The sequence below is a fragment of the Paracidovorax wautersii genome, from assembly GCF_031453675.1.
Taxonomy (GTDB): domain Bacteria; phylum Pseudomonadota; class Gammaproteobacteria; order Burkholderiales; family Burkholderiaceae_C; genus Paracidovorax.
Window position 1 is genome coordinate 4423504 of sequence record NZ_JAVIZX010000001.1, and the last position, 112211, is coordinate 4535714.

Here is a 112211-nt window from a genome sequence, read left to right on the forward strand (position 1 = left end):
GCGCGCAGCGCCTACGAGGACGTGCTGCACGGCCAGAAGCAGCCGGTGTACGCGCTGTACGTGCACATCGACCCGCTGCGGGTGGACGTGAACGTGCACCCCACCAAGATCGAGGTGCGCTTTCGTGACAGCCGCGAGGTGCACCAGGCCGTGCGCCACGCCGTGGAGAACGCCCTGGCCGTGCCCCGCGCGCAGGCGCTGGCAGCTGCCGCCGAGGCGGTGCCGGCCCCTGCGGCCGGATTTGAGTCAAATCAGCCTCCAACGCCCGTCTGGCAAGCGCAGTCAGCTATCAAATTTGATGATCGGGTCGGACACAAGGTGTCCGATCTGCAGGCCTTGTGGGGCAGCCCGGCGGAGCCGGCCGTTGCCTCTCCGGCCGCCCTGCCTCCCGCGCTGGCGCAGAACGGCGGATCCACCGGTGCGGTGGTGGCCCCCTCCGGCAGTGGGGCGCCAGCCTTGTCGCCCATGCCCGCCGGGGCAGGCCCGGCGGTTGCGTGGGATGCGGCCCGTGCGCCTGCGCCCTCTGCGCAGGCCGCCGACGGCGCTGCCTGGCCCCTGGGTCGCGCCGTGGCGCAGATCCATGGCGTCTACATCCTGGCCGAGAACGCCCAGGGCCTGATCGTGGTCGACATGCATGCCGCGCACGAACGCATCGTGTACGAGCGCCTGAAAGCCCAGGTAGACGACGGCGCCCGCATCGCCAGCCAGCCGCTGCTGATCCCCGCCACCTTCGCCGCCACCCCCGAAGAAGTGGCCACGGCGGAATCGCAGGCCGACACACTCGATCTGCTGGGCCTGGAGATTTCACCCTTCTCGCCCAAGACGCTGGCCGTGCGCGCCGTGCCCACCACGCTGGCCCAGGGCAACCCGGTGGAGCTGGCGCGCAGCGTGCTGGCCGAGCTGGCCGCGCACGACGCCAGCACCGTGGTGCAGCGCGCGCGCAATGAGATCCTGGGCACCATGGCCTGCCACGGCGCCGTGCGCGCCAACCGCAAGCTCACGCTGGACGAGATGAACGCGCTGTTGCGGCAGATGGAAGTCACCGACCGCTCCGACCAGTGCAACCACGGCCGCCCCACCTGGCGCCAGCTCAGCATGAAGGAGCTGGACGCGCTGTTCCTGCGCGGACGCTGAGGCCTACCAGCCTCCTTCGACGGCAGCCGTTGCTCGTGCCAGGATCTGTGCGATCACGGGAAACGTCTGCAGCGCCACCAGCACCAACGGTCCATGGTCTACAGCGGCGCCACCCGTCAGACGGCCGCGGAGCAGGCCATCCCAGCAAACGCCGTGGAACCGGCTTCGCCGGGCCACTGGCGTTGTCCCCCTTCCCGCCCCGCGCAGCGGGGCGAGAGAAGGGGGAAGGCGCGCAGCGCCTCAGGGGGAAGCTCCCCAATCACTCGCGCACCTTGGCGAACTGCGCCAGCTTCTCGTACTTCACCGTTTCCTCGCCGATGAAGCGCGCCAGGTCTTCACGGCCGGTGGCAGGCACCATGCCGGCGTCTTCCAGCTTCTTGCGCACGGCAGGGTCGCGCAGCGTGTCCTGCAGCGCGGCGGACAGGCGCTGCGCGATCTCGGGCGGCAGGCCGCGCGGCGCCATCAGCGCGAACCAGCCCACCAGCTCATAGCCCTTGAGCTGAGGGTGCTCGGCCATGGCGGGCACCTGCGGCAACGCGGCGATGCGCTGCGCGCTGGTGGCGGCCAGCGGCACGATGCGCCCGCTCTGGATGAACGGGATGGCCGCCGTGGGCGACAGCACGGCCAGGTCGAGGCTGCCGCCCGCCAGGTCGCTGGTGAGCGGCGCCACGCCGCGGTAGGGAATGTGCGCCATGAACACGCCGGCGCGCTGCTTGAACAGCTCGCCCGCGAAGTGCAGCGTCGAGCCCACGCCCGAGCTGCCGTAGCTGTACTTGCCCGGGTTGCGGCGCGCCAGCTCGACGAACTCCGCCAGGTTCTTCACCCCCAGCCGGGGGCCGGCGGCCAGCACCAGCGGGCTGGTGGCCACCAGGCCGATGGGTGCGAAGTCCTTGCGCCCGTCGTACTTCTGCGCCGGGTTCACCAGCCGCGTGGCCACCAGCTCGTTGCTGGAGCCCACCAGCAGCGTGTAGCCGTCGGCCGGGGCCGTTGCCACGCGCTGCGCGGCGATCGCGCCGGCTGCGCCGCCCTGGTTGTCGACCACGACCACGCCCTTCATGCGCGCGGCCATGGCATCGCCCACCACGCGGCCGACCAGGTCCACCGAACCACCGGCCGGGTAACCGATGACGAACTTCACCGGCTTGGTGGGGTAGTCGGCCTGCGCGGCGGCCGGGCCGGCGGCGGCGGCCGCCAAGGTGAGGGCCAGCACCATCCCCAGGGTGTTGCGGCGGCGCAGGCGGGCGGTGGCGGAGCGGGCGAAGGCAGAGGTCATGGTGTGCATGGGATGGGTCAGAGCGGTGCGGGGGACAGGAAGCGCTCGGCCAGCTTCACCCAGTAGGTGGCGGCCAGCGGCAGGATGCGGTCGTTGAAGTCGTAGCCCGGGTTGTGCACCATGCAGCCACCGGTGCCGTGCGTGTCGCCCACGCCGTTGCCCACGATGAGGTAGCTGCCGGGACAGGCCTCCAGCATGAAAGAGAAATCCTCGCTGCCGGTGAGCGGCTGGAGCCCGGGAATGACGCCCTCCTGGCCCAGCCAGTCCAGAGCCACCTGCCGCGCGAACGCCGTACTCGCCGGGTCGTTCACCAGCGCGGGGTAGCGCCAGCGGTATTCCACCTGCGCTTCGGCGCCCAGCGTGGCGGCCTGGGCCTTGGCCAGTTCGGTGATGCGCTCGCGCAGCAGGGCGCGCACGTCGGGCCGGTAGGCGCGCACGGACAGGCGCAGCTCCACCGCATCGGGAATCACGTTGGGCGCATCGCCTGCATGGATGGCGCCGACCGTCACCACCGCCATGTCGCGCGGGTCGACGTTGCGCGACACCACCGTCTGCAGGGCCAGGATGAGGTGCGCCGCGGCCACCACCGGGTCGGCAGACAGATGCGGCGCCGAGCCGTGGCCGCCCTTGCCGCGCACGGTGATGATCACCGTGTCCGACGACGCCATGAACGAGCCGGGCAGGAAGCCGAACTGCCCGGCGGGAAAACCCGGCATGTTGTGCAGCGCAAAGACCGCGTCGCAGGGAAAGCGCTCGAACAGGCCGTCCTCGACCATCTTGCGCCCCCCGCCCAGGCCTTCCTCGGCCGGCTGGAAGATCAGGTGCAGCGTGCCGTCGAAGGCCCGCGTCTGCGCCAGGTGCTGCGCCGCCGCCAGCAGGATGGCGGTGTGCCCGTCATGCCCGCAGGCGTGCATCTTGCCGGGTTGCCGGCTGGCGTAGGGCAGGCCGGTGGCCTCCTGGATGGGCAGGGCGTCCATGTCGGCGCGCAGGCCCAGCCGGCGCGGGCCCTGCCCCACGCGCAGCGTGCCGACCACCCCCGTGCCGCCCAGGCCCCGGTGCACCTCGTAGCCCCAGCCCTGCAGCCGTTCGGCCACCAGATCGCTGGTGGCGAACTCTTCGAAGGCCAGCTCGGGATGGGCATGGATCTGGTGGCGCAGGGCCACCATCTCGGCTTCCGTGGCCCGGATGCCGGGCAGGACGGGGTCGTGTCGGATGTCGCTCATGCCGTTCAGTCTAGGAACGCCGTACCCGCCGCAGAAGACCACCGCCGCTTGCCCCGCCAAGCCCTACCATGCGGCCTTCGCCGCCGCCTTCGGCATGAACCGTGCAACGCCCCCCGCGCCCATGACCACGCTCCCTACCGCCCCTGCGCAGATGAAGCTTCACCAGATCCGCTACCTGGTGGCGGTGGCGGGCTGCGGCAGCGTGCGGGCGGCGGCGCGCTCGCTGGGGGTGACGCAGGCCGCCGTCACGCAGGGCCTGCGGGAGCTGGAGAGCGCCCACCGCCTGCCGCTGTTCGAGCGGCAGAGCAGCGGCATGGTGCTGGCCCCGGCCGGCCGCGCGCTACTGCGCCACGCCCAGCTCATCACCGGCCAGATCGAACAGGCCGAGGCCGAAATGGCGCAGCTGCGCGGGTCGCAGACGGCGACGCGGCTGTCGGTGGCTGTCACGCCGTGGATCGCCCAGAGCCTGTTGCCCCACGTGCTGCAGTCGTTCCGGCACGAGCTGCCCGAGGTGCAGCTCGAACTGTTCGAAGGGCTGTCTGCCGTGGCGCACCCGCGCCTGCGGGAAGGCTCACTGGACCTGCTCATCGGCCGGGTGCCCTCCGACAGTACGCAGGGCGACCTGCATGCCACGCCGCTGTTCCGCTACGAGACGGCGGTGGTCACGCGCATCGGCCACCCTCTGGCGCAGGCGCGTTCGATGGCCGAGCTGATGGAGTGCGACTGGCTGATCAACTACGCGCCGCAGGAAGAGGCCGCCCTGCTGGAGCGGCTGTTCCTGCGGCATGGCCTGCCCGTGCCGGCCCGGCACATCCACCTGGTGCATTCGGCCTCGCTGCTGCTGCACCTGGTGGAGCACAGCGACATGGTCTCGTTCTGCCCCTGGCCGCTGATCGAGACCGAAGGCCCGCACGGCCGGCTGGTGCCGCTGCGCCTGCGTGAGACCTTCGACCCGCACACCGTGGGCGTGGTGCAGCGGGGCCACGGCGCCCTGCCCTGGGCGGCGCAGCGCTTCGTGCACCACCTGCAGGCGCAGGTGCAGGCCTGCCGCCACACCAGCGATCCGCTGCTGCAGCGGGTCTTCCGCTCCATCGACGTGCTGGCGTAGCGCGGAAGCGGCCGTGTGCCGCGGCACCGCCCGCGGCGCCTCCCGCTCAGTTGTCGCGCGCGGCCTTGGCCTGGTCGGGGAAGTCCGAGAACACGCCGTCCACGCCCAGGTCGTAGAAGCGCCTGTATTCCGCCCTGGGGTCGCCACGGAAGTCCGACGTGAGCCGCTTGGCCTCGCTGCGGAAGGTGTAGGGGTGCACGAACAGGCCGGCCCTGTGCGCGTCGGACACCACGGAGGTGGGGGACATCAGCACACGGTCGCGCTCGTCGATCAGGCCGTCGCCGTTCAGATCGTCCGGCTTGCCATCGTTGTTGGCGTCTACCTGCCGGGACGGAATCAGGTAGGGCTTCCACGGCCCCACGCCATCGGCATAGGTCTTCACTTCCCGCAGGCCATCGGGCGTGAGCAGGCTGGCGAAGGTGCGCCGGTCGCCGGCCACGGCGAAGTCGTACGGCCGGTCGTAGGGCGCCGTCAGGTCGATGCTGCCGTCGGCCTTCACATCGTTGGCATCCACCAGCTGCACCAAGCGCAGCTGCGTCTTGGTGCGCAGGTACTTCAGGTTGGAGACCTCGAAGGACTGCACGATGGCCGGCGAGTTCTTGGCGGTGTAGCCGTATGCCGCCAGCGTGTCGAGCAGGCGGTCTTCCAGCCGCAGTCCGAGGTTCACGTGGTAGGTGGGATGCTTGGTCTCGATGTACACGCCCACGGTGCGGCCCGCACGCGCGCCCTCACTGCGGGCGAGGTCGATCACCTCGTTCAGCGTGGGGATCTGGAACCGCCCATTGAAGGACTGGTCACGGTCCGCCAGCGGCTGCACGGCGCGCAGGGTCTTGATCTCGGCCAGGGTGAAGTCGGAAGCGAACCAGCCTTCTTCCGCCACGCCATCGACCACCTTGGTGGTCTTGCGGCTGGCGAACTCGGGGCGCTGGGACACGTCGGTAGTGGTGGTGATGTTGGGCTCGTGGCGGGCGATCAGCACGCCGTCCCGGGTGGCCACCAGGTCGGGCTCGATGAAGTCGGCGCCCATCTCGATGGCACGGCGGTAGCCCTCCAGCGTGTGGTCCGGCAGGTAGCCGGCGGCACCGCGGTGCCCGATGACCAGCGGCTTGCTGCCGTCGAGCGTGGGGTAGCCGCCATCGTCATTGCCTCCGCAGGCCGCCAGCAGGCCCGCTGCCGTCAGGGCCATGGCGGCCGTCGTCGCACGGTTCATTCGCATCGTTGTCACCTCTCGCTATGGAACAAAACAGGTGCCGACTGTGCGACGGGCGCGTGACATCCACAAGTCACGAATGCACCAATGCAGCGCAACTAGAGGCACCAAAACAAGGCAATCCCTTGTCAAAACCGGGATTCGATCCTCCATTTGGTGCATTACGCCATACCGGTTCGACATAATGATCACGCATCCGCCTTCTAGCCCTTTGCACTGAAAGCCCGCTTTCCTCATGAAATATGCATCCGTAGAGCAATTCCTTGAACACGTTGCCCAGCGCAACCCCGGCCAGCCCGAGTTTCTGCAGGCCGTGACCGAAGTGATGGAGAGCCTGTGGCCCTTCATCCAGAAGCATCCCCGCTATGCAGAGCATGGCCTGCTGGACCGGCTGGTCGAGCCCGAGCGCATCGTCATCTTCCGCGTGTCCTGGACGGACGACCACGGCACGGTGCAGGTCAACCGCGGCTACCGCATCCAGCAGAGCATGGCTATCGGCCCGTACAAGGGCGGCCTGCGCTTCCACCCCTCGGTCAACCTGTCGGTGCTCAAGTTCCTGGCGTTCGAGCAGACCTTCAAGAACGCGCTGACCACGCTGCCCATGGGCGGCGCCAAGGGCGGCTCGGACTTCGACCCCAAGGGCAAGAGCCCGGCGGAGGTCATGCGCTTCTGCCAGGCCTTTGCCGCCGAGCTGTACCGCCACGTGGGTGCCGACACCGACGTGCCGGCCGGCGACATCGGCGTGGGCGGGCGCGAGGTGGGGTTCATCGCCGGCATGGTGAAGAAGCTGACCAACCGCGCCGACTGCGTGTTCACCGGCAAGGGCCTGTCGTTCGGCGGCTCGCTGATCCGCCCCGAAGCCACGGGCTACGGCACGGTCTACTTCGCACAGGAAATGCTCAAGACGCGCGGCCGCTCGTTCGACGGGCTGCGCGTGTCGGTCTCCGGTTCGGGCAACGTGGCGCAGTACGCGGTCGAGAAGGCCATGGAGCTGGGCGCCAAGGTCATCACCGTCTCGGATTCGAGCGGCACGGTGATCGACGAGGACGGCTTCACGCCCGAGAAGCTGGCTGTGCTGATGGAGGTGAAGAACCACCACTACGGCCGCGTGAACGACTACGCCCAGCGCACCGGCGCCCGCTTCGAGGCCGGCGTGCGGCCCTGGCATATTCCGGTGGATGTGGCCCTGCCCTGCGCCACGCAGAACGAACTGCACCTGGAAGACGCCCAAACGCTGATCCGCAACGGCGCGCTGTGCGTGGCCGAAGGCGCCAACATGCCCTCGACCATCGAAGCCGCCAAGGCCTTCGAGGCGGCCGGCGTGCTCTACGCGCCCGGCAAGGCCAGCAATGCCGGCGGCGTGGCGACCTCGGGCCTGGAGATGAGCCAGAACGCAGCCCGCCTGTCGTGGCCGCGCGAGGAAGTGGACGCGCGCCTGCTGCAGATCATGCAAGGCATCCACGCCGCCTGCCTGCAACACGGCCAGCGCGACGACGGCAACGTGAGCTATGTGGACGGCGCCAACATCGCCGGCTTCGTGAAGGTGGCCGACGCCATGCTGGCGCAGGGCGTGGTGTAAGCCCAATCCGCTGCCAGCGCTTGAGTATCAAGCGCTGGCAGCTATGAAATTAGTACCCCAAGGCGGACGGGTGCGTGCTCGGTGATCGGGCGTCTGGCATGCGGCTCAGCCAGCCATCGGTTGCCTTCCCTGCTACCGCACCCGGGCAAGCGACACAGGCAATCTCAAGCCCCATCGGCCTCCAGCGCTTATCTGGCGAGCACAACCAGCTATCAAATATGGAGCAATAGGCCACCGCCCAGCTGCCTCCCACCTCGAAAGGCCACGGAGCAGGCCACGCCAGTGCACCCGCGGAACGGGCTTTGCCCGGCCGCTGGGTGCGTCCCCCTTCCCGGCGCAGCCGAGAGAAGGGGGAAGCGGCGCAGCCGCTCAGGGGGATGTCACCTATTCGCCGCCAACAGCAAGCCGCCCGCGCCCATGAAGAACCCGCCGGTGGCCTTGTTCAGGCGCACCACGCCCCGCTGCGTGCGGATGACGCGCCGGATCTGCCGGCCGCAGGTGGCGTACACGGCCGTGGAGACGAACTCGGCCAGCAGGTAGACGGACCCCAGCACCAGGAACTGCCGCGCCGCAGGCTGCGCCGGGTCGATGAACTGCGGAAAGACGGCCGCGAACAGGATGACGGCCTTGGGGTTGGTGATGCCGAGCAAAAACTCCTGCGCGACCAGGCTGCGCAGCCTGACGGGTTCGCGCGACGGCACGGGCTCGGCGCCTTCGATCAGTTCCAGCCCGCCGAACTCCCGGCTGCGCCAGGCGCGCCAGCCCAGCCAGAACAGGTAGGCCGCCCCGATCCACTTCACCGCGGTAAAGGCCGCCTCGGACGCCAGCAGCATGGCGCCCAGGCCCACGGCCGAGATCGTCAGGAAGATCGCGAACGCTGCCGCGCGGCCGACGGTGGCGAGCATGGCCGTCCCCACGCCGGCGCGTATGCCGTTGTTGAGGCCGCAGAAGTTGTTGGGGCCGGGCGTCAGCGCGATGGCGACGGCCACCGGGGCAAAGAGAAGGGCATCCACAGACACGCTCCACACAGGAAAGCCAAGGGAGGGGCAGTGTAGAGCGTTTGCAGCGCGCTGTCCCTGCGTGCGCTCTGCCCGTCTGCGCTCTGCCCGCCTGCGCTCTGCCGCCGGCGCTGGGGGAAGCCGTCAGCCCTCTGGCGCCGTCCCCGCTACGATGCGGGATCCCCGGCGCGGCCGTGCGCAGCTGCATGGCAGGCCCGGTGGCGTCCCCTCGCCTCCCCCTGAAAGGAAAGCCGTCCATGCCATGCCCCTGGTGTTCCCGCGAGATCGGCTACCTGCAGATGGGGCGCGCGCACGCTCACTGTCCCTTCTGCGAACGCAAAGCGGCCTATGCCTTCCACCTGCGCAAGGTGCTGCCCGGCTGGGGCATCACGGCACTGGCGGCGTGGCTGCTGCCCGCCGCTGCCGCACCGGTCGTGCTGGGCGCCGGCTTTGCGCTGTCGCTGCACCGGGGCATGTATCTGAAGAAATCGTATTGACCGGCCATCCGGGCCGCCGCTCAATCGGGCAGCACCCAGATGTCGCGCCACGGCACGCCGGGCAGCGCCTCGTAATGCGCCACCACGATGGCCCGTCCGCCGGCGTCCGCAGCCACCTTGCCGGCCTCTTCCGCCAGGGCGTGCTGCAGGTACTGGATGGACGGCTTGTCCAGGCCCGCCACCGGCTCGTCCAGCAGCGTGAGTGCCGCGCCGCTGGCCAGCCCGGCGGCCATCAGCACCTTGCGCTGGCTGCCGGTGGAGAGCTGGTACATGGGCTTGTGCACGTGGGCCTGCAGGCCGAAGCCGTCCACATGCCGCGCCAGCGCCTCGGCATTCCACCGCGGATGGCGCTCAGGGCCTTGCGCCAGCCAGTCGGCCGCCGTGATCTCGTCCAGCCCGGCGGCGCGCGGCTCCACCCAGTACACCTGTTCCCGGTACGCCCCGCCCTGCGTCTGCAGGGGCACGCCCCGCAGCACCAGCGTGCCGGCCTGCGGCGGCAAGGCGCCGGCCAGCAGGCGTAGCGCCGTGGTCTTGCCGGCCCCGTCACCGCCCTGCAGCAGGCTCACGCCGGGCCGCACCTGCAGGCTCAAACCCTGCAGCAGCGGGCGCCCCGGATAGGCAAAACCCAGGTCCTGCACCTGCAGAACGGTCGCATCGTTTGGGCTCAATCTGATCTCCCTTCATTGGATGGTCTGCAAGGCCTTGCCGGACAATCGCCGCATGACCTTGCACTACCTGGAATTTGACTACAGCGAGGACGCCGAGGGCACGGGCACCTGGGACGCCATCGCCAGCGTGGGCGATGCGCACCTGCCGGCCCTGCAGGCGGAGATCGTGTCCGTGCTGGCCTGGGCCGAGGCGGAGTTTCCCGCGCAGCGCGCGCCCATCGAAGACGGGGGCCGGTGGGACTACGACCTGCAGAGCGAGCCCGAACACGTGGCGCTGCAGTCCCTGCACTATGACGCGGCCACGCGCCAGCTCGTGCCGCCGATGGCATCCGCCGGCGGCGCGCGCCACACGCTGACCCTGTCGCTCAGCGGCGATGCGGCCTTCGGCGCCGCCTTCCGCAGCCGATTCGACCTTTCCTAGCCCGCTCATTTCCGCCATGGCCTCGCACACCACCAACCCTCCGGAGCCCGGCGCGCCCCGCTCCCTCACGGGCCTGCTGCCTTTCCTGCGGCCCTATGCCGGGCGCATCGCCATCGCGCTGGTCTTCCTGGTGCTGGCGGCGCTGGCCACGCTGGCGTTTCCGTGGGCGCTGCGCTCGCTGATCGACGGCGGCCTGGCGGGCCCGGACAAGGCGGCTCAGGCGATGGCGCTGCGCGGGCACTTCGGCGTGCTGTTCGCCGTGGCCACGGCGCTGGGCATCTTCTCCGCCGCACGCTTCTACATGGTGAGCTGGCTGGGCGAGCGCGTGACGGCCGACCTGCGCAACGCGGTCTATGCGCACGTGCTGCAGCAGAGCCCGCAGTTCTTCGAGACCACGCAGACCGGCGAGGTGCTGTCGCGCCTGACGGTGGACACCACGCTGGTGCAGACCGTGGTGGGCTCGTCGCTGTCCATGGGCCTGCGCAACGCCGTCATGGGCGTGGGCGCCCTCGCCATGCTGGTGTGGACCAACCCGTATGTGATGTCGGTGGTGCTGCTGGCGATCGTCGTCGTGGTGCTGCCGACGATGTGGATCGGGCGGCGCGTGCGCAGGCTCTCGCGCGCCAGCCAGGACCGCGTGGCCGACTCCAGCGCCATCGCCGCCGAGGTGCTCAACGCCATCCCGGTGGTACAGAGCCACACGGCGGAGGCGCGCGAGGCCGCGCGCTTCGACACGGCCACCGAAAACGCCTTCCGCACCGCCGTGCGCCGCAGCGGCGCCCGCGCCGCGCTGGTGGCCTTCATCATCATCGCCAATGCCGCCCTGCTGCTGTGGGGCCTGTACCGCGGCACGCAGGCCGTCATCGCGGGCGACATGTCGGCCGGGCACCTGGGGCAAACAGTGCTGTACGTGATGTTCCTGGCCGGCGCCGTGGCGGTGCTGGGCGAGGTCTACGGCGACCTGCTGCGCGCCGCGGGCGCCACGGAGCGGCTGATGGAGCTGCTGGCCACGCGCTCGCCGGTGGCGTCTCCGGCCCGGCCGGTGCCCTGCCCGCCCGCGGACGAAGGCCTGGCCGTGGCGTTCGAGAACGTGCAGTTCGCCTATCCCTCGCGGCCCGGCACGCCTGCGCTGGCCGACTTCGACCTGCGGCTGCGTCCCGGCGAAACGGTGGCGCTGGTGGGCGCCAGCGGCGCGGGCAAGACCACCGTGTTCCAGCTGCTGCAGCGCTTCTACGATGTGGACGCCGGGCGCATCACACTGGGCGGGATCGACATTCGCTCGCTGGCGCTGCACGACCTGCGCGGCCGCATCGCCACCGTGCCGCAGGACGCGGTGATCTTCTCGGCCTCGGCGCTGGAGAACATCCGCTACGGCCGCCCCGGCGCCACCGATGCCGAGGTAATGGCCGCTGCCCGCAGCGCCTTCGCGCACGACTTCATCACCGCCCTACCCGAGGGCTACGCCACCTTCCTGGGCGAGCGCGGCGTGCGCCTGTCGGGCGGCCAGCGCCAGCGCATCGCCATTGCGCGTGCGTGGCTCAAGAACGCCCCCGTGCTGCTGCTGGACGAAGCGACGAGCGCGCTGGACGCCGAAAGCGAACGGGTGGTGCAAGCCGCGCTGGACGCGGCGCTGCATGCCAACGCCGGCCGGCGCATCACGCTGGTGATCGCGCACCGCCTGGCCACGGTGCAGGGCGCGAACCGCATCCTGGTACTGGAGCACGGCCGCATCGTCGAACAGGGGCGGCACGCCGAGCTGGTGCAGCGCGGTGGTGCCTACGCGCGGCTGGCGGCGCTGCAGTTCAGGGCGCAGGGCTGAGCGGACGGCAGGCACGGGCGCTTCCGAACGCTGGAGGCGTTCAGCGTTGCACGCATGCCGCTACAGAGATAAGAGCAGCTTGCGCAAGACGCACGCGGCTTTCAAAGCCAAAACCTATCAGAATCCTTAACTGGCAAGCGCATTCAGCTCCTCTTTCAGGAGTGAACATCCGAAACTCCAACGACGCCCGCGCCCGCAGGGCCAGCCGTCGCCATGGGGTGCGCTGCGGCCGACGCGCCTACTGCAGCGTTTCCTTGGCCGATTCCGGCAGCAGCAAGGGCAGGACGGCCACGCCCTCTTCCAGCAGCTCGGCCGTCTCCTGCGGAGTGGCCTGGCCGCGGATAGCGCGCTCCTCCGATTCGCCGTAGTGGATGCGACGCGCTTCCTGCGCAAACCGCGAACCGACGTCTTCGGTGTGGGCGACGATGTGGCGCGCCAGTTGCAGCCAGGCGGCCTGCAACCGGGGATCGGGCAGCGGGCCGGCGGGCACGACCGCCGAGCCCGGGTCCGATAGGGCGGCATGGGGCGCGGGATACGCAACGCCCTTTTCCGATCCGGAGGGAACGTCCGTTCCCGCGGCCCGGGCCGGAGCCTGAGCGCCGAAGTTCAACCGGGGCGCACTGAGCCCCTTGCGGATCTGGCTGGAGCCGCACAGGGGGCACTGCACCAGGCCGCGGCCCAGTTGGCTCTGGAAGTCGTCCTCGGACCCGAACCATCCCTCGAAGGCATGGTCGTGCGCACAGAAGAGATCGAGGACTTTCATGGAACGTTGCGGGTCAGGCCGCGCAAGGTCTTGAAGGGGATGCAGCCGGGTTCCACCACCACCGAGGTGAACCGCTTCGATCAGCCCTTGCGGCGCAGCAGATAGCGGTACACGAACCCCGGGAAGGCCAGAGTCACGAACAGGGTGCCGGTCACCGCGTAGAACTCCCAGCCCTGGGGCGCGATCTGCCCCGCGCGGCGCTCCAGCAGCAAGGCCAGCGCGCCGACCACGAAGTACAGCACCACCAGTTCCAGCAGCCGGCCAGGCAGCGGCTTGCGCTGGCTCGGGGCCTGCGGACCGACGGCGAACCAGCGCTGGTTGATGAACGGCAGATTGGCGGCCACCAGGGCGGCCACGATCACGAGCCAGATCGATGCGGTCTGCGACATGCGGATAGGGGCGCGGCAGCGTTGGGGTTGCGGCCTGCGGTCAGGTCGCCAGCGCGCGGACGATGGCCTCGGCGCACAGCGACATCAGCCCGCCGGGCACGATGCCCAGGATCAGCACCAGGGCGCCGTTCACCGTCAGCACCATGCGCACGTCCAGGGGCGCGGACACGCTGGTCGCCGTCAGCGGCGCGTCGAAGTACATCACCTTGACCACGCGCAGATAGTAGAAGGCGCCGATCAGCGACATGATCACGGCGAACACTGCCAGGGCGATGTACAGCCCCTGACCGGAAGCCACGAGCGCCTGCAGCACGGCCAGCTTGGCATAGAAGCCCACCAGCGGCGGAATGCCGGCCATGGAGAACAAGCACACGGCCATCACGCCGGCGTACAGCGGGCTGCGCTGGTTCAGGCCGGCCAAGTCGGAGATTTCTTCGCTCTCGAAGCCTTCGCGTGCCAGCAGCAGGATCACGCCGAACGAGGCCAGCGTGGTCAGCACGTAGGTCACCACGTAGAACATGGCGGAGCTGTAGGCGTTCTCGACGGCGTTGGCATCCACGTTGCCGTTGATCACGCCCGACAGCAAGCCCAGCAGCACGAAGCCCATCTGCGAGATGGTCGAGTAGGCCAGCATGCGCTTGAGGTTGGTCTGCATGATGGCCGCGAGGTTGCCGACCAGCAGCGAGCCGATGGCCAGGACGGCGAGCATCTGCTGCCAGTCGATCGCCAGGGGCAGCAGGCCGTCCACCAGCAGGCGGATGGTCATGGCGAAGGCAGCCAGCTTGGGCGCGCCGCCGACGATCAGCGTGATGGCCGTGGGAGCGCCTTGGTAGACGTCGGGAATCCACATGTGGAAGGGCACGACACCCAGCTTGAAAGCGAGGCCGGCCACCACGAACACCAGGCCGAACACGAGCACCTGGTGGCGGATCTGGCCCGCGTTGATGGCCTTGAACACCTGGCCGATGTCGAGCGAGCCGGTGGCGCCGTAGAGCATCGACAGGCCGTACAGCAGGAAACCGCTGGCCATGGCGCCGAGCACGAAGTACTTCATGGCGGCTTCGGTGGCGGTGGCGTTGTCGCGCCGCAGGGCCACCAGGGCGTAGCTGGACAGCGTCAGCAGTTCCAGGCCCAGGTAGATGATCAGGAAGTTGTTGCCCGAGATCATGATGAACATGCCCAGGAGCGCAAACATCGACAGCGTGAAGAACTCGCCGCCGCGCAGCATGTCGCGGTCGCCCGCATACGGACGGCCGTAGACGAGCGTGACCATCATGGCGACCGTGGCGAAGCACTTGAGCCAGTTGCCCATGGCATCGCTGACCACCATGTTGCCCCAGCCGTAGAACGTGCTGCCGCTGTTGGCGTACATCGCCTGCAACACGGCCACCACGGCCAGGGTGAGCATCGTCAGCACATAGGTGCCGGTGCGTTGGGCGCTCTTGACGCCCAGGTCGACCAGGGCGATCACGCAGGCCATGACCAGGAGCACGATCTCAGGGTAGATCGCCAGCCAGCTGATGTTGTCAATCATCTCGTCTCTCTCAGTTCAGTCTGGTCATTGGAGCTTGGACACGGCCACGTGCTTGAGCAGCTCAGCCACCGACACGTCCATCACATCGGTGAACGGACGGGGGTACAGGCCCATGTACAGCACGGCGATGGCCAGGATCGCCATGACCAGGAATTCACGGCTGCCGATGTCCGTCAGCTCCTTCACATGGTCGTTGGCAACGGGGCCCAGGTACACGCGCTTGTACATCCACAGCGTGTAGGCCGCGCCGAAGATCAGCGCCGTGGCAGCGGCCATGCCGATCCAGAAGTTGGCCTGCACGGCACCCAGGATCACCATCCACTCGCCCACGAAACCAGCGGTGCCCGGCAGGCCGCAGTTGGCCATGGCGAACAGCAGCGCGAAGGCCGCGAACTTGGGCATGGTGTTGACCACGCCACCGTAGGCCGAAATCTCGCGGGAATGCACACGGTCGTACAGCACGCCGATGGACAGGAACATCGCGCCCGACACGAAGCCGTGGGCGATCATCTGCACCAGGCCGCCCGAGACGCCCAGGGGGTTGAAGATGAAGAAGCCCAGCGTCACGAAGCCCATGTGCGCCACCGACGAATACGCCACCAGCTTCTTCATGTCCTTCTGCACCATGGCGACCAGGCCCACGTAGATCACGGCGACCAGCGACAGCGCGATCATCAGCCAGGCCCACTCGCGGGCCGCATCGGGGGCGATGGGCATGGAGAAGCGCAGGAAGCCGTAGGCGCCCAGCTTCAGCATGATGGCTGCCAGCACGGCGGAACCGCCGGTCGGCGCTTCCACGTGCACGTCGGGCAGCCAGGTGTGCACCGGCCACATCGGCACCTTCACGGCGAAGGCCGCGAAGAAGGCGAAGAAGATCAGCGTCTGGGCCGTGCGCGACAGCGGGAGCTGGTGCCACGTGGCGATGTCGAAGCTGCCGCCCGACTGGTTGTACAGGTAGATGAAGGCGATCAGCGTGAGCAGCGAGCCCATCAGCGTGTACAGGAAGAACTTGAACGCCGCGTAGATCTTGTTGGGGCCGCCCCAGATGCCGATGATCAGGTACATCGGGATCAGCGTGGCCTCGAAGAACACGTAGAACAGCATGCCGTCCATGGCGGAGAACACGCCGATCATCAGGCCCGACAGGATCAGGAACGCGCCCATGTACTGGTTCACGCGCTCGGTGATCGACTCCCACGAAGCGATCACCACGATGACGGTGATGAAGGCCGTGAGCGGCACGAACCAGAACGAGATGCCGTCCACACCCAGGTGGTAGTGGACGTTGAAGCGCTCGATCCACAGCGCCTTCTCCACGAACTGCGCCGCCGCGGTCGTGTTGTCGAAACCGCCGTACAGCGGCAAGGTCACGGCGAGGCCGATCAGGGCACCGACCAGTGCCAGCCAGCGCACCGTACGCGCCTGGTCGTCACGGCCGAATGCCAGCAGCAGGGCACCGAAAGCGATCGGCGTCCAGATGGCAAGACTCAACAAACCCATTTTTCTTGTCCCTCTACTACTTGTTGAGCCACACGAAGTACGTCATGAGCGCGAAGATGCCCAGGATCATGACCAGCGCGTAGTGGAAGATGTAGCCCGACTGGAACCAGCGCACCACGCCGGCGATGCGGCCGATGAGCTTCCAGGAGCCGTTCACCAGCAGACCGTCGATCACGGCCTGGTCGCCGCCCTTCCACAGGCCGGTGCCGAGGGCACGCGAGCCGCGGGCGAAGATGTTTTCGTACACCCAGTCCACGCCGTACTTGCCTTCCAGCGCCTGGTAGATGCCGACCTTCTGCATCGCCGCCTTGATGGCAGCGGGCACCTGGGGCATGACCATGTAGAACAGGTAGGACACCACCACGCCCGCCAGAGCCAGCCAGAACGGCGCAGCCGTGAACCCGTGCAGCGCCATCGGCACCCAGCCGTGGATCTTCTCGGCCAGCTCGGCCATGGCGCCGTGCTTGGCACCGTCCACGAAGATCACGCCCTTGAAGAAGTCGCCGAACAGCATGGGCATCAGCGCAATGGCGCCGATCACCACGGAGGGGATGGCCAGCAGCATCAGCGGGCCGGTCACGACCAGCGGCGACTCGTGCGGCTTGGCATCGTGGCCATGGCCGTGGTGGTCATCGTGCCCATGGTGATCGTCGTGGTGCGCGTCCGGGTTCTGGTCGTAGCGTTCCTTGCCATGGAAGACGATGAAGTACAGGCGGAACGAATAGAACGCCGTGATGAACACGCCGGCCAGCACCGCGAAGTTTGCGAAGCCCGCGCCAGGCAGGTTGGTCGCATGCACCGCCTCGATGATGGCGTCCTTGGAATAGAAGCCCGAGAAGAACGGCGTGCCGATCAGCGCCAGGTTGCCCAGCAGGAAGGTGATCCAGGTGATGGGCATGTACTTGCGCACGCCGCCCATCCAGCGGATGTCCTGGTTGTGATGCATGCCCATGATGACGGAACCGGCGCCGAGGAATAGCAGGGCCTTGAAGAAGGCGTGCGTCATCAGGTGGAACACGGCCACCGAGTAGGCGGATGCGCCCAGCGCCACGGTCATGTAGCCCAGCTGCGACAGCGTGGAATACGCAATCACGCGCTTGATGTCGTTCTGGATGATGCCCAGCACGCCCATGAACAGCGCCGTGATGGAGCCGATGATCAGGATGAAGCTCAGCGCCGTGTCCGACAGCTCATAGAGCGGCGACATGCGCGAGACCATGAAGATGCCGGCCGTCACCATGGTGGCGGCGTGGATCAGCGCGGAGATGGGGGTCGGGCCTTCCATCGAATCCGGCAGCCAGGCGTGCAGCGGGAACTGGGCGGACTTGCCCATGGCACCGATGAACAGGCAGATGGCGGTCACGGTGACCAGCAGCCAGCCGGTACCCGGGAGCAGCGTGTTCTGGATCTCGGGCAGCTTGGCGAAGATCTCGCCGTAGTTCATCGTGCCGGTGTAGGCAGCGATCAGGCCAATGCCCAGGATGAAGCCGAAGTCGCCCACGCGGTTGACCAGGAAAGCCTTCATGTTGGCGAAGATGGCCGACGGCTTGTTGTAGTAGAAGCCGATCAGCAGGTACGACACCAGGCCCACGGCTTCCCAGCCGAAGAACAGCTGCAGCAGGTTGTTGCTCATCACGAGCATCAGCATGGAGAAGGTGAACAGCGAGATGTACGAGAAGAAACGGTTGTAGCCGTCGTCTTCCTGCATGTAGCCGATGGTGTAGATGTGCACCATCAACGACACGAAGGTCACCACGCACATCATCATGGCCGTGATGCTATCGATCAGGAAGCCGACTTCCATCTTCAGGCCGCCCACCACCATCCAGGTGTAGATGGATTGGTCGAAGCGTGCGCCGTCGAAGATGACACTGTGGAAGGTGTAGGCCGACAGCACGAAGGCGATCAGCACGCCCAGGATCGTCAGGGAGTGGCTGCCGCCACGGCCGATCTTGTTGCCACCGAACGCGGTGCCCCAGATACCCGCGAGCGCGGAGCCCACCAGCGGTGCCAGCGGCACCGCCAGGAGCATGGATGCAGAAAGGGTTTGACTCATTCTTGAGAACCTTGCTTGTGTCTGGCGACCATCAACCCTTGAGGGTGTTGAGGTCTTCCGCGTTGATGCTGGACTTGTTGCGGAACAGCAGAACCAGGATGGCCAGCCCGATGGCGGATTCGGCCGCCGCCACGGTCAGGATGAAGAACACGAACACCTGCCCGTGCATGTCGCCCAGGTAGTGGGAGAACGCCACGAAGTTCATGTTCACGGCCAGCAGCATCAGCTCGATGGCCATGAGCAGGACGATGAGGTTCTTGCGGTTCAGGAAGATACCGATCACGGCCAGGGCGAACAGCATCGCGCCCAGCGAAAGATAGTGGCCCAGCGTCAGGGTCATGGCTTCTTCTCCTCAACGGGGGCGGCAGGAGCCACCTCTTCGGCAGGCTTCTGCGTCACGGCAACCTTCACCATGGCGACACGGTCGCTGGCACGCACGCGGATCTGCTGGGACGGGTTGATGGCCTTGGAGTCCTTGCGCTGGCGCAGCGTCAGCGCGATGGCGGCGATCATGGCCACCAGCAGGATCACGGCAGCGATCTCCACGGGATACAGGTACTCGGTGTACAGCAGCACACCCAGCGCCTTGGTGTTGGAGTAAGGCACCACCTGGCCGGCAGCGTCCACCATCGTGGCCACGGCCTTCGGTTCGTCCATGCCGCGGAAACCACCCATCAGCACCGCCGCCATTTCCAGGGCGATCAGCGCACCGATGAAGGCAGCCAGCGGGAAGTGCTTCCAGAACCCCCGCCGCACGGTGTCGATGTGGATGTCCAGCATCATCACCACGAAGAGGAACAGCACCATCACGGCCCCCAGGTACACAAGCACCAGGGCGATGGCGAGAAATTCGGCCTTGAGAAGCAGCCAGATGGCCGCAGCTTGGGAGAAGGCGAGAATCAGATGCAGCACGGCATGCACGGGATTGCGTGCCGTGATGACCCGGAAGGCTGCGTAGAGCAGCACAACCGAGAACAGATAGAAGAAACCGGTCTTGGCGTCCATGAATCGGGTCTTTGGTAAGGGTCAGGCGTGGGGCGGTACCGCTGCTTCAGCGGTACTTGGCGTCCGCGGCCTTCGCTGCGGCGATTTGGGGTTCGTACTGGTCACCGACCGCCAGGAGCATGTCCTTGGTGAAGTACAGGTCACCGCGCTTCTCGCCGTGGTACTCGAAGATCTGCGTTTCGACGATGGAATCGACCGGGCAGCTTTCCTCGCAGAAGCCGCAGAAGATGCACTTGGTCAGATCGATGTCGTAGCGCGTGGTACGGCGCGATCCATCGGCACGCACGTCGGATTCGATGGTGATCGCCAGCGCCGGGCACACCGCCTCGCACAGTTTGCAGGCGATGCAGCGCTCCTCGCCGTTCTCATAGCGGCGCAGGGCATGCAGACCGCGGAAGCGCGGCGACAGCGGCGTCTTTTCTTCAGGGAACTGCACCGTCACCTTGCGGCGAAACGCGTAGCGCCCCGTCAGGGCCATGCCCTTGACCAGCTCCACCAGCATGAAGCTCTTGAAGAAATCCTTGACCGAAAAAGAAGATGCAGCAGCAACAGCAGCCATGGTTGTCCCCGCTTAATTCCAGATGTTCCAGGGCGAATGCAGCCAGGCGCCCACGATAAGCAGCCACACGAGCGTGACCGGAATGAAGATCTTCCAACCCAGGCGCATGATCTGGTCATAGCGGAAGCGCGGGAAGGTCGCGCGGATCCAGATGAACATGGACACGACCACGAAGGTCTTGATGCCCAGCCAGATCCAGCCTGGGATGAAGCCCAGGAACTCGACCGGCGCCTGCCAGCCGCCCAGGAACATGATCACCGCCAGGATGGACACCAGCCACATGCTGGCGTACTCGGCCAGGAAGAAGACCGCGAAGCCCATGCCCGAGTACTCGACCATGTGGCCGGCCACGATTTCGGCTTCGCCTTCCACCACGTCGAACGGGTGGCGGTTGGTTTCCGCCACGCCCGAGATCAGGTAGACGATGAAGATGGGCAACAGCGGCAGCCAGTTCCACGACAGGAAGTTCAGGCCCATGGCCGCCATCGTGCCCTGCCCCTGGCTGGCCACGATCTCGGTCAGGTTCATGCTGCCGGACACCATGATGACAACCAGGAAGCAGAAGCCCATGGCGATTTCATAGCTCACCATCTGAGCGGACGCACGCAGCGCACCCAGGAAGGCGTACTTCGAGTTGGACGCCCAGCCGGCGATGATCACGCCGTACACCTCGATGGAGGTGATGGCCATGATCAGCAGCAGGCCGGCATTCACGTTGGCCAGCACGGTCTCGGGGCCGAAGGGAATCGCGACCCATGCGGCCAGCGCCGGCATGATCGCCATCAGCGGGCCGAGAACGAACAAGCCCTTGCTGGCGGCAGCCGGCTGGATGATTTCCTTGGTCAGCAGCTTCAGGCCGTCGGCCAGAGGCTGCAGCAGACCGAACGGGCCCACGCGGTTGGGGCCATGGCGCACTTGCATGAAGCCCAGCAGCTTGCGCTCCCACAGCGTGAGGTAGGCCACGGCCCCCATCAGCGGCGCAACGATCGCGACGATCTTGATCAGGTTCCAGAGCACGGGCCAGACGGCACCCGTCCACCATGTCGCGGCGAACAGGTTGAGGCCGCCGTTGTACAGCGCGTCGATCATGCGGCGACTCCTTCCGCAGCCGCCAGGCGGGCATCAGCGGTCAGCTGCAGCGAGGTCGCACGGCGCACCAGGCTGTCCAGTTGGTAAATACTGGCAACCACCGGGGCCGCCACGTTGCCGGAACCCTGCGTCACCGCGGCGTTCGTGGCGTTGCTCAGACGCTCGGCAGGGATTTGCGCCACAGGGGCACCTGCCGCCGCGCCGGTAGCCTTGGCGAGCACGTCCTGCGAGCTCTCGAAATCCATGCCTTGCAGGCCCAGCAGATTGCCGAGCACGCGCAGCACCTTCCAGGCAGGACGGGCATCACCGAGAGGCTTGACCACGGCGTGGAAGCTCTGCACCCGGCCTTCGGCGTTGACGAAAGTGCCGGAGGTTTCCGAGAAGGGAGCGATGGGCAACAGCACGTCGCTGAAGGCCATGTTGGCCTTGAACGGGCTCAGCGTCACCACCATGTCCGCCTGCGACAGTGCCGCAGCGGCGCCTTCGCCGGCCGCAGAGTCGTACACGGGCTCGGTGTTGAGCAGCAGGGCCGCCTTCAGGCCGCCCGCCAGCATCTGGCCAGCATTCTGGCCGCCCTGCCGAGGCAAGGCACCCACGAACTGCGCGCCGACGGTGTTGGCCGCCTCGGTGAGATAGCCCACGCTGGCGCCGGTCTGCGCGCCGATCCACTGCGCCAGGGCCAGCAGGCTGGAGGCCTCGGCATGGTGCGCCGCGGCATTGCCCAGCACGATGGCCTTGCGCTCGCCGGCCAGCAGGCTGTCGGCCACGGCCCGGGCACTGTCACCCACCGTCGCCACATTCACGGGAGCCGTCACGCCACGGGCTGCGCCCACGGCCGCAGCCACCTCGGCCAGCGCGGCATTCCAGCCACCGGCCGGTGCCACGATGGACTGCGCCACCGGCATCGCCCAGTCGTACGACTGGGCGTTGATGGCATGCACCGCGCCGCCCTTGCGGGCCGCCTGGCGGATGCGCTGCGCGAACAGCGGATGGTCCTTGCGCAGATTGGAACCGACGACCAGCACCGACTGCAGCGCAGACAGCGAGGCAATGGAAGTGCCCAGCCAGCGCACGCCATCGGCAGCGGCAAACTCGGCGTTGCGCAGGCGGTAGTCGATGTTGTCGCTGCCCAGACCGCGCACCAGGGCACCGGCCAGGAAGAGCTCTTCCAGCGTGCTGTGCGGGCTGACCAGCGCACCGATGGCGGCAGCGCCGTGCTCGCTCTTCACGCCCTGCAAGCCATTGGCCACATACTCTAGCGCGGTCTGCCAGTCCACTTCCTTCCACTCGCCGCCCTGCTTGAGCATGGGGCGCGTCAGGCGGTCCTGGCCGTTGAGCGCCTCATAGGAGAAGCGGTCACGGTCGGCGATCCAGCACTCGTTCACGTCTTCGTTCTCGAACGGAACGACGCGCATCACCTGGTGGTTCTTCACCTGGACGATGAGGTTGGCACCCGTCGAGTCGTGCGGGCTCACCGACTTGCGGCGCGACAGCTCCCACGTGCGGGCGCTGTAGCGGAATGGCTTGCTCGTGAGCGCGCCCACCGGGCAGATGTCGATCATGTTGCCCGACAGCTCGGAATCGACCGTGTCGCCCACGACCGTGGTGATCTCCGAATGTTCGCCGCGGTGGATCATGCCCAGCTCCATGACGCCGGCCACTTCCTGACCAAAGCGCACGCAGCGGGTGCAATGGATGCAGCGGCTCATCTCTTCCATGGAGATCAGCGGACCCACGTCCTTGTGGAACACGACGCGCTTTTCTTCCTCATAACGGGAAGAAGAGCCGCCGTAGCCCACGGCCAGGTCCTGCAGCTGGCATTCGCCGCCCTGGTCGCAGATGGGGCAATCCAGCGGGTGATTGATCAGCAGGAATTCCATGACCGACTGCTGGGCCTTGATGGCCTTGTCGCTCTTGGTGCGCACGATCATGCCTTGCGTCACGGGCGTGGCGCAGGCGGGCATGGGCTTGGGAGCTTTCTCCACGTCCACCAGGCACATGCGGCAGTTGGCGGCGATGGAAAGCTTCTTGTGATAGCAGAAATGGGGAATGTAGGTGCCGGCCTTCTCGGCTGCATGCATCACCATGCAGCCTTCAGCGACTTCTACCTTCTGCCCGTCCAGTTCGATTTCAACCATATGCGTCTCTCGCGATCAGGCCGAGGCAGAAGCCTGAGGGGTCTTGTTCTGGATCAGCGCTTCGAACTCGGGGCGGAAGTGCTTGATCATGGCGCGCACCGGCATCGCCGCTGCGTCGCCCAGGGCGCAGATCGTGCGCCCCTGGATGTTGTCGGCCACCGAGTTCAGCAGGTCCAGGTCACCCTGGCGGCCTTCGCCGTGCTGAATGCGGTCGATCACCCGCCACATCCAGCCCGTACCTTCACGGCAAGGCGTGCATTGGCCGCAGGATTCGTGCGAGTAGAAGTACGACAGGCGCAGCAGGCTCTCGACCATGCTGCGGGAGTCATCCATCACGATCACGGCACCAGAACCCAGCATGGAGCCGGCCTTGGCGATGGAGTCGTAGTCCATCGTGCATTCCATGATGATGGACGCTGGCAGCACCGGGGCAGACGACCCGCCAGGGATCACGGCCTTGAGCTGGCGGCCCTTGCGCACGCCGCCGGCGAGCTCCAGCAGCTTGGCGAACGGTGTGCCCAGAGGCACTTCGTAGTTGCCGGGCTTTTCGACATCGCCGGAGACCGAGAAGATCTTGGTGCCGCCGTTGTTGGGTTTGCCACACTCCAGGTAGGCAGCACCGCCATTGCGGATGATCCACGGCACGGCCGCGAAGGTCTCGGTGTTGTTGATCGTCGTGGGCTTGCCGTACAGGCCGAAGCTGGCCGGGAACGGCGGCTTGAAGCGCGGCTGGCCCTTCTTGCCTTCCAGCGATTCGAGCAGAGCCGTTTCTTCGCCGCAGATGTAGGCGCCGAAGCCGTGGGCCGCGTGCAGCTGGAAGCTGAAGCTGCTGCCCAGGATCTTGTCGCCCAGGTAGCCCGCAGCGCGTGCTTCTTCCAGCGCTTCTTCGAAGCGGTCGTAGGTCTGGAAGATTTCGCCGTGGATGTAGTTGTAGCCCACGGAGATGCCCATCGCGTAGGCCGCGATGATCATGCCTTCGATGACGATGTGCGGGTTGAACTGCAGGATGTCGCGGTCCTTGCAGGTACCCGGCTCGCCTTCGTCCGAGTTGCACACCAGGTATTTCTGACCCGGGAACGAGCGGGGCATGAAGCTCCACTTGAGGCCCGTGGGAAAACCTGCGCCGCCGCGGCCACGCAGGCCGGATTCCTTGACCGTCGCGATGACCTGGTCCTGTGTCAGCGGTTCGCCGCCGTCAGTTCCCAGGATCTTGCGCAGCGCAGCGTAGCCGCCGCGCGCTTCGTAGTCCTTGATGCTCCAGTTCGTGCCGTCCAGGCCCGCATAGATCTGCGGGTTGATGTGCCGGTCATGGAAGCAGGTCTGGACGCCCGTGGCCTGGAACTGCGAGAGGATCTGTGCAGCGGTGGTCATGCTTGCCCTTCCGCAGCCTTGAGGCCATCGACGAGCTGGTCGAGCTTGTCGTTGTCCATGAAGCTGCACATCGTGCGGTCGTTGACCAGCATGACCGGCGCGTCGGCGCAGGCGCCCAGGCATTCGCACTGCTGGAGCGTGAACAGGCCATCGGCCGTCGTTTCGCCCATGGCGATGCCGAGCTTCTTCTCCAGGTGGTGGAGCGCCTTCTGGCCGTCACGCAGCTGGCACGGCAGGTTGGTACAGACGTTGAGCTTGTACTTGCCTGTCGGACGCTGGTTGTACATGTTGTAGAACGTCGTGACTTCATGCACGGCGATCTGCGGCATGCCGAGGTACTCGGCGATCACATGCTCGCTCTCGGCGCTGACCCAACCCTGCTCCTGCTGCACGATGGACAGGCAGGCCATCACGGCAGATTGCTTCTGCTCGGGGGGGTACTTGGCCACTTCGCGCGCAAAGCGCGCCTTGGTCGCTTCGGTAATCATCGGTCAATCTCTCCGAACACGATATCCATGGTGCCGATGATGGCCACGGCGTCGGCAATCATGTGCCCCCGGGCCATCTCGTCGAGCGTCGCCAGGTGAGCGAATCCGGGCGCACGGATCTTCAGGCGGTACGGCTTGTTCGCGCCATCGCTCACCAGATAGATGCCGAACTCGCCCTTTGGATGCTCGACAGCCGCATAGGCCTCGCCCTCGGGCACACGGAAACCTTCCGTGAAGAGCTTGAAATGGTGGATCAGCTCTTCCATGTTGGACTTCATGGACTCGCGCGAAGGCGGGGCCACCTTGTGGTTGTCCGTGATCACCGGGCCGGGATTGGCGCGCAGCCAGTCCACGCACTGCTTGATGATGCGGTTGGACTCCCGCATTTCCTGCACGCGCACCAAATAACGGTCGTAGCAGTCGCCGGTCTTGCCCACGGGAATGTCGAAATCCACGCGGTCATAGGCATCGTAGGGCTGCTTCTTGCGCAGGTCCCAGGCGATGCCGGAACCACGGATCATGGGACCCGTCATGCCCAGGTTCAGCGCGCGTTCCGGCGTCACCACACCGATACCGACCGTGCGCTGCTTCCAGATGCGGTTGTCCGTGAGTAGCGTCTCGTATTCATCCACGCACTTGGGAAAGCGCTGCGTGAAATCGTCGATGAAGTCCAGCATGGAACCGCTGCGGTTCTGGTTCAAGGCCTCGATGGCCTTGGCATTGCGGATCTTGTTGACCGTGTACTGCGGCATGCTGTCCGGCAGGTCGCGGTACACCCCGCCCGGACGGAAGTACGCCGCGTGCATGCGCGCGCCGGAGACGGCTTCGTACATGTCGAACAGGTCTTCGCGTTCGCGGAACGTGTAGATCAGGATGGTCGAGCTGCCGCAGTCGTTGCCGTGCGAGCCCAGCCACATCAGGTGGTTCAGCAGGCGTGTGATCTCGGAGAACATCACGCGGATGTACTGAGCCCGCAGCGGCACGTCGATGCCCAACAGCTTCTCGATGGCCAAGCAGTAGGCGTGCTCGTTGCACATCATCGAGACGTAGTCCAGACGGTCCATGTAGGGCAGCGACTGGATGTAGGTCTTGTGCTCCGCGAGCTTTTCCGTCGCGCGATGCAACAGGCCGATATGCGGGTCGGCGCGTTGGACGACTTCGCCGTCCAGCTCAAGCACCAGACGCAACACGCCGTGTGCTGCAGGATGCTGGGGACCGAAGTTGAGGGAGTAGTTCTTGATTTCAGCCATGGTGGATCACTGGGCGCCGGAGCACCTCAGTGCAGGCCTCCGTACTTGTCTTCGCGGATGATGCGCGGGGTCACCTCGCGCGGCTCGATGGTCACCGGCTCATAGATCACCCGGCGCTGCTCGGCGTCGTAGCGCATCTCGACATGACCCGACAGCGGGAAGTCCTTGCGGAAGGGGTGGCCGATGAAACCGTAGTCGGTCAGGATGCGTCGCAGATCGTTGTGGCCGTCGAACACGATGCCGAACAGGTCGAACGCTTCGCGCTCGTACCAGTTGGCGGAGTTCCACAGGTCGGAGACCGAAGCCACCACCGGAAGATCGTCGTCCGGACAGAAGACCTTGACGCGCACGCGCTGGTTCAGACTCACCGACAGCAGGTGGGAGACGACGGCATAGCGCGCGCCCTCCACCCCCACCTCGCCGTAGGACGAATAATCCACGCCGCACAGATCGACGAGTTGCTCGAACTGGCAGCCGGGCGCATCGCGCAGCGTGTGCATGGCGGAGAGATAGTCGGCGGCGGACACCACGACGGTCACTTCGTCCAGCGCCAGCGTGATCTGACGGACCTTGTCGCCGAGCGCGGCGGCAATCGCGTCCCGAAGGGCTTCGGGACGAATGGCAATAGCAGTCATCATCAACCCCTCAGACCCGAGCGATGGTATTGGTGCGGCGGATCTTCTGCTGCAGCTGGATGATGCCGTAGAGCAGTGCCTCGGCCGTGGGCGGACAGCCCGGGACATAGACATCGACCGGCACGATGCGGTCACAGCCGCGCACCACGGAATAGCTGTAGTGGTAGTAGCCGCCGCCGTTGGCGCACGACCCCATGGACAGCACCCAGCGCGGTTCGGACATCTGGTCGTACACCTTGCGCAGGGCTGGCGCCATCTTGTTGCACAGCGTGCCGGCCACGATCATCAGATCGGACTGACGGGGGCTGGCGCGGAACACTTCGGCGCCGAAGCGGCCGATGTCATAGCGCGCGGCAGCAGCGTGCATCATCTCGACGGCACAGCAAGCCAGGCCGAACGTCATGGGCCAGAGGGAGCCGGTCTTGGCCCAGTTCACCACCGCGTCGTAGCTGGTGGTGACGAAGCCTTCCTTCATCACGCCTTCAATCATCGTGTCATTCCTTTTTCTGGCCGATCATTCCCAATCCAGCGCACCCTTTTTCCACTCGTAGGCAAAGCCCACGACCAGGATGGCGAGAAAGATCACGACGGCAACGAACCCCGCCAATCCCACCTCTTGCAGCGACACAGCCCAAGGGAAGAGGAAGGCGATTTCCAGATCGAAAAGAATGAAGAGGATGGCGACGAGGTAGTAGCGCACATCGAACTTCATGCGCGCATCTTCAAAGGCTTCGAAGCCACACTCGTAGGGAGAATTCTTGGCCGCATCCGGGCGGTTGGGACCGAGGAAATAGCCCAGTGCCAGAGGAACGACGCCGACACCGATGCCGACCAAGATAAACAGAAGGACGGGGAGGTATTGATCGAGGTTCATCTGGAGGATGTGTCACCGCTGAGACCACCCTCCGCATGCCCCGAACGGGACACGAGAGGGCAATCTTTTTATATTGGTGCCGTCGGCGAGACTCGAACTCGCACAGCTTTCGCCACTACCCCCTCAAGATAGCGTGTCTACCAATTTCACCACGACGGCTGTTTTGTGCATCTGGATGGCATGAGGACCCGAAGGTTTTGGCTTTCCAGACAATCCGTGATTCTACTCCGGAAATACCCCGAGGTCGAAGGCGCCGGGGTAAATCGGATCAGTTTATTTGGTCGGGATTTGCGCGGCTCCAGAGGCCGGCTGCGCAGGTGCCGGAGGCACGGCCGACGAGACATCGGGGGCCGGCACGGAGGCTGCTGGAGCAGCGCCTGCAGGCACCGCAGCAGCCGGGCCTTCGAGCACGCTGCCGGTGCTGGCCGGGCGGACGTTGCCGAAGTAGGCCAAGGCCAGCGTCGCCACGAAGAACACCGCAGCCAGGACGGCCGTGGTGCGCGACAGGAAGTTGGCACTGCCGCTGGCGCCGAACAGGCTGCCGGAACTGCCACTGCCGAAGGCGGCACCCATGTCCGCCCCCTTGCCATGCTGGATCAGGATCAGGCCGATCATGGCCAGGGCGGTCAGCATCTGCACTGCCAGAATCACGTTCACTACTGCGTTCATTCTCGAATCACTCCTGATGTAATTGCTTGCCTGCGGTCCGCTCAAGCGGCCGCAGCGATGATCTGTAGAAAGTCGGCGGCCTTCAGCGAAGCGCCTCCCACCAGGCCGCCGTCGATGTCCGGCTGGGCCAGCAGTTGCGCGGCATTGGCCGCATTCATGCTGCCGCCGTACAGCAGCGGAATCCGGTCGGCCTTCTCGCTGGCGGCAGCCAGCTGCGCACGCAGCACGGCATGGACCAGTTGGGCCTGCTCCGGCGTGGCAGTGCGGCCCGTGCCGATGGCCCAGACCGGCTCGTACGCCACCACGATTTCGCTGATGCAATGGCCGTTGAGGTGAATCACCGCCGCCAGCTGACGCTTGACCACGGTCTCGGTCTCCCCCGCCTCGCGCTCCGCCAGGGTCTCGCCCACGCACACGATGGGCGCGACACCCGCGGCCAGGGCGCGCTGCGCCTTGGCTGCGACGACGTCGTCGGTTTCGCCGTGGTACTGGCGCCGCTCGGAATGGCCGACCAGCGCGTAGCGCACCCCGAATTCGCGCAGCATCGTCGCCGACACCTCGCCGGTGAAGGCGCCCGATTCATGCTGCGACACGTCCTGCGCCGCCACGGCGATGGAGGTGCCCGCGGCCAGCGCCTGCACCTGTGCAAGATAGGGCGCCGGCACGGCCACGGCCACGTCGCACGCAGGCTGGCCCAGGCCATCACGCAGCGCCGTCAGCAAGGCCTCGTTGGCGGCCAGGCCGCCGTTCATCTTCCAATTGCCGGCAATGAGTTTCTTTTTCATGCTGTCCACGTCAAAACAATCTTGCCAATGTGCTGATTCGACTCCATGAGCGTATGCGCCTGGGCCGCCTCGGAAGCAGGAAAGGTGCTGTGGATAACCGGGCGCACCGCACCCGATGTCAGCAGCGGCCAGACCTGTTCGCGCAGCGCCTGCGCAATCGCGCCCTTGAAGGCCACGGGACGCGGCCGCAGGGTCGAGCCCGTGATCACCAGCCGGCGGCGCAGCACCAGGCCGGCGTTGAAGTCCGACTTCACGCCGCCCTGCACCGCAATGATCACCAGCCGGCCATCCTCGGCCAGGCATTCGACATCACGGGCCACATAGTCGCCCGCGACCATGTCGAGCACCACGTCCACCCCCCTGCGCTGCGTGATGCGCTGCACTTCGGCAACGAAATCCTGGGTCTTGTAGTTGATCGCATGGTGCGCGCCCAGCGCCAGGCAGGCGGCGCATTTGTCGTCGCTGCCCGCCGTGACGATCACCGTGGCGCCGCGTGCGCGTGCCAGCTGTATCGCCGTCACGCCGATGCCGCTGCTGCCGCCCTGCACCAGCAGGGTCTCTCCCGCCTGCAGGCGGCCGCGGTCGAAGACATTGCTCCAGACGGTGAAGAACGTCTCCGGCAGCGAAGCCGCTTCGACGTCGCTCAGTCCGGCAGGCACTGGAAGGCACTGCGCCACCGGTGCGACGCACCACTCGGCATAGCCGCCACCAGCCAGCAACGCGCAGACCCGGTCGCCCACGCGCAGGCCCGCCTGGGCCATGGCGTCGGCGTCACCGGATTCGATCACGCCAGAGACTTCTAGGCCGGGCAGGTCGGAAGCACCGGGCGGCGGAGCGTAATGCCCCTTGCGCTGCAGCACGTCAGGGCGGTTGATGCCACTGGCCGCGACACGGATCAGCAGCTCGCCCACGCCCGGCACGGGCACGGGCCGCTCGCCCAGCCGCAGACCTTCCGGAGGACCGAAGTCGGCGATTTCGACAGCACGCATGGTACGGTTCATGGCGATCAGCTTGAATACAAGCAAAAAAGGCTTCCAGCGCCCGCAGGGCAAGCGCCGGAAGCTCTCATTTCAATAGCAATCAGCCGTTGTTGCGGTTGTTGCCGTCGTTGTCGCCGTTGCGGGCGGCGCCCGCATCGACGCCAGCGGCCGCAGCCGGAGCCGCCTGCTCGTGGCGGCCACCGTCACGACGCTCGCCGCGATCACCACCACGGTCGCCACGGTCACCGCGATCGGAACGCTCGCTGCGCTCAGGACGGCCACCGTATTCGCCGGCGGGGCGCTCGGTCAGGGCCTTCATGGACAGCTTGACGCGGCCCTTCTCGTCCGTCTCCAGCACCTTGACCTTGACGATCTGGCCTTCGGACAGGTAGTCGGTGACCTTCTCCACGCGCTCGTGGGCGATCTGGCTGATGTGCAGCAGGCCGTCCTTGCCGGGCAGCAGGTTGATCAGTGCGCCGAAGTCCAGGATCTTGACCACGGGGCCTTCGTAGATCTTGCCGATCTCGACTTCGGCCGTGATCTGCTCGATGCGCTGCTTCGCGACCTCGGCCTTCTCGGCATCGGTCGCGGCGATGGTGATCGTGCCGTCTTCCTCGATGTTGATCTGGCAGCCGGTCTCTTCGGTCAGCGCACGGATCACGGCGCCGCCCTTGCCGATCACGTCGCGGATCTTCTCGGGGTTGATCTTCATCGTGTACAGCTTGGGCGCGAAGCTGGACACCTCGGTCTTGGCTTCGCCCATGGCCTCCTGCATCTTGCCCAGGATGTGCATGCGCGCTTCCTTGGCCTGGGCCAGGGCGACCTGCATGATTTCCTTGGTGATGCCCTGGATCTTGATGTCCATCTGCAGGGCGGTGATGCCGTTGGTCGTGCCGGCCACCTTGAAGTCCATGTCGCCCAGGTGATCTTCGTCACCCAGGATGTCGGTCAGCACGGCGAAGCGGTTGTCTTCCTTGATCAGGCCCATGGCGATGCCGGCCACGTGGGCCTTCATCGGCACGCCGGCGTCCATCATCGACAGGCAGCCGCCGCAGACCGAAGCCATGGACGAAGAGCCGTTCGATTCGGTGATTTCCGACACCACGCGGATGGTGTAGGGGAATTCTTCCTTGGTCGGCAGCACGGCGACGAGCGCGCGCTTGGCCAGGCGGCCGTGGCCGATCTCGCGGCGCTTGGTGGAGCCCATGCGACCCACTTCGCCGGTGGCGAAGGGAGGCATGTTGTAGTGGAACATGAAGCGGTCTTCGAACTCGCCGGCCAGCGCGTCGATGCGCTGCGCGTCGCGCTCGGTGCCCAGCGTGGAGACCACCAGGGCCTGCGTCTCGCCGCGCGTGAACAGGGCGGAGCCGTGCGTGCGGGGCAGCACGGAGTTGCGGATCTCGATGGGACGCACGGTGCGCGTGTCGCGGCCGTCGATGCGGGGCTCGCCGGCCAGGATCTGGCTGCGGACGATCTTGGATTCGATGGCGAACAGCAGGTCGCTCACCTTGCCGGCGTCGAAGGCTTCGCCGCTGGCCTTGAGGGCTTCCATCACGCTGGCGTTGGCTTCGCGCAGGGCCTGCGTGCGGGCTTGCTTGCTGCGGATCTGGTAGACGGCGCGCAGCTTGTCTTCAGCCAGGCCCTTGACCTTGGCGACGAAGGCTTCGTCTTCGGCGGGCGCTTGCCAGTCCCACACGGGCTTGCCGGCGTCGCGCACCAGTTCATGGATGGCGTTGATGGCGATGTTGGCCTGCTCGTGGCCGAACACCACGCCACCCAGCATGATTTCTTCGCTGAGCTGCTGGGCTTCGGATTCGACCATCAGCACGGCGGCTTCGGTGCCGGCGACGACCAGGTCCATCTGCGAGTTCTTGCGGGCGGTCTGGCCGGGGTTCAGCACGTACTCGCCGTTGATGTAGCCCACGCGCGCAGCGCCAATGGGGCCGGCGAACGGGATACCGGAAATGGCCAGGGCAGCGCTCACGCCGATCATGGCGGCGATGTCGGCATCGACTTCAGGGTTGAGCGACACGGTGTGGACCACCACGTGCACTTCGTTCAGGAAGCCTTCGGGAAACAGCGGGCGGATCGGACGGTCGATCAGGCGGCTGGTCAGCGTTTCGTGTTCGCTGGGCTTGGCTTCGCGCTTGAAGAAGCTGCCCGGGATCTTGCCGGCGGCATAGGTCTTCTCGATGTAGTCCACCGTCAGGGGGAAGAAGTCTTGGCCGGGCTTGGCCGACTTGGAGGCCGCCACGGTGGCAAGGATGACGGTGCCGTCGATCTCGACCAGCACGGCGCCGTTGGCCTGGCGGGCGATTTCGCCGGTTTCCATGACGACGGTCTTGTCGCCCCATTGGAAGGACTTCGTGACTTTGTTGAAGATGGTCATGTTGACTCCTTTTGCTTCGGTTTTAATAGCTGACTCCGCAGAACCAGCAAGGGCCGGAGGCAATTCAGAACACGATGCCATTCCAGTGGACCTGGCGCCTCCCCGGTGGGGAACAGGGCCATTGGAATGACACAGCTTCGCTCTGCTTTTGCGACTCCGAAGTAAAAAACGCCTGAGCTAGCGTGCTAACCCAGGCGTTTCGGCATGCGAATGCGCTTACTTGCGCAGACCCAGCTTGGCGATCAGCGCCGTGTAACGGTCAGCGTCCTTGGCCTTCAGGTAGTCCAGCAGCTTGCGGCGGCGGCTCACCATGCGCAGCAAGCCGCGGCGACCGTGGTGGTCCTTGGCGTGTTGCTTGAAGTGGGGGGTCAGCTCGTTGATACGGGCCGTCAGCAGGGCCACTTGGACTTCCGGGCTACCGGTGTCGTTGGCTGCACGGGCGTTGGCCTTGACGACTTCGGCCTTGACGGTGGATGCGATCATTTGGTTTTTCCTTTGAATGCAGGGCCGGCGGATGCCACACGTGCGTGCGGCGCAGCCCCTGGTTTTACTTGCGCTGGCGGCTGGAACGGCCACCGGCGTGCGTCTTGCACCATGCAAAACCCCGCGATTATAGCCCGAGCCAGTTTTTGAGCCGGTTCACTCCCAGCACCAGGCGCTGCGGATCCTGGGACGCGAAGCACCAGCGCAGCCAGCCCTGGGCCTCGTCGCCGAAGGCGTTGCCGGGGGCCAGCCCGAGGCCGGCCTCGGCCACCAGGCGCTTGGCGACTTCCAGCGAATCCCCCTGCCCCGCCAGGCGGAAGAAGGCGTACATGCCGCCCTTGGCGGACGAGACATCCACCCCGGGAAGCGCCTGCAGCAGCGTCACCAGGGTGTCGCGGCAGGCGCGCATGTGGGCGACGACGCGGGGCGTGATCTCGGCCTCGTGCTGCAGGGCCGCAATGCCGGCCCGCTGGGTGAACACGCTGACGCAGGAGGTATTGAACTCCACCAGTTTGCCCATGTGCGGCGTCATCGAGGGCGGCATCACCAGCCAGCCCAGGCGCCAGCCGGTCATGAGGAAGCTCTTGGAGAAGCTGTGCGCAACGACCAGGCGGTCCCCGGGCGCGGCGATATCGAGGAAGCTCGGGGCGCAGTCCCGCGGGGTGGGCTCGTAGTAGAGCCGCTCATAGACCTCATCAGCCAGGATCCAGGTGCCCGTGCGCCGGCAGTGGTCCAGGATGGCGCGCTGCTCGGCGGCCGACAGCGTCCAGCCGGTGGGGTTGTTGGGGGCGTTGACGACCAGCAGCCGGGTCGAGGGGCCGATGGCGGCCAGCAGTTCGTCCAGGTCCAGCGCCCAGGCGCCATCGGACTGGGGCCGCAGGGCCACGCAGCGCAGGTGCGCACCCATCACCAGCGGCTGGGCCGTGAGGTTGGGCCAGACCGGGGTGACGGCCACGACCTCGTCGCCGGCGTCGATCAGCGCCTGCATGGCCAGCATGAGGGCGTTGACGCCGCCGGAGGTCACGGCCAGCCGGTCCACGCCCACGTCGCCGTGCAGGCGGCTCATATAGGCGCTGAGGTGCTCCCGCAGTTCGGACAGGCCTAGGTTGTGCGAATAAAAGGTCTCGCCGCGCTGCAGCGAAGCCGCGGCCGCCTCGCGGATGGCGGCGGGCGTGACCTCGTCGCTTTCGCCGAACCAGAACGGCAGCACGTCGCTGCGCCCCATGCCGGCGTTGGCCACCTCGCGAATCTTGGACTCTTGCAGGGAAATCAGGGCATTGCGCATGGAGCGTCACCAAAAGGGAGAGGAAACACGGAACAAGCGGGGTCCGCCACCCGCGCGACTGGCGCTCGCGGATGCGGCCGCCTATAGTGGGCCGGCAAAAATGGAGGGCACATCATGAACCATTCCCCAAGTCTGCGCCGCCTGCACTCCCGTCTGCCCGGTCTGGCGGCGCTGTGCGCCGCGCTGGCCTTCACGCTGGGGACGGCAGCCACGGCCCATGCAGCCGGCGGGCCATCTGCCACCACCGCGTCGCCGACCGCGGCGAAGAAGAAAACCAGCAAGGCGGTGCGGATCAAGAACAATCAGAACCACTCGGGCGAAACCACCGCCGAGCGGGACCGCCGCCTGTACCGCGAATGCAAGGGGCTGCCCAACGCGGGTGCCTGCCGCGGCTACACGCAGCGGTAAGCGGCGAGGGATCTGCCACCGGGAGGGTGGCGCCCCGCGCACGGGTGTCGGCCCTCCCGGCGGTCAGGCCACCGGCGAGACGACCCCGCGGCCGCTGAAGTGGCCCTCGGCGTTGGCCATGAAGCGGTCGACGCTGGCCTGCACGGCCTCCGGCGACCAGCCGGCCACGTGCGGGGTGATGAGCAGGTTGTCCAGCCCGATCAGTTCCTGCGGCGCAGCCGGCTCGCTTTCGTACACGTCCAGCCCCGCGGCGGCGATGCGGTGCTCGGCCAGCGCTGCGGCCAGGGCCGCCGTGTCCACCACGCTGCCGCGGGCGATGTTGACCAGGTAGCCCTGCGGGCCGAGCGCGTCGAGCACCTCGGCGTTGATGCGGTGGCGCGTGGCCGGCCCGCCGCGGCGTGGCGCAGACCAGCACGTCGCACCACGTGGCCAGCGCCTCCAGGCTGTCGAAATATTGGTGGTCCACGCCTTCGCGCGGATTGCGGTTGTGGTAGCCGATGGCCATGTCGAAGCCCGCCGCGCGGCGTGCGATCTTCTGGCCGATCGTCCCCAGGCCGAAGATGCCCAGCTTCTTGCCCGAGACATTGGGCGGCAGGCCGATGGCGTCGCGCCAGACGCCCTCGCGGCACAGGCGGTCCAGCGGGCGCAGGCCGCGCACGATGGCGATCAGCAGGCCGAAGGCGTGGTCGGCCACGCAGTCGTCGTTGGTGCCCGCGCCGTTGGCCACGACGATGCCGCGCGCGCGGGCGGCGTCCAGGGCGATGTTCTCGTAGCCGGCGCCCAGGGCGCAGACCAGTTCCAGCGCCGGCATCATGGCGATCTCCTGGGCCGTCAGCCCCGTGGAGCCGATGGTCAGCACCGCGCGGAAACGCTCGCCCTGGGTGGCGATGGCCGCCGTGCGTTCCGCCGCGGTGGAGGCATAGACCAGGTCATAAACGGCGGATATCTGCGCCTGGTGCAGAGGCGACACGCTGTGGAGGACGAGCAAGGGGATTTTGGGAGAGGTCACGGCGGAGTTTCTTGAGTGCTTCAAAAGATATAGCTACCTGCGCTTATCCATCAAGCGCTGGAGGCCAAAAACGGCACCAAACGCAAAAGGGGACCGAGGCGGCTGCACGGGCGCGGTGCGCACCCTGCATGGTAGCCAAGCACGGAACTTGCAGCGGCTTGCGCATCGGTAAATCCCCGGGGATCGCCGCAACGAACTTTTACGGTGCTGCAGAGTCTGTTCTTCCCATGAAACGCTGGCCCCTCTTCGCCTCCCTCTCCCTCGCCATGGCGGTCACGGCGGGTTGCTCCACCCTTGATGCCAAGCAGCGGGAGTGGATTTTCCAGCCCAGCGACCGGGCCTGGGGCGGTGCGCAGATGACGGACGGCATGGAAGACGTCTGGATCGGTTTCGACTCGAACATCACCCACAAGACCGAACAGTTGCACGGCCTGTGGATGCCTGCAGAGCGCGCCGACGCTCCCGTGCTGCTGTACCTGCACGGCGCGCGTTGGAATGTCAGCGGCTCGTCGCCGCGCATCCGGCGCATGCACGCCATGGGCTTTTCCGTGCTGGCGGTGGACTACCGCGGCTTCGGGCGCAGCAGCGCCGGCCTGCCCTCGGAGTCGACCGCGCTGGAGGATGCACGCGCCGCCTGGGACTGGCTGGCCACCAAGGCGCCCGGGCGCGACCGTTACATCTTCGGCCACTCGCTCGGCGGCGCGATCGCCATCGACCTGGCCACGCAGGTGCAGGACGAGCGCGGCACCATTGTGGAAGGCACGTTCACCAACATCCCCGAAGTGGTGAGCACCTTCAAGTGGGGCTGGCTGCCCATCTCGGCGCTGATCACCCAGCGGTTCGAGTCCGCCCGCAAGGTGCGCGACATCGGCTCGCCGTTGCTCGTGGTCCACGGCAGCGAGGACCGGCTGATCCTGCCCGCTCTGGGCCGCAAGCTGTACGAGGCGGCGCAGGAGCCCAAGCGCTTCGTGATGGTGGAAGGCGGCACGCACCACAACACCAACGACCTGGGCCAGGCCCAGTACCGCGAGGCGCTGGCCGACCTGTTCGGCCTTCCGGACGGGACGGAAGCCGGCCGTGCGCCATCGCCCGCCCCGGTGGCCCGGCCCTCGTCGCGCGCCACGGCCGGCCCGGCGGGCAGCGCGGCCTAATAACGCGCTTACGATTGCCCAGGCCAGCGCACCGGCCCGGGACCCACTGCCCGTCAGCGCACGGCGCGAGGCGCAGCCGGGGCAGCCACGGCGTCCGAGCGATCCCGCGCGGCCAGGATGCCGGGCAGGTTCCCGCCGATCCAGTCCGCCAGCGCCTGCACGTGCCCGCTCACCTCGCGGCCCATCGGCGTGAGGCTGTATTCCACATGGGGCGGCACCACCGCGTAGGCCTTGCGGGCGACGAAACCGTCCCGCTCCAGGGTCTGCAGCGTCTGGGCCAGCATGCGCTCGCTCACCCCGCCCACCGTGCGGCGCAGTTCGCTGAAGCGCAGCGTGCGGTCATGCAGCGCCACCAGGATCAGCACGCCCCAGCGGCTGGTGACGTGCTGCAGGATGTCGCGCGACGGGCAGTCCGGCGTCAGCATCTCCCCACGCCGCATCAGCTCGGCGATGGACGGCACCGGTGCGGCGGCGGGGGCATCCGCTGCCGTCGCAGCGGGCTCGGCCACCGGGTCGGCCACCGCATGGCTCAGGGCGTCCGAGGCGAAGGCATCCATACACTTACCTTTTTGTTGGTACTTACGAAAAGTTTGCTCAGGCGGTATTGTGGCGCTTCTGTTCACCACCTGTCAGGACATCCGACCATGATCGTCATCACCGGCGCCTCCGGCCAACTGGGCCGCCTCGTCATCGCCTCCCTGCTCCGCCGCGGCGTGCCCGCTGCGGGCATCGTCGCCGCCGTACGCAACCCGGCCAAGGTCGCCGACCTGGCCACCCAGGGCATCGCCCTGCGCCAGGCCGACTACGCCGACCCCACCGGCTGGGACGCCGCGCTGCAAGGCGCACGCCAGGTGCTGCTGATCTCCAGCAGCGAAGTGGGCCAGCGCACCGCCCAGCACCGCACCGTGATCGAGGCTGCCCGCCGTTCGGGCGTGGACCTGATCGCCTACACCAGCGTGCTGCACGCCGACACCTCCCCCCTGGACCTGGCGCAAGAGCACCGCGAGACCGAGGCTCTGCTGAAAGATGCCGGCGTACCGCATGTGCTGCTGCGCAACGGTTGGTACACCGAGAACTACCTGGGCAGCGTGGGCGCGGCGCTGCAACACGGCGCCCTGTTCGGCAGCGCGGGCGAGGGCCGCATCGCCTCCGCAGCGCGGGCCGACTACGCCGAAGCCGCCGCCGCCGTGCTCACCGCCAGCGGCCAAGCCGGGCGCGTATACGAGCTGGCGGGCGACACGGCCTACACGCTCGCCGAGCTGGCGGCGGAGATCGCCCGCGTGGCGGGCAAGCCCGTGCCCTACCGCGACCTGCCCCAGGCCGACTACGCCCAGGCGCTGCAAGGCGTCGGCCTGCCGCCGCCCTTCGCGGCCATCATCGCGCAGTCCGACGCGGCGGCCGCCGGCGGCGCGTTGTTCGACGGCAGCGGCCAGCTCGGCCGGCTGATCGGCCGCCCCACCACGCCATGGCAGGCCCAGGTGGCCGAGGCCGTGCACGCTGCCTCAGCCGCGGCCTGAGAACCAGCACGCCCTGCGCAGCGGGGCCCAGCGGCGGCCCGCGCCACCGGCAGACAGCGCCGGCCTGCGCGCCGCCACACGCAGAGCTGCCGCCGCCACCGCACGGCCCGCGCCGTCCCGCCGCGCTGGTACGCTCGGGGGGTCATGTCTACCCCCTCCTCCCTGCCGGCGACCGGGCCCGTGGCGCCCGCCGTGGCCCCGGGGCTCGCGGTGGTCGTGCTGGCGCTGCTGCTCAGCATCCAGCCCGTCACCACCGATCTGTACCTGCCCGCGCTGCCGGCCCTCACTCTCGACCTGCAAGCCCCTGTGGCCTCGGCGCAGCTCACGCTGAGCGCGCTGCTGCTGGCCTTCGGCGGCTCGCAGCTGGTGTGGGGCCCGCTGTCGGACCGGTTCGGCCGCCGCCCGGTGCTGCTGGCCGGACTGGGCCTGTATGGGGCCGCATCGGTCGGCAGCGCAGCGGCGCCCGGCATGGACGCGCTCATCCTGTGGCGCATTGCCCAGGGCGTGGCGATGGGCGCAGTGGTCATGGCGGCCCGCGCCATCGTGCGCGACCTGTATGCGCCGCTGGCGGGCGCGCGGGCCATGTCGCGCGCGCTCACGGGGCTGGGGCTGATCGCCTGCCTGTGCGCACCGCTGGGCGGCGTGCTGACCGAATGGCTGGGCTGGCGCGCCGCCCTGTCGGCGCTGGCCGTGTACGGAGCTGGCACGCTGGCGCTGGTGGCCCTGCGGATGCCGGAGACGCTGGCCCGACGCAACCCGCACGCCCTGCAGCCCGCCACGCTGTGGCGCACCTGGCGCACGGTGCTCGGGCACCCGACGTTCTGGGCCTTCTCGCTGCTGACCACGGCGTCGTACGGCGGCCTGTTCACCTTCCTGGCGTCGTCGCCCTTCATCTTCATCGAGGTGCTGGGCACGTCGCGCACGCACTTCGGGCTGGCGCTGCTGTCCACCGCGTTCGCCTACCTGCTGGGCACGCTGCTGTGCCGGCGCCTGCTGGAGCGCCTGGGCCTGCGCCGCACGGTGGCGGCGGGCGCGGTGCTGTCGGCCACGGCCGGCGTGCTGCTGGCGGCGCTGGCCCTGGCCGGCTGGCGCAGCCCCTGGGCGCTGCTGCTGCCGTTCTACCTGTACATGCTGGGCCACGGCGTGCACCAGCCCTGCGGGCAGACGGGCGCCGTGGGGCCCTTTCCGCAGGCCGCGGGTGTTGCCTCGGCCCTCAACGGGTTCATGATGATGCTGGTCGCCTTCGGCATCGGCCGCTGGTTGGGCTGGCGCCTGGACGGCAGCATCTGGCCGCTGGTGCAAGGCGTGGCGTTCTGGGCGCTGGCCCTGGCCACCATCGCCTGGATGCTGGTGCAACGATTTGGAGACCCCCGTGAGTCGCGCTGATGTTTTCCCCCCGCTCTCGCTGCCGGCCTCGCCCGCCTACATCGCGCTGGCCGGGCCCACCGCGTCGGGCAAGACCGCCGGCGCGCTGGCGCTGGCCGACGCCCTGGCGCCGCACCTGCCGGTGGAGATCGTCAGCGTCGACTCCGCCCTGGTCTACCGCGGCATGGACATCGGCACCGCCAAGCCCACGCCCCATGAGCTGGCGCGGGTGCCGCACCACCTGATCGACATCCGCGACCCGCTGCAGGCGTACAGCGCGGCCGAGTTCGTGCAGGATGCCGAGCGCCTGATCGCCGACATCCGTGCCCGCGGCGCGCTGCCTCTGCTGGTGGGCGGCACCATGCTGTACTTCAAGGCGCTGTTCGATGGCATCGACGACATGCCCGCCGCCGACCCCGCCGTCCGCGCCCGGCTGGACGCGCAGGCCGCCGCCATCGGCTGGCCGGCCATGCACGCCGAACTGGCCCGCGTGGACCCGGCCACCGCCGCCCGCCTGGCGCCCGGCGACAGCCAGCGCATCCAGCGCGCGCTGGAGGTGTGGCACGTATCCGGCCAGCCGCTGTCGAGTTTTCACACTACTAAAAATATAGCTGGCAGCGCTTACCCAGAAAGCGCCGGAGCCCTTTTTTCTTTGGAACCGACCGACCGGGCCTGGCTGCACGACCGCATCGCCCGCCGGTTCGACGCCATGCTGCAGGACGGCTTCCTGGACGAAGTGCGCCGCCTGCGCGCCCGCGGCGACCTGCACCTGGACCTGCCCTCCATGCGCTGCGTGGGCTACCGGCAGGCGTGGGAAGCGCTGGACTTCGAGGCCGCCACCGGCTCCTTCCCGGCCCGGGACCTGCGCGAGCGCGGCATCGCCGCCACGCGCCAGCTGGCCAAACGCCAGATCACCTGGCTGCGCAGCATGCCCCAGCGCCAGGCCATCGCCTGCGATGCACCGGACGCCACCGCGCAGCTGGTGCGCGCCGTCACGCAGCGCCTGCGCGGCGATGCAGCGGAGGCGCCATGACCGACGCCGCGCCCCACACGTCCGCGCCCGCCGCTGGCAACAGCGCCGGCAACAGCGCCGGCAACGATACCGACGACACTGTCCTGCAGGTGCAGGGCCTGACCAAGCGCTACGGCGACGCCACGCCCGTGTTCGCGCAGGTGGACCTGGCGGTGCGCCGTGGCGAGTTCGTCGCCATCGTCGGCGAGTCGGGCGTGGGCAAATCCACGCTGCTCAACTGCCTGGCCGGGCTGGACACCTGGAGCAGCGGCCGCGTGCTGCAGGGCGCCACGGACGTGGGCGCGCTCACGGACACCGAACGCGCGCTGTGGCGTCGCGCGCACGTGGGCTTCGTCTTCCAGGCCTTCCACGTGCTGCCGCACCTGGACGTGGCGCAGAACGTCGCCCTGCCGCTGATGCTGCTGGGCCGGAGCGAGCCCGAGCGCGTGGCCGGCATGCTGGACGCCGTGGGCCTGCAAGGCCTGGGCGACCGGCTGCCCCAGCAGCTCAGCGGCGGCCAGCTGCAGCGCGTGGCCATCGCCCGCGCCCTGGTGCACCGCCCCGCCCTGCTGCTGGCCGACGAGCCCACCGGCAACCTCGACCCCGGCACCGCCGCCCGCGTGATGGATCTGCTTTTGGCGCAAACCCGCGAGCACGGCGCGGCGCTGATCCTGGTCACCCACTCGGACGCCGCCGCCGCGCGGGCCGACCGCGTGCTGCGCCTGCGCAGCGACGGCATCGCCGGCAGCGCAGCCTGATCGGACCAGTTCCGCCGGGCCGGCAGCCCGGGTGACCGCCTCGGCCCACCGCCGCTGTGGAAGCGGCACCACAGCCGGATGATTTAGTGGCGCTATCGAGGGCGGCTTTTCTATACTGGATTCCCCACCGCCCACCGATCCGGCCATGCCCACCAGCGCCCCCCAGGACTACAGCGACCTGCTGCTGCGCCTGTACGGGCTGTCCCACGAGCAGACGATCGAGGGCTTTCAGGACGATGCGCTGCGGCTGCTGCAGTCCATCGTGCCGTTCGATGCGTCCATGTGGGGCACGGCACGCACCTCGCCGGCAGGCATCGACGTCCACACGCTGCACCTGTTCCGGAAATCGCCAGACATGATGGCCGAGTACGAGGCCGTGAAGCACCAGGACTCTGCCGCGGCCAGCCTGATGAACCGCAAGCGCGGTACGGTGGCGGTCCACGGGCCGACATGGCACGGCCGGCGCGAAGAGCGGGACATCGGCCAGTTTCTGTCGCGGTGGAAGCAGAACAACAACATCCTCACGGCGGACAACGATGTGGAGCGCCGCTTCGTGCACTGGATCTCGCTCTTCCGCGCCGACCCCGACCAGCAATGCCAGCAGCACGAACTGCAGCTGGTGCACCAGCTGGCGCCCCACCTCATGCAGGGCCTGGCCATCAACCGCCGCGTCCACCTGCAGCAGCGGCATCCCCAGAGCAGCGTGCCCTGCGGCACCGCCATCGCCGATCTGCGCGGCGTGATCTACCACGCCGATGCCGCCTTCCGCGAGATGCTGCGCACCGAATGGCCGGGCTGGAGCGGCCACACCCTGCCCGACCCCGCCCTCACGGACTTTCTGCAGGGCCAGGCACGCCATCTGGGCGGCACCGCGGTAATGAGCCACCATGCCGAGCACGGGCTGCTCTTCCTCAAGAGCCGTCGCCGCTGCCCGGCGGATGACCTCACGCCCAGCGAGTTCCGCGTGGCCCAGCTCACGGCCAAGGGCAACACGCACAAGCAGGTGGCGGCGCTGCTGCAGCGCTCGCCGGCCACGGTGCGCAACCAGCTGCAGTCGGCCTACGACAAGCTGGGCGTGGGCCACGTGGCGCAGCTGGTCGAGGCGCTGCGCGCGGCGGAGTAGCCGCCTCCCCCGCCTGCGGCCCGGCACCGCGGCCACAGTGCGCAACCGGACATTCAGGCGATGGCGGGGTAGTCTCCGCAGCCTTCCGGCCAGGGCGTCAGCACCTCGAAGCCCGTGGCCGTGACGGCCACCATGTGCTCCCACTGGGCGGACAGCGAACGGTCACGCGTCACCACCGTCCAGCCGTCGGCCAGTTCCTTCGTCTCGGCCTTGCCCGCGTTGATCATGGGCTCGATGGTGAAGACCATGCCCTCTTCCAGTCGCAGCCCGGTGCCGGGCCGGCCCCAGTGCAGCACCTGCGGATCGTCGTGGTAGATCTGGCCGATACCGTGGCCGCAGTATTCGCGCACCACGCTGAAACGCTCGCGGTGCGCCACGGTCTGGATGGCGTGGCCCACGTCGCCCAGCGTGGCGCCCGGCTTCACCGCGCGGATGCCGGCGCGCATGGCCTCGTAGGTGGTGCGCACCAGCCGGCGCGCCAGCGGGCCGGGCTCGCCCACGAAGTACATGCGGCTCGTGTCTCCGTACCAGCCGTCCTTGAGCACGGCCACGTCGATGTTGATGATGTCGCCGTTCTTCAGCACCTCGTCCGGCCGGGGAATACCGTGGCAGACCACGTGGTTGACCGAGGTGCACAGCGTCTTGGTGTAGCCGCTGTAGCCCACGTTGGCGGCAATGGCGCCCTGCACCTGCACGATGTAGTCGTGGCAGAGCTGGTCGAGCCGCTCCGTGGTCACGCCCGGCTGCACGTGCGGCGCGATCATGCGCAGCACATCGGCCGCCAGGGCCCCCGCGGCGCGCGCCATGGCGATCTCGGCCGGCGTCTTGATGAGGTCGGGGCGGGCCATCAGGCGGCCGCCTTGCGCGCGGCACGCACGGCTGGCGCCTGCGCCAGGCTGCGTTCACCGGCCGCCAGCACGCCCGCCACGCCGGCCTGCGCATCGCGCAGCAGCAGCTGGCAGATGTCCGCGTAGGCAAGCGTGGGGTACAGCTCGGACAGCATGCCGATGCGCATCCAGTGCTCGGCCTGGGCGTTGATAGAGCGGCTGAGCGCATCGCTGGCGGTGCGCAGGTTGTCGTGCATGGTGTCGGAGATCTTGACGAGGCCCATGGTCAATCCTTTGGATTTATACGATTCATATATGTTTCGTATATTAACCCAACGGCGTTGTCCCTGTCCGGCACGGGCCGGCACTGTGGGCAGCGCCCGCACAATGGGCGCATGCTCGCCTTGCTCCGCACCTTCTCCTGGCAGGAACTGCGCCACCATCCCTGGCGCAGCCTGGCCGCCGTCGTTGCCGTCACGCTCGGCGTGGCGCTGGGCTTTGCGGTGCACGTGATCAATGCCTCTGCGCTGGACGAGTTCTCGCAGGCGGTGCGCTCGGTCAACGGCCAACCCGATCTGGAACTGCGCGCCACACAGGGCGCGCTGCCCGAGTCGCTCTACGGCACGGTGGCCGCGCACCCGCAAGTCGCGCTCGCCAGCCCCTGGCTGGAGCTGACGGTGCAGGCGCGCGGGCCCGGCGGCGCCGCGGGTGCTCCGGTGGCCCTGCGCGTGGTGGGCGTGGATGCGCTGGTCGTGCCCGCCGTCGCCCCGGCCCTGATGCCCCGCCCCGCAGCCGATGCGCCGCGCCTGGCCATGCTGGCGCCGGCCACCGTCTTCCTCAATGCCGCCGCACAGCAGGCGCTGGGCCTGGCCGGCACAGACGCAGACACAGGCACGGACGGCGCCGCGCGATCGCTCACGCTGCAGGCCGGCCTGCAGACCCACACCGTGCAGGTCGCCGGCACCGTGGCCGCCGGTGGCGCGCCGCTTGCGGTGATGGACATCGGCGCCGCGCAAGACCTGTTCGCGCGCGGCGGCCAGCTCACCCGCATCGACCTGCAATTGCGCCCCGGCGCGCAGCGGGCCGAGGTGGAGCGCAGCCTGCAGGCCCTGCCCGGCTGGCCGGCCGGGGTGGTCGTGGCCGAGCCGGGCGACGCTGCGCAGCGCGTCAGCAACCTCTCGCGCGCCTACCGCGTCAACCTCACCGTGCTGGCGCTGGTGGCGCTGTTCACGGGCGCGTTCCTCGTCTTCTCGGTGCTGGCGCTCAGCGTGGCGCAGCGCGCCCCACAGTTCGCGCTGCTGGCCGTGCTGGGCGCCACGCCGCGCCAGCGCCTGGGGCTGGTGCTGGCCGAATCCGCCGCACTGGGCCTGCTCGGCAGCCTGTGTGGACTGGCGCTGGGCACGGGCCTGGCCGCGCTGGCGCTGCAGGTGCTGGGCGGCGACCTGGGCGGCGGCTACTTTGCCGGCGTGCAGCCCGCGCTGCAGTGGAGCCCCGTGGCCGCCGCCGTGTATGGCGCGCTGGGCGTGGCCGCCGCGCTGGTGGGCGGCTGGTGGCCCGCACGGCAGGCACAGCAGCTGCCGCCCGCGCAAACCCTCAAGGGCCTGGGCGCGCAGGACGGCCCAGCGCGCAGCGGGTGGGTGGGTCTGCTTTTGATAGCAGGCAGCGCTTTGCTGGCAAGCGCTCCACCCGTTTTTGGCATTCCTCTGGCCGCGTACGCCGCCGTGGGCCTGCTGCTGGTGGGCGGCATCGCCCTGCTGCCCTGGGCCGTGCAGGCGCTGCTGCACACCCTGCAGCCGCTGGTGCGCGGGCGCGTGCTGCCCCTGCTGGCGCTGGAGCGTGCGCGCCGCATGCGCGGCACCGCCGCCGTCGCGGTGGGCGGCGTAGTCGCGTCGCTCAGCCTCGCCGTCGCGCTCACGGTGATGGTGTCGAGCTTTCGCGGCTCGGTCATCGAATGGCTGGACGCCGTGCTGCCCGCGCCGCTGTACGTGCGCATGGCCGGCACCGGCGCGGCGGACGACGCGGCGGCCTTCCCGGGCGGCTTTGCCGAATCGGTGGCGCGCCTGCCCGGCGTGGACCGCGTGCAGCCCCTGCGCGTGAGCAGCCTGATGCTCGACCCCGGCCGCCCCGCCGTCGCCCTGCTGGCCCGGCCGCTGGGCGCAGACCCGGCCCAGGCATTGCCGCTGGTGGGCGCCGCCCTGCCCGTGCCCCCCGGCCGCGTGGGCGTGTACGTGAGCGAGGCCATCGTGCAGCTCTACGGCGTGCAGCCCGGCGCCGACTGGCCCGCGCTTTCACATTCTTTTCGGCCGCTAGCCCAGGCAGATCAAGCGCAACCAGCTACATTCTTCATAGCAGGCGTGTGGCGCGACTATGTGCGCCAGTTCGGCGCCGTCGCCATGGACAGCACCGCCTTCGTGCGCCTGACGGGCGACGCGCGTACCAGCGACCTGGCGCTGTGGCCCACGCCCGGCGCCGACGAAGCCGCACTGCGCGATGCGGTCACGGCCCTGGCGCAAGCCACAGCGGGCGCGGCTGCCGCCACCAGCGCCGCGCCGCTGGAATTCACCTCCGCCGCCGGTATCCGCGAACGCTCGCTCGGCATCTTCGACCGCAGCTTCGCCGTCACCTACTGGCTGCAGGCCGTGGCCATCGGCATAGGTCTGTTCGGCATCGCCGCCAGCTTCAGCGCCCAGGTGCTGGCGCGCCGCAAGGAGTTCGGACTGCTCGCCCACCTGGGCCTCACCCAACGCCAGGTGCTGGCCGTGGTCGCCGGCGAAGGCGCCGCCTGGACCGCCATCGGCGCCGTGGCCGGCACCCTGCTGGGCCTGGCCGTTTCGGTGGTGCTGGTGCACGTGGTGAACCCGCAGAGCTTTCACTGGACGATGGAATTGCGGGTGCCGGGGGAGAGGTTGTTGGCGCTGGGGGTGGCGGTGGTGGCCGCGGGGACGGTCACTGCGTGGCTGGCGGGACGGGCGGCTGCAGGGAGGGATGCGGTGATGGCGGTGAAGGAGGATTGGTAGAGGTTGTCGCCACAACCTTCTGACCATTTCTTACCGACACTTCGAGCGCCCCGTAACAGCGGTACGCAAGACATTCTGAGCGCTAAACACGCCTGATATGGAGGGCTACAGTGAAAAAGCCGAGAGTGATACAAGAAGCAATCGATTGTCTTTTTTCCGAACTCCTGTCTCAGGAAAGGCTGCTATCGCTGGCCCTGGTCAATGCTGCTGAGCGGCAAAAAGTCCAACTCTCGGAATCCGAAGTCAAACACTTGACGGGCGCAATTCTTAATGCAAAAGGAGACGAACTCACTATCGACTTGGATCCTTCATGTGGGTTGGGTCAGACCACGAAAGACGCGGAAGAGACGTTGCAAGCGATCATTGATGGACTCGCGGAAGCAATGGCAGATGTCTCAGACGAGGTAATCAAAACCGCTTCGGAAGCTATTCCTGATGCGTTAGCAGAAGTTGCCAAGCTTGTGGGCGATCACCTATCCAAACAAGCGTTTGAGCATGCACTCCAGCTGAGAGATTCGCATTCACGTCGTGCCGACGCAGTTCAATGCTTATGGGGTCCAGTGATTGATCAGTTGGACTTTATTAGACACATTGTGCTGGAGTGGAATTACTCAGCCGTGGACCTCCGCAAAGGGGCCTATAGCAACCGGCATATCTCATTCGCTTTGAACAGGCTTGTTGCAAGAGCATATGAAATCATCGGCGAAATCATTGCACTGACACGCGCTGGTTACGCAGACGGCGCTCTAGCGAGGTGGCGATCACTTCACGAAGTCTGTGTCGTCGCAATATTCATCGCCAAACAATCCGACAGGTGCGCAGAGATGTATCTGGCGCACCACTGCATTGAAGAACTCCGGCTTTTGAACGTAAACAAAACAAGCGGAACATCAAGCGTCGGGCACATTCATCGAGACCGTCATATACGTAATTTGCGCATACACAAAGCCGCAATGATCAGCAGATTCGGAAGCGCCTTTGGCACCGACTACGGGTGGGCTTCCGTAGAGCTCGGCCGAAATAAAACAACATTCCGGGATCTGGAGAACCACGTCGGACTTGAGACTTTGCGGCGAGGATATCAACAGGCAAATAGCATTGTCCATGGTGGTGCCCTCGCCACGCTCACACGGATTAGCCTCGGGGCCAATAAAGTCGGTGGCACTGCAGTACCTCCTGCGTATGGGTGCGAAGTCGCCATAAGTTACGCAACAGCATCTCTATCAATGATGATCGCCGAGTTGTGCGATGGAATAGAAAGTGCAGATTTGTTAACTATGAGCTTGGTCATTCACAACTCTGGACGCAAGCTTCGTGAAGAGATTAACCAATCGCAAAAGCAGATCACCGGCGATTCTCCACGAGCCCGGTTACTACTACGCAAAGCCATTCAGCGTGACTCTCGTACTAAAGCTAGGCCAGTCTTCCGAAAATCGTGATTAATACAGCCCGCTTAGCCCCAGGTGTTTACATATCAGTAAATTTGAAATGACCAGTTCCAGTAACTCTTGGCTCCCTAAACAATCGCCCGCCTCGAAGCCGACTAACACCGCAGCGCCGATACGCACTGGTACCCCTGCCCTTGCCGGGCTACGCGCCAGTCGGCATCGTCCTATGTCTGAAGGAGGAATCCACGCACCCCACGGGCAGCCTCAAGCACCGGGCTAGCGCGGTCGCTGTTCCTCTTTGCGCTGTGCCGTGCTCGGCTGCTGAGGGCTCGACCATCGTGGAGTCGCCCCGCAGCTCCACGGCAATGAGCGAGGCCTACTTTGCAGGCTTGCTGGGCCTGCCCTTCGTGGCCGTGATGCCGCGCAGCACGCCTAATCCGCAACGCCACTGAACGGGTCCGGCCGCCGCGCCAGCAGATGGGACAGCCGCTGAAGGCCCGCTTGCAAACGTGTGCGGTCCTGGATGCTGCCCAAGGAGATGCGGATGGCGTTGACAGAGGCCCCGCCGGAGGCGAAGGCCTCGGCCGGCGTGACGGAGATGCCTTCGCGGGCGGCCGCGCTGGCAAGCTGCGAAGAGCTCCAATACCCCGGCAATTCCAGCCACACATGCAGCCCGTCCCCCGCGCCGCTGTACCGGCCCGCCAGAAGGTTCTGCGCCATGCGATGGCGCTCGCGCGCCTCGTTGCGCACGCCCTCCATCAGGCCGTACGCCGAGCCGTCGAGGATCCACTGCGTGGCCAGGGCCGCCGTCAGTGGCGCGGCCATCAGTGCAAAGGACCGCAGCGCGGCCAGGAAGCGCTCCCGCTCCTGCGGGTCGCGCAGCAGCACGAAAGCGACACGCAGGCCGGGCGTCAGGCACTTCGACAGCGTCGAGATGTAGCAGACCTGCTCCGGGGCCAGCGCGGCGACGGGGGGCGGTGGCGCTTCGGCAAGCAGCCAGTAGGGGTCGTCCTCGACGATGCGTACGTGGCAGCGCTTCGCGATGCCTGCGAGTTCCTGCCGCCTGCGCTGCGGCATGGTGATGGCGGTCGGGTTCTGCAAGGTCGGGTTGAGGTAGAGCAGCCGGGGCTGGTGCAGGCGGCAGGCCTGCTCCAGCATCTCGGGCATCATCCCTTGCCCGTCAGCGCCCACCGCCACGACGCGCCGGCCGAACTGGGCCGCCACCGCGAGCAGGCCGGGATAGGTGGCAGGCTCGGCCAGGATCACATCGCCCGGCACCGTCAGGGCCAGGGTCAATGCGGCGATCGCCGCTTGCGCGCCCGGGCAGACGACCACCTGCGCCGGATCGAGAGCGCCGAACATCGGCTCCAGCCAGCGAGCGCCCGCCTGGCGGTCCGCATCGCTGCCCCCGCCAGACTGGTACGTCATCAGCAAGCCGGTATCCGCCGTCATCAGCACCTGCGACATGCCCTGCTTCAACAGGTCGCCGAAGTCCACGCCCGCCGGGGGCGGCGGTGTGTTCATGCTCAGATCCAGGACAGCAGTCCATTCGACCTTCGGCGCCGCGACATACGTGCCGCGGGCGCCGCGCCCCTCCAGCAGGTGGCGGCGCTTGGCCTCTTCGTAGGCGCGCGTGACCGTCGTCAGGTCGACGCCCAACTGTGCGGCCAGCCGGCGCTGCGGCGGCAAGCGGTCGCCCGGCTTCAGCGAACCGCCGGCCACCGCCGCCTGCAGCGCATCCGCGATCTGCAGAAAGCGGGGTCCGCCCTGCGCGGCCCAGCGCGGCCACCAGATCGGCAAAGGGTCATCCTGCAGGGTTGCCACGGCGTCGTTGTCTCTCGGATGTATGGAAATTGTTTTTAAGTAGCATGCGCTGAAAGGCGGAACAGGGCCAGGCGGACGTGGGCCGTTGCCGACGTTCGCGCCCCTTCCCCGCGGGGCGGGCTCTGCCAAGTCATAGGCTGGAAACTCTCAAATGATGATCGACTGGATCCCCGTAGTCTTCGTGACGTTCAAGGTTCTCATATTCGGCACCTGCATGTGCTTCGCCATCAAGTGGCACTACGACCAGGGCAAGAAAGGCATGGACAGGCGCGCGCTGCTGCGCACGGGCGGCAAGGTGGCGGCCCTCTTCGTGCTGGTGCTCCTGGGTGTGCTGCTCTTCACCTTCGGCGTTGCCAGCAGGCTGGGCATGGACCTGCGGCTGCCTTGACGGCCGCCGCGCCAGCCGAGAGGGGCCGTGGGCAGGGGTGAATGCCCGCTGCCCATCGGGCTCTCTATCGCCCAGGGCCGACGCGCCACGGGGCCGCTGCGGGACAATCCGCCCATGACGACTCCCTCCCCCTGGCTCCACGAAGCCATCGCCCACATCGAAGCTGATTACCAGCGCAGCGCCGACACCCACCTGATCCCGCTGCCCCTGCCGGGCTACGCCGCGGCCGGCATCGACCTGTACCTGAAGGACGAATCCACGCACCCCACCGGCAGCCTGAAGCACCGGCTGGCGCGGTCGCTGTTCCTCTATGCGCTGTGCAATGGCTGGGTGCACGAGGGCTCGACCATCGTGGAGTCGTCCAGCGGCTCGACGGCGGTGAGCGAGGCCTACTTTGCACGGCTGCTGGGCCTGCCCTTCGTGGCGGTGATGCCGCGCAGCACCTCGGCCGAGAAGATCGCGCTGATCGAGTTCTATGGCGGGCGCTGCCATTTCGTGGAGAGCGCGGGCGAGGTGTACGAGGCCGCACGGGCCGTGGCTGCGGAAACGCGGGGCCATTACATGGACCAGTTCACCTATGCCGAGCGCGCCACCGACTGGCGGGGCAACAACAACATTGCCGAGAGCATGTTCACGCAGATGGCGCGCGAGCGGCATGCGGTGCCGCGCTGGATCGTGGTGGGCGCAGGCACGGGCGGCACCAGCGCCACCATTGGCCGCTATGTGCGCTACCAGCGCCACGCCTCGCAGGTGTGCGTGGCCGACCCGGCAGGTTCGGTGTTCAGCGCATACCACCGCACGGGCGTGGCCACGCTGACGGCGCCGGGCTCGCGCATCGAAGGCATCGGCCGGCCGCGCGTGGAGCCGAGCTTCATCCGCACGCTGGTGGACCGCATGGAAGAAGTGGCGGACGACGATTCGATTGCCGCCATGCGCGCACTGTCTACCCTGCTGGGCCGGCGCGTGGGCCCGTCCACGGGCACCAACTTCGTCGCCATGCTGCGGCTGGCGCACGAGATGCGCGAGGCCAATCAGCAGGGCTCCATCCTGTCGCTGCTGTGCGATTCGGGCGAGCGCTACCTGCCCACGTACTACGACGATGCCTGGGTGGAGACGCGCATGGGATCCTGCGCAGCCGCGCGCGAGCGTGTGGACGCATTGCTGGCCTGAGCGCCAGGGCACGCCGCTCCCCTTCTGCCATGGCGCACTCCCCCCACCCGACGTTCCTGGCTGTTAGCGGCGCTGCAACGAGTGCCCCGACAGCCGCGCCAACTACGCTGATCACGCAGGGCGATTCCATGCCTCCTGGGCCCCGCATCCCCGGCCCGGGTGCCGCCACGCGGCGGCGCTGGCTGCTGGCGCTGGCCGGGCTAGGCGGCGGCATGGCCGCCGGCAGCCTGTGGCCCGTCGGCGCGGCCTGGGCGCTGCCCGAGCGCACGCTGGCCTTTCCGCGGGACCACGGCAGCCACGCCGACCTGCGCACCGAGTGGTGGTACATCACCGGCCAGGCCTGGGCGGGCGGGCGGCCTTGGGGCTTTCAAGTGACTTTCTTCCGCTCGCGCGTGGAGGCAGCGCAGCCGCTGCAGTCGGCATTTGCGGCCAAGCAGCTGATCTTCGGCCATGCCGCGCTGACCGACGTGCAGGGCAAGCGCCTGGTGCATGACCAGCGCATCGCACGCGCGGGCTTCGGCATCGCCGGCGCGGAGGAAGGCGACACCGGCGTGCGCCTGCGCGACTGGTCGCTCACCCGCACCGATGCCGCTGGCCCGGGCCGCAGCCGCTATGCCGCGCGGGTGCAGGGGAGCGCCTTTGCCCTGGAGCTGCAGTTCGACAGCACGCAGCCGGTGCTGCTGCAAGGGCGCGGCGGCCTGTCGCGCAAGGGGCCGGACGCGGCGCAGGCCAGCTACTACTACAGCCAGCCGCAGCTGGCCGTGTCGGGCCACATCATGCTGCAGGGCCAGCGCATGGCGGTGCAGGCGCCGCCGGCTTCTTCTGGCGGCGCCGACGCACTGCCCACCAACCGCGCATGGATGGACCACGAGTGGAGCGAGGCGCTGATGCACCCCGAGGCCGTGGGCTGGGACTGGATCGGCATGAACCTGGCCGACGGCAGCGCGCTCACGGCCTTTCGCCTGCGCCGCGCGGATGGCAGCGCCCTGTGGGCCGGTGGATCGGTGCGCGGCGCGGGCGAGCAGACCGCCTCGGTGTTTGCGCATGACGCGGTGGTGTTCACGCCGCTGCGGCGCTGGCGCAGCGGCCATAGCGATGCGCACTACCCCGTGGAATGGCGCGTACAGACGCCTGCCGGCGACTTCACCGTGCATGCCCTCCTCGACGACCAGGAGCTGGACAGCCAGGGATCGACCGGCGCGATCTACTGGGAAGGCCTGAGCGAGCTGCGCGACGCCGGGGGCCGTGCCGTGGGCCGGGGCTATCTGGAGATGACGGGCTATGCGAAGCGGCTGCAGTTGGGTTGAGCTCAGCGGAACGCGCTGAGGAATGCCGCTGACCCCCAGCCCGTTCAAAGGCGCTTTTCCAGCCGCCTGCACGGTACCCACGCCCTTCCCGCCAGGGGGCGCTTCATGGGCCCACGGACCGCGTGCGCCCACCGGCACATCGGTCCCCATGGCCGGTGCGGCCCGGAAGTCACCCCATGCCGGGACAGCCCCAGGCCGCAAAACACTGTATGAGCAGACAGTAAAATACCGGGCTCGCCAGCTTCCAAAGATCGCCCAGACATGTCCGTAGAACCCGACCAAGCCGTTGCCTCCGTCTTCGAAGACCGTCTTTGGCACCACAACGGCTGGGAGGCCCGCGTCGTCAAGAACGAAGACGACGATGGCTGGGCTGTGGCCATGACCCAGGATGGGCAGGCCGAACCCGCCCTGGTCGGCCCCTGGACCATGGGCCGCGACAAGAAGAACCCCAAGCCGCTGGACATGGCAGCGTTCAACACCCTGGTGAAGACGGCCCACGAAGTCATTCGCCGGGCGGAGCAGCACCAGGCGGCGCTGTTGCACAAGGAGATCGAGATCGACGTGCGCGGCTCGCGTGTGACCGTCGCTCTCGACATCGAACCCGACGAGGACAACCCCTCCGCCACGCTCACCGCCACGGCGGCAGACGGCAGCGAACTGGCGAAGGTGCGCGTCCGGCCGGACCACCGGCTGAACCGGGCCTCTGCGCAGCGCTGGGCAGAGGCAGGGTATCCGCGGCCCAGCGAGGACTGAGGCACGAAGGGTGCCGAGCACGGTGCCGGGCGGGGACGCCAAAGGGGCTGCGCCAGGCGCGGGTTGATGTCAGAACGCGTAACAGGTGTGGCGGACACCGCGGTGGGTGGGTCGCTTAGATTGCTATTTATTCGATAGCTGACAGCGCAGGCCATTAAAGGGCCGGAGGCCGATTTTTCTTTGATTGCTGCGACTGTGTTCTGCGCAGCAGCGGCACTCCGCGCTGAGCCGCCAAGCGCGGCACGCCCTTTTTCGGCCGGCACGACAGGCCAAGCGCTCCCTGCCGCTCAGCGCTCACAAAGCAAAGCCACGTAGAACATGCGTCCTGCGTGGCTTGGAAGGGTCTTGGATCGACAGCGCCTTCACCGCCCAGAGCGGGTGCGCGGAGCCCCGCGCGGCGGTCAGTGCCGGCCGCCCCGGCGGCGGTGCAGCCAGGCGATGATCTCGCCCATGATCCCGCGGCGGAAGGCCAGCACGCAGACCACGAAGATCAGGCCGGTGACGATGGTCACCGACTCGCCGAGCGTGCGGAACCATTCCACGCCCGACATAGAAGCGAGCAGGTTGCCGAACTCGCCGATCTTGTTCTCCAGCAAGACCACCACGGCCGAGCCGACCAGCGGGCCGCTGAGCGTGCCCAGGCCGCCCACCAGTGTCATCAGCACGACGTGGCCGGAGGCGCTCCAGTGCACGTCGGACAGCGTGGCGAAGCCCAGCACCAGCGTCTTGAGCGCACCGGCCAGCCCGGCGATGGCGGCCGAGAGCACGAAGGCCAGCAGCTTGAAGCGGTTGGTGTCGTAGCCCAGCGAGATGGCGCGCGGCTCGTTCTCCTTGATGCCCTTGAGCACCTGGCCGAACGGCGAGTGGATGGTGCGCACGATGACCAGGAAGGCCACCACCACCACGACCAGCGCCACGTAGTACATGGTGGTGTCGTTGGCCAGGTCGATCACGCCGAAGAGCTTGCCGCGCGGAACGCCCTGCAGGCCGTCCTCGCCGCCCGTGAACGGCGCCTGCAGGCAGGCGAAGAACAGCATCTGGGCCAGCGCCAGCGTGATCATGGTGGAGTAGATGCCCTGGCGGCGGATGGCGAAGAAGCCCATCACCAGGCCCAGCAGCGCGCCGGAGAGCAGGCCGGCCAGCAGGCCCAGTTCGGGCGTGGCGCCCCACACCTTCACCACATGCCCGGTCACATAGGCCGCCCCGCCCAGGAAGGCTGCATGGCCGAACGACAGGATGCCGGTGTAGCCCAGCAGCAGGTTGAAGGCCGACGCGAACAGGGCGAAGCACATGAGCTTCATCACGAACAGGGGATACGCACCCAGGAGCGGCGCCACGACCAGCCCCGCGAGCAGCAGGCCGTAGCCGATGAAAGCAAGATTCTTGGATTTCATGCTGTGGCCCCTTATTTCTCTTTGCCGAAGAGGCCGGCGGGGCGGATGAGGAGAACGATGACCATGATGACGAACACCACGGTGGAAGAAGCCTCGGGGTAGAACACCTTGGTGAAGCCTTCGATGACGCCCAGGCCCAGCCCCGTGAGAATGGAGCCCATGATGGAGCCCATGCCGCCGATCACCACCACGGCGAACACCACGATGATGAGGTTCTGCCCCATGAGCGGCGTGACTTGGTAGACCGGCGCGGCCAGCACGCCCGCAAAGGCCGCCAGGGCGGCGCCGAAGGCGTAGGTGAGCGTGATCATCACGGGGACGTTGACGCCAAAGGCCTCGACGAGGCGCGGGTTCTCGGTGCCGGCGCGCAGGTAGGCGCCCAGCTTGGTCTTCTCGATCACGTACCACGTGCCCAGGCACACCACGATGGAGGCCACCACCACCCAGGCGCGGTAGTTGGGCATGATCATGAAACCCAGGTTGGTGGCGCCTTCGAGCAGTTCAGGCGTGTCGTACCCCAGGCCCGACACGCCGTAGATGGAGCGGAACACCCCCTCGATCAGCAGCGTGAGCCCCAGCGTGAGCAGCAGGCCGTAGAGGTGGTCGAGCTTGTAGATCCAGCGCAGCAGCAGGCGCTCGATGAGCACGCCGAGGATCCCCACCACCACCGGCGCCGCGATGAGCATCACCCAGTAGTTGACGCCCAGGTAGGTCATGGCCATCCAGGTGAGCAGCGCCCCCAGCATGAACAACGCGCCGTGGGCGAAGTTGATCACGTTGAGCAGGCCGAAGATCACGGCCAGCCCCAGGCTGAGGATCGCGTAGAACGAGCCGTTGACCAGCCCCAGAAGGAGCTGGCTCAACAGGCCCGGCAGTGAAACACCAAAGATTTCCATGGGTCAGCGAAGGTGGTGAGGGGGATCGGTTCGGCGTCAGGCCATCATTTCCACAGGGCGCACTTGCTTTCGGCCTTGGTGGCGAAGACCTCTTCGCCCGGCAGCTTCTTGATGAGCTTGTAGTAGTCCCACGTGCCCTTGGATTCGGACGGCGCCTTCACCTGCATGAGGTACATGTCGTGCACGTAGCGGCCGTCGGCACGCAGGTAGCCCGAGCCGAAGAAGTCGTTCATCTTCATGCCGCGCCAGGCCTCCATGACCTTGTCGGCATCGACGGTCTTGGCAGCCTCGACGGCCTTGAGGTAGTTCATGGTGGCGGAGTAGTCGGCCGCCTGGATCTCGGTAGGGCGGCGCTTGGTCTTCTCCATGAACTTGTCGGCGAACTTGCGCGTCTCGTCGTTCAGGTCCCAGTACCAGCTGGTGGTGAACTGCAGGCCTTCGGTGTTGCGCAGGCCCAGGCTGTGGATGTCGCTGTAGAAGATCAGCAGGCCGGCGAGCTTCATGTTCTTGCCGATGCCGAACTCCTTGGCCGCCTTGATCGAGTTGATGGTGTCGCCACCGGCGTTGGCCAGGCCCAGCACCTGGGCCTTGGAGTTCTGCGCCTGCAGCAGGAAGGACGAGAAGTCCGACGCATTGAGCGGATGGCGCACAGAGCCCACCACCGTGCCGCCCTTGGCCTTGATGACGGTAGAGGCATCGGCCTCCAGCGCGTGGCCGAAGGCGTAGTCCGCGGTCAGGAAGAACCAGCTCTTGCCGCCGCCGTCCACGATGGTGGCGCCCGTGCCCTTGGACAAGGCGACCGTGTCGTACGCGTAATGCACCGTATAGGGCGTGCACTGCTCGTTGGTCAGCGCCGACGAGGCCGCGCCGTTGTTGATCATCACGCGCTTCTTTTCCTGCGCCACCTTGGCCAGCGCCAGCGCCGTGCCGGAGTTGGTGCCGCTGAAGACCATGGTCAGGCCCTGCGTGTCGATCCACTCGCGTGCCTTGGACGCCGCGATGTCGGCCTTGTTCTGGTGGTCGGCCGTCAGCAGTTCGATGGGCAGGCCCAGCACCTTGCCGCCGAAGTCGTCGATGGCCATCTGGATGGCGACCGCGCCGTTCTTGCCTTCCACGTCCGCATACAGGCTGGACATGTCGGTGATGAAGCCGATCTTCACCTTGTCCTGTGCCTGCACAGCCGAGGCGGCCAGGCCCATGGCGCCCAGCACCATCGCCATTTTCGTGAGCTTCGCTTTCATGTCTTTGTCTCCTGGTTCTGTGTGTTTTCTTCTTCGGGTGTCAAAGCCGGCCTGCCTGGCGCCTGCGCGCCGGGCAGGCCACTCAACGCAGGTCAGGCACGGTGCGCGTCAGCGACAGCATCACTTCCACAGCGTGCACTTGCTTTCGGCCTTGGTGGTCCACACCTGGTCGGCGGGCAGCTTGCTCACGACCTTGTAGTAGTCCCAGGGCTCCTTCGATTCGGACGGCGCCTTGACCTGCACCAAGTACATGTCGTGCGCGAAACGGCCATCGGGACGGATGGTGCCCTTGGCGTAGAAGTCGTCGATGGGCGTGGACTTGAGCTTCTCCATCACCTTGTCGGCGTCGGTGCTCTTGGCGGCCTCCACGGCCTTCAGATAGTTCATGGTGGCCGAGTAGTCGGCGGCCTGGATGTCGGTGGGCATGCGCTTGGTCTTGGCGAAGAACTTGCGGCCGAACTCGCGCGTCTTGTCGTTCAGGTTCCAGTCCCAGCTGGTGGTGAGCAGCAGTCCCTCGGTGTTCTTCAGGCCCAGGCTGTGGATGTCGGTGATGAACACCAGCAGGCCGGCCATCTTCATGCTTTTGTTGATGCCGAACTCGCGCGCGGCCTTGATGGCGTTGATGGTGTCGCCGCCCGCGTTGGCCAGGCCCAGGATCTGCGCCTTGGAGTTCTGCGCCTGCAGCAGGAAGGACGAGAAGTCGGAGGCATTCAGCGGGTGCTTGACGCTGCCCACCACCTTGCCGCCGGCTTCCTTGACCACCTTGGCGGTGTCGGCCTCCAGGGCCGCGCCGAAGGCGTAGTCGGCCGTGAGGAAGTACCAGTCCTTGCCGCCCTGCTTAACCACCGCGCTGCCGGTGCCCTTAGCCAGCGCCACGGTGTCGTACGCGTAGTGCACGGTGTAGGGGCTGCACTGCTCGTTGGTCAGGGCCGAGGTGCCGGCACCGTTGACGATGAACACGCGTTTCTTCTCCTGCGCCACCTTCGCCAGCGCCAGGCCGGTGCCGGAGTTGGTGCCGCCGAACAGCATGGTCAGCCCCTGCGTGTCGATCCACTCGCGCGCCTTGGACGCGGCGATGTCCGCCTTGTTCTGGTGGTCCGCCGTGACGAGCTCGACCGGCTGGCCCAGCACCTTGCCGCCGAAGTCGTCGATGGCCATCTGGATGGCCACGGCGCCGTTCTTGCCTTCCACGTCGGCGTACAGGCTCGACATGTCGGTGATGAAACCGATCTTCACTTTCTCTTGCGCCTGTGCGGCGGAAGCGGCCAGGCCCAGGGCGCCGATGACCAGAGCCAGTTGCGTGAGTTTCGCTTTCATGTCGTTGTCTCCTGTGGAATGGGTGGGATGCGAGGGGAAGGCAGCGCTGTGCCGGTCAGACGCCGAGCAGTTCGTTCAGCACGGGCATGCGGGCCTCCAGCTCGGGGGCGCCGAACTGCAGGGCGATGCGGCCATGCTCCATGACGTAGAAGCGGTCGGCCAGCGGCGCGGCGAAGCGGAAGTTCTGCTCGACCATCACGACCGTGTAGCCCTTCTGGCGCAGCGTGGTGATCATGCGGGCCAGGGCCTGCACGATGACGGGGGCCAGACCTTCCGAGATTTCATCGAGCAGCAGCAGCTTGGCGCCCGTGCGCAGGATGCGCGCCACGGCCAGCATCTGCTGCTCGCCCCCCGACAGGCGCGTACCCTGGCTGTGGCGCCGCTCCGCCAGGTTGGGGAACATGGCATAGATCTCGTCCACCGACATGCCCTGCATGCCGGTCTTGAGCACCGGCGGCAGCAGCAGGTTCTCTTCGCACGACAGGCTGGAGAAGATGCCGCGCTCTTCGGGGCAGTAGCCCACGCCCAGATGGGCGATGCGGTGCGTCGGCATCTGGATGGTCTCGACGCCGTTGATCTTGACCGAGCCCTTGCGCGAGCCCGTCAGGCCCATCACCGCCCGCATGGTGGATGTGCGACCGGCGCCGTTGCGGCCCAGCAGCGTGACGACCTCGCCGGGCTGCACGACGATGTCCACGCCATGCAGCACGTGCGATTCGCCATACCAGGCTTCGAGGCCGCGGATTTCAAGTGCGGGAGCGGTCATCAATGCGCTCCTTGCAGTTGGCCGTCGGTGGTACCCATATAGGCCTCCATGACCTGCGGATTGCGGGAGACCTCTTCGTACGGCCCCTCGGCCAGCACGGCGCCGCGCTGAAGCACGGTGATGCAATCGGCGATGGTGGCGATGACCTTCATGTTGTGTTCGACCATGAGGATGGTGCGGCCTGCCGACACCTTCTTGATGAGCTGGGTGACGCGGTCCACGTCTTCATGGCCCATGCCCTGCGTAGGTTCGTCCAGCAGCATCAGCTCGGGCTCCATCGCCAGCGTGGTGGCGATCTCCAGCGCGCGCTTGCGGCCGTAGGGCAGGTTCACGGTGACTTCGTCGGCCAGGTCTTCCAGCCCCACTTCGGTCAGCAGCTGCATGGCGCGGTCGTCGAGCTGGTGCAGCGTCTTTTCGCTGCGCCAGAAATGGAAGGAGGTGCCGAGCTTGCGCTGCAGGCCCAGGCGCACGTTCTCCAGCAGCGTGAGATGCGGGAACACCGCGGAGATCTGGAACGAGCGGATCACGCCGCGCCGGGCGATCTGCGCGGGGTGCTCCCGCGTGATGTCTTCGCCGTTGAATCGGATCTCGCCGGACGTGGGTTCCAGGAACTTGGTCAGCAGATTGAAGCAGGTGGTCTTGCCCGCGCCGTTCGGCCCGATCAATGCGTGGATGGAGCCGCGGCGCACCGACAGATTGACGTCGCTGACCGCAGTGAAACCCTTGAACACCTTGGTCAGGCTGTGGGTTTGGAGAATGACATCGCTCATTGCGCCTTGGCCGCTCCGTGGTGGGGCAGGTGAAAGCGATGTGTGGATCAAAGCCTCATGCCTGCGTTATGTTGCAGCGCATCGTATGTCGCTGCCACGCCTGCGAGGAACTGGGACAAATGCCTATGTATAAATGCCTATGCTCCGCAACCCTGTGCATCCATGCACACCGCGCGTGCATCCTTGCGTGAGAGCGCAGCACCTGCAGCGCTGCAGTTGCGCGTGGGACTGCGTAGAGCCGCGCACGTATCGGCGCGGCGCACCGCTCAATCGATGGCCGCCAGCACCACGGCGGACTCATCCACCGACAGCAGCACACGGCCGCGGACACGCAACGCCTGCGCGGCCCGCGCGAAGCCGACGATCTGCACGCCGGCATCCAATTGCGCCGACACCTCATGCTCCAGCGGCCCCCGCGCCACGCGCGTGATTGCGCCGCTCCATTGGTTGGGCAGGGACGGCGCAGCCACGGCGGAAGCGGCCGGCAGGACCGCGGCACGCACCGCAGTGGCCTTGCACAGCGCCAGCACCGGCACACCGCGGCGCAGCGCCAGCAGCTCGGCACTCTCGCGGGTGATGCGCGCGCACACGGCCAGCCCCGTCCCGGCGCCCTGCTGCAGAGCGCCGCGCAGATGCACACGCACGAGGGGGCCCAGGCGCTCCAGTGACTCGACCACGCACGGCCACTGGTTGCGCATGCTGGTGCGCACGGTCAGGCGCGCCGCCGCGGCGCCCGGTCCACCGGTGGCTTCAAGGCCGTCGAACACGGAGCGGCGTGCCTGCGCCATCGCATCGGCCGCATCCAGCAGCTGACGCCCTGCCGCGGTGAGCTGCGTACCACCGCCGCCCACGCCCCCCACGGCCCGTTCCACCAGGGGCACGCCCGCCAGATTGGTCAGTGTGTCCAGCGCCTGCCACGCCGCCTTGTAGCTGACGCCCACCGCCCGCGCAGCCTGGGAGATGGAACCGTCCACGCCGATGCGGCGCAGGATGTCGATGCGCCGATCGGCCTGCCCATGGCTCAAGGCATCTGAAAAGGAAACACGCTGCTGCATGGGCGCCATCATGCCGCGTCTTCGGGCGTGACCGCCCCCCCGCGCGACGCAGACACCCATGGCTCGCATCGGCAGGCTCTCGCTACCCATGCAAGGAATAGTGATGCCTACCGCCGATCTCACTGCGAGACGTTCGACGCGCCGCTCAGGAATATCGCCGCGCTGGGGTGATCCGCAGCGACCGCTGCCGTACCGGTTCCTCCTCAATCACGCGCAGCGGATTCCCAGTGAACCGGCGCGCCGTCGCACCGCCGTGGTGCATGTCGCCCAGGCGTCATGGAAAACCCCAGCCATGCGCGTCAGCCTTTTTTCAGCAGGTCGGCCGTACGATGCGCTTTAATCGCCCGACCCCCCTGCTGGCCCGTTTCGATGGGCCTTTTTCGTACTCGAACACAACGGAGACAAACCGTGTCAGGACTCCTCAAACTGGCGATGGGCGTGGACTGGCTGTCCACCCAGCTCAGCAAGCTGGCCGCCTGGGCCGTGCTGGCCGCCGCGGTCATATCGGCGGGCAACGCGTTCATCCGCTACGGCCTCGACATCAGCTCCAACGCCTGGCTCGAGATCCAGTGGTACCTCTTCGGCACGACGGTGATGCTGGGTGCGCCGCTGGTGCTCAAGCTCAACGAGCACGTGCGCGTGGACATCATCTACGGCAAGCTGCGCGGCAAGGGGCCGGTGCTGGTCGACCTGTTCGGCCTGCTGTTCTTCCTGCTGCCGGTGATGGGCCTTCTTACCTGGCTCACCGCGCCGTTCTTCTGGAACATGTTCGTCACCAAGGAAATGTCCGGGAACATCGGCGGCCTGATCCGCTGGCCTGCCGGCCTGCTGCTGCCCGTGGGTTTCGGCGCCATGTTCCTGCAGGGACTGGCGGAGGTGGTCAAGCGCGTCGCCGTGCTCACCGGCCACCTGAACATGACCACGCACTACGAGAAGCCGGTGCAGTAAGCACGGACCGCCCCCTTCGATTCCTTTCAGGACGAGACAAGAATGCACATGGAAAATTTCGCCCCGATCATGTTCGCGGGGCTGATCGTGATCATGCTGATCGGGTTCCCGGTCGCATTTTCACTGTCTGCACTGGGGCTGTTCTGCGGCTTCTTCGCCATCGAAATGGGCTGGTTCCCGGCCAACTTCATGGCCAACCTGCCCATCAACATGTTCGGCATCCTGTCGAACGACCTGCTGCTGGCCATCCCCTTCTTCACGCTGATGGGCGCCGTGCTCGAGAAATGCGGCCTGGCCGAGGACATGCTCGACTCCATGGGCCAGCTCTTCGGCCCCGTGCGCGGCGGCCTGGGCTACTCGGTCATCATCGTGGGCTTCATCCTGGGTGCGATCACGGGCACCGTGGCCGGCCAGGTCATCGCCATGGCCATGATCTCGCTGCCGGTGATGATGCGCTACGGCTACAACATGCGCTACTCGACGGGCGTGCTGGCGGCCTCGGGCACCATCACGCAGCTCGTGCCGCCCTCGCTGGTGCTGATCGTCATGGCGGACCAGCTGGGCCGTTCGGTGGGTGACATGTACAAGGGCGCCTGGGGCCCGGCCATTCTGCAGGTGCTGATCTTCGCGATCTACACCTTCATCCTGAGCCGCATCCGCCCCGACTACGTGCCCGGTCTGCCCAAGACGGCACGCACGCTGCACGGCTGGGCGCTGTGGGGCAAGTGCCTGCGCGGCATCATCCCCTCGGCCATCCTGATCTTTGCCGTGCTGGGCTCCATGGGTGGCCTGCCGTTCATGGACCACGCCATCGCCACGCCGACGGAAGCGGGCGCGATGGGCGCCGTGGGCTCGCTCATCCTCGCGGCGATCCACAAGCGCCTGAGCTGGGCCCTGCTCAAGGATGCCATGAACGGCACCATGCGCCTGACCGCCATGGTGGTGTTCATCCTGATCGGCTCGCGGGTGTTCTCCCTGGTGTTCCAAGGCGTGGACGGAGCCATCTGGATCGAGCACATGCTCACCGACCTGCCGGGCGGCCAGATCGGCTTCCTGATCGTAGTGAACATCTTCATCTTCTTCCTGGCGTTCTTCCTCGACTTCTTCGAGATCGCCTTCATCATCCTGCCGCTGCTGGGCCCCGTGGCGCACAAGCTGGGCATCGACCTGGTGTGGTTCGGCGTGCTGCTGTGTGTCAACATGCAGACCAGTTTCATGCACCCGCCGTTCGGCTTCGCCCTCTTCTACCTGCGCGGCATCTCCGACACGCTGTTCAAGGAAAAGCGCATCGACCGGCCCGTCAAATCGAGCGACATCTACATGGGCTCCATCCCCTGGGTGGTGATGCAGCTGCTGCTGGTGGCCATCGTGATCTTCTTCCCGCAGACCGTGACGGTGTTCCTCGACAAGGAGGTCGAGGTGGACCTGGACAAGGTACAGCTGGAGATGCCGGCGGACTCCATGCCTGAGAACAACATCGACATGGACAACCCGTTCGGCAATGCGCCTGCCGAACCGGCCGCTGCAGACCCTGCGGCCGGCGCCAGCACGCCGCAATGACCGAGCAGCCCGCGCAGTCCTCCGCGCTGGCGCTGGAAAGCGCCGCCTATCCGCCGCTGGTGCGCCAGCTGGCGGTCGGCATCGTCGCAGCGCTGGCCGCGTTTGCCGCCTGGTCCGTACCGGCGCTGCAGGAGGCGCAGTGGAACTTCACCAGCCTGTCCACCTTTGCGCTGGCCGCCGTGCTGATCGCCTGGGTGGGCTGGTGGATGGTCTTCAGCCGCACGCGCCTGGACGGCGGGGAGATCATCCAGACCTGGCTGTGGGACAAGCAGGTGAAGGCGAGCGAGGTCGCCACCTTCAAGATCGTGCACTGGCCCTGGCTGGCCTTCATCGTCTCGCCGCGCATGCTGGTGCGCCGCCGCAACGGCAGCATCACCTGGATCCATTCCGCCGACCCGGCCCTGCTGGTGGCCTTCGGCCATGCGGTGGTGCAGCAGGGCGCTGCGCAAGCGCCGGTCGCTGCAGGCACTTAAGCACCTGTTCTAAGCCACCCGCTGCGCGCCCCTTGGCGCGTGCGCATCACGCGCTGCTTTCCTACACGCAGCAGCTTCCATCGCTGTCCTGCAGAGCGACCTTCGCATGGCGTAATGCCCACGCACCCGCCGGGCCCGGCCACCACGCTTGATGCGTTGGCCCGACCGCGCATGCGCTCCGCTCTCGAAGGACCCACCATGACCGCACCCGCACCGCCCTCCGGCACATCCTCCTCGGCCGAAGCGCCGCGCCGCCGGATGCAGATCAACCCGCCCGTGTTCTACCTGTCGGCCGCCCTCGTGCTGGCCTTCGCGGTGTACGGCGCCGTCTTCACCGACCAGGCCGGCCGCGTGTTCAATGCGATACAGGCCCGCATCGTCGAGGACTTCAGCTGGCTCTACGTCGCCAGCACGGCGGGATTCCTGTTCTTCGTGCTGTTCCTGATGGCCAGCCGCTACGGCGACATCAAGCTGGGGCCCGACGATTCCGAGCCCGAGTACAGCTACCCCTCGTGGTTCGCCATGTTGTTCAGCGCGGGCATGGGAATCGGCATCATCTTCTTCGGCGTGGCCGAGCCGATACAGCACTATGTTTCGCCGCCCACCGGCGAAGGCGGCACGCTGGCCGCGGCGCGGCGGGCCATGACCCTCACCTTCTTCCACTGGGGGCTGCACGCGTGGGCGATCTATATCGTGGTGGGGCTGGCGCTGGCTTACTTCTCCTTCCGGCGGGGGCTGCCGCTCACCATCCGCTCAGCCTTGTACCCGCTCATCGGCCGGCGCATCCACGGCCCGATCGGCCACGCGGTGGACATCTTCGCGGTGCTCGGCACCATGTTCGGTATCGCCACCTCGCTCGGTCTCGGCGTGCTGCAGGTCAACGCCGGCTTCTCGCACCTGTTCGGGGTGCCTTCCACGCTGTGGGTGCAGATCGCGCTCATCGCCGTCATCACCGCCATGGCCACCGGATCGGTCGTGTCCGGGCTGGACAAGGGCATCCGCCGTCTGAGCGAGCTGAACATCGGCATCGCCGTGGTGCTGCTGGTCTTCGTGCTGGTGACCGGCTCCACGGTGTTCCTGCTCAAGGCGTTCGTGCAGAACATCGGCGCTTACCTCGGCGACGTGATTCCGCGCACCTTCTCGCTGTACGCCTATGAGCCCAACCCGTGGTTCGGCGAATGGACGCTGTTCTACTGGGGCTGGTGGATCGCCTGGTCGCCCTTCGTGGGCATGTTCATCGCCCGCATCTCGCGCGGCCGGACCATCCGCCAGTTCGTCACCGGCGTGCTGCTGGTGCCGGTGCTCTTCACCTTCCTGTGGATGACGGTGTTCGGCAACACCGCCCTGCTGATGGAAATGGACGGCGCCGCGCCCATCGCCCGCGTGGTGGACGAGAACATCTCGCTGGCGCTCTTCGCCCTGCTGGAGCACCTGCCGTGGCCCACCATCACCGCCGGTCTGGCGACGTTGCTGGTGATCCTGTTCTTCGTGACCTCCGCCGATTCGGGCGCGCTGGTGATCGACATGATCACCTCGGGCGCGGAAACGCCGTCGCCCGTGTGGCAGCGCATCTTCTGGGCGGTGTCCGCCGGCGTGGTGTCTGCGGTCCTGCTGGCCACGGGAGGCCTGCAGGCCCTGCAGACAGCCGCCATCGCCAGCGCCCTGCCCTTCGTGGTGATCATGGTGCTGATGTGCTACGGCGTGCTGCGTGCCCTGCAGACCGAAAGCGCAACGCCAGGCGGTCTGCCCATCGTGGCCACGGAGGACGACGACGCCAGCATGACCTGGGAGCAGCGGCTGGATTCGATCATCCGCTACCACCGCCGCGGTGAGATCGAGACCTACCTGCAGGACGTGGCGACGCCCGCGCTGGAAGCCGTTGCGGCCCAGGTACGGGAGGGCGGCCTGGAGGCCACGGTGCAGCAGGACGACGGCCGCGTGGCGCTGGCGGTGCAGCATGGCGACCGGGGCGCTTTCGTGTTCACGGTGACCGCGCGTGGCTTCCGCATGCCCAGTTTCGCCTGGGCCGATACGGCCCGCGATACGGGCGCCCGCTTGCACTACCGCGCCATGGCCCGGACGACCGATGCCGATGCGCCGCACGACGTGACGGGATTCACGCAAGAGCAGCTCATCCACGACTTTCTGGTGCGCTATGGACGCTTCCGCAACACGCGCCGGCTGGGGTAAGCGGCCTCGCCCTCAGGCGATCGCGCATGAAAAAACCCGCCTCGGCGGGTTTTTTTGTGGGGCTGCCCATGCGGCACCGCGTGCCGAACGGGCGGCGGCGCTCACAGCTTCTGCTGCTGCATGAAGCGGTCGAAGGTGCCTTCGGTGAAGCGGAACCAGGCGTTCTGCTCGGCCAGGAATTTCGAGTAGTCGGGGTAGATCTTCTTCCACTCGGGGTTGGTGTTGTTCAGATCGGCGTAGATCTGCTGGGCCGACTTGAATGCCGCGCTCATCACGTCTTGCGTGAAGGGGCGCAGCTTGGTGCCGGAGCCCACCAGCTGCTTGATGGCAGCGGGGTTGCGGGCATCGTACTTGGCCAGCATGGAGATGTTGGCGTGCGACGCCGAGGCTTCCACGACGGCCTTGTACTCGGCCGGCAGCCCTTCCCAGGCCTTGGTGTTGATGTAGAAGTCGAGCTGTGGGCCGCCTTCCCACCAGCCGGGGTAGTAGTAGAACGGCGCGACCTTGTTGAAGCCCAGCTTCTGGTCGTCGTACGGCCCCACCCATTCCAGGGCGTCGATCGTGCCCTTCTCCAGCGCGGGATACAGGTCGGCGCCGGGGATGGACTGCGGAATCACACCGAAGGGCTCGAGAACCTTGCCTGCGAAGGGATTGGTACGGAACTTCAGGCCCTTGAGGTCGGCGACCGACTTGATTTCCTTGCGGAACCAGCCACCCATCTGCGCGCCGGTGTTGCCGCCCGGCAGGTTGATGATGTTGTACTTGGCGTAGAACTCGCGCATCAGCTTCAGGCCGTTGCCCTCGTACATCCAGGCGTTCATCTGGCGGGCATTGAGGCCGAAGGGCACGGCGCAGCCCAGGCAGAAGGTGGGGTCCTTGCCGTAGAAGTAGTAGGGCGCCGTGTGCGCCATCTCGACAGAGGCGCTCTGCACGCCGTCCACCACGCCGAAGGCGGGCATCAGCTCGCCACCGGCGTGCACGGAGATCTGGAACTTGCCGCCCGTCGCTTCGCTGACCTTCTTGGAGAAGACCTCGGCCGTGCCGTAGATCGTGTCCAGGGACTTGGGGAAGCTCGACGCCAAGCGCCAGCGGATGGCGGCCTGGGCATGCACGGCAGGTGCGGCACCTGCTGCCAGCACGCCGGCGATGCCTGCATGCTTGAGGATGGAACGACGGTCCATGGACTTATCTCCGATTGATGTTCAAAACCTGCAGCGCGGGACCTTGTACGCCCTCGCCAGGACTGTTTCAGCCGGAAACGATTGTAGGAAGCTGGCCGGTGCGCACCGCTCGGGTTTTCCCGCGGCGCAGCATGCGCCGCAGCCCCGGCTCAGCTTTCTGCAAGCTTTGTGCAGACCGGCGCCAAGGCACTGGTTCAGGCGGCCTGCGCAACGGCCGCAGGCGCGCTGTCGCCGCCGAAGCGCGCCCGCACGGCACGCTCGATGCCTTCTGCATCCAGACCCTGCTGGGCCAGCAGGCGGGCCGGGTCGCCGTGCTCGATGAACACGTCGGGCAGGCCCAGTTGCAGCACCGGGCGCTGCACGCCCGCGGCCTGCAGGGCTTCCAGCACCGCACTGCCGGCGCCGCCCATCACAGCGCCTTCTTCCACGGTCACGAGCTCGTCGTGCTCGGCCGCGATCTGCAGCAGCAGCGCTACATCCAGCGGCTTGGCCCAGCGCATGTTGACCACCGTGGCGTCCAGCGCCTCGGCCGCCTGCAGCGCGGGATACAGCAGCGTGCCGAACGCCAGGATGGCGACGCCGCGGCCCTGGCGGCGCACTTCGCCCTTGCCGAAGGGCAGGCCTTCCAGCGTGGCCAGCGGGGCCACGCCCGCTCCGCTGCCGCGCGGATAGCGCACGGCCACGGGGTGGTTCTGCTCGTAGGCGGTGGTGAGCAACTGGCGGCATTCGCGCTCGTCGGCCGGGCAGGCCATGCTCATGTTCGGAATGCAGCGCACGAACGAAATATCGTAGGCGCCGGCATGCGTGGCGCCGTCGGCGCCCACCAGGCCTGCGCGGTCGAGCGCGAACACCACCGGCAGGTTCTGCAGGGCCACGTCGTGGATGAGCTGGTCGTAGGCACGCTGCAGGAAGGTCGAATAGATGGCGACCACGGGCTTGACGCCTTCGCAGGCCATGCCGCCGGCGAAGGTGACGGCGTGCTGCTCGGCAATGCCGACGTCGTAGTAGCGCTGGGGAAAGCGCCGCTCGAACTCCACCATGCCGGAGCCCTCGCGCATGGCGGGCGTGATGCCCACCAGGCGCTCGTCCTGGGCGGCCATGTCGCACAGCCACTGGCCGAAGACCTGGGTGAAGGTCTGCTTGGGCGGCGTGGCAGGCTTGACCAGGCCCACGGTGGGATCGAACTTGCCCGGGCCGTGGTAGGCCACGGGGTCGGCCTCGGCCAGCTTGTAGCCTTGCCCCTTCTTCGTCACCACGTGCAGGAACTGCGGGCCCTTCAGGCCCTTGATGTTCTCCAGCGTGGGAATGAGCGAGTCGAGGTCGTGGCCGTCGATGGGGCCGATGTAGTTGAAGCCGAACTTCTCGAACAGCGTGGCCGGCACGACCATGCCCTTGGCCTGCTGCTCCAGCCGTTTGGCCAGCTCCAGCAGCGGCGGCGCGTTCTTGAGCACGCTCTTGCCCACGTCCCGCGCCTTGGCGTAGAACTGCCCGCTCATCAACTGCGCCAGATAGCGGTTGAGCGCGCCTACCGGCGGGCTGATGCTCATGTCGTTGTCGTTGAGCACCACCAGCAGATTGGCGTCGGCCACGCCGGCGTTGTTCAGCGCTTCGAAAGCCATGCCGGCGGTCATCGCGCCGTCACCGATGATGGCCACCGCGTGGCGCTCCTCGCCGCGCTGCTTGGCCGCCAGGGCCATGCCCAGCGCGGCCGAGATGCTGGTGCTGGAGTGCGCCGTGCCGAAGGTGTCGTACTCGCTCTCGGCACGCTGCGGAAATCCCGACAGGCCGTTCTGCTGGCGCAGCGTGGACATGCGGTCGCGGCGGCCCGTCAGGATCTTGTGCGGATACGTCTGGTGGCCCACGTCCCACACCAGGCGGTCGTGCGGGGTGTCGAACACGGTGTGCAGCGCCACGGTCAGCTCCACCGTGCCCAGGTTGGAGCTGAGGTGGCCACCGGTCTTGGACACGCTGTCGATCACGAAGGCGCGCAGCTCCGATGCCAGCGCCTTGAGCTCCGCGCGCGTCAGCCCCCGCAGATCGGCCGGATCGTTCACGCGCGAGAGCAGAGGGTAGGAAGTCGTGGACATAAGCTCTTCTTTTGATAGCTGCCAGCGCTTGATGGATAAGCGCTACAGCCCGATTTCATTCAAATATTCACACAGCGCACCCAGCGGCGACGGGCTCTTCGGTCGGCGCGGGCGGATGTCAGTGCGACCGGTTCACCACCATGTCTGCCAGCGCGGCCAGCGCGCGCGTGTCCGGCAGATGGCTGGCCGCCAGGGCCGCATGCGCGTCGGCCAGCAGTTGGTCGGCGTAGGCCCGTGCCCGGTCCAGGCCGAGCAGCGAGACATACGTGGGCTTGTCGCTGGCGGCGTCCTTGCCTGCGGTCTTGCCCAGCGTGGCGGAGTCGGCCGTCACGTCGAGGATATCGTCCACCACCTGGAAGGCAAGGCCCAGCGCCGCACCGTACTGCGTCAGCGCCGCCAGCGCCGCCGCGCTGGCCGTGCCGCACGCGGCGCCCATCACCACGCTGGCCTGCAGCAGCGCGCCGGTCTTCAGGCGGTGCATCTGGCGCAGTTCGTCCTCGGTCAGCGCCACGCCCACGCTGGCCAGGTCGATGGCCTGGCCGCCGGCCATGCCGTCGGCGCCCGCGGCACGCGCCAGCAGACGGCACAGCAGGGCCTGGGTGGCAGGCGGCACGCCGTCTTCCGGGGTGAGCAGGCCGAACGCCAGCGCCTGCAGCGCGTCGCCGGCCAGCAGGGCCTGCGCCTCGCCGAATTGCACGTGCACCGTGGGCTTGCCGCGGCGCAGCACATCGTTGTCCATGCACGGCATGTCGTCGTGCACCAGGGAATAGGCGTGGATCAGCTCCACCGCGCAGGCCGCGCGCAGGGCCGCTTCCGGCAGGCCGCCGGCCGCGTCGGCGGCGGCCAGCACCAGCAACGGGCGCAGGCGTTTGCCGCCGTCCAGCACGGCGTAGCGCATGGCCTCGCCCAGGCCGGCCGGGGCCTCGCTGCACACCCACTGCGACAGGGCCCCCTCCACCCGCTCCAGCTGCTGCCGGCTCCAGGTGGCGAGGTCGAAAGCGGTCGTGCCGCCCGGCGTGGGGGACGCTGCCTGCATGCCGGCGCTGTCCATCATTCCTGCGTCCATGGCTGCAGGCTGCCTTCGTCCAGCACCTTGATCTGGTCCTGCACGGCCTCCAGGCGGTCGCGGCAGAAGCTGAGCAGCGCCGCACCACGCTGGTAGCCCGCCAGCATCTGGTCGAGCGGCAACTGGCCGGACTCGATACGGCCCACGAGCTGCTCCAGTTCCTCCAGCGCGGCTTCGTAGCTGGCAGGATCGGGGAGCTTGGGCGGGGCGGCAGGGGCCTTGGGCATGGGTGGGGCGCGCACAGGGCGCGAGTCAAAACGGTCGATTTTAGGCGCTCCATCCTGCGCGGGCCGTCAGCCGCCGCCTACCTGACCCTGCCGGTGCCTGCGTGAACGTGACAAGCACGTCGGGCCAATACACATACGGGAGGCGCGGAAATAACCCCACCAGCTACAATCCCATTCACGTCGAGCCGGCTTCCCGCAAGCCGGTTTTCTTTTTTCCGTGCACTTCTTCGCGAGTGCCCTCCCTGTGGGGAGTCTTTAGGTCAGGTCACCCATGTCTGATTTAAGTCTTCAACTGCAGCAGGCCGCAAGCCAACTACCAGTTTCGAGCTATTTTGACCAGGCGCTGTTCCAGCGCGAGCTGGAGACCATCTTCCAGCGCGGGCCCCGCTACGTGGGGCACAGCCTTTCCGTGCCCAACGAAGGCGACTATTACGCACTGCCCCAGGAGGGCGAGGGCCGCGCGCTGGTGCGCAACGCGCAGGGCGGCGTGGAACTCATCTCCAACATCTGCCGCCACCGCCAGGCCGTGATGCTCAAGGGCCGCGGCACGCTGCAAGGCCACGGCAAGGGCCACGCGGGCGGCAACATCGTGTGCCCGCTGCACCGCTGGACCTACGCGCCCAGCGGCGAGCTGCTGGGCGCGCCCCACTTCTCGCACGACCCCTGCCTGAACCTGAACAACTACGGCCTGCGCGAATGGAACGGCCTGCTGTTCGAGGACAACGGCCGCGACATCCATGCCGACCTCGCCGGCATGGGCCCGCGCGAGCAGCTGTCGTTCGAGGGCTTCACGCTCGACCGCGTCGAGCTGCACGAGTGCAACTACAACTGGAAGACCTTCATCGAGGTCTACCTCGAGGACTACCACGTCGGCCCGTTCCACCCCGGCCTGGGCAACTTCGTCACCTGCGACGACCTGAACTGGGAGTTCGGCAAACACTATTCCGTGCAGACCGTGGGCGTGGCCTCCACGTTCGCCAAGCCCGGCTCGGATGTCTACAAGACCTGGCACGACGTGCTGCTGAAGTACCGCGAAGGCCAGCTGCCCGAGCGCGGCGCCATCTGGCTGACCTACTACCCGCACATCATGGTGGAGTGGTACCCGCACGTGCTCACCGTCTCGACGCTGCACCCCCTCAGCCCGACCAAGACGCTGAACATGGTGGAGTTCTACTACCCCGAGGAAATCACCGCCTTCGAGCGCGAATTCGTCGAGGCCCAGCAGGCCGCGTACATGGAGACCTGCATCGAGGACGACGAGATCGGCGAGCGCATGGATGCCGGCCGCAAGGCGCTGTACGAACGCGGCGACAACGAGGTCGGCCCCTACCAGAGCCCCATGGAAGACGGCATGCAGCACTTCCACGAGTGGTACCGCGCGCAGATGGGCGACGACGTGCCGCACAGGTGACACGGCGGCGCACCATCTTCTTGCTACCATTACAATAGCTGCCCGCGCTTGCTGCATAAGCGCCGGCAGCTATTTTCATTTGTACTTTCGAGGATTCCCATGCAAGCGCTCTGGATGGTGTTGGCCGCGTTCCTGTTCGCCAGCATGGGCGTGTGCGTCAAGTTCGCCTCCGGCCACTTCAACGCGGCCGAACTGGTGTTCTACCGCGGCCTGATCGGCATGGCCATCCTCTGGACGCTGGCGCGCTCGCAGCAGGTCCGCGTGGCCACGCGCTACCCCGGCATGCATGCGTGGCGCAGCCTCATCGGCGTGGTGTCGCTCGGCTCCTGGTTCTACGCCATCGCCCATCTGCCGCTGGCCACGGCGATGACGCTCAACTACATGAGCAGCGTGTGGATCGCCGCCTTCCTCATCGGCGGCGCCTTGCTGATGTGGCGGCCTTCGGGCGCCCAGCCGCGGCCGCCGCTGCAGGCGCCGCTGGTGCTCACCGTGCTCACCGGCTTCGTGGGCGTGATCCTCATGCTGCGTCCCAGCATCGGCGACCACCAGGGCTTTGCCGGCATGGTGGGCCTGCTGTCGGGCCTGACGGCCGCGTTCGCCTACATGCAGGTCGTGGCCCTGTCGCGCCTGGGCGAGCCCGAAACGCGCACCGTCTTCTACTTCGCCGTCGGCTCGGCCGTGGCGGGCGGCGTTGCCATGCTGTTCACCGGCATGTCGGACTGGCCCGGCTGGCCCGCGCTGTGGCTGCTGCCCATCGGCCTGCTGGCCGCGGGCGGCCAGCTGTGCATGACGCGCGCCTACTCCCGCGCCGGCTCACAGCGCGGCACGCTGGTGGTGGCCAATCTGCAGTACTCCGGCATCGTCTTCGCCGCCATCTACAGCGTGGTGCTGTTCGGCGACGCGATTCCGCTGATCGGCTGGGTCGGCATGGTGCTCATCGTGGGCAGCGGCATCGTGGCCACGGTGCTGCGCGCCCGCGCCGCACCGGGCACGCCCGCGGAAGAGCATTGAGGCAAACAGTTCCTGGGGCCCTCCGGGCGCAGCCGTGGATCGCTGACGCGGCACCCGCCGACACGGCGCTGCACGGCCACGGCTGACACAATGGGGGCCGACTTCGACTTCCGTGTGACCCGCCCATGACGTCCTCTTCCTCCTTCACCACGCTGATCACCGTCGCCGAGCTGCAGGCGCTGATGGACAGCGGCCGGCCGATGATGGTCTTCGACTGCACGTTCGACCTGGCGCAGCCGTCGCTGGGCGGCGTGCGCTACCTCGAATCGCACATCCCCGGCGCGCTGCATGCCGATCTCGACCGCGACCTGAGCGCCAAGCACGGCGCGCCCGGCGCCGCCGGCACGCTGACCGCCACCGAGGGCGACATGCCCGCCTCCGGCGGCCGCCACCCCCTGCCCAACCGCGAGCGGCTGGCCACCTGGCTGTCGAGCATCGGCTTCGCCAACGACATGCAGGCCGTGGTCTACGACCGCAACGGCGCCAACTACTGCGGCCGGCTGTGGTGGATGCTCAAGTGGGCCGGCCACGACGCCGTGGCCGTGCTGGACGGCGGCCTGCAGGCCTGGACGGCCGCCGGCAAGCCGGTGGCCACCGGCGAGGAGCCCGCGCACTTCCAGTCCAACTTTGCCCTGGGCGAACCGCTGCGCCAGCTGGTCACGGCGGCGGAGGTGCAAACGCGGCTGGGCCAGCCCGGCCAGACCATCGTCGATGCGCGGGCCACTCCCCGCTACCGCGGCGAGGTCGAGCCGCTGGACCCGGTGGCCGGCCACATCCCCGGTGCGTTGAACCGGCCCTTCGGCCTCAACCTCGGTCCGGACGGCCACTTCAAGCCGGCCGAGGAACTGCGTGCCGAGTTCGAGGCGCTGCTGGACGGCCGTGCGCCCGCCACCGTGGTGCACCAGTGCGGCAGCGGCGTGAGCGCGATCCCCAACCTGCTCGCCATGGAGGTCGCCGGCCTCGGCCCGACCGCGCTCTTCGCCGGCAGCTGGAGCGAGTGGTGCAGCGATCCCTCGCGTCCGGTGGAACGCAGCTGACGCCAGCCCGGCCACACGCGCAGGACAAGCTGCGGCAGGAACCGCGGAACGGCCGGCGCAGCCCCCTGCGCCAAGACCACGCAGGCGCCGCGGTGCCGGCTAGTGCGGTCAACAGCGCTGCTACGCTCGCGCAGCGATGAGAATGCCTCTCAGAAACAACTAGAATCGACCGCGACTCTTTTTCCGTGGTGCGGGAGCGTGGACTGTCTGCCGGGCAGTGCTTCGCAAGCCCAGCCCCGGCCGCGGCTGCGATTCAGCCCGGCCGCTGCACCCTGCGGCGCCGGTGGACACCCATCGGCAGGAGTCACCCCTTACCAGCAACCCATGCCGATACGGTCTCCGGTCAGCACAGGCAGCCAGCGTTCCACAGCTTTCTTCCTGTCCGAGAGACCCTGCCATGCGACTGCCTTCGCTGAGCCCGATCGCCGCCACCGCGGCCTTGCTACTGCTGCCTCTGGCGCCTTCCCAGGCACAGACGGCCGATGCCGCGCTGCCCGAAGTGCAGGTCAGCGACGCGCCGGACGGCAACACCGAAGGCAGCGGGCAGTACGTGGCGCGGGAGGTCGGCGTGGGCAAGATGGGCCAGTCCGTGCGCGAGACACCGCAGTCGGTGTCCGTGGTCACCCGCCAGCGGCTGGAGGACCGCAACATCACCAAGGTCGAGGATGCCGTGAAGCAGGTGACCGGCGTCACCGTCACCCGCTTCGACGGCGCGGGCAACTACAACACCTTCCAGGCGCGCGGCTTCGATCTGGGCGCCATCCAGCTGGACGGCATGGCGATCCCGCAAGGGAACTACACCACGCTCGACACGGCCCTGTACGACCGCATCGAGGTGCTGCGCGGCCCCGCCGGACTGATCCAGGGCAGCAGCGAGCCGGGCGGCGCCGTCAACCTGGTGCGCAAGCGCGCCCGCGCCGGCCTGGGGCTCGCGGCCGATGTGGCTGCGGGGTCCTATGGTCTGCGCCGCGGCATGGTCGATGTCACCGGGGGGCTGAACGCCGAGGGCACGGTGCGCGCCCGCGTCGTGGCGGTGGCGGAGGACCGCGACAGCTTCGTGGACACGCTCTTCAACAACAAGCGCGTGGGCTACGGCACGCTGGAGTGGGACCTGGCGCCCGGCACCACGCTGTCCGTCGGTGCGGCCCGGCAGCGGGTGAAATCGGTCATCGACCAGGGCCTGCCCTCGTACGCCGATGGGCGGCTGGCCGACCTGCCACGCTCGGCCTTCGCCGGCCTGCGCGCCAACCGGCAGGACCTGGAGACCACCGACCTGTTCGCCGAGCTGGAGCACCGGCTGGCGGGCGGGGGCGAAGTCCGCGCGTCCATCCGCGACGTGGACCGCGATGCGTTCTACGCGTCCGCGCGGGCCAACAGCGTGCTCTCGCCCAACGGGGACTTCACCATGCAGACGGTGGACGGGCTCACCCGGGTGCGCTCGCGCGCCTACGATCTCTTCGTGACCACGCCCTTCGCCCTGGGCGGCCGCACGCACCGCGCCCTGGTCGGCGTGTCGCGCAACGAAAGCAAGGCCTACGAGAACAACTTCGGTTTCGGCCCGAGCTTCAGAGCCAACCTGCTGCGCCCCGACTATGAGCGGCCCTATCCCGCGATCACGCTGCCGGGCTACAGCGCCATCACCACCCGCACCGAGAACGCGCTGTACGGGCAGGCGCAGCTGCAGGTGGCCGACCCGCTCAAGCTGCTGCTGGGCGGGCGCCTGAGCTGGGCCGACGTGGAAAGCCGCAGCACGTCCACCGGCGCCGTCACGTCGCGCTCGGCGCCCGGGCGGCAGTTCATTCCCAACGCCGCGGTGCTGTGGGACTTCCACCCGCAGATGACGGCCTACACCAGCTATACCGAGACCTTCGTCGTGCAGACGCCGCTCGATGCCGCGGGCCAGCTGCTCAAGCCCCGCACGGGGCGGCAGGTGGAGGTGGGCGTCAAGGGCGAGTTCCTCAACCGCCGCCTGCAGACCCACGCGGCGCTCTTTCGCATCGACGACGTGGGCCGTGCGATCACGGACCCGACGAATCCCACGGCCTCCATCGCCGGCGGCGAGGTGCGCGCCCAAGGCGCAGAGCTGGAGATCAGCGGCCAGATCGCACGCGGCTGGGACGTGCTGGCCGGCTATGCCTACACCGATACCGAGTACACCCGGGCCCCCATCACGCAGCAGGGCCAGGCATTCAGCACCTTTACCCCGCGCCACAGCGTGAACCTGGGCACCCGCTACGCCTTCGCCGGCGACCTGCTGCGCGGCCTGAGCCTGGGCGCCGGCGCGTCCTACCGCAGCGCGCAGTACGCGCAGAGCGGCAATGTGCGGCTCGCCACCGGCAACTACGCACTGTTCAATGCCGATGCGGCCTACCAGATCAACGACCAGCTGTCGGTGAGCCTGTCCATCGACAACCTGCTGGACAAGAAGTACTACGAAAAGATCTCCAGCCCCGGCCGGCAGAACTTCTATGGCGAGCCCCGCCGCGTCACGGTGACGCTGAAGGCGCGCTACTGATGGAGTCTCCGCCGGGATCTACATCAAAAGTGCCGATAGCGCTTTCCACACAAGCGCATGCAGCTATCAAGTTAATAGTACACCTGCAACTTTCTTTTATTCATCCACCCTGCGCAAAGGAACAACCCATGCCACTCCGCACCACCTCCCTGGCCGCCGCCCTGCTGCTGGCCTGTCTGGGCACCACCGCCCAGGCCCACCAGGTCTGGATCGAGCAATCGGCCAACCAGGCCCGCGTGCACTTCGGCGAGTACGCCGACAACCTGCGCGAGACCTCGCCCGGCCTGCTCGACAAGTTCACCGGCGTGCCCGCGCTGGAGCTGCAGAGCGCGGGCGGCAAGGCCCAGCGCGTTCCGGGCGAACGCACGGCCACCGCGTTCACCTACGCGCTGCCGGGCGCCACCGCCGACACGCTGTTCGCCGAGGCACCGTACCCGCTGATCGACCGCAGCAAGGGCGGCAAGCCCGCCCTGCTGTGGCGCCCCGCCGCGCGCTGGGTGGCCGGCCTGGGCCAGCCCGTGGCCGCCACCGCACCGCTGGACGTGGTGCCCACGGGCCGCGTCGGCGAACTGCGGGTGGTCTTCAACGGCCAGCCGCTGCCCAAGGCCCAGGTCACGCTGGTCGCACCCTCCGGCTGGGCCCGCGAGGCCATGACCGGCGCCGACGGCACCGTGCAGTTCACCCTGCCGTGGAAGGGCCAGTACGTGGCCGAGGTGAAGCACTCCGACCCCACGCCGGGCGAGCGCAACGGAGAGAAGTTCGGCGAAACGAGCTACCTCACCTCGCTGACCTTCGCCCAGGCCGAAGGCATGGAATCGCCGGCGCTGCCGGCAGCGCCGCAACGCTGAGGTTCGCAGCCCCGGCAGCGGACGCCGGGGTGGGCGCGCCTTCCCTGGACGTGACCGGATGCCGGGGCGCCTGCCACCGGCGCCGCCGCAGGGGGCGCGCCATCACCCCAGCCACCACTGGGCAGCCGCACCATACAGCGGAATGCCGAGCACCAGGTTGAAGGGGAAGGTAATGCCCAGCGACAGGCCCACGTAGAGCGCCGGCCGGGCCTCGGGCATGGCGTGGCGCAGCACGGCGGGCACGGCGATGTACGAGGCGCTGGCGCCCAGCACGGCCAGCAGCGTGGCCTCGGGCACGGCCAGGCCTGCGAGCTTGGCCAGGCCCAGGGCCAGCAACCCGTGCACCACCGGCCCCACCACCGCGAACAGGGCCAGCGGCAGGCGCTGCGGCCCGAGGCCGCCCAGGCCCGACAGGCTGCGCGCCGTCAGCAAGCCCATGTCGAGCAGGAAGAACGCCAGCAGGCCCTTGAACAGGTCCACGGTGAAGGGATGCATGGCCTGCTCGCCCTGCGCGCCGGTCACCAGCCCCACCAGCAGCGCGCCCAGCAGCAGCACGGCGCCACCGTCGGTGAGCGCTTCACGCAGCACCTGTGCCAGACGCGGCCCCTGCGGTGCCGGGGCGCTGACGCCCAGGGGGCCGCCTGCCAGCACGGCCTGCCCGTCCGCACGCACCGCCGCCGGCGCCGCCACGGGCTGGCGCAGCCACTGCGCCATCACCACCGCCAGCACGATGGCGGGCGACTCCATCAGCGCCATCGCAGCGGCCATGTAGCCCCCGGCGGGCGTGCCCTGCTGTTCCAGCAGGTGGCTGGCCGTCACGAAGGTCACGGCGCTGACGCTGCCGTAGGTCGCGGCCACCGCCGCCGCGTCGAAGGGCGGCAGCAGCCTGCGCAGCACGCACCAGGCGATGGCCGGCACGGCCACGGCCAGCACCAGCGCGCAGCCCATGGCCGCGGAGACCTGGGCCGTCCAGCCCGATTGGGCCAGCGCGAAGCCACCCTTGAGGCCGAGCGCCATGAGCAGATAGAGCGACAGGAAGCGCGACAGCGGCGCAGGCACCTCCAGGTTGGAGCGCAGCAGGCCGGCCGCCAGGCCGAGCACGAAGAACAGGATCGCAGGATCGAGGAGATGGTTCATGGGCCGCGATGCTAGGCCGCCGCGCCGATCTTGGAAAATCGATACTATCGATCCAACCCATCGGGATTTCTCTATGCATGCCACCTTCCGCCAACTGCAGCTGATGCTGGCCCTGGCCGAGACAGGTTCCGTCACCGGCGCCGCGCGCCACTGCCACGTGACCCAGCCCACGGCGTCCATGCAGCTCAAGGAGCTGTCGGACGCGATCGGCCTGCCGCTGTACGAGCGTGTGGGCCAGCGCCTGCACCTCACGCAGGCGGGCGAGGCCGCGGCGCAGACCGCGCGCGCCATTGCCGCCGAGTGGGAGACGCTGGAGCAGCGCGTGGCCGCGCTCAAGGGCGTGAGCCAGGGGCGCCTGCGCATCGCGCTGGCCAGCACCGCCAAGTACTTCATCCCGCGCATGCTGGGGCGCTTCTGCGCCGAGCACCCGGGCGTGGACGTGGCGCTGCAGGTGCTCAACCGCGACGGCGTGGTGCAGCGCCTGCTGGCCAACGAGGACGACCTCTACATCCTCTCGATTCCGCCGCGCAACGTGCCGCACGACCGGCAGGTGCTGCTGGGCAATCCGCTGGTGGTGATCGCCGCGCACGACCACCCGCTGGCCGCCCGCCGGCGCGTGCGGCTGGACCAGCTGGTCAAGGAGCCGTTCATCCTGCGCGAGACGGGCTCGGGCACGCGGCAGGCGACGGAAGAGCACTTCAAGGCCCTGGGTTTCGCGCCGCGCGTGCGGCTGGAGCTGGGCAGCAACGAGGCCATCAAGCAGTCGGTGGCGGCGCGCATGGGGCTGGGGCTGGTATCGCGGCACGCGCTGGCGGCCGATCCGGCGAGCGAAGGCGTGGCGATCCTGCGCGCGGAGCGCATGCCCGTGCCCTCGTCGTGGTACGTGCTGTGGCCGCAGGGCAAGCGCCTCTCGCCCATCGCAGAGACCTTTCTGCGGCAGCTGCTGCAGCAGGCGCGTGGGTGGGAGGTGCACTCCTGACACCGCAGCGCAGCCCCGGCGCCGGCGCCACAACTTCAGGCCAAATAGGCCTGCAGCGTTTTACCAGCAAGCGCAAACAGCTATAACTTCAATAGCGAATCATCAGCACAGGGTTGCTCAGCGGCCCGTGACCATCTTCACGCCCAGTCCCACGAAGACGGCGCCGGCGATGCGATCGAGCCACAGCCCCGCGCGGGGCCGACGGCCCAGCCAGGCGCCGATGCTGCCGGCGAAGTAGCCCAGCAGGCCGAACAGCACCGCCGCCTGCACGGTGAAGGCCAGCCCCAGCAGGCACAGCTGCAGCGCCACCTGGCCCTGCGCCGGCACCACGAACTGCGGCAGGAACGACAGGAAGAACAGCACCACCTTGGGATTGACCGCGTTGGCGAACATGCCCTTGAGGAACAGGCTGCGCAGTGACTGCGCGGGCGCCGCATCGGCGGACTGCACCCGCGCGCCGCCCGTGCTACGCAGCGCCTGGATGCCCAGCCAGATCAGGTAGCCGCCGCCCAGCCACTTGAGCGCCGTGAAGGCCACGGGCGAGGCGGCGATCAGCGCGCTCACGCCCACCACCGCCAGCAGCGTGTGGCTCAGGCAGCCGAGCGCGCAGCCCAGCCCGAACGCGATGCCCTGCCGGCGCCCCTTGGAGACCCCCACGCCCAGCACCATGAGGTTGTCGGGGCCCGGCGTGGCGGTGATGAGCACGGCGGCGACGAGGAAGGCGAGGAGTTGGGCAGCGGTCAGCATCGCCCGATGATACGCAGCAGTGCTGCGGGCTGCGCTGACCGGCGCTTCGCAGCCCGCGTCGAGCCCGCAAAAAAAAGAAGGCCGCACCTTGCGGCGTGGCCTTTCGTCGTCCTCTTGCCGGCGGGCGACCTGCGCATCACTGCGCAGGCGCGGGCCGCGGGGTCACGGAATCACACGTTGGTGATGGACACGGCGCGCGTGTTCAGGTGGGCCTCGATGGCCTCCGGGCCGCCTTCGGAACCGTAGCCCGAATCCTTCAGGCCGCCGAAGGGCAGCTCGGCCGATGGCGTAGCGGGCTGGTTGATCCACAGCATGCCCACTTCGACGCGCTGCGACAGCAGGTGCGCATGCTTGAGCGAGCTGGTGAACGCGTAGCCCGCCAGGCCGTAGGGCAGGCGGTTGGCTTCGGCGATGGCGTCTTCAATCTTCTCGAAACCGCGCACGGCGGCCACGGGGCCGAAAGGCTCTTCATTGAAGATGCGGGCCGACAGGGGCACGTCGTTCAGCACCGTGGGCTGGAAGTAGTTGCCTTCGGAGCCGATGCGTTCGCCGCCTGCAGCCACCTGGGCGCCGCTCTTCACGGCGTCTTCCAGCAGCTCGGCCATGGCCGTCACGCGGCGCGGGTTGGCCAAGGGGCCCATCTGCGTGCCGTCGGCCAGACCATCGCCCACCTTCAGGCCCTGGGCGTGGCGCGTGAGCGCAGCGACGAAGTCCTTGCGGATGCTTTCATGCACCAGAAAGCGCGTGGGCGAGATGCAGACCTGGCCTGCGTTGCGGAACTTGGAGCCGCCCGATGCCTTCACGGCCAGCTCGACGTCGGCGTCTTCCGCCACGATGACCGGGGCGTGGCCGCCCAGTTCCATGGTCACGCGCTTCATGTGCTTGCCGGCCAGCGCCGCCAGCTGCTTGCCCACCGGCGTGGACCCGGTGAACGTGACCTTGCGGATGATGGGGTGCGGAATGAGGTAGCTGGAGATCTCGGCCGGGTCGCCATACACCAGGCCCACCGTGCCGGGCGGCACGCCGGCGTCGGCAAACGCGCGGATCAGCTCGGCCGGGCTGGCCGGCGTCTCTTCCGGCGCCTTGACGAGGATGGAGCAACCCGCGCCCAGCGCGGCGCCCAGCTTGCGCACCACCTGGTTGATGGGGAAGTTCCAGGGCGTGAAGGCGGCCACGGGACCGACCGGGTCCTTGAGCACCAGCTGGCGCACGTTCAGGTTGCCACGCGAGGGCACGATGCGGCCATAGATGCGCAGGCCTTCGTCCGCAAACCATTCGATCATGTCGGCGGCGGCCATGGCCTCGACCTTGGCCTCGGCCAGCGGCTTGCCCTGCTCCTGCGTGAGGATGCGGGCGATGGAGTCGGCACGCTCGCGCATCAGGGCGGCGGCGCGGCGCATGGCCTTGGCACGCTCGATGGCGGGCAGATCGCGCCAGGCTTCGAAACCTTTTTGCGCAGCCTCCAGCGCACGGTCCAGATCGGCCTTGCCGGCGTGGGCCACGCGGCCGATTTCCTTGCCGGTGGAAGGGTTGTGCACGGCGATGGTCTTGCCATCGGCTGCGTCCTGCCATGTGCCGGCGATGAAGAGTTGCGTGTTGGGATAGGTCATGCAGAAAGCTCCTGGAGGGGTTCTGAGGGAAAGGCGGCGCCGGCCGGGCTCCCCTCCCGCACAGGGGGAAAGCCCGCCGCCGGCGCGCCGTCGGCAACCAATGACTATAGGCCCGTTGGCCCATCGCTGCAGGCGTGCGGGCGACAACCCTGTGTCAGCCGGTATCCCGAATGGGGCAGGCGCAGGGCTGGCGCCCTGGCCGCGAGGCTTAGAACGTGTTTACGATCTCGCAGGGGCCGCGTTGAAGCGCAATCGGGATGAGTGGATGCCTCGGATGCGCCGCATGGGCTCATGCCCATGCAAGCATTCGAGGCGTTCAATCGCCCGATTTCGCTCCAACCCTTCGGGCAGTGGCGTTTGCGGGCGGTCTGCGGCGTTGCGGCGCTTGCCCATAGCCGAGCTATTGGCAGCGCACCGCGCCTTGCATCCTCCCGCAAACGCCGCTGCGCGGCCCCCGGGAGATCGTAAACACGTTCTTAGCGCTGGAGCGCCACGGCCTGTACCGCCGGCGCGGCCTGCGCCGTCGGCGCCGGCGCGTCGCCCCAGCCGCCGCCGAGAGCCCGGATGAGCCCGACGGTGGCCGTGTACTGCGCCGTGCGCACCTGCAGGGCCTGGCGGCGGTTGCGCAGCTCGCTGCGCCGGGCATCCAGCAGCTCCAGCTGGCTCACCATGCCGTTGCGGTAGCGCGAGTCCGACAGCTGCGTGGCGCGCGTGGCCGACTGCACGGCGCGGCCCTGAGCCTCCGCCTGGCCGGCCAGCAGGCGCAGCGCGCTCAGCTGGTCCTCCACCTCGCGGAAGGCCGTGAGCACCTGGCCGCGGTGGGACGCCAGCGCGCCCTCCAGCCGCGCCCGCGCACTGTCTTCCTGCGCCTGGCGCTGGCCGCCGTCGAAGAGCGGCAGCGACAGCAGCGCGCCGATGCCCCACGAGCGGGCCGACCACTTGAACAGATCGCCCAGCTCCGGCGACGCATAGCCGCCGTTGCCCGTGAGCGTGACCGCAGGGAACCACGCAGCCTGGGCCACGCCCACACGGGCCTGCGCAGCCAGCACCGATGCCTGCGCCGCAGAGACATCCGGCCGGCGCGCCAGCACCGTACCCGGCACCCCCGCGGGGATGACCGGCAGCGCGGCCTCGCCGGCGGCGGCGGGAACGGCAAAGCCCGTGGCCACCTCGCCGACCAGAACGGCCAGCGCATGCGTCAGCACCGCTTCCTGGCGCTCCAGCGCCAGCGCATCCGACTCGGTGCCCGCCACCTCGGTCTGCACGCGGGCCAAGTCCAGCTCGGCCACGTCGCCGGCACGGTAGCGGCGCTCGGTCAGCCGCAGCGTGCCGCCGTAGGCATCCAGGCTCTCCTGGACGAGCACGCGCTCGGCCTGCACCGAGCGCAGCTGCAGGTAGGTCTGCGCCACGTCGGCCTGGGCCATCAGCAGCGTGCTCTGCAGCAGGGCGTCGCGCGACTGCGCATCGAGCCGCGCCGCATCGCTGGCCTGGGACAGGCGGCCGAACAGGTCGAGCTCGTAGGACACGTTCAGGCCGGCCGTGGCCAGCGTGGCCGGCACGGGGCCGCCCGTGGCGGTGTTGGCGCCGGCCTGGCGCGCCACGCCGGTGGCCAGGCCCACCTGCGGTGCGCGGTTGGCGTCGGCCGAACGCAGCAGGGCGCGGGCTTCGGCCAGGCGGGCGGCGGCTTCCTGCACGGTGGTGTTGCCACTGCCGGCGCGCTGCACCAGGTCGTCCAGCACCGGATCGCGGAAGCCCAGCCACCAGGCGCCGCGCGGCTGCGCTTCCGCCGGGGGCGCCGTGGTCCACGATGCGGCCCCGGGGGCTTCGCTGAAGGCGGCGGGCACGCTCACGCCCGCATGCTCGGGCACCGCAGGCGTGCTCATGCAGCCGGCCAGCACCAGGGCCGCGGCCAGCGGGGCCAGCCGCGAGAGGGAGGAAAGGGAAAACATCGTCGTCATGGAAAAACTCCGTCTCATTCGTGCTGGCCGCGCGGCGCGGCGATCACGGGGTGGGCCGAGGCACCATGGCCTGCGGCACCCACGTCGGCATCGGTCAGCGGCGCCACATGGCTGCCGTGCTGTTGCAGCGGCCGGTTGCCGGCCATGCGGCGCAGCACCACGTAGAACACCGGTGTCAGGAACAGGCCGAAGGCCGTCACGCCGATCATTCCGGCGAACACCGCCACGCCCATGGCGCTGCGCATCTCTGCACCCGCCCCGGTGGCCAGCACCAGCGGCAGCACCCCCATCACGAACGCAAGCGATGTCATCAGGATGGGGCGCAGCCGCAGGCGGCTGGCCTCGATGGCGGCCTGCACGGGCGTGCGGCCGGCAAACTCCAGCTCCCGGGCGAACTCCACGATCAGGATGGCGTTCTTGGCCGACAGCCCCACCAGCACGATGAGCCCGATCTGCGTGAACACGTTGTTGTCGCCGCCGCTCAGCCACACGCCGGCCATGGCGGCCAAGATGCCCATGGGCACGATCAGGATGATGGCGATCGGCAGCGTCAGGCTTTCGTACTGAGCGGCCAGCACCAGGAACACGAGCAGGATGGCGATGGGGAACACCAGCACGGCGGAATTGCCGGCCAGGATTTCCTGGTACGTGAGCTCGGTCCATTCGAAGCTGATGCCCTGCGGCAGCGTCTCCGCGGCGATGCGCTCGATGGCCGCCTGCGCCTGGCCCGACGAATAGCCGGGCGCGGGCCCGCCGTTCACGTCGGCCGAGAGGAAGCCGTTGTAGCGCATGGCACGCTCCGGGCCGAAGCTGGGTTCGACCTTCATCAGCGCCGACAGCGGCACCATCTCGCCGGTCGTGGAGCGCACCTTCAGCATGCCCACGTCTTCCGCACGCGCCCGGTAGGCCGCATCGGCCTGCACGCGCACGCTGTAGGTGCGGCCGAACTGGTTGAAGTCGTTCGCGTACAGGCTGCCCAGGTAGATCTGCAGTGTCTCGAAGATGTCCGTGACCGGCACGCCCAGCTGCCGCGCCTTGGTGCGGTCGATGTTGGCGTACAGCTGCGGCACGTTGACCTGCCAGCTGGTGAACAGCCCGGCCAGCTCCGGCGTCTGATAGGCCTTGCCCATGAAGGCCTTCACGGCCGCATCCATGGCTTCGTAGCCCAGCGAGGCACGGTCTTCGATCTGCAGTTTGAAGCCGCCCGTGGTGCCCAGGCCCGCCACGGGGGGTGGCGGGAACAGCGCGATGAACGCCTCCTCGATGCCGCCGAAGGCCTGGTTCAGCTGGCCGGCCACGGCGCCGCCGCTCTGGTCGGCACGGGTGCGCTCGGCAAAGGGCTTGAGCGAGACGAACACCACGCCCGAATTGGAGCTGTTGGTGAAGCCGTTGATCGACAGGCCCGGGAACGCGATGGCGTCTTCCACGTTCGGGTTCTTCTTGACGATCTCGCCCATGCGGCGGATCACGTCCTCGGTGCGGTCCAGCGTGGCGCCGTCGGGCAGCTGCGCGAAGCCCACCAGGTACTGCTTGTCCTGCGCCGGCACGAAGCCGCCCGGCACGACCTTGAACAGGCCCCAGGTGGCCAGCACCAGCGCACCGTAGATCGCCAGCATCAGCGCCTTGCGGCCGATGACGCGCTTCACGCCGCCGCTATAGGCTTCCGACCCACGGTGGAACACGCTGTTGAAGCGGCGGAAGAATCCGCCCAGCACCTTGTGCATGCCGCGCGTCAGCGCATCCTTGGGCTCGTCGTGGCCCTTGAGCAGCAACGCGCTGAGCGCAGGCGACAGGGTCAGCGAGTTGATCGCCGAGATCACCGTGGAGATCGCGATCGTGACCGCGAACTGCTTGTAGAACTGGCCCGTCAGCCCGCTGATGAATGCCAGCGGCACGAAGACCGCGACCAGCACCAGCGCGATGGCGATGATGGGGCCGCTCACCTCGCGCATGGCGCGGTAGGTGGCCTCGCGCGGGGTAAGCCCCGCCTCGATGTTGCGCTCGACGTTCTCCACCACCACGATGGCATCGTCGACCACGATGCCGATCGCCAGCACCAGGCCGAACAGGCTCAAAGCGTTGATCGAGAAACCCAGCAGGTGCAGCACGGCGAACGTACCCACCACCGACACCGGCACGGCCAGCAGCGGAATGATGGAGGCGCGCCAGGTCTGCAGGAACAGGATCACCACGATCACCACCAGCGCCACGGCCTCCAGCAGCGTCTGGATGACGGACTTGATCGACGCCCGCACGAACTGCGTGGGGTCGTAGGCGATGCGGAACTCCACGCCCTCGGGCATGTTCTTCTGCAGCTCGGCCATGGTGGAACGCACGTTGGCCGAAATGTCCAGAGCGTTGGAGCCCGGGGCCTGGAACACGCCCATGCCGACGGCCGGGTCGTTGTTGAGCAGCGAGCGCAGCGAGTAGTCGGCCGCGCCCAGCTCCAGGCGGGCCACGTCGCGCAGGCGCGTCACCGCGCCGTCGCTGCCGGTCTTGACGATGATGTCGCCGAACTCCTCTTCGGTCTGCAGCCGGCCCTGGGCGTTGATGGACAGCTGCATGTCCACGCCCTTGGCGCCGGGCGACTGCCCCACCACGCCGGCAGCGGCCTGCACGTTCTGGCCGCGGATGGCGGCCACCACGTCGCTGGCCGAGAGGCCGCGCTGTGCGACCTTCTGCGGGTCGAGCCAGGCGCGCATCGAATAGTCGCCGCCGCCGAAGATCTGTACCTGGCCTACGCCCGTGATGCGGGCCAGCCGGTCCTTCACGTTGAGCACGGCGTAGTTGCGCAGGTAGTCGATGTCGTAGCGGCCGTTGGGCGACACCATGTGCACGACCATGGTGAGGTCGGGCGCGCTCTTGACGGTGGTGATCCCCAGGCGGCGCACCTCTTCGGGCAGGCGCGGCTCGGCCTGCGAGACACGGTTCTGCACCAGCTGCTGCGCCTTGTCCGGGTCGGTGCCCAGGGCGAAGGTCACGGTCAGCGTCATCACGCCATCGGTCGTGGCCTGGCTGCTCATGTAGAGCATCTTCTCGACGCCGTTGATGGATTCCTCCAGCGGCGTGGCCACGGTTTCGGCGATCACCTTCGGGTTGGCGCCCGGGTAGTTGGCGCGCACCACCACCGAAGGCGGGGCGACTTCGGGGTATTCCGAGATGGGCAGCGCGCGCATGGCGATCAGGCCCGCCAGGAAGATGAGCACCGACAGCACCCCCGCGAAGATGGGGCGGTCGATGAAAAATCGAGAAAGGTTCATGGTCTTCTTGTCTTGGTTCTATGCGCGCGTTCAGACCGCAGGCTGCTTGGCGGCCGCACGCGCCTGCTTGCCGTCGCCCGCGAGTTCGGCCTTGGTGCCCATGGGCACCTCCTGCGGGGCAATGGCGGCACCGGGGCGCACGCGCTGCAGGCCGTTCACCACGATGCGCTCGCCGGCCTTCAGGCCCGAGGTGACCACCCGCAGGCCGTCCACCGGCGCGCCCAGCTGCACCTCGCGGTACTCGGCCTTGTTGCCCTCGCCCACCACCATCACGAACTTCTTGCTCTGGTCGGTGCCCACGGCGCGTTCGTTGATCAGCACCGCCTGCGTGCTCTTGACCTGGCCCATGCGGATGCGGGCGAACTGGCCGGGCATCAACGCGCCGTCCACGTTGTCGAACACGGCGCGCACGCGCACGGTGCCGCTGCGCGCGTCCACCTGGTTGTCGATGAGCTGCAGGTGGCCGGTGTGCGGCGTGCTGCCCGCCGTGCCGGTCCCCATCTGCACCGGAATGCTCTCGATCTGAGCGCGGGCGCTCTTGCCGCTGCGCAGGCCTTCCAGGGCCTTGGCGACGATCTGCTCGTCGGTGTCGAAGCTGGCGTAGATCGGGCTCACCGACACCAGCGTGGTCAGCACCGGCGCGCCGGCACCGGCGGCCACCAGGTTGCCCTGCGTGACCTCGATGCGGCCGACGCGGCCCGACACGGGTGCGCGCACCTGGGTGTAGCCCAGGTTCAGGCGCGCCGTGTGCAGCGCGGCCTGTGCGGCGCGCAGGTTGGCGTCGGCCTCGCGCTGGGCGTTCACGCGCTCGTCGTGCTCGCGCTGGGCGATGGCACGCTCATCCCACAGGCGCGTGGCGCGCTCCATCTCGCTGCGGGTATAGGTCATGCGGGCCTGCGCCGCCACGACCTGCGCCTCGGCGCGATCCACCTCCGCGGCGAAGGGCGCCGGGTCCACGGTGAAGAGCAGGTCGCCCTGCTTGACCAGCGCGCCTTCGCGGAAGTGCACGGACTGCAGCGCGCCGGCCACGCGGGGGCGCACGTCCACGCGCTGAACGGCTTCGAGCCGGCCGGAGAACTCATCCCACAAGGAGACGTCCTGCTGCACCACCGTGGCCACCGACACCGGCATGGCGGCGGGCGCAGCCGCGGGGGATTCGGCGTGCGACGCGCTCAGGCCGAACATCGCGCCACCCGTGGCGGCCAGGGCTGCGGCAGCACCGGCAGCGGTCCACCACCGGCGGGCGGGCGAGAAAAGAGTGGATGGCTTATTCATGGTGATTCCTCCGTGTTTTCAATCTCGAATCGGTACGACAAAAAATCAGGGCAAGCCTTTTCCCTCCGGCACGAGAAGGCCGGAAAAAAGGCGCAAAGGGGAACGCCGTGCGGTCAGCAGGCGTGCGGAGTCTCAGACCTCAACCACGGTTGAGGTCAAGCACCAGGCACGGCTGCGGGCGCAGGCAGGGTCAGGAGGTCACTGCGGGGCGGGACATCGCGTGGCCTCGAAGAATCGGCGGAACTGTTCCTGCACCTCGGGGGCACACGGACAATCGCGCTCACCGGGCTGCAGCAGGGCGTCGGGCCACTGCGCTGCCTTGTTGAAGACATGGCGCGTCACGGGCTGGCCCGCCGCTTCCAGCCGCGCGGCATAGGCCAGCGCCTCGTCGTGCATGGGGTCGTCGCTGCCCACCAGCACCAGCGTGGGAGGCAAACCCGCCAGCCGCTGGGCCGCCGCAGGCACGGCATAAGGGTGCTCCGCATCCCGGGCGCAGCCCAGGAACTTCATCCATCCGGCAGACCACTTGCATTCGGTGGCCTCGCCGGTGGCGGCGCGCACCGAGGGGGTGCCGACGCACGGGTCCAGCATGGGCGACAGCAGGATCTGCCCGGCCAGCGGCGGATGCGCCTGGTCGCGTGCCATCAGCCCGACGCCGGCAGCCAGGTTGCCGCCGGCCTCCTCGCCTGCCAGGTACACCAGCGCGCCCTGCCCTGCGAGCTTGGTGCGGTGCTTGAAGGCCCACTTGAGCACGGCGTAGCCGGTTTCCAGCGGCTGCGGAAACGGCGTGAGTGGATAGGCCACCGACACCACGAGCGCACCGGCCGCTTCGAGCAGACCCGCCACCGTGCAGCCGTTGTCCAGGTCCCCGGACACGAACGCCCCGCCGTGGAAGTGCACCACCAGCGGCAAGGTCTGGCCGGCCCGCTTTCGGCCATACAGGCGCACATCCACCGCCTGGCCCTTCGCCACCTCAATGGTGGAGTCGGTGCAGACGGACGGCGTGGGCGATGGCGTGGTGGAGCGGGTCATGGTGGTGGTGCCGGACAAGGACCGGGTGATGTGAAATGTAGCGACGCGGTCACCGACGATAAACCAGCCAAACGCCACAGCACTGTTTCCAAACTTCGAACAATGCGGCCACGGTCTGCGTGTGAGAATTCTTTCCGTCTCTGCAAGAGACGGAGAAGAGAACAAAGGGGAATCAATCCATGGACCAGATACAGGCCATGCGAATATTCGTGCGGGTGGTGGAAGCCGGCACGTTCACGCGCGCCGCCGATTCGTTGCAGCTGCCCAAGGCCAGCGTGACCAAGCACGTGCAGGCGCTGGAGGAGCGGCTGCGCGTGAAGCTGCTCAACCGCACGACGCGGCGCGTCACCGTGACGCCCGATGGCGCGGCCTACTACGACCGCACCGTTCGGCTGCTGGCGGATTTCGACGACATCGAGGCCAGCATGAGCCAGGCCCGCGCCAATCCGCGCGGGCGCCTGCGGGTGGACGTGGGCACGGCGGTGGCCCGGCTGCTCATCATTCCGCGCCTGGCGGAGTTCCAGGACCGCTACCCCGACATCCAGATCGACCTGGGCGTGAGCGACCGTACCGTGGACCTGATCGGCGACAACGTGGACTGCGTGATCCGCGGCGGCGAGCTGGCCGACCAGTCCCTGGTGGCGCGGCGCATCGGCAACCTCGAATTCATCACCGTCGCCTCGCCCGACTACCTTGCGCAGCACGGCACGCCCAAGCACCCCCTGGAGCTGGAGAACGGCCACCGCAACGTGATCTATTTCTCGCCCGTCACCACGCGCCGCTATCCGCTCGAATTCCACAAGGACGGCGAGGTGCTGGAGATTGCAGGCCCGTCGCAGCTGGCGGTGAACGAGAGCAATGCCTACGTCTCCTCGCTGGTCGCGGGCCGCGGCGTGGGCCAGATCACCACCTTCCAGGCGCAGGACTACTTCGACGAAGGCAAGCTGACCCGCGTGCTGGAGGACTGGTCGCACCCGCTTCTGCCCGTCTACGTGGTGTACCCGCCCAACCGCCACCTGAGCGCCAAGGTGCGCGCCTTCGTGGACTGGGCGGCTGAACTGTTCGCCAGCGAGCCGCATCTGCAGCGGCAGTGAAAGGTGGGCGCGCCGCCTGGTTTGCCTGTGGCGCGGCGCGGCCACCCAGCCGGCGAAGGGGCCGGGAGTGCACGTGGGCGCAGGCCGGGCCGCAGGCACGCGCCAGCCGGCATGCGCGTAGGAGCGCGTATGCTCGCCGCCCATGCACGACGACGACTCCACCGCCCTACCGCCGGCACCTGCACCGGCACCCGCCCAGCCGGCAGCCAAGCCGCCCGCACAGCCCCGCAACCCACTCCACGGCATGACGCTGGAGGCCATCGTGGTGGCCCTGCAGCAGCACTATGGCTGGGGCGGTCTGGCGCGCGAGGTGCCGATTCGCTGCTTCGAGAGCGACCCCAGCGTGTCGTCGAGCCTCAAGTTCCTGCGCAAGACGCCCTGGGCGCGGGAGAAGGTGGAAAGCCTGTACCTGTTCATGCTGCGCGAGCAAAAGCGCAGAGGGCAGCGCTGAGCGTCGGCGGGTTCAGCGAACGGCTGCAGCGGGTGGCGCAGGGGCTGATAACCAGCCCAGCCTGTGGCACTTCGGAAGTCATCGGCGCTACAGCGTCGCTATCGAAAAGGTAGCTGCTTGCGCTTGATGCTCAAGTACTTCAGTACCTTTTCACCATCAAGTCCATATAGGACAAGCGCCTGCCGCTATCTTTTCAGATGCAAAGCAGGCGCCTGGGTCCGGTCGGTACTGCAGCCGCCGACGCCGCAGCGCGCGGCACCGGCAGGCCCGGCCGGTGTCAGTGCGGCACGGGCACCAGGAAGTCCCGGCTGATGCCGGCGCCCAGTTCGTTGACTCGGTCGAGGAACTGCGTCAGGTACGCGTGCAGCCCCGTGGCCAGGATCTCATCGATGCGGCCGTAGCGCAGGTCGGCCAGCAGCCGGCCCGCCTTGCGCTGCGTTTCGCGCGACTGGTCGTTGGCGACGACGGCCAGGTTGTCCGCCACCTCGCGCAGGCTGGCGTGCAGCGAGCGCGGCATGTCGGCCCGCAGCATCAGCAGATCGGCCACGCGCTCCGGGGTGATCACGTCGCGGTAGACCTTGCGGTAGACCTCGAACGCCGACACGCTGCGCAGGATGGCGCTCCAGTGGTAGAAGTCGAACTCCGGCGTGGCCCGGCGCGGGTTCTCCACCGAGCCGTGGAAGTCGCGCTGCACGGCGTGGAACTTCACGTCCAGCAGGCGCGCCGTGTTGTCGGCCCGCTCCAGGAAGGTGCCCAGGCGCAGGAAGTGGAAGGCCTCGTCCTGCAGCATGGTGCCCAGCACCACGCCGCGCGAGAGGTGCGAGCGGTATTTCACCCACTCGAAGAACTGCGCCGGATCGCGTTCGAAGGCATTGCCCTGCAGCTGCCGGATGAGTTCCAGCCAGGTCTGGTTCTGCGTCTCCCACACTTCGGTGGTGAGCGCGCCGCGCACGGCCCGCGCGTTCTCGCGTGCAGCGCGCAGGCAGGACACGATGGACGACGGGTTGTTGCCGTCGCGCACCATGAAGTCCAGCACGCCGGCCGGCGTGACCTCGCCATGCTTGGCCGTGTAGGCCGGCATGAGTTCGCTGATGGACAGCAGGCCCTGCCAGCTTTCCTGCGCCATGGCCGCGGACTGCGGCAGCAGCGAGGTCTCGTAGCTCACGCTGAGCATGCGGGCGGTGTTTTCTGCCCGCTCGGTGTAGCGGGACATCCAGAACAAATGGTCAGCGGTACGACTCAGCATGCAGCCTCCTCGGGCAGAAAACCCCGCACGCGCTGCGCGCGCTGGCTGTGTTGTAGCGAAAGCGCGCCTGCGGCTTGCTTTTCTGCCCGCTCGGTGTAGCGGGACATCCAGAACAAATGGTCAGCGGTACGACTCAGCATGCAGCCTCCTCGGGCAGAAAACACCGCACGCGCTGCGCGCGCTGGCTGTGTTGTAGCGAAAGCGCGCCTACGGCTTGCTTTTCTGCCCGCTCGGCGCGGCGGGACATCCAGAACAAATGATCAGCGGTACGGCTCAGCATCTCACGCCCCTCCCAACGTTTGCGTCATGGCGCCCAGCGACTGGGCGGTGCCGCCGAGCGACTGGCTCTGCTCCGGCCACGGCAACGGCGGCGCGGCGCTGTCCTCGCCCAGAACCCAGGTGTCCTTGGTGCCGCCGCCCTGGGACGAATTGACGACCAACGAGCCTTCCTTGAGCGCCACGCGCGTGAGGCCGCCGGCGACCATCTGCACCTTCTGGCCCGAGAGCACGAACGGGCGCAGGTCGATGTGGCGCGGGGCGATGCCCGATTCCACATAGGTGGGGCAGCTGGACAGCGACAGCGTCGGCTGGGCGATGTAGCCCGAGGGGTTGGCGACGAGCGCCGCGCGGAACTCCTCGATCTCGGCCTTGGAGGCCGCCGGGCCGATCAGCATGCCGTAGCCGCCGGCGCCGTGCACTTCCTTTACGACCAGTTCGTGCAGGTGGTCGAGCACGTACTTCAGGTCGCCCTCCTTGCGGCACATCCAGGTCGGCACGTTGGACAGGATGGGCTCCTCCCCCAGGTAGAAGCGGATCATCTCCGGCACGTACGGGTACACCGACTTGTCGTCGGCGATGCCCGTGCCCACCGCGTTGCAGATGGCGACGTTGCCGGCGCGGTAGGCGCTCATCAGGCCGGCGCAGCCCAGCGTGGAGGTGGGGCGGAACACCTGCGGGTCGAGGAAGTCGTCGTCCACACGGCGGTAGATCACGTCCACGCGCTGCAGGCCGCGCGTGGTGCGCATGAAGACGAAGTTGTCCTTGACGACCAGGTCCTGCCCTTCGACCAGTTCCACGCCCATCTGCTGGGCCAGGAAGGCATGCTCGAAGTAGGCGCTGTTGTACATGCCGGGCGTGAGCACCACCACCGTGGGCTCGGCCGAGGTGGGCGGCGCGCTGGCGCGCAGCGTATCCAGCAGCAGGTCGGGGTAATGGGCGACCGGCGCCACCTTGTGCAGCGAGAACAGCTCGGGAAAGAGCCGCATCATCATCTTGCGGTTCTCCAGCATGTACGACACGCCGGATGGCACGCGCAGGTTGTCCTCCAGCACGTAGTACACGCCATCGCCCTTGGCGTCGGGCGCCCGCACGATGTCGATGCCGCTGATGTGCGAATAGATGTTCTGGGGCACGTCCACGCCCACCATCTCGGGGCGGAACTGGGCGTTCTGCAGGATCAGATCGGCGGGGACGATGCCGGCCTGGATGATCTCCTGCCCGTGGTAGACGTCATGGATGAAGCGGTTGAGCGCCGTGACGCGCTGCACGAGCCCCTGCTGCATGCGCAGCCATTCGTGCGAGGGAATGATGCGCGGGATCAAGTCGAAGGGAATGAGCCGCTCGGTGCCGGCGCCGTCCTCGTCCTTGGCGCCGTACACGGCGAAGGTGATGCCGACGCGGCGGAAGATCATCTCCGCCTCCGATCGGCGGGCCTGCATCGCTTCTTCCGGCTGCTTGGCCAGCCACTGGCCATAGCGCTTGTAATGTGCACGCACGTCGCTGCCCTCGAACGGCAGCATCGCGTACATCTCGTCGAACTTCTGCATAAAGCGGTGCCTCCTGTGGAAACGCGTGACACGGTTCATGGGACGCACATTGCAGGACACATGCAGACAGGCCGCACACCAGCGAGCGCGCCCATGAAGTGCCAGCACGCTATCAGCAGCATAGCAAGTTGCGCGCCCACTTCCGGAAAGCCGTGTGAAAGACAGGCGGCCGGGCCCGCGTAGGCAGCCAGGCCGCGCCCTGCCCCCCGCGCCTGCGGGCGCCGCGCGCTCAGTCTTCGGCGGTGGGCGCCGCCGCTGGCAGCGTGTGGTGCCATACCCTGCGGCCCGCCTCGCGCTCGCACTGCACGGACTGTGGGCGGTCGGACGCCCACGTCGCGGCGCCGCAGCGGGCCGTTTCCACCAGCAGCGCCCCCCGCTGCCGGTAGCGGGCCGCCACCTCGGATGCTGGATGGCCGAAACGGTTGCGATAGCCGGCCTGCACCAGTGCAGTGCGAGGCCGTACGGCGTCCAGAAACGCCTCGCTGGACGAGGTCTTGCTGCCGTGGTGCGGCACCAGCAGCACGTCGGCCGCCACATCTTCGCCACGCTGGAGCAGCGCGGACTCCTGTGCACGCTCGATGTCGCCGACCAGCAGCGCGACGGCGCCCCGTCCCCCGCCTGCCGCAGCCACCGGTGCGGCAGCGATGCGCAGCACGCACGACGCGGCATTGGGCTTGGCGGCCTCTGTGCGGTCCGCCGGTGACGGATGCAGCACCTCGAACGCCACGCCATCCCACTGCCAGCGCTGACCGGCCACGCACGGCACCACCGGTCGCAGCGCCTGCAGCGGATGCCCGGCCTCGATGGAGCCCCGCACCGCCGCCTGGGGCTGCTGCGCCAGCACCGCGGCCGCGCCGCCGGTATGGTCCAGATCGCGGTGGCTCAGCACCAGCAGATCCAGCCGCTCGCCAAGGGCCCGCAGCAGCGGCACCAGCACGCGCTGGCCCGCGTCGCTGTCCTGGTGGTAGCGCGGCCCCGCGTCGTAGAGCAACGCGTGGCCGGCGGTGCGCACCAGCACGGCCTGGCCCTGGCCCACATCCACCGCCATCAGGTCGAACTGGCCGGCCGCCGGCCGCGCCGGCTGCCACCACAGGGCGGGCAGCAACAAGGGCAGGCCCAGCAGTCGCACGCCCCAAGGCAGACGCAGCGCCAGCAACGTGCCACCCACCACCGCCACGGCGCCGGCCCACAAAGGGGCGATGGGCAGCGACACCTGGGCCCACGGCCACTGCGCAAGCCATTGCAGGCCGGCAGACAGCGGCAGCACGCACCAGGCGGCCGCGTCCCACAGCGGGGCCCAGAGCACTCCCGCCAGCGCCAGCGGCGTGAGCACCAGCGTCGTCCACGGAATGGCCACGAGGTTGGCGGCCATCCCGACGACGGACATCTGCCCGAAGAGCAGCAAGGTGAGCGGCGTGAGCGCCAGGGTGACCGTCCACTGCTCGCGCAGCAAGGCCACGCCCCGGCCGCGCCATCCCTGAGGGGCGCCACGCGCGCCATGGACGGGGTCGCTCGCGAACAGCACGGCCACCGCGACGAAGCTCAGCCAGAAGCCGGCCTGCAGCAGCGCCCACGGGTCGGCGACCACCACCACAGCGCAGGCCAGCAGCCACACCTGCGGCCACGGCCAGCGCCGCCCGGACAGCCGCAGCAGCGCGACCGTGGCGAGCATGCACACCGTGCGCTGCGCCGGCACGCCCCAGCCGCTGAACAGCGCGTAGCCGGCGGCCAGCGCCACGCCGCATGCCAGGGCCGCCGAGGGTGCCGGCACGGCCAGGCACAGCCGCTGGGAACGCCGCCACAGCGCGCCAGCCACCGCCGCGGCGATCCACGCGAAGAGCGTGATGTGCAGACCGCTGATGCTCATTAGGTGGGCCACGCCCGTGGCGCGGAAGACATCCCAGTCGGCGCGGTCGATCGCGCGCTGGTCGCCCGTGACCAGCGCAGCGACCACGCCGGCCGCACGGCGCCGCGCCGTGTCCGCCGGGTCTTGCGATGCCGCCAGACGCTGCACGATGGCATCGCGCACGTGCTGCCGCGCCTGCTCCACAGGGTATCGCCATGTGCTGGCCAGGCGCACGGGCGCTTCATGGCGTGCCCCGTCGCGCACATAGCCCACGGCCTGCACGCCCTGCTCCCACAGCAGCAGTTCGTAGTCGAACCCATGCGGGTTGTGCGCGCCGTGCGGGGCCTTGAGCCGCACCGTCATCGCCCAGCGCTCGCCCGCGCGCACCGCGGGCAACGGCTCTGACGGGGCGGCCGCCGCCGGCGCATCGCGTGTAAACGAGGAGGACGCATACCACGACACGTCGATCAGCGGCGGCACGGCCACAACCGTCCCGTCAAGGCGGGCCTCTTCCACGGCCATCCGCAGGCGCAGCCCGGCATCGCTCGCCTGCGGCATGGCCGCCACCACAGCGGCGATGCGCATGTCGCGGCCTTCCAGCGCGGGCGGCAGGGCGTCGGCCAGGAACATCGAGGCGCGCAGTCCGCACACGCCGAACAGCAGCAAAGCGCCCCCCGCTGCCGCAGCCGCGGCGCCGGCACGGCCGTGCCTCCAGGGGCGCCCGCCCGGGCGCGCCGGCGCCGCACGCAGCAGCCATAGCGCTGCGCAGCAGGACAGTCCAGCGGCCACCAGCGCCAGATAGGCGCTGCGCGGCCACAGAGCCGCCTGCTGCAACTGTGCGGCCGTGCCCAGCAGGCCGCCGGCCAACCACCAGGGCAGTCGCCAGGGCTGGCCAGCGCCATGCCTTTCAGGTGGCCTTGCAACGGCCGCCTTGCCGTCCGCAGCAACGGCGGCCGGCTGCAGGTTCGGGCGGTGCAAGGCATCCATCCGCACATGCTAGTGCCTGCCGCCGCACCGGTGCGGCGGCCTCGGCGTGTGTAACATGCGGGGCTGCCTGCAGCGCAGCGCCGAGGGCGCCGCCCCGCCGCCTGCCTGGGCCCCACGGCCGGCCGCCGCGCTGGATGTTTTGTTTTTTGCCGCAAGGATTGCCATGAGCGTTTACGACAAGCTGAAAGAACTCGATATCACCCTGCCCCCGGTGGCTGTGCCCGCCGCCGCGTACGTGCCGTACGTGCAGACCGGCAACCTGGTGTTCCTCTCCGGCCACATCGCGCGCAAGGACGGCAAGCCCTGGTCGGCCCAGTTCGGCCGCGACATCACGGTCGAGGAAGGCAAGCAGGCCGCCCGCGCGGTCGCCATCGACCTGCTGGGCACGCTGCACGCGGCCACGGGCAACGACCTGAACCGCATTCAGCGCATCGTCAAGGTGATGAGCCTCGTCAACTCCACCGGCGACTTCACGGAGCAGCATCTGGTGACCAACGGTGCCAGCGAACTGTTCGGCGAAGTGTTCGGCGACAAGGGCAAGCACGCCCGCAGCGCCTTCGGCGTGGCCCAGATCCCCATGGGCGCCTGCGTCGAGATCGAACTGATCGCCGAACTGGCCTGAGTTTCCGGGTTCGTCCGCACCGCGCCGCACCGCTGTCCTGGCGCTGCGGCGTTTTTCATTACCTCGCTCCGCCATGCCTGCTAACACCCCGCCCCTCGTTGCCGAGCCTCCGCTCGTGCTGTCCATCCAGTCCCACGTGGCCTACGGGCATGTGGGAAACGATGCGGCCATGCTGCCGCTGCAGCTGCTGGGCATCGAGCCCGTGGCCGTGCACACGGTGCAGTTCTCCAACCACACGGGCTATGGCGAATTCAAGGGCCAGGTGTTCACGCCGGCGCACATCGGCGACGTGCTGGACGGCCTGCGCGCACGCGGCGTGCTGGCGCGCTGCCAGGCCGTGCTGTCGGGCTACCTGGGCGACGCAGGCGTCGGCGAGGCCATTCTGGCGGCCGTGCAGGAGATCCGCACCCAGCGGCCCGAGGCGCATTACCTGTGCGACCCGGTGATGGGCGATGTGGGCCGCGGCGTGTTCGTGCGCCCCGGCATCCCCGAGTTCCTGCGCCGCCGCGCGCTGGCGCAGGCCAGCATCCTCACGCCCAACCAGTATGAATTCGAGATGCTGCACGGCCAGCCGCTCGGCTCGGTGGACGACGCCATCGCCGCTGCGCGCGCACTGCTGGGCAGCACGCCGGGCACCGGTCCGTCCCTGATCGTGGTGACCAGCCTGCGCACGCCCGACCTGCCCACGGACCGCCTGGCCACGCTGGCCGTCACGGCGCGCGACGCGTGGCTGGTGCAGACCCCGTTCATCGACCTGCAGCCGCTGCCCAACGGCATGGGCGACGTGTTCTCTGCGGTGCTGCTGGGCCATCTGCTGCGCGGTGCATCGGAGCCCGATGCCGTGTCCAGCGCGGTCAGCAGCCTGTACGCCCTGGTGTCGCGCACCACGCCGGGCCAGCGCGATCTCCCGCTGGTGGCCTGCCGCGAACAGATCACAGCGCCCGCGGAGCGCTTTCAGGCCACGCCCTGGACGGGTGCGTGACCGGCCGCAGGGAAAGCCCACGGCCGGCAGCGAGAGCTGCCCACCGGCTCACCAGGGAAAGTCGATCAAGTCCCCGTAGAGGCGCCGCAGGATCGCCTTGACCTCGGGCGACTGCTGGTAGATGGCGATGAACTTCAGCAGCCGCGGGTCATTCTCCTTCTCCGGCGTCGTCACCCAGCGGATGGCGTAGCGCTTCACGTTCTCGGGCACGGTGTTGTCGAACGCCAGGCCCTGCTTCTCGTCCACGCCGCCGTGCTTGGCGAAGGTCGTGTAGGTGACCACGGCGGTCACGTCCTCGAAGACACGGGCCGATTGCGCGCCTTCCACGGCGATGAGCTTGAGCTTCTTGGGGTTCGCCGTGATGTCTGCCGTCGTCGCGAGGTGGCCGGCGCCGGGCTTGAGCTTGATGAGCTCCATGGATTCGAGCAGCAGCAGCGACCGCGCGTTGTTCACAGGGTCCGACAGGATCGCGATGGTGGCGCCATCGGGCACGGCGTCGCCCTTCTTCAGCTTCTTGGAGAACAGTCCGATGGTGGTGGAGTAGCCATAGGCGATCGGCTTGAGATGCACGCCCCGGCTCTGGTTGAAGCGCTCAAGGAACGGGTAGTGCTGGAAGAAGTTGGCGTCGATCGAGCCTTCGGCGAGGGCCGTGTTGGGCAGCACCCAGTCCGTGAACTCCACCAGCTTCACATTCAGGCCCTGCGCGCGCGCCAGCTCGATGGCTTTTTCCGTGGCCTCGTTGGCGACGGAAGGAATGGCGCCGATGCGCAGCGGTGGCTGCTGCTGCGGCTGTGCCTGGACGGCGGCCACCGTGGAAACGAAGAGGGCCGCGATGGCGAGCCGCCGGGCGGTGGAGAGCAATGCAGACATGGAAGGCGTGATGGCAGACGAAAGCCGGGATCATCGACGCACCAGGCGGGAGAAGGCAAGCGGGCTGCTGGATGTCCCTGCGTGCCTAAGTGCCTGCGTGTCTGCGTATTGCAGGCCCTCTGCCGAAGGCCCTCGTCTCGCCGGTGGAACGCTATTGAATCAATAGCTTTATGCGCTTGTTAAACAACGACTTCCGGCACTTTTCTATTGAAAACGCTTATGGATCAAGCGCTAACAGCTCACTTATCCATAGCATCTAATCCACGGCACCTCAAAAGCTTTCCCAATCGTCATTGCCGCCCTGGCCCGCCAGCGCCGGCTGGCGCGCCGCAGCCGCAGCCGATGCCTGTGCCGGCTTGCCAGCCGCGGCGGCAACGGGCTGGGCAGCGTGGGGACTCCGCAGCGCCGCCGCAGCGGACTTGCCCGCAGCCGGGGCCGTTGCCCGGCCTTCCGCCCCGAGGGCAGGCGTGCTGCGCGAGGCAGCGGCCGTTGCTGAGCCGGATGCGGCAACCGATGCGGATGCCGCAGCGACCGCCGGGGCAGGGGCGCCGCCAGGCACCTTGAACACCGCCACCGTGCGTGCCAGCTGCTCCGCCTGCTCGCGCAGGCTCTGCGCGGCGGCCGCGCTTTCCTCCACCAGCGCTGCGTTCTGCTGCGTCATCTGGTCCAGTTGGCCGACCGACTGGTTGACCTGGCCGATGCCGGCGCTCTGCTCGGACGCCGCCGCCGTGATCTCGCCGATCATGTCGTTCACCCGCTGCACCGAACGCACGATGTCTTCCATGGTCGTGCCCGCATCCCGCACCAGGCGGCTGCCCGCCTCCACCCGCTCCACCGAGGTGCCGATGAGCTGCTTGATCTCTTTGGCCGCCTCGGCGCTGCGCTGGGCCAGGCTGCGCACCTCGCCCGCCACCACGGCAAAGCCCCGGCCCTGCTCGCCCGCCCGTGCGGCCTCTACCGCCGCGTTCAGCGCCAGGATGTTGGTCTGGAAAGCGATGCCATCGATCACGCCGATGATGTCGGCGATCTTCTTGCTGCTGTGGTGGATGTCCTCCATGGTGGAGACCACCTGCGTGACCACCTCGCCGCCGCGCCGCGCCACGCCGGTGGCGTTGGCCGCCAGGCCGCTGGCCTGCTGGGCGCTGCTGGCGCTTTGCTGCAGCGTGCTGGTGAACTGCTCCATGGCCGCCGCCGTCTCCTGCAGGTTGCTGGAAGTCTGCTCGGTGCGCGACGACAGGTCGTGGTTGCCGGTGGCGATCTCGGCGCTGGCGATGGCGATGCTGTCCGTGCTGTGGCGCACCTGCTGCACCACGCCGGCCAGCGCCTCGCTCATGGCGTACTGCGAGCGCAGCAGATCGCCGAACTCGTCGCCGCGCGTGACGGTGCCCTGCGCGCTCAGGTCGCCCCCGGCGATGCGCGCGGCCAGGTCGTTGGCCTGCGCCAGGGGCCGCTGGATGCTGCCGATCAGGTAGTGGGCGCCGGCCACGATGGCCAGCAGCAGGGCGACCACAGCCACGCCGGCGATCTGCAGGGTGAGCGTGCGGGCTGCCGCCATCTCGGCCAGGCGCGCCTGCGCGGTCTGCTCCTGCAGTCGCACGAAGTCGCGCAGCGCCTGCAGATAGGTGCCGACGGCCGGGTCGTAGCGCTGCTTGACCAGCGCCACGGCCTCGTCCTGCCGGCCGGCCGCCTTGGTCTGCCGGGCCTGGCCGCGCAGATCGATCATGGTCTTGCGGGCCTCGGCGATCTTGGCCATCTGCGCCTCGTCGGCGTCGGCCAGGGCCATGCTTTCCAGCGATTTCTGCACGGTGGTGATCTGCGCGCTGGTGGCGGCGATCAGGTCCTTGAACTCGGCCTCGACCGCCGGATCGCCGCTCACGATGAGCGCCTGCGTGCGCGCGGCGTTGGTCTCCGTCAGCCCGGACCAGCGCATGGCGGCCGACACCCGCGCCTGCATCTCCCGTGCGATGGCGTCGGCCTGCGCCTGCACCTGCACGGTGCGGTAGCCCGCCAGGCCGACCACCCCGGCCAATGCAACGACGATCAGGAAAACGGCGAGCCAGAGCTTCTGTGCGATGCGGACGCGTTGGAACATGGTGGCCACCCCTGCAGTCGTTGTTGTGCTTGCAGCGATGGTGCGCGGGGCAGGCGCAGTTTTCCTATCCGGAAGAACCCGCGGGCGCCGGTGTGTTGCGCGCACACGGCGTTCCGCGCAGCAGCACGGGCCGGGGCCCGCGCGGCTGTTTGCGTCACTCCACGCGGGTGATGCGGGCCGGCTTGAAACCCAGGTCCGCGGCCTTGCCCTTGCGGCCGCGGGCCGCGCGGGCATTGTTCAGCGAGCGGATCTCCAGCGACTCCTCGCGCTCCTTGCCGCCGCGGCCGATGCCTTCGATGCGGATGCTGCGCGTGTACGCCGCGGCCCCGGCCAGCGTGTCCTTGGGCTCCAGGTCGATCAGCATCAGCCCCCGGCCGCCGTTGGCCATGAGCTTGAGTTCGCCGATCTCGAACGTGAGGATGCGCCCGCCCGTGGAAGCGCAGCACACGTGCGTGGCCGGCACCAGCGGCTGGCTGCCGCTGGTGAAAGCGGCGTGCGACGGACGGCAGAGCTGGTCGCCCTCGCCCAGCGTGATGAAGGCCTTGCCGCCCTTGTTGCGCGCCGTCATGTGCTCCACCGCGGCCAGGAAGCCGTAGCCCGAGGAGCTGGCCAGCAGCAGCACGGCGTTGGCCGGGCCGGCAAAGTAGTACAGAGGCTGCGTGCCGCTCTCCAGGTCGATCAGCGTGGTGATGGGCTGGCCATCGCCGCGCGCGCCCGGCAGCTGCGACACGGCCACCGAATACAGGCGCCCGTTGCTGCCGAACACGATGAGCATGTCCACCGTGCGGCATTCGAAGGTGCCGTACAAGGCATCGCCGGCCTTGAAGGCGAAGCTGCCCGCTTCATGCCCGTGGCCGTTGCGCGCACGCACCCAGCCTTTTTCGGACACCACCACGGTGACGGGCTCGTCCACCACGCGCACCTCGGCCACGGCCTTCTTCTCGGCCTGGATCAGCGTGCGGCGCGCGTCGGCGAACGTCTTGGCATCGGCTTCGATCTCCTTGACCATCAGCCGGCGCAGCGAATTCGGGTTGGCCAGGATGTCTTCGAGCTTGCCCTGCTCTTCGCGCAGTTCCTTCAGCTCCTGCTCGATCTTGATGGCTTCCAGCCGCGCCAGCTGGCGCAGGCGGATTTCCAGGATGTCCTCGGCCTGCCGGTCCGACAGGTTGAAGCGCGCGATCAGCGCCGCCTTGGGCTCGTCGGCGGCGCGGATGATGGCGATCACCTCGTCGATGTTGAGCAGCACGGTCTGCCGCCCCTCGAGGATGTGGATGCGGTCCAGCACCTTGTTCAGGCGGTGCTGGGAGCGCCGCGTGATCGTCGTCTGGCGGAAGGCGATCCACTCCTCCAGCATCAGCCGCAGCGATTTCTGCACGGGCTTGCCGTCCAGCCCCACCATGGTCAGGTTGATGGGGGCCGAGGTTTCCAGGCTGGTGTGCGCCAGCAGCGTGGTGATCAACTCCTGCTGCGGCACCTTGCCGGTCTTGGGCTCGATCACGATGCGCACGGGCGCGTCCTTGCTGGACTCGTCGCGCACGCCGTCCAGCACCGCCAGCAGCGTGGCCTTGAGCTGCACCTGCTCGGCCGACAGCGCCTTCTTGCCGGTCTTGACCTTGGGGTTGGTGATCTCTTCGATCTCCTCCAGCACCTTCTGCGTGCTCACGCCCGGCGGCAGCTCGGTCACGATGAGCTGCCACTGGCTGCGCGCCAGGTCCTCGATCTTCCAGCGCGCACGCACTTTGAGGCTGCCGCGGCCGGTGCGGTAGGCGTCGGCGATGTCCGCGCTGCTGCTGATGATCTGGCCGCCGCCGGGGTAGTCCGGGCCGGGCACGATGGCCAGCAACTCGTCTTCGGTCAGCTTCGGGCTCTTGATGAGCGCCACGCAGGCGTCGGCGATCTCGCGCAGGTTGTGGCTGGGGATTTCCGTCGCCAGGCCCACGGCGATGCCGCTGGCGCCGTTGAGCAGCGCGAATGGCAGGCGGGCCGGCAGCTGACGCGGCTCCTGCGTGCTGCCGTCGTAGTTGGGCATGAAGTCGACCGTGCCTTCGTCGATCTCGTCCAGCAGCAGGCCGGTGATGCGCGACAGGCGCGCCTCGGTGTAGCGCATGGCCGCGGCGCCGTCGCCATCGCGGCTGCCGAAGTTGCCCTGGCCGTCGATCAGCGGGTAGCGCTGGTTGAAGTCCTGCGCCAGGCGCACCAGCGCGTCGTAGGCCGACTGGTCGCCGTGCGGATGGAAGCGGCCCAGCACGTCGCCCACCACGCGGGCGCTCTTGACGGGCTTGGCCGCGACGTTGCGGTTGGGGCCGCTGTAGCCCAGGCCCATGCGGTCCATGGCGTACAGGATGCGGCGCTGCACGGGCTTGAGGCCGTCGCACACGTCGGGCAGCGCGCGGCCCTTGACCACGGACAGGGCGTATTCCAGGTACGCGCGCTGGGCGTAGCCTGCCAGGCCCAGGCCGTCGCCGGGATCGGCCGGGGAAAGATCGAGAGTGGGTTGGTCGCTCATTCGTTGGAGGGCTGAGAAGTCGTAGCTCCCAGTGCCACGCGGGCGGGCAGGCCGGCCGCGGCGTCACGGGATGATGAGGAAGAAGTTGGAGCGGAAGGCGTGGCCGGTAGCTGCATGCGTACGCGGCCCGGGGCGGAGCGCCGGGCCATCGCCTGCGCCGCAGGCGGCTTGAGCTGGCCGTACAGGCCCAGCACGCTCTTCACGTAGTTCTGCGTTTCGCGGTAGGCCGGGATGCGCTGGCCCGCGCGCTGCACGGCGCCCTCGCCAGCGTTGTAGGCGGCCAGCGCCAGGTCCATGCGGCCTTCGAACAGGTCCAGCAGGTGGCGCAGGTAGCGCGTGCCGGCCGCCACATTGGTGGCCGGATCGACGAGCCGCTGGGCGGCGGTGCGCTTGGCATCGGCGGCCACGCCGAAGCGCTCCGCCGTCGCGGGCATCAGCTGCATCAGGCCGACGGCGCCGCGCGGGGACACGGCTGCCGGGTCGAAGCCCGACTCGGTGGCGATCACCGCCTGCAGCAGTTCGACCTCGACGCCGTAGCGCTCGGCCGCAGCGCGCAGATGGTGTCGGACGCTCTTGTAGCCCGGCGCGATGTCGAAGTAGGTCTGCAGCCGTGCGGGTCCCGATGCGGCGGCCGAGGCCGCAGCGGCACCGCCGTCCCGCACGGAGTCGAACTCGCGGCCGCGGAAGAACAGTGCATAGCGTTCGTCCACCTGCTCGGCCGCAAAGTGGGTGATGCCCCGCTCGTCCACATAGGCCCACAGATCCGCCCACGCGGCATGCTGCGAAAACAGGAGCAGCATGCCCAATACGGACGAGCGCCAGCGGCCTAAAAGACCAGCAAGGCTTGAACCCAGCGCGGCAAGGCGGCCTGCCATGGCTTCAGATGTCCACTTCCACGGCGTCGCCGTGCAGTTCCATCAGTTCACGCCGCGCGGCCGCTTCGCCCTTGCCCATCAGCTTGGTGATCAGGCCTTCGGTGGCGGCGAAGTCCATGTCGCCCAGCTGCACCGGTAGCAGGCGGCGGGTGTCGGGGTTGAGCGTGGTTTCCCACAGCTGCTCGGCGTTCATCTCGCCCAGGCCCTTGAAGCGGCTGATCTGGCACTTCTCGCGCGGCACGCCGTCCTTGGCGCACTTGTCCAGGATGGCCTCCAGCTCGCCATCGTCCAGCGCGTAGAGCTTGGAGGCCGGCTTCTTGCCCCGCGCCGGCACGTCCACGCGGAACAGCGGCGGGCGCGCCACGTAGATATGGCCGGTCTCGATGAGCTTGGGGAAATGGCGGAAGAACAGCGTGAGCAGCAGCACCTGGATGTGCGAGCCGTCCACGTCGGCGTCCGACAGGATGCAGATCTTGCCGTAGCGCAGGCCGGACAGGTCGGGCGCATCGTTGGGGCCATGCGGGTCGACGCCGATGGCCACCGAGATGTCGTGGATTTCGGTGTTGGCGAACAGGCGGTCGCGGTCCACCTCCCAGGTGTTGAGCACCTTGCCGCGCAGTGGCAGCACGGCCTGGCTTTCCTTGTCGCGGCCCATCTTGGCGCTGCCGCCGGCGGAGTCGCCCTCGACCAGGAACACCTCGTTGTGCGAGATGTCGCGGCTTTCGCAGTCGGTGAGCTTGCCGGGCAGCACGGCCACGCCGGAGCCTTTCTTCTTCTCCACCTTCTGGCCCGCCTTCTGGCGTGTCTGCGCGGCCTTGATGGCCAGTTCGGCCAGCTTCTTGCCGTAGTCGACGTGCTGGTGCAGCCACAGTTCGAGCGCCGGGCGCACGAAGTTGCTGACCAGGCGCACGGCATCGCGCGAGTTCAGCTTTTCCTTCACCTGGCCCTGGAACTGCGGGTCCAGCACCTTGGCCGACAGCACGTAGCTGGCGCGGGCGAACACATCCTCGGGCAGCAGCTTCACGCCCTTGGGCAACAGCGAATGCAGCTCGATGAAGCTCTTGACCGCGTTGAACAGGCCGTCGCGCAGGCCCGCGTCGTGCGTGCCGCCGGCGCTGGTCGGAATCAGGTTGACGTAGCTCTCGCGCACGGGCGCGCCTTCGTCGGTGAAGCCCACGCACCACGCGGCCCCCTCGCCTTCGGCAAAGCTCTCGTGGTGGCGGTCGGCAAAGCCCTCGCCCTCGAAGAGCGGAATCACCGGGTCGGCCGACAGCGTCTGCGCTAGGTAGTCGCGCAGGCCGCCCTTGTACTGCCAGGTCTGGGTCTCCTTGGTCTTTTCGTTCACCAGCGACACCGTCACGCCCGGCATCAGCACGGCCTTGCTGCGCAGCAGATGGGTGAGTTCGCCCATGGGCAGGGCCAGCGTCTCGAAGTACTTGCCGTCGGGCCAGACGCGCACCGTCGTGCCCTGCTTGCGCTCGCCGGGCTCCAGCGGTCGGGCCACCAGCGGCTCGGTCACGTCGCCGCCCTGAAACACCAGGCGGGCGACCTGCCCTTCGCGGTGGGTGCTGGCCTCCAGGCGCAGGGCCAGGGCGTTGGTCACGCTCACGCCCACGCCGTGCAGCCCGCCCGAGAAGCTGTAGGCGCCGCCCTTGCCCTTGTCAAACTTGCCGCCCGCGTGCAGGCGGGTGAACACCAGCTCGATCACCGGTGCCTTTTCCTCGGGGTGCAGGCCGAAGGGAATGCCCCGGCCGTCGTCTTCGATGCTCACCGAGCCGTCGGTGTGCAGGGTGACCTTGATCTTCTTGCCGTGCCCGGCCAGCGCCTCGTCGGCGGCGTTGTCCAGCACCTCCTGCAGGATGTGCAGGGGGTTGTCGGTGCGGGTGTACATGCCCGGGCGCTGCTTGACGGGCTCCAGCCCTTTCAGGACGCGGATCGAGCCTTCGGAGTATTCGCTGGCGGGAGTGGATGCGGGTTTGACTGCCATGGCGGCGGATTGTAGTGCTGGATATAACAACAGTTTTCTCCACTCCGGTTTTATCCGCCGGGCGCCCTCCCGCTCTCCGCTGTCGCAGCCACGCCAGCGCGAAAGGCGGGTTTTGGCTACATTCGCCGGATGCATAAAGACACACAGAAACTGTCCATGGCCCAGGTGCTGATGTGCGGCGCCGCCATCGTCACGCTGTCCATGGGCATCCGGCACGGGTTCGGCCTGTGGCTGCAGCCCATCACGCAGGACATGGGCTGGACGCGCCAGACCTTTGCCCTGGCAATCGCCGTGCAGAACATCGCCTGGGGCGTGTTCGGCATCTTCGCCGGCATGGCGGCCGACCGGTTCGGGGCCTTCCGTGTGCTGATCGGCGGGGCGGTGCTCTATGCGCTGGGCCTGGCCGGCATGGCGCTGTCGCCGACGCCGCTGCTGTTCGCCCTCACCGCCGGCGTGCTGATCGGCGCGGCCCAGGCGGGCACCACCTATGCCGTGATCTACGGCGTGCTGGGCCGCCAGATCGCGCCCGAGAAGCGCTCCTGGGCCATGGGCGTGGCGGCCGCGGCCGGTTCGTTCGGCCAGTTCCTGATGGTGCCCGTGGAGGGCCAGCTGATCGCCGGCCTGGGCTGGCAGGAGGCCCTGCTCGCCCTCTCGGCCATGGTGCTGCTCATCGTGCCGCTGGCCTTCGGCCTGCGCGAGCCGGGCTTCGGCAACGCTGCCGGGGGTGCAAAGCTCCAGCGCAGCCAGACCGTGGGGCAGGCCATGTCCGAGGCGCTGCGCTATCCCAGCTTTCTGCTGCTCACGGCCGGCTACTTCGTGTGCGGCTTCCAGGTGGTGTTCATCGGCGTGCACATGCCCAGCTACCTGAAGGACCATGGCCTGTCGCCCCAGGTGGCCAGCTATGCGCTGGCGCTGATCGGCCTGTTCAACGTGTTTGGCACCTACATCGCCGGCACGCTCGGCCAGCGCATGGCCAAGCGCAAGATCCTCGCCTTCATCTACTTCGCGCGGGCGGTGGCCATCAGCGTCTTCCTGCTGGTGCCGCTGTCGCCGCTGTCGGTGTATGTGTTCTCGGCCGTCATCGGCTTCCTGTGGCTGTCCACCGTGCCGCCCACCAACGCCACCGTGGCGCAGATCTTCGGGGTGCAGCATCTGTCGATGCTGGGCGGCTTCGTGTTCTTCAGCCACCAGATCGGCAGCTTCCTGGGCGTGTGGCTGGGCGGGCTGCTGTACGACCAGACCGGCAGCTACGATGTGGTCTGGTACCTGGCCATCGCGCTGGGCGTCTTCGCGGGGCTGGTGAACCTGCCCGTGAAGGAAGCCCCGATCCTGCGCGCGCCCCAGGCCGCCTGACCCTCCAACCCCGCTACCGCCATGCCCACCACCGCTGCCCCGACGCCCGCTCCCGCCGCGCCCGCGTTCGCCCGCGCCGGTGGGCCTGGGCGCTGGCGGGCGCGGCGGTGCTCGCACTGGTCTTCCTGCTGTACACCGAGCCCGGCTTCGTGGTGATGATGGCGGACCAGGTGTGGGCCTGCTTCTGAGGCAAGATCCAAGCAAAATCGGCCTCCAGCGCTTATTGGATAAGCGCATATAGCTCCCATTTCAATAGCAAACCCATGCCACAGAACCTGCCCGCGGCCCCGTCGCCCTGGATCGAGCGCTGGGCCCACCTGCTGCCGCAGGGCGGTTCGGTGCTGGACGTGGCCTGCGGCGCCGGCCGGCATGTGCGCTGGCTGCACGCACGCGGCCACCGCGTCACCGGCGTCGACCGGGACGCCGCGGCCCTGGCGCCGCTGCAAGCCCTGGGCGAGATGGTCTGCGCAGACATCGAAGGCGGCCCCTGGCCGCTGCCCGGCCGCCGGTTCGACGCGGTCGTCGTCACCAACTACCTCTGGCGGCCGCTGCTGCCGGTGCTGGTCGCCAGCGTGGCGCCCGGCGGCGTGCTGCTGTACGAGACCTTCGCCGCAGGCAACGAGCGGCTGGGCCGGCCGGCACGCCCGGAGTTTCTTTTGCGGCCCGGGGAACTGCTGGCCGCCTGCACGGGTCTGCGTACCGTGGCCTTCGAGGACGGCTATCTCGACAGCCCTGCCCGGTGTATGCAGCGCGTGGCCGCCCTCCGGGAAGATGCCGAGTCTGCCCCTCTCGAGCGCCTCCGGCTGCAGCCCCCGCTCTAGTTAGAATGCTCTTTTACCGTTTTCCAACGCGGACATGACCCTTCCCAGCGCTCCTCTGACCGGCAGCATCGTCGCTCTCGTCACCCCCATGCACGAAGACGGCAGCGTGGACTACCCCACGCTGCGCACCCTGATCGACTGGCACATCGCCGAGGGCACCGACTGCATCGGCGTCGTCGGCACCACGGGCGAATCGCCCACGGTGAACGTCGAGGAGCACTGCGAGATCATCCGCGTGGCCGTCGAGCAGGCGGCCAAGCGCGTGCCCATCATGGCCGGCTGCGGTGCCAACTCCACGGCCGAGGCCATCGAGCTGGCGCGCTTTGCCAAGAAGGTGGGCGCCGACTCGCAGCTGCAGGTCGTGCCCTACTACAACAAGCCGACGCAGGAAGGCCAGTACCAGCACTTCAAGGCCATCGCCGAAGCCGTGGGCGACCTGCCCACCATCCTCTACAACGTGCCCGGCCGCTCCGTCGCCGATATGCAGCACGACACCGTGCTGCGCCTGGCGCAGGTGCCCGGCATCATCGGCATCAAGGAAGCCACCGGCAACATCGAACGCGCGCAGTGGCTCATCCGTGACGTGCCCCAGGGCTTCGCCGTGTATTCCGGCGACGATCCGACGGCCGTGGCCCTCATGCTGTGCGGCGGCCAGGGCAACATCAGCGTGACGGCCAACGTGGCCCCGCGCCTGATGCACGAGCTGTGCGTGGCCGCGCTGGCCGGCGACGTGCGCCGCGCCATGGACATCCAGCTGCGCCTGATGCCCGTGCACAAGCACCTCTTCGTCGAGGCCAACCCCATCCCGGTCAAGTGGGCCATGGCCCGCCTGGGCCGCTGCGGCGGCACCATGCGCCTGCCCATGACGCCCCTGAGCCCCGCCAGCGAACCGGTGGTGGAGGCCGCGCTGCGCTCCGCCGGCCTGCTCTGACCCTTTTCCGCACGGCCCCTTTCGGCAACTCTCCCAGATCTACGAGGATTTTCGCGTGAACGCTTCCACCCGCCTGGGCCTGCTCGGCCTCGTTATGGCCTTGTCGGCCTGCTCCGTGCTGGAGAACGACAAGATCGACTACAAGAGCGCCACCAAGGGATCGACCCTGGAAGTGCCGCCGGACCTGAACCAGATCGCGCGGGAGACGCGCTACGTGGTGCCGGGCGCCCCGGTCTCCGCCGCCGCCTACGAAGCCGGCCAGGCCCAGCGCCCTGCCGCATCCGCTGCAGCCGCCCCCAAGGCCATCGGCGACGTGCGCATCGAACGCGACGGCAACCAGCGCTGGCTGGTGGTCGACCGTCCGGCCGACCAGCTCTGGGAACCGGTGCGCGACTTCTGGCTGGAAAACGGCTTCATCTTCACCACCGAGCAAGCCAATCTCGGCATCCTGGAAACCGACTGGGCCGAGAACCGCGCCAAGCTGCCCCAGGACATCATCCGCTCGACCATCGGCAAGGTCTTCGATTCGCTGTACTCGACCGGCGAGCGTGATCGCTTCCGCACCCGCCTGGAGCGCGGCGCCAACGGCAGCACCGAGATCTTCATCAGCCACCGCGGCATGATCGAGGTCTACTCGTCCACGCAGAAGGACAGCACCGTCTGGCAGCCCCGGCCTGTGGACCCGGAACTGGAAACCGAATTCCTGCGCCGCCTGATGGTCAAGCTGGGCGTCAGCCAGGAGCAGGCAAAGGCCGTGGCCGCAGCGCCCGCACCCGTCATCCCCACGGCGCGCATGGCCACCGTCAACAACACCCCGGTGGTGCAGCTCGACGAAGGCTTCGACCGCGCATGGCGCCGCGTCGGCCTGTCGCTGGACCGCACCGGCTTCACGGTGGAAGACCGCGACCGCAGCCAGGGCGTGTACTTCGTGCGCTACGTGGCCCCGACCGAGAAGAAGGAACAGGGCTTCTTCAGCAAGATCTTCAGCCGCTCTCCGGATGCCGTGGCGCCGCTCAAGTACCGGATCGTCGTGCGCAGCGAAGGCGAGAAGAGCACCGCCTCCGTGCTGAACGCCGCTGGCGCGCCCGAGTCCTCGGCCAACGCCGAGCGCATCGTGCGCGTGCTGGCGGACGACCTGAAGTAAGCCGGGAAGGCGTTGCCGATCGGTGCTGCGTTTTCGCAATCTGGCCAGTGGCAGCACCGGCAACGCTACCGTCGTCGAAGGGCGCAGCGGCACGCAGACGCGCCGCCTCCTCGTCGACTGCGGCCTGGGCATCCGCCAGCTGGAATGGCGCCTGGCGGCTGCCGGCATCGCACTGCAGCAGCTCGACGGGATCTTCATCACGCATGAGCATTCCGACCACATCGGCTGCTCGCTGAAGCTGGCCCTGCGCCACCGCATACCGGTGTGGATGAGCCAGGGCACGCATGCGGCCTTGGGCGCTCCGGATTTCGACGGCCTGCTGCGCGTGGCCTGCGACGGCGAGCCCATCGACCTGGGCGCCTTCGAGGCCCTGCCATTCACCGTGCCGCACGACGCGCGCGAGCCGCTGCACCTGCGCTGCAGCGACGGCGCCACCCACATCGGATTGCTCACCGACCTGGGCCATGCCTCCGAGCATGTGCTGCACCATCTGCAGGGCTGCCACGCCCTGCTGCTGGAGTCCAACCACGACCCCGAGATGCTCCAGGCGTCCAGCTACCCGGCCTTCCTCAAGCGGCGCATCAGCGGGCGGCTGGGCCACCTGCCCAACACGGTCTCGGCAGACATCCTGAAAGCCGTGCGGCACGACGGCCTGCAGCGCGTGGTCGCCGCGCACCTGAGCGCGCAGAACAACCGGCCGGAGCTGGCGCAGGCCGCGCTGGCCGAGGCGCTCGGCTGGAGCACCGGCGACATCGACGTCGCCCATCCGCGGGAAGGCACGGACTGGATTGCCGTCAACTGATCCCGGCCTCAAAGGCCTGCTCGCCTGACCCGGTTGGCAGAAGGTCTGGGCCCGCGCCGGCCACCAGGACTGCACGCCGCACGACGTAGCGTTCCAGCAAGGCCTTCAGGGCCGCAATCCGTCCGGTCCCGCCAAAGAAAAAGCCCCGACCGCGCGGTACGGGGCTTTCGCCGTCCGGAAGCAGGTTCCGGACAGGGGGCCAATCGGCTTACTTGGCAGCCGATGCGCCTGCAGCAGCGGCGGCGGCTGCATCGGCAGCGGCGGCAGCAGCGTCGGAGGCGGGAGCGGATGCGGCATCGGCAGCCGGTGCGGCAGCGGCGTCGGAAGCAGGCGCTTCTGCGGGAGCTGCGGCAGGAGCGGGGGCTTCGACAGCGGCAGGAGCCGGTGCAGGAGCGGGCTCTTCCTTCTTGCCGCAAGCGGCGAGGGCTGCAGCAGCGATCAGGGCGGCCAGAACGACGGAGTTCTTCATTTCAGTGTTTCCTATTGGACAGACGATTCTTTGAATGGCCATGACGTCCACCTCTTGCAGCGGTGCGCTGTGGCTGTATGCGCTCAAGGGCGCTCTGGTTTTGAAACCAGTTCGAAATTATAGGGAG

98 protein-coding genes, 1 tRNA gene and 2 pseudogenes (1 of these 101 running past the window's edge) are annotated in these 112211 nt (G+C 68.1%); 39 read left to right on the forward strand and 62 right to left on the reverse strand.

Features of this window, described 5'->3' with window-relative positions; genetic code table 11:
- A protein-coding gene (gene mutL, locus QE399_RS20090) for a DNA mismatch repair endonuclease MutL (protein ID WP_309831630.1) crosses the window boundary here: on the forward strand, positions 1-1134 show its 3' portion. It extends 870 nt beyond the left edge of the window; the window shows 1134 of its 2004 coding nt (coding positions 871-2004); the start codon falls outside the window, past its left edge; it ends in the stop codon at positions 1132-1134.
- Between the two features lie 259 nt (positions 1135-1393).
- Here the strand turns inward: mutL and QE399_RS20095 are convergent, their stop codons facing one another.
- Positions 1394-2407: a Bug family tripartite tricarboxylate transporter substrate binding protein gene (locus QE399_RS20095; RefSeq protein WP_309831632.1), complete on the reverse strand. Its 1014-nt coding sequence runs from the start codon at positions 2405-2407 to the stop codon at positions 1394-1396.
- 17 nt (positions 2408-2424) lie between these two features.
- On the reverse strand, positions 2425-3630 hold the full coding sequence (locus tag QE399_RS20100; protein WP_309831633.1) for a M20 aminoacylase family protein: 1206 nt from the start codon (positions 3628-3630) through the stop codon (positions 2425-2427).
- A 121-nt stretch (positions 3631-3751) separates the two neighbouring features.
- On the opposite strand from QE399_RS20100, the gene QE399_RS20105 reads away from it, so the two are divergent.
- Positions 3752-4738, forward strand: coding sequence for a LysR family transcriptional regulator (locus QE399_RS20105; protein WP_309831635.1), 987 nt, complete (start codon positions 3752-3754; stop codon positions 4736-4738).
- Positions 4739-4784: 46 nt separating this feature from the next.
- On the opposite strand, the gene QE399_RS20110 is transcribed toward QE399_RS20105, so the two are convergent.
- On the reverse strand, positions 4785-5954 hold the full coding sequence (locus QE399_RS20110; protein ID WP_309831637.1) for a glycerophosphodiester phosphodiesterase: 1170 nt from the start codon (positions 5952-5954) through the stop codon (positions 4785-4787).
- A 229-nt stretch (positions 5955-6183) separates the two neighbouring features.
- Here QE399_RS20110 and gdhA point away from each other — a divergent pair, with 229 nt between their 5' ends.
- On the forward strand, positions 6184-7527 hold the full coding sequence (gene gdhA, locus QE399_RS20115) for an NADP-specific glutamate dehydrogenase (RefSeq protein WP_309831639.1): 1344 nt from the start codon (positions 6184-6186) through the stop codon (positions 7525-7527).
- A gap of 380 nt (positions 7528-7907) precedes the next feature.
- Here the strand turns inward: gdhA and QE399_RS20120 are convergent, their stop codons facing one another.
- Positions 7908-8540, reverse strand: coding sequence for a LysE family translocator (locus QE399_RS20120; protein ID WP_309831641.1), 633 nt, complete (start codon positions 8538-8540; stop codon positions 7908-7910).
- 242 nt (positions 8541-8782) lie between these two features.
- Between QE399_RS20120 and QE399_RS20125 the strand changes: the two genes are divergently transcribed.
- Positions 8783-9022, forward strand: a complete 240-nt coding sequence (locus QE399_RS20125) for a hypothetical protein (RefSeq protein ID WP_309831644.1) — start codon at positions 8783-8785, stop codon at positions 9020-9022.
- A gap of 20 nt (positions 9023-9042) precedes the next feature.
- Here QE399_RS20125 and QE399_RS20130 read toward each other — a convergent pair whose 3' ends face one another.
- On the reverse strand, positions 9043-9690 hold the full coding sequence (locus QE399_RS20130; RefSeq protein ID WP_309831646.1) for an ABC transporter ATP-binding protein: 648 nt from the start codon (positions 9688-9690) through the stop codon (positions 9043-9045).
- 52 nt (positions 9691-9742) lie between these two features.
- On the opposite strand from QE399_RS20130, the gene QE399_RS20135 reads away from it, so the two are divergent.
- Positions 9743-10111, forward strand: a complete 369-nt coding sequence (locus QE399_RS20135) for a hypothetical protein (protein ID WP_309831648.1) — start codon at positions 9743-9745, stop codon at positions 10109-10111.
- Positions 10112-10127: 16 nt separating this feature from the next.
- Complete coding sequence (locus QE399_RS20140) at positions 10128-11930, forward strand: ABC transporter transmembrane domain-containing protein (protein WP_309831650.1); 1803 nt, start codon at positions 10128-10130, stop codon at positions 11928-11930.
- A 238-nt stretch (positions 11931-12168) separates the two neighbouring features.
- Here QE399_RS20140 and QE399_RS20145 read toward each other — a convergent pair whose 3' ends face one another.
- The 23 genes from QE399_RS20145 to QE399_RS20255 form a co-directional block, all read right to left on the reverse strand.
- Positions 12169-12693 carry a DUF1178 family protein gene (locus tag QE399_RS20145; protein WP_309831652.1) on the reverse strand — a complete coding sequence of 175 codons (525 nt, stop codon included), beginning with the start codon at positions 12691-12693 and terminating at the stop codon, positions 12169-12171.
- A gap of 80 nt (positions 12694-12773) precedes the next feature.
- Positions 12774-13082, reverse strand: a complete 309-nt coding sequence (locus QE399_RS20150; protein WP_309831654.1) for a DUF2818 family protein — start codon at positions 13080-13082, stop codon at positions 12774-12776.
- Between the two features lie 40 nt (positions 13083-13122).
- Positions 13123-14616: an NADH-quinone oxidoreductase subunit NuoN gene (gene nuoN / locus QE399_RS20155; protein WP_309831656.1), complete on the reverse strand. Its 1494-nt coding sequence runs from the start codon at positions 14614-14616 to the stop codon at positions 13123-13125.
- 24 nt (positions 14617-14640) lie between these two features.
- Positions 14641-16116 carry an NADH-quinone oxidoreductase subunit M gene (locus tag QE399_RS20160; RefSeq protein ID WP_309831657.1) on the reverse strand — a complete coding sequence of 492 codons (1476 nt, stop codon included), beginning with the start codon at positions 16114-16116 and terminating at the stop codon, positions 14641-14643.
- A 16-nt stretch (positions 16117-16132) separates the two neighbouring features.
- A complete protein-coding gene (gene nuoL, locus QE399_RS20165) occupies positions 16133-18172 on the reverse strand; it encodes an NADH-quinone oxidoreductase subunit L (protein WP_309831659.1) in 2040 nt (679 codons plus the stop codon).
- A gap of 31 nt (positions 18173-18203) precedes the next feature.
- Positions 18204-18512: an NADH-quinone oxidoreductase subunit NuoK gene (gene nuoK, locus QE399_RS20170; RefSeq protein ID WP_309831661.1), complete on the reverse strand. Its 309-nt coding sequence runs from the start codon at positions 18510-18512 to the stop codon at positions 18204-18206.
- Positions 18509-19177 (reverse strand): NADH-quinone oxidoreductase subunit J, encoded by a 669-nt coding sequence (locus tag QE399_RS20175; protein ID WP_309831663.1) that lies wholly within the window; start codon positions 19175-19177, stop codon positions 18509-18511. Before QE399_RS20175 ends, nuoK begins: the two co-directional genes overlap by 4 nt.
- 46 nt (positions 19178-19223) lie before the next feature.
- Positions 19224-19736, reverse strand: a complete 513-nt coding sequence (gene nuoI / locus QE399_RS20180) for an NADH-quinone oxidoreductase subunit NuoI (protein ID WP_309831665.1) — start codon at positions 19734-19736, stop codon at positions 19224-19226.
- 12 nt (positions 19737-19748) lie between these two features.
- Entirely contained in the window at positions 19749-20825 is a 1077-nt protein-coding gene (gene nuoH / locus QE399_RS20185; protein ID WP_309831666.1) for an NADH-quinone oxidoreductase subunit NuoH, read from the reverse strand.
- Complete coding sequence (gene nuoG, locus QE399_RS20190; protein WP_309831668.1) at positions 20822-22963, reverse strand: NADH-quinone oxidoreductase subunit NuoG; 2142 nt, start codon at positions 22961-22963, stop codon at positions 20822-20824. Before nuoG ends, nuoH begins: the two co-directional genes overlap by 4 nt.
- A gap of 15 nt (positions 22964-22978) precedes the next feature.
- The gene (gene nuoF / locus QE399_RS20195) at positions 22979-24334 is read right to left on the reverse strand and encodes an NADH-quinone oxidoreductase subunit NuoF (RefSeq protein WP_309831670.1); all 1356 of its coding nucleotides are present in this window, start codon (positions 24332-24334) and stop codon (positions 22979-22981) included.
- Positions 24331-24822, reverse strand: coding sequence for an NADH-quinone oxidoreductase subunit NuoE (gene nuoE, locus QE399_RS20200; RefSeq protein WP_309831671.1), 492 nt, complete (start codon positions 24820-24822; stop codon positions 24331-24333). Before nuoE ends, nuoF begins: the two co-directional genes overlap by 4 nt.
- Entirely contained in the window at positions 24819-26072 is a 1254-nt protein-coding gene (locus tag QE399_RS20205; protein ID WP_309831673.1) for an NADH-quinone oxidoreductase subunit D, read from the reverse strand. The genes nuoE and QE399_RS20205 overlap by 4 nt, the downstream gene beginning before the upstream one ends.
- Positions 26073-26098: 26 nt before the next feature.
- Positions 26099-26707, reverse strand: coding sequence for an NADH-quinone oxidoreductase subunit C (locus QE399_RS20210; protein WP_309832211.1), 609 nt, complete (start codon positions 26705-26707; stop codon positions 26099-26101).
- A gap of 10 nt (positions 26708-26717) precedes the next feature.
- Entirely contained in the window at positions 26718-27197 is a 480-nt protein-coding gene (locus QE399_RS20215) for a NuoB/complex I 20 kDa subunit family protein (RefSeq protein ID WP_309831676.1), read from the reverse strand.
- Positions 27198-27221: 24 nt separating this feature from the next.
- Complete coding sequence (locus QE399_RS20220; protein ID WP_309831677.1) at positions 27222-27581, reverse strand: NADH-quinone oxidoreductase subunit A; 360 nt, start codon at positions 27579-27581, stop codon at positions 27222-27224.
- Positions 27582-27655: 74 nt separating this feature from the next.
- Positions 27656-27740: transfer RNA gene (locus QE399_RS20225), tRNA-Leu, on the reverse strand.
- A 114-nt stretch (positions 27741-27854) separates the two neighbouring features.
- Entirely contained in the window at positions 27855-28250 is a 396-nt protein-coding gene (gene secG / locus QE399_RS20230; protein ID WP_309831679.1) for a preprotein translocase subunit SecG, read from the reverse strand.
- Between the two features lie 41 nt (positions 28251-28291).
- Positions 28292-29035: a triose-phosphate isomerase gene (tpiA, locus tag QE399_RS20235; protein WP_309831680.1), complete on the reverse strand. Its 744-nt coding sequence runs from the start codon at positions 29033-29035 to the stop codon at positions 28292-28294.
- Positions 29032-30036 (reverse strand): NAD(P)H-quinone oxidoreductase, encoded by a 1005-nt coding sequence (locus tag QE399_RS20240; protein WP_309831682.1) that lies wholly within the window; start codon positions 30034-30036, stop codon positions 29032-29034. Before QE399_RS20240 ends, tpiA begins: the two co-directional genes overlap by 4 nt.
- Positions 30037-30115: 79 nt before the next feature.
- Positions 30116-32404, reverse strand: coding sequence for a polyribonucleotide nucleotidyltransferase (gene pnp / locus QE399_RS20245; protein WP_309831684.1), 2289 nt, complete (start codon positions 32402-32404; stop codon positions 30116-30118).
- A gap of 216 nt (positions 32405-32620) precedes the next feature.
- Complete coding sequence (gene rpsO / locus QE399_RS20250; RefSeq protein ID WP_309831686.1) at positions 32621-32887, reverse strand: 30S ribosomal protein S15; 267 nt, start codon at positions 32885-32887, stop codon at positions 32621-32623.
- Between the two features lie 127 nt (positions 32888-33014).
- A complete protein-coding gene (locus QE399_RS20255) occupies positions 33015-34172 on the reverse strand; it encodes a pyridoxal phosphate-dependent aminotransferase (protein WP_309831688.1) in 1158 nt (385 codons plus the stop codon).
- A 114-nt stretch (positions 34173-34286) separates the two neighbouring features.
- Here QE399_RS20255 and QE399_RS20260 point away from each other — a divergent pair, with 114 nt between their 5' ends.
- Entirely contained in the window at positions 34287-34580 is a 294-nt protein-coding gene (locus QE399_RS20260; RefSeq protein ID WP_309831690.1) for a hypothetical protein, read from the forward strand.
- Positions 34581-34643: 63 nt separating this feature from the next.
- Here QE399_RS20260 and QE399_RS20265 read toward each other — a convergent pair.
- Positions 34644-35589 (reverse strand): annotated as a pseudogene (locus tag QE399_RS20265) (2-hydroxyacid dehydrogenase).
- A gap of 227 nt (positions 35590-35816) precedes the next feature.
- Here QE399_RS20265 and QE399_RS20270 point away from each other — a divergent pair.
- Positions 35817-36740, forward strand: a complete 924-nt coding sequence (locus QE399_RS20270; protein ID WP_309831693.1) for an alpha/beta hydrolase — start codon at positions 35817-35819, stop codon at positions 36738-36740.
- A 53-nt stretch (positions 36741-36793) separates the two neighbouring features.
- Here QE399_RS20270 and QE399_RS20275 read toward each other — a convergent pair whose 3' ends face one another.
- Entirely contained in the window at positions 36794-37180 is a 387-nt protein-coding gene (locus tag QE399_RS20275) for a winged helix-turn-helix transcriptional regulator (protein WP_309832213.1), read from the reverse strand.
- A 204-nt stretch (positions 37181-37384) separates the two neighbouring features.
- Here QE399_RS20275 and QE399_RS20280 point away from each other — a divergent pair, with 204 nt between their 5' ends.
- The 5 genes from QE399_RS20280 (at position 37385) to QE399_RS20300 (ending at position 42515) form a co-directional block, all read left to right on the forward strand.
- Positions 37385-38257 (forward strand): SDR family oxidoreductase, encoded by an 873-nt coding sequence (locus QE399_RS20280; protein WP_309831694.1) that lies wholly within the window; start codon positions 37385-37387, stop codon positions 38255-38257.
- A 144-nt stretch (positions 38258-38401) separates the two neighbouring features.
- Entirely contained in the window at positions 38402-39643 is a 1242-nt protein-coding gene (locus QE399_RS20285) for a multidrug effflux MFS transporter (RefSeq protein ID WP_309831696.1), read from the forward strand.
- Positions 39630-40655, forward strand: a complete 1026-nt coding sequence (gene miaA / locus QE399_RS20290; RefSeq protein WP_405044014.1) for a tRNA (adenosine(37)-N6)-dimethylallyltransferase MiaA — start codon at positions 39630-39632, stop codon at positions 40653-40655. The genes QE399_RS20285 and miaA overlap by 14 nt, the downstream gene beginning before the upstream one ends.
- On the forward strand, positions 40652-41392 hold the full coding sequence (locus QE399_RS20295) for an ABC transporter ATP-binding protein (protein ID WP_309831698.1): 741 nt from the start codon (positions 40652-40654) through the stop codon (positions 41390-41392). The genes miaA and QE399_RS20295 overlap by 4 nt, the downstream gene beginning before the upstream one ends.
- Before the next feature lie 145 nt (positions 41393-41537).
- Positions 41538-42515 (forward strand): helix-turn-helix transcriptional regulator, encoded by a 978-nt coding sequence (locus tag QE399_RS20300; RefSeq protein ID WP_309831700.1) that lies wholly within the window; start codon positions 41538-41540, stop codon positions 42513-42515.
- Between the two features lie 53 nt (positions 42516-42568).
- Here QE399_RS20300 and map read toward each other — a convergent pair whose 3' ends face one another.
- On the reverse strand, positions 42569-43363 hold the full coding sequence (gene map, locus QE399_RS20305; protein WP_309831702.1) for a type I methionyl aminopeptidase: 795 nt from the start codon (positions 43361-43363) through the stop codon (positions 42569-42571).
- The gene (locus QE399_RS20310) at positions 43363-43626 is read right to left on the reverse strand and encodes a ParD-like family protein (RefSeq protein ID WP_309831704.1); all 264 of its coding nucleotides are present in this window, start codon (positions 43624-43626) and stop codon (positions 43363-43365) included. The genes map and QE399_RS20310 overlap by 1 nt, the downstream gene beginning before the upstream one ends.
- A 111-nt stretch (positions 43627-43737) precedes the next feature.
- Between QE399_RS20310 and QE399_RS20315 the strand changes: the two genes are divergently transcribed.
- The 3 genes from QE399_RS20315 to QE399_RS20325 all read left to right on the forward strand — a co-directional run bounded on the left by QE399_RS20315 (position 43738) and on the right by QE399_RS20325 (position 48199).
- Positions 43738-46359 (forward strand): FtsX-like permease family protein, encoded by a 2622-nt coding sequence (locus tag QE399_RS20315; protein ID WP_309831705.1) that lies wholly within the window; start codon positions 43738-43740, stop codon positions 46357-46359.
- 110 nt (positions 46360-46469) lie between these two features.
- Positions 46470-47798 (forward strand): DUF5677 domain-containing protein, encoded by a 1329-nt coding sequence (locus QE399_RS20320; protein ID WP_309831707.1) that lies wholly within the window; start codon positions 46470-46472, stop codon positions 47796-47798.
- A gap of 143 nt (positions 47799-47941) precedes the next feature.
- Positions 47942-48199 carry a pyridoxal-phosphate dependent enzyme gene (locus QE399_RS20325; RefSeq protein ID WP_405044016.1) on the forward strand — a complete coding sequence of 86 codons (258 nt, stop codon included), beginning with the start codon at positions 47942-47944 and terminating at the stop codon, positions 48197-48199.
- Here the strand turns inward: QE399_RS20325 and QE399_RS20330 are convergent.
- Entirely contained in the window at positions 48180-49562 is a 1383-nt protein-coding gene (locus QE399_RS20330; protein ID WP_309832216.1) for an aminotransferase-like domain-containing protein, read from the reverse strand. The two genes, QE399_RS20325 and QE399_RS20330, sit on opposite strands and share 20 nt — an antisense overlap.
- A gap of 163 nt (positions 49563-49725) precedes the next feature.
- Between QE399_RS20330 and QE399_RS20335 the strand changes: the two genes are divergently transcribed.
- From QE399_RS20335 to QE399_RS20350, 4 genes are all read left to right on the forward strand, one after another.
- Positions 49726-49959 carry a hypothetical protein gene (locus QE399_RS20335; RefSeq protein WP_309832218.1) on the forward strand — a complete coding sequence of 78 codons (234 nt, stop codon included), beginning with the start codon at positions 49726-49728 and terminating at the stop codon, positions 49957-49959.
- Between the two features lie 114 nt (positions 49960-50073).
- On the forward strand, positions 50074-51129 hold the full coding sequence (locus QE399_RS20340) for a PLP-dependent cysteine synthase family protein (protein WP_309831709.1): 1056 nt from the start codon (positions 50074-50076) through the stop codon (positions 51127-51129).
- A gap of 128 nt (positions 51130-51257) precedes the next feature.
- A complete protein-coding gene (locus tag QE399_RS20345; RefSeq protein WP_405044018.1) occupies positions 51258-52436 on the forward strand; it encodes a lipocalin-like domain-containing protein in 1179 nt (392 codons plus the stop codon).
- A gap of 261 nt (positions 52437-52697) precedes the next feature.
- Complete coding sequence (locus QE399_RS20350; RefSeq protein WP_309831710.1) at positions 52698-53189, forward strand: hypothetical protein; 492 nt, start codon at positions 52698-52700, stop codon at positions 53187-53189.
- A gap of 401 nt (positions 53190-53590) precedes the next feature.
- Here QE399_RS20350 and QE399_RS20355 read toward each other — a convergent pair whose 3' ends face one another.
- The 7 genes from QE399_RS20355 to QE399_RS20385 form a co-directional block, all read right to left on the reverse strand.
- Positions 53591-54583: a branched-chain amino acid ABC transporter permease gene (locus QE399_RS20355; RefSeq protein WP_309831712.1), complete on the reverse strand. Its 993-nt coding sequence runs from the start codon at positions 54581-54583 to the stop codon at positions 53591-53593.
- An 11-nt stretch (positions 54584-54594) separates the two neighbouring features.
- The gene (locus QE399_RS20360) at positions 54595-55479 is read right to left on the reverse strand and encodes a branched-chain amino acid ABC transporter permease (protein WP_309831713.1); all 885 of its coding nucleotides are present in this window, start codon (positions 55477-55479) and stop codon (positions 54595-54597) included.
- Positions 55480-55523: 44 nt separating this feature from the next.
- Entirely contained in the window at positions 55524-56720 is a 1197-nt protein-coding gene (locus tag QE399_RS20365) for an ABC transporter substrate-binding protein (protein ID WP_309831715.1), read from the reverse strand.
- Between the two features lie 120 nt (positions 56721-56840).
- The gene (locus tag QE399_RS20370; protein WP_309831716.1) at positions 56841-58037 is read right to left on the reverse strand and encodes an ABC transporter substrate-binding protein; all 1197 of its coding nucleotides are present in this window, start codon (positions 58035-58037) and stop codon (positions 56841-56843) included.
- Positions 58038-58092: 55 nt separating this feature from the next.
- Entirely contained in the window at positions 58093-58803 is a 711-nt protein-coding gene (locus QE399_RS20375) for an ABC transporter ATP-binding protein (RefSeq protein WP_309831718.1), read from the reverse strand.
- A complete protein-coding gene (locus QE399_RS20380) occupies positions 58803-59573 on the reverse strand; it encodes an ABC transporter ATP-binding protein (RefSeq protein ID WP_309831720.1) in 771 nt (256 codons plus the stop codon). The genes QE399_RS20375 and QE399_RS20380 overlap by 1 nt, the downstream gene beginning before the upstream one ends.
- A 266-nt stretch (positions 59574-59839) precedes the next feature.
- Positions 59840-60637, reverse strand: a complete 798-nt coding sequence (locus QE399_RS20385) for a TOBE domain-containing protein (protein WP_405044154.1) — start codon at positions 60635-60637, stop codon at positions 59840-59842.
- Positions 60638-61036: 399 nt separating this feature from the next.
- Here QE399_RS20385 and QE399_RS20390 point away from each other — a divergent pair, with 399 nt between their 5' ends.
- The 4 genes from QE399_RS20390 to QE399_RS20405 all read left to right on the forward strand — a co-directional run bounded on the left by QE399_RS20390 (position 61037) and on the right by QE399_RS20405 (position 65799).
- On the forward strand, positions 61037-61576 hold the full coding sequence (locus QE399_RS20390) for a TRAP transporter small permease subunit (RefSeq protein WP_309831724.1): 540 nt from the start codon (positions 61037-61039) through the stop codon (positions 61574-61576).
- 42 nt (positions 61577-61618) lie between these two features.
- Entirely contained in the window at positions 61619-63136 is a 1518-nt protein-coding gene (locus tag QE399_RS20395) for a TRAP transporter large permease (RefSeq protein WP_309831726.1), read from the forward strand.
- Complete coding sequence (locus QE399_RS20400; protein ID WP_309831728.1) at positions 63133-63609, forward strand: hypothetical protein; 477 nt, start codon at positions 63133-63135, stop codon at positions 63607-63609. Before QE399_RS20395 ends, QE399_RS20400 begins: the two co-directional genes overlap by 4 nt.
- A gap of 258 nt (positions 63610-63867) precedes the next feature.
- Complete coding sequence (locus QE399_RS20405) at positions 63868-65799, forward strand: BCCT family transporter (RefSeq protein ID WP_405044156.1); 1932 nt, start codon at positions 63868-63870, stop codon at positions 65797-65799.
- A gap of 101 nt (positions 65800-65900) precedes the next feature.
- Here the strand turns inward: QE399_RS20405 and QE399_RS20410 are convergent, their stop codons facing one another.
- The 4 genes from QE399_RS20410 to xseB all read right to left on the reverse strand — a co-directional run bounded on the left by QE399_RS20410 (position 65901) and on the right by xseB (position 70360).
- A complete protein-coding gene (locus tag QE399_RS20410) occupies positions 65901-66980 on the reverse strand; it encodes a TRAP transporter substrate-binding protein (RefSeq protein WP_309831732.1) in 1080 nt (359 codons plus the stop codon).
- 194 nt (positions 66981-67174) lie between these two features.
- Positions 67175-69067: a 1-deoxy-D-xylulose-5-phosphate synthase gene (dxs, locus tag QE399_RS20415; RefSeq protein WP_309831733.1), complete on the reverse strand. Its 1893-nt coding sequence runs from the start codon at positions 69065-69067 to the stop codon at positions 67175-67177.
- 118 nt (positions 69068-69185) lie between these two features.
- Positions 69186-70103 carry a polyprenyl synthetase family protein gene (locus QE399_RS20420; protein WP_309832223.1) on the reverse strand — a complete coding sequence of 306 codons (918 nt, stop codon included), beginning with the start codon at positions 70101-70103 and terminating at the stop codon, positions 69186-69188.
- 14 nt (positions 70104-70117) lie between these two features.
- Complete coding sequence (xseB, locus tag QE399_RS20425; RefSeq protein ID WP_309831735.1) at positions 70118-70360, reverse strand: exodeoxyribonuclease VII small subunit; 243 nt, start codon at positions 70358-70360, stop codon at positions 70118-70120.
- Between the two features lie 271 nt (positions 70361-70631).
- Here xseB and QE399_RS20430 point away from each other — a divergent pair, with 271 nt between their 5' ends.
- The 5 genes from QE399_RS20430 (at position 70632) to QE399_RS20450 (ending at position 77182) form a co-directional block, all read left to right on the forward strand.
- Positions 70632-71771, forward strand: coding sequence for an aromatic ring-hydroxylating oxygenase subunit alpha (locus QE399_RS20430; protein ID WP_309831736.1), 1140 nt, complete (start codon positions 70632-70634; stop codon positions 71769-71771).
- Between the two features lie 99 nt (positions 71772-71870).
- The gene (locus tag QE399_RS20435) at positions 71871-72782 is read left to right on the forward strand and encodes a DMT family transporter (RefSeq protein WP_309831738.1); all 912 of its coding nucleotides are present in this window, start codon (positions 71871-71873) and stop codon (positions 72780-72782) included.
- Between the two features lie 125 nt (positions 72783-72907).
- Positions 72908-73819: a sulfurtransferase gene (locus QE399_RS20440; protein WP_309831740.1), complete on the forward strand. Its 912-nt coding sequence runs from the start codon at positions 72908-72910 to the stop codon at positions 73817-73819.
- 397 nt (positions 73820-74216) lie between these two features.
- Positions 74217-76334, forward strand: coding sequence for a TonB-dependent siderophore receptor (locus QE399_RS20445; protein WP_309831742.1), 2118 nt, complete (start codon positions 74217-74219; stop codon positions 76332-76334).
- 128 nt (positions 76335-76462) lie between these two features.
- Positions 76463-77182, forward strand: coding sequence for a DUF4198 domain-containing protein (locus QE399_RS20450; RefSeq protein WP_309831744.1), 720 nt, complete (start codon positions 76463-76465; stop codon positions 77180-77182).
- Between the two features lie 102 nt (positions 77183-77284).
- On the opposite strand, the gene QE399_RS20455 is transcribed toward QE399_RS20450, so the two are convergent.
- The gene (locus QE399_RS20455) at positions 77285-78319 is read right to left on the reverse strand and encodes a sodium-dependent bicarbonate transport family permease (protein ID WP_309831745.1); all 1035 of its coding nucleotides are present in this window, start codon (positions 78317-78319) and stop codon (positions 77285-77287) included.
- A gap of 73 nt (positions 78320-78392) precedes the next feature.
- Between QE399_RS20455 and QE399_RS20460 the strand changes: the two genes are divergently transcribed.
- Positions 78393-79298 (forward strand): LysR family transcriptional regulator, encoded by a 906-nt coding sequence (locus QE399_RS20460; RefSeq protein ID WP_309831747.1) that lies wholly within the window; start codon positions 78393-78395, stop codon positions 79296-79298.
- 117 nt (positions 79299-79415) lie between these two features.
- On the opposite strand, the gene QE399_RS20465 is transcribed toward QE399_RS20460, so the two are convergent.
- The 6 genes from QE399_RS20465 to QE399_RS20490 all read right to left on the reverse strand — a co-directional run bounded on the left by QE399_RS20465 (position 79416) and on the right by QE399_RS20490 (position 89180).
- Positions 79416-80045 carry a LysE family translocator gene (locus QE399_RS20465; RefSeq protein WP_309831749.1) on the reverse strand — a complete coding sequence of 210 codons (630 nt, stop codon included), beginning with the start codon at positions 80043-80045 and terminating at the stop codon, positions 79416-79418.
- A gap of 170 nt (positions 80046-80215) precedes the next feature.
- Positions 80216-81655: an NAD-dependent succinate-semialdehyde dehydrogenase gene (locus tag QE399_RS20470; RefSeq protein ID WP_309831751.1), complete on the reverse strand. Its 1440-nt coding sequence runs from the start codon at positions 81653-81655 to the stop codon at positions 80216-80218.
- A 476-nt stretch (positions 81656-82131) separates the two neighbouring features.
- Positions 82132-83613, reverse strand: a complete 1482-nt coding sequence (locus tag QE399_RS20475; RefSeq protein WP_309831753.1) for an efflux transporter outer membrane subunit — start codon at positions 83611-83613, stop codon at positions 82132-82134.
- Positions 83614-83627: 14 nt separating this feature from the next.
- Complete coding sequence (locus QE399_RS20480) at positions 83628-86873, reverse strand: efflux RND transporter permease subunit (RefSeq protein WP_309831754.1); 3246 nt, start codon at positions 86871-86873, stop codon at positions 83628-83630.
- Between the two features lie 30 nt (positions 86874-86903).
- On the reverse strand, positions 86904-88148 hold the full coding sequence (locus QE399_RS20485) for an efflux RND transporter periplasmic adaptor subunit (RefSeq protein ID WP_309831756.1): 1245 nt from the start codon (positions 88146-88148) through the stop codon (positions 86904-86906).
- 198 nt (positions 88149-88346) lie between these two features.
- Positions 88347-89180: an alpha/beta hydrolase gene (locus QE399_RS20490; protein WP_309831758.1), complete on the reverse strand. Its 834-nt coding sequence runs from the start codon at positions 89178-89180 to the stop codon at positions 88347-88349.
- Positions 89181-89359: 179 nt separating this feature from the next.
- On the opposite strand from QE399_RS20490, the gene QE399_RS20495 reads away from it, so the two are divergent.
- Complete coding sequence (locus QE399_RS20495) at positions 89360-90274, forward strand: LysR family transcriptional regulator (RefSeq protein WP_309831760.1); 915 nt, start codon at positions 89360-89362, stop codon at positions 90272-90274.
- A gap of 142 nt (positions 90275-90416) precedes the next feature.
- On the forward strand, positions 90417-90725 hold the full coding sequence (locus QE399_RS20500; RefSeq protein WP_309831762.1) for a VF530 family protein: 309 nt from the start codon (positions 90417-90419) through the stop codon (positions 90723-90725).
- Positions 90726-91002: 277 nt separating this feature from the next.
- Here the strand turns inward: QE399_RS20500 and QE399_RS20505 are convergent, their stop codons facing one another.
- The 5 genes and pseudogenes from QE399_RS20505 to QE399_RS20515 form a co-directional block, all read right to left on the reverse strand.
- The gene (locus tag QE399_RS20505) at positions 91003-91971 is read right to left on the reverse strand and encodes an alpha-E domain-containing protein (RefSeq protein ID WP_309831764.1); all 969 of its coding nucleotides are present in this window, start codon (positions 91969-91971) and stop codon (positions 91003-91005) included.
- Between the two features lie 71 nt (positions 91972-92042).
- Positions 92043-92111, reverse strand: a pseudogene (locus tag QE399_RS20825) (alpha-E domain-containing protein); the annotation flags it as partial.
- Positions 92105-92251, reverse strand: a complete 147-nt coding sequence (locus QE399_RS20805) for an alpha-E domain-containing protein (protein ID WP_405044030.1) — start codon at positions 92249-92251, stop codon at positions 92105-92107. The pseudogene QE399_RS20825 and the gene QE399_RS20805, both read right to left, overlap by 7 nt.
- Before the next feature lies 1 nt (position 92252).
- Positions 92253-93797, reverse strand: coding sequence for a circularly permuted type 2 ATP-grasp protein (locus tag QE399_RS20510; protein ID WP_309831766.1), 1545 nt, complete (start codon positions 93795-93797; stop codon positions 92253-92255).
- Positions 93798-94026: 229 nt separating this feature from the next.
- Complete coding sequence (locus QE399_RS20515; RefSeq protein WP_309831768.1) at positions 94027-96630, reverse strand: DNA internalization-related competence protein ComEC/Rec2; 2604 nt, start codon at positions 96628-96630, stop codon at positions 94027-94029.
- Between the two features lie 163 nt (positions 96631-96793).
- On the opposite strand from QE399_RS20515, the gene QE399_RS20520 reads away from it, so the two are divergent.
- Both QE399_RS20520 and pdxY read left to right on the forward strand, forming a co-directional pair.
- Positions 96794-97252: a RidA family protein gene (locus QE399_RS20520; protein ID WP_309831770.1), complete on the forward strand. Its 459-nt coding sequence runs from the start codon at positions 96794-96796 to the stop codon at positions 97250-97252.
- 73 nt (positions 97253-97325) lie between these two features.
- Positions 97326-98234, forward strand: a complete 909-nt coding sequence (gene pdxY / locus QE399_RS20525) for a pyridoxal kinase PdxY (protein ID WP_309831772.1) — start codon at positions 97326-97328, stop codon at positions 98232-98234.
- A 48-nt stretch (positions 98235-98282) separates the two neighbouring features.
- Here the strand turns inward: pdxY and QE399_RS20530 are convergent, their stop codons facing one another.
- From QE399_RS20530 to QE399_RS20550, 5 genes are all read right to left on the reverse strand, one after another.
- On the reverse strand, positions 98283-99104 hold the full coding sequence (locus tag QE399_RS20530) for a MetQ/NlpA family ABC transporter substrate-binding protein (RefSeq protein ID WP_309831775.1): 822 nt from the start codon (positions 99102-99104) through the stop codon (positions 98283-98285).
- A 271-nt stretch (positions 99105-99375) separates the two neighbouring features.
- Positions 99376-101196 (reverse strand): methyl-accepting chemotaxis protein, encoded by a 1821-nt coding sequence (locus QE399_RS20535; protein ID WP_309831777.1) that lies wholly within the window; start codon positions 101194-101196, stop codon positions 99376-99378.
- 154 nt (positions 101197-101350) lie between these two features.
- Positions 101351-103702, reverse strand: coding sequence for a DNA topoisomerase IV subunit A (gene parC / locus QE399_RS20540; protein ID WP_309831779.1), 2352 nt, complete (start codon positions 103700-103702; stop codon positions 101351-101353).
- Positions 103699-104502 carry a lytic transglycosylase domain-containing protein gene (locus QE399_RS20545; RefSeq protein WP_309831781.1) on the reverse strand — a complete coding sequence of 268 codons (804 nt, stop codon included), beginning with the start codon at positions 104500-104502 and terminating at the stop codon, positions 103699-103701. Before QE399_RS20545 ends, parC begins: the two co-directional genes overlap by 4 nt.
- Positions 104503-104581: 79 nt before the next feature.
- A complete protein-coding gene (locus QE399_RS20550; RefSeq protein ID WP_309831783.1) occupies positions 104582-106564 on the reverse strand; it encodes a DNA topoisomerase IV subunit B in 1983 nt (660 codons plus the stop codon).
- Positions 106565-106693: 129 nt separating this feature from the next.
- Between QE399_RS20550 and QE399_RS20555 the strand changes: the two genes are divergently transcribed.
- The 5 genes from QE399_RS20555 (at position 106694) to QE399_RS20575 (ending at position 111615) form a co-directional block, all read left to right on the forward strand.
- Positions 106694-107917 (forward strand): MFS transporter, encoded by a 1224-nt coding sequence (locus QE399_RS20555; RefSeq protein WP_309831784.1) that lies wholly within the window; start codon positions 106694-106696, stop codon positions 107915-107917.
- Positions 107918-108180: 263 nt separating this feature from the next.
- Positions 108181-108738 (forward strand): class I SAM-dependent methyltransferase, encoded by a 558-nt coding sequence (locus QE399_RS20560; RefSeq protein ID WP_309831786.1) that lies wholly within the window; start codon positions 108181-108183, stop codon positions 108736-108738.
- Positions 108739-108772: 34 nt separating this feature from the next.
- Positions 108773-109669 carry a 4-hydroxy-tetrahydrodipicolinate synthase gene (dapA, locus tag QE399_RS20565; RefSeq protein WP_309831788.1) on the forward strand — a complete coding sequence of 299 codons (897 nt, stop codon included), beginning with the start codon at positions 108773-108775 and terminating at the stop codon, positions 109667-109669.
- A gap of 55 nt (positions 109670-109724) precedes the next feature.
- Positions 109725-110813 carry an outer membrane protein assembly factor BamC gene (gene bamC / locus QE399_RS20570; RefSeq protein WP_309831791.1) on the forward strand — a complete coding sequence of 363 codons (1089 nt, stop codon included), beginning with the start codon at positions 109725-109727 and terminating at the stop codon, positions 110811-110813.
- Positions 110814-110835: 22 nt separating this feature from the next.
- Positions 110836-111615, forward strand: a complete 780-nt coding sequence (locus QE399_RS20575) for an MBL fold metallo-hydrolase (RefSeq protein WP_309831794.1) — start codon at positions 110836-110838, stop codon at positions 111613-111615.
- 208 nt (positions 111616-111823) lie between these two features.
- Here the strand turns inward: QE399_RS20575 and QE399_RS20580 are convergent, their stop codons facing one another.
- Positions 111824-112084: a hypothetical protein gene (locus QE399_RS20580; RefSeq protein ID WP_309831796.1), complete on the reverse strand. Its 261-nt coding sequence runs from the start codon at positions 112082-112084 to the stop codon at positions 111824-111826.
- Positions 112085-112211: the final 127 nt, after the last annotated feature.

What these genes read in the sequence shown, in the direction of transcription:
- QE399_RS20460 (WP_309831747.1), top strand. Translation starts at nt 78,393, where the DNA reads ATGCATGCCACCTTCCGCCAACTGCAGCTGATGCTGGCCCTGGCCGAG.
- QE399_RS20395 (WP_309831726.1), top strand. Translation starts at nt 61,619, where the DNA reads ATGCACATGGAAAATTTCGCCCCGATCATGTTCGCGGGGCTGATCGTG.
- QE399_RS20530 (WP_309831775.1), bottom strand. Translation starts at nt 99,104, where the DNA reads ATGTCTGCATTGCTCTCCACCGCCCGGCGGCTCGCCATCGCGGCCCTC.
- QE399_RS20500 (WP_309831762.1), top strand. Translation starts at nt 90,417, where the DNA reads ATGCACGACGACGACTCCACCGCCCTACCGCCGGCACCTGCACCGGCA.
- secG (WP_309831679.1), bottom strand. Translation starts at nt 28,250, where the DNA reads ATGAACGCAGTAGTGAACGTGATTCTGGCAGTGCAGATGCTGACCGCC.
- QE399_RS20505 (WP_309831764.1), bottom strand. Translation starts at nt 91,971, where the DNA reads ATGCTGAGTCGTACCGCTGACCATTTGTTCTGGATGTCCCGCTACACC.
- QE399_RS20100 (WP_309831633.1), bottom strand. Translation starts at nt 3,630, where the DNA reads ATGAGCGACATCCGACACGACCCCGTCCTGCCCGGCATCCGGGCCACG.
- nuoE (WP_309831671.1), bottom strand. Translation starts at nt 24,822, where the DNA reads ATGATTACCGAAGCGACCAAGGCGCGCTTTGCGCGCGAAGTGGCCAAG.
- QE399_RS20150 (WP_309831654.1), bottom strand. Translation starts at nt 13,082, where the DNA reads ATGTCGCAGACCGCATCGATCTGGCTCGTGATCGTGGCCGCCCTGGTG.
- QE399_RS20295 (WP_309831698.1), top strand. Translation starts at nt 40,652, where the DNA reads ATGACCGACGCCGCGCCCCACACGTCCGCGCCCGCCGCTGGCAACAGC.
- QE399_RS20280 (WP_309831694.1), top strand. Translation starts at nt 37,385, where the DNA reads ATGATCGTCATCACCGGCGCCTCCGGCCAACTGGGCCGCCTCGTCATC.
- QE399_RS20360 (WP_309831713.1), bottom strand. Translation starts at nt 55,479, where the DNA reads ATGGAAATCTTTGGTGTTTCACTGCCGGGCCTGTTGAGCCAGCTCCTT.
- QE399_RS20465 (WP_309831749.1), bottom strand. Translation starts at nt 80,045, where the DNA reads ATGCTGACCGCTGCCCAACTCCTCGCCTTCCTCGTCGCCGCCGTGCTC.
- QE399_RS20375 (WP_309831718.1), bottom strand. Translation starts at nt 58,803, where the DNA reads ATGACCGCTCCCGCACTTGAAATCCGCGGCCTCGAAGCCTGGTATGGC.
- pnp (WP_309831684.1), bottom strand. Translation starts at nt 32,404, where the DNA reads ATGACCATCTTCAACAAAGTCACGAAGTCCTTCCAATGGGGCGACAAG.
- rpsO (WP_309831686.1), bottom strand. Translation starts at nt 32,887, where the DNA reads ATGATCGCATCCACCGTCAAGGCCGAAGTCGTCAAGGCCAACGCCCGT.
- QE399_RS20220 (WP_309831677.1), bottom strand. Translation starts at nt 27,581, where the DNA reads ATGAACCTCGATCAATACCTCCCCGTCCTTCTGTTTATCTTGGTCGGC.
- dapA (WP_309831788.1), top strand. Translation starts at nt 108,773, where the DNA reads ATGACCCTTCCCAGCGCTCCTCTGACCGGCAGCATCGTCGCTCTCGTC.
- QE399_RS20095 (WP_309831632.1), bottom strand. Translation starts at nt 2,407, where the DNA reads ATGACCTCTGCCTTCGCCCGCTCCGCCACCGCCCGCCTGCGCCGCCGC.
- QE399_RS20370 (WP_309831716.1), bottom strand. Translation starts at nt 58,037, where the DNA reads ATGAAAGCGAAACTCACGCAACTGGCTCTGGTCATCGGCGCCCTGGGC.
- QE399_RS20365 (WP_309831715.1), bottom strand. Translation starts at nt 56,720, where the DNA reads ATGAAAGCGAAGCTCACGAAAATGGCGATGGTGCTGGGCGCCATGGGC.
- QE399_RS20485 (WP_309831756.1), bottom strand. Translation starts at nt 88,148, where the DNA reads ATGAATAAGCCATCCACTCTTTTCTCGCCCGCCCGCCGGTGGTGGACC.
- QE399_RS20480 (WP_309831754.1), bottom strand. Translation starts at nt 86,873, where the DNA reads ATGAACCTTTCTCGATTTTTCATCGACCGCCCCATCTTCGCGGGGGTG.
- QE399_RS20285 (WP_309831696.1), top strand. Translation starts at nt 38,402, where the DNA reads ATGTCTACCCCCTCCTCCCTGCCGGCGACCGGGCCCGTGGCGCCCGCC.
- QE399_RS20420 (WP_309832223.1), bottom strand. Translation starts at nt 70,103, where the DNA reads ATGCAGGCAGCGTCCCCCACGCCGGGCGGCACGACCGCTTTCGACCTC.
- QE399_RS20555 (WP_309831784.1), top strand. Translation starts at nt 106,694, where the DNA reads ATGCATAAAGACACACAGAAACTGTCCATGGCCCAGGTGCTGATGTGC.
- nuoI (WP_309831665.1), bottom strand. Translation starts at nt 19,736, where the DNA reads ATGGCTGCTGTTGCTGCTGCATCTTCTTTTTCGGTCAAGGATTTCTTC.
- nuoG (WP_309831668.1), bottom strand. Translation starts at nt 22,963, where the DNA reads ATGGTTGAAATCGAACTGGACGGGCAGAAGGTAGAAGTCGCTGAAGGC.
- QE399_RS20490 (WP_309831758.1), bottom strand. Translation starts at nt 89,180, where the DNA reads ATGACCCGCTCCACCACGCCATCGCCCACGCCGTCCGTCTGCACCGAC.
- QE399_RS20455 (WP_309831745.1), bottom strand. Translation starts at nt 78,319, where the DNA reads ATGAACCATCTCCTCGATCCTGCGATCCTGTTCTTCGTGCTCGGCCTG.
- QE399_RS20495 (WP_309831760.1), top strand. Translation starts at nt 89,360, where the DNA reads ATGGACCAGATACAGGCCATGCGAATATTCGTGCGGGTGGTGGAAGCC.
- QE399_RS20545 (WP_309831781.1), bottom strand. Translation starts at nt 104,502, where the DNA reads ATGCTGCTCCTGTTTTCGCAGCATGCCGCGTGGGCGGATCTGTGGGCC.
- QE399_RS20110 (WP_309831637.1), bottom strand. Translation starts at nt 5,954, where the DNA reads ATGCGAATGAACCGTGCGACGACGGCCGCCATGGCCCTGACGGCAGCG.
- QE399_RS20805 (WP_405044030.1), bottom strand. Translation starts at nt 92,251, where the DNA reads ATGCTGAGCCGTACCGCTGATCATTTGTTCTGGATGTCCCGCCGCGCC.
- nuoN (WP_309831656.1), bottom strand. Translation starts at nt 14,616, where the DNA reads ATGATTGACAACATCAGCTGGCTGGCGATCTACCCTGAGATCGTGCTC.
- QE399_RS20385 (WP_405044154.1), bottom strand. Translation starts at nt 60,637, where the DNA reads ATGGCGCCCATGCAGCAGCGTGTTTCCTTTTCAGATGCCTTGAGCCAT.
- gdhA (WP_309831639.1), top strand. Translation starts at nt 6,184, where the DNA reads ATGAAATATGCATCCGTAGAGCAATTCCTTGAACACGTTGCCCAGCGC.
- QE399_RS20560 (WP_309831786.1), top strand. Translation starts at nt 108,181, where the DNA reads ATGCCACAGAACCTGCCCGCGGCCCCGTCGCCCTGGATCGAGCGCTGG.
- QE399_RS20145 (WP_309831652.1), bottom strand. Translation starts at nt 12,693, where the DNA reads ATGAAAGTCCTCGATCTCTTCTGTGCGCACGACCATGCCTTCGAGGGA.
- QE399_RS20340 (WP_309831709.1), top strand. Translation starts at nt 50,074, where the DNA reads ATGACGACTCCCTCCCCCTGGCTCCACGAAGCCATCGCCCACATCGAA.
- QE399_RS20470 (WP_309831751.1), bottom strand. Translation starts at nt 81,655, where the DNA reads ATGACCTATCCCAACACGCAACTCTTCATCGCCGGCACATGGCAGGAC.
- QE399_RS20335 (WP_309832218.1), top strand. Translation starts at nt 49,726, where the DNA reads ATGATCGACTGGATCCCCGTAGTCTTCGTGACGTTCAAGGTTCTCATA.
- QE399_RS20315 (WP_309831705.1), top strand. Translation starts at nt 43,738, where the DNA reads ATGCTCGCCTTGCTCCGCACCTTCTCCTGGCAGGAACTGCGCCACCAT.
- QE399_RS20350 (WP_309831710.1), top strand. Translation starts at nt 52,698, where the DNA reads ATGTCCGTAGAACCCGACCAAGCCGTTGCCTCCGTCTTCGAAGACCGT.
- QE399_RS20580 (WP_309831796.1), bottom strand. Translation starts at nt 112,084, where the DNA reads ATGAAGAACTCCGTCGTTCTGGCCGCCCTGATCGCTGCTGCAGCCCTC.
- QE399_RS20300 (WP_309831700.1), top strand. Translation starts at nt 41,538, where the DNA reads ATGCCCACCAGCGCCCCCCAGGACTACAGCGACCTGCTGCTGCGCCTG.
- QE399_RS20255 (WP_309831688.1), bottom strand. Translation starts at nt 34,172, where the DNA reads ATGCGCAATGCCCTGATTTCCCTGCAAGAGTCCAAGATTCGCGAGGTG.
- QE399_RS20275 (WP_309832213.1), bottom strand. Translation starts at nt 37,180, where the DNA reads ATGCGGCGTGGGGAGATGCTGACGCCGGACTGCCCGTCGCGCGACATC.
- tpiA (WP_309831680.1), bottom strand. Translation starts at nt 29,035, where the DNA reads ATGAAAAAGAAACTCATTGCCGGCAATTGGAAGATGAACGGCGGCCTG.
- nuoL (WP_309831659.1), bottom strand. Translation starts at nt 18,172, where the DNA reads ATGAGTCAAACCCTTTCTGCATCCATGCTCCTGGCGGTGCCGCTGGCA.
- QE399_RS20310 (WP_309831704.1), bottom strand. Translation starts at nt 43,626, where the DNA reads ATGGGCCTCGTCAAGATCTCCGACACCATGCACGACAACCTGCGCACC.
- QE399_RS20140 (WP_309831650.1), top strand. Translation starts at nt 10,128, where the DNA reads ATGGCCTCGCACACCACCAACCCTCCGGAGCCCGGCGCGCCCCGCTCC.
- nuoF (WP_309831670.1), bottom strand. Translation starts at nt 24,334, where the DNA reads ATGACCACCGCTGCACAGATCCTCTCGCAGTTCCAGGCCACGGGCGTC.
- QE399_RS20440 (WP_309831740.1), top strand. Translation starts at nt 72,908, where the DNA reads ATGACGTCCTCTTCCTCCTTCACCACGCTGATCACCGTCGCCGAGCTG.
- QE399_RS20380 (WP_309831720.1), bottom strand. Translation starts at nt 59,573, where the DNA reads ATGAGCGATGTCATTCTCCAAACCCACAGCCTGACCAAGGTGTTCAAG.
- pdxY (WP_309831772.1), top strand. Translation starts at nt 97,326, where the DNA reads ATGCCTGCTAACACCCCGCCCCTCGTTGCCGAGCCTCCGCTCGTGCTG.
- QE399_RS20135 (WP_309831648.1), top strand. Translation starts at nt 9,743, where the DNA reads ATGACCTTGCACTACCTGGAATTTGACTACAGCGAGGACGCCGAGGGC.
- nuoK (WP_309831661.1), bottom strand. Translation starts at nt 18,512, where the DNA reads ATGACCCTGACGCTGGGCCACTATCTTTCGCTGGGCGCGATGCTGTTC.
- QE399_RS20125 (WP_309831644.1), top strand. Translation starts at nt 8,783, where the DNA reads ATGCCATGCCCCTGGTGTTCCCGCGAGATCGGCTACCTGCAGATGGGG.
- QE399_RS20105 (WP_309831635.1), top strand. Translation starts at nt 3,752, where the DNA reads ATGACCACGCTCCCTACCGCCCCTGCGCAGATGAAGCTTCACCAGATC.
- QE399_RS20175 (WP_309831663.1), bottom strand. Translation starts at nt 19,177, where the DNA reads ATGGACGCCAAGACCGGTTTCTTCTATCTGTTCTCGGTTGTGCTGCTC.
- QE399_RS20345 (WP_405044018.1), top strand. Translation starts at nt 51,258, where the DNA reads ATGCCTCCTGGGCCCCGCATCCCCGGCCCGGGTGCCGCCACGCGGCGG.
- QE399_RS20515 (WP_309831768.1), bottom strand. Translation starts at nt 96,630, where the DNA reads ATGGATGCCTTGCACCGCCCGAACCTGCAGCCGGCCGCCGTTGCTGCG.
- QE399_RS20400 (WP_309831728.1), top strand. Translation starts at nt 63,133, where the DNA reads ATGACCGAGCAGCCCGCGCAGTCCTCCGCGCTGGCGCTGGAAAGCGCC.
- QE399_RS20435 (WP_309831738.1), top strand. Translation starts at nt 71,871, where the DNA reads ATGCAAGCGCTCTGGATGGTGTTGGCCGCGTTCCTGTTCGCCAGCATG.
- QE399_RS20410 (WP_309831732.1), bottom strand. Translation starts at nt 66,980, where the DNA reads ATGGACCGTCGTTCCATCCTCAAGCATGCAGGCATCGCCGGCGTGCTG.
- QE399_RS20535 (WP_309831777.1), bottom strand. Translation starts at nt 101,196, where the DNA reads ATGTTCCAACGCGTCCGCATCGCACAGAAGCTCTGGCTCGCCGTTTTC.
- QE399_RS20210 (WP_309832211.1), bottom strand. Translation starts at nt 26,707, where the DNA reads ATGACTGCTATTGCCATTCGTCCCGAAGCCCTTCGGGACGCGATTGCC.
- QE399_RS20405 (WP_405044156.1), top strand. Translation starts at nt 63,868, where the DNA reads ATGCAGATCAACCCGCCCGTGTTCTACCTGTCGGCCGCCCTCGTGCTG.
- nuoH (WP_309831666.1), bottom strand. Translation starts at nt 20,825, where the DNA reads ATGATCGACGCGCTGTACAACGGCGGCCTCAACCTGTTCGCCGCGACA.
- xseB (WP_309831735.1), bottom strand. Translation starts at nt 70,360, where the DNA reads ATGCCCAAGGCCCCTGCCGCCCCGCCCAAGCTCCCCGATCCTGCCAGC.
- dxs (WP_309831733.1), bottom strand. Translation starts at nt 69,067, where the DNA reads ATGTCCACGACTTCCTACCCTCTGCTCTCGCGCGTGAACGATCCGGCC.
- QE399_RS20215 (WP_309831676.1), bottom strand. Translation starts at nt 27,197, where the DNA reads ATGATTGAAGGCGTGATGAAGGAAGGCTTCGTCACCACCAGCTACGAC.
- QE399_RS20550 (WP_309831783.1), bottom strand. Translation starts at nt 106,564, where the DNA reads ATGGCAGTCAAACCCGCATCCACTCCCGCCAGCGAATACTCCGAAGGC.
- QE399_RS20510 (WP_309831766.1), bottom strand. Translation starts at nt 93,797, where the DNA reads ATGCAGAAGTTCGACGAGATGTACGCGATGCTGCCGTTCGAGGGCAGC.
- QE399_RS20430 (WP_309831736.1), top strand. Translation starts at nt 70,632, where the DNA reads ATGTCTGATTTAAGTCTTCAACTGCAGCAGGCCGCAAGCCAACTACCA.
- QE399_RS20270 (WP_309831693.1), top strand. Translation starts at nt 35,817, where the DNA reads ATGAAACGCTGGCCCCTCTTCGCCTCCCTCTCCCTCGCCATGGCGGTC.
- QE399_RS20240 (WP_309831682.1), bottom strand. Translation starts at nt 30,036, where the DNA reads ATGAACCGTACCATGCGTGCTGTCGAAATCGCCGACTTCGGTCCTCCG.
- map (WP_309831702.1), bottom strand. Translation starts at nt 43,363, where the DNA reads ATGGCCCGCCCCGACCTCATCAAGACGCCGGCCGAGATCGCCATGGCG.
- QE399_RS20260 (WP_309831690.1), top strand. Translation starts at nt 34,287, where the DNA reads ATGAACCATTCCCCAAGTCTGCGCCGCCTGCACTCCCGTCTGCCCGGT.
- QE399_RS20520 (WP_309831770.1), top strand. Translation starts at nt 96,794, where the DNA reads ATGAGCGTTTACGACAAGCTGAAAGAACTCGATATCACCCTGCCCCCG.
- QE399_RS20355 (WP_309831712.1), bottom strand. Translation starts at nt 54,583, where the DNA reads ATGAAATCCAAGAATCTTGCTTTCATCGGCTACGGCCTGCTGCTCGCG.
- QE399_RS20450 (WP_309831744.1), top strand. Translation starts at nt 76,463, where the DNA reads ATGCCACTCCGCACCACCTCCCTGGCCGCCGCCCTGCTGCTGGCCTGT.
- parC (WP_309831779.1), bottom strand. Translation starts at nt 103,702, where the DNA reads ATGAGCGACCAACCCACTCTCGATCTTTCCCCGGCCGATCCCGGCGAC.
- QE399_RS20475 (WP_309831753.1), bottom strand. Translation starts at nt 83,613, where the DNA reads ATGACGACGATGTTTTCCCTTTCCTCCCTCTCGCGGCTGGCCCCGCTG.
- QE399_RS20445 (WP_309831742.1), top strand. Translation starts at nt 74,217, where the DNA reads ATGCGACTGCCTTCGCTGAGCCCGATCGCCGCCACCGCGGCCTTGCTA.
- QE399_RS20205 (WP_309831673.1), bottom strand. Translation starts at nt 26,072, where the DNA reads ATGGCTGAAATCAAGAACTACTCCCTCAACTTCGGTCCCCAGCATCCT.
- QE399_RS20160 (WP_309831657.1), bottom strand. Translation starts at nt 16,116, where the DNA reads ATGGGTTTGTTGAGTCTTGCCATCTGGACGCCGATCGCTTTCGGTGCC.